Genomic DNA, 110,845 nt, shown 5'->3' with positions numbered 1-110,845 from the left:
CTATCACGGTGGGCACCACTGATCAGTAGCTGAATGACAGTGGTTTCCAAATGAACAGGATTTCATCAATCACATGTTTCAACTTGTTACGGAAGCGCACCAGATTCGGAAAACGCTGTCAGATGTTTCGTCAGTCACCGAATAAACGACTGATGCCTGCCAGCGTCGCTGGTGCGGCTACCCGCGGTCCAGGAGGCCGCCATGTATCGACGAATTCTTCTACTTGCTGCGATGATGTTTTCCGTTGCCGGTTGCGCTCCCTACTCCTACGCAGACAGTTATTACAGCTCGGAGGTCTACACCTCACCCGCTCCGGCTTACTACAACACTGGCGGCACCTATTACAGCGGTGGCAGCACCTATTACTCGGCCCCGCGCTACTACCAGGCGGCCCCGCGTTACTATCAACCGGCTCCGCGTTACTACTCGGCGCCGCGCTACTACCAACCAGCGCCGCGCTACTACGAGAGCCGCCGCTGGCACGACAATGATCGTGGCCGTTGGGACGGTCACCGTGGTGGGGGTTGGGATCGTGACCGTGGTGGTCGTGACCATCACGGTAACCGCGGTGACCACGGCGGGCGAGGCGGTCGCTGGTAATCATCCGCAAACAAAAAAGCGGCGCATTGAGCGCCGCTTTTTTTGTGCCTGCGATTTACCGGGCGTTCAGTATTGCGTCAAATCCGCCAACGGATGCCGACCTTCCCACACCTTGTGAAAATGCGCCTCGACCACCGCGTCCGGGACGTTATTGATGTCCGGCCAATGCCAGTGCGGCTTCTGATCCTTGTCGATCAATCGCGCCCGCACCCCTTCGCTGAATTCCGGGTGCCGGCAGCAGTTGAGGCTCAGGGTGTATTCCATCTGAAACACTTCGGCCAGCGACAGATAGCGGGCGCGGAGGATCTGTTCCCAGACCAGATGCGCGGTCAGCGGTGAGCCTTCGCTCAGGGTTTTCGCGGCGCGGGCGATCAGCGGGTCGCTGCTGTCGCGTTGCAGGCTGATGGCTTTCCAGGCACAGGTGACGTCGCTGACGTCGAGCAGTTCATCGATCTGCTGACGCCGCGGCAGCCACTGCGCCTCGGGCATCTGCCCCACGGCTTCCTGTTGCAGGGCCTTGAGCAGACTGTTGAGCTGCATGTCGGTCTGTTCCTGCCAGTTGAGTTGCAGCAGGCCTTCGATCAGCTGCGGTTGCTGCTCTTCAAGCAGAAAACGGTCGGCCAGATCCAGATCGATCGCATCGCGGCCGTTCATGTGCGCGCCGGTCAGACCGAGGAACAAACCGAGCTTGCCCGGCAACCGAGACAAAAACCAACTGGCCCCGACGTCCGGATACAGACCGATGGTGATCTCCGGCATCGCCAGGCGACTGCTCGGCGTGACGATCCGCGTGCTCGCGCCTTGCAACAGGCCCATGCCGCCGCCGAGCACGTAACCGTGGCCCCAGCAGATCAGCGGTTTGGGGTAGGTGTGCAGGCTGTAGTCCAGGCGATACTCGGCGGCGAAAAACTGCGCCGCCAGTGGCGGGACTTCACCGGGATGGGCCCGGCAGGCCTCCACCAGGCTGCGCACTTCGCCGCCGGCGCAGAACGCCTTGGCGCCGTTGCCGCGCAATAGCACGCAGACGATTTGTGGATCCTTGGCCCAGGCGTTCAGCTTGTCGCTCAGAGCGTTGATCATCGGCAAGGACAGCGCGTTGAGCGACTTTTCAGCATCCAGGCTGGCGATCCCGAGACGGGCGCCGTCGGTGCCGGTGAGTTCTTCGAAGTGCAGATTCATCGTGACCTCGATCGGGAAATTGAGCGTTCAGTATGATCGCTGTGTGGGAAAGTGCCGGATCTGCGTCAGATCAATTGACAAGCGTGGTCGGCTTTCCTAGGGTTCGCCCCATTGTTTTTGCCGGGTATAACCATGACTGCTGACGACCGTATCAAACTCGAACCGAGCTGGAAGGAGGCACTGCGTGCTGAATTCGACCAGCCTTACATGGCAGAGTTGCGCAATTTTCTGCAGCAAGAGCGGGCGGCCGGCAAGGAGATCTACCCGCCGGGCCCGCTGATTTTCAACGCGCTGAATTCGACGCCGCTGGATAAAGTCAAAGTGGTTATCCTCGGCCAGGACCCGTACCACGGCCCGGGCCAGGCCCATGGCTTGTGCTTCTCGGTGCAACCGGGCGTGCCGGCGCCGCCGTCGCTGGTCAACATCTACAAAGAGTTGAAGCGCGACCTGAACATCGACATTCCCAACCACGGCTACCTGCAGAGCTGGGCCGATCAGGGCGTGTTGATGCTCAACACCACCATGACTGTCGAGCGCGCCAATGCCAACGCGCACAAAGACAAGGGCTGGCAGTTCTTCACTGACCGGATCATTGAACTGGTCAGCGAACGGCAGCCGCATCTGGTGTTCATGCTGTGGGGGGCGCACGCGCAGAGTAAGCAGAAACTGATCGATGCGACCAAGCATCTGGTGCTGACGTCGGTGCATCCGTCGCCGTTGTCGGCTTATCGTGGCTTCCTCGGCTGCGGGCATTTCAGCCGGACCAACAAGTTTCTCGAGCAAAATGGCGAAGCGCCAATTGAGTGGCGGTTGCCGCCGGTCTGATCGGCTGACCGGGCCGGCCCCTTCGCGAGCAAGCCCGCTCCCACATTGGTTTTGCGGCATGCGCATAACCAATGTGGGAGCGGGCTTGCTCGCGAAGAAGGCAACTCGGTATATCAGTGTTACTCGGGATTACGGTTCCAGTACTTGAACAACGGCTCCGCCAGAAACAGTACAAACAGCAGCCGCATTACCTGCATCGCCGTCACCAGCGGCACCGACAGTTGCAGGGTCTCCGCCGTCAGGCTCATCTCGGCAATCCCCCCGGGCATCATGCCCAACGTCAGCGAACGCAGATCCAGATGGGTCAGCGCACTCAAGCCCAAAGCCGCCAATGTCGCGATCAACATGGTCAGCGCTGTGCCGATCAGCGTACGCCCCATGAATGACGGCGCGCGGCGGAAGAACTGTCGATTGAAGTGACAGCCCAGGCCGCTGCCGATCAGCCACTGGCCGATCTGGCTTCCACCGTCCGGCAGGCCGATGTGCAAATCCCAGGCAATGCTCACCGTGGCACTGACCAGCAGCGGCCCGAACAGCCACGGATTGGGCTGACGCAAACACTGCCAGAGCCAGGCGAGCAGGGCGCCCGTGGGAAACAGAATCGCCAGCCAGCGCCAATCGACGTTGCCGGCGTGGGAAATCGGCGTGCCGTCGCCCAGCAGATACTTGAACGCGGCCGGCACGCACAGCACCACCACCAGCACCCGCAGACTCTGCCCCGCCGCGACATGACTGAGCAGCGCGCCATTGCGTGCGCCGAGGTTAACCATCTCGCCTGAGCCACCGGGCATGCTCGAGAAAAATGCCGTGGCACGATCCTCGCCGGTGCGGCGCATCAACCACACCCCGACCACCGCCGACAGGCTGGTGACCAGCGCACCGAAGAAGATCAAACCGAAGTGACTCAGCACCTGCTCCATCACCAGCGGGGTGAAGTGCAGGCCGATGCCGATGCCGACAATCCATTGGCCGCATTTGCGGCCGCCGGGGATTTCCGTGAGTTGCCATGGGGTCAGGCAGCGCACGAGGATGATCGCCAGTAACGAGCCGACCATCCACGGCAGTGGCCAGCCGATCTGGCTGGCGATAAAACCGCCAAGCAGACCGACCAGCGGGGTAGCCCACCAGCTTCTGAGGGAGGAGCGATCAGACATCGGCGATGGCGCGTTGCGCCGCCGAACGTTTGCGCCAGATGCGCAGCAGCGGCATCAGCAACATGATCGCGGTCAGGATCCACACGCCGAAGGTGATCGGGCTCGACCAGAGGATTTCCAGCGCTCCGTTGGAGATCGACAGCGCACGACGCAGGTTCTGCTCCATCAGCCCACCGAGGATGAACCCGAGCAGCACTGGCGACAGCGGGAAATCCAGCTTGCGCAGGATGTAGCCGAAGATACCGATGCCGACCATCAGGAACAGGTCGAAAGTGGTCGCATGCACGGCGTAGACGCCGATCCCGGTGATGATCGCGATCACCGGCACCAGCGCCCAGTTCGGCACGGCGAGGATGCGGGTGAAGATGCGGATCATCGGGATGTTGAGGATCACCAGCATGATGTTGGCGATGAACAACGAAGCGATCAGGCCCCAGACGATGTCCGGTTGCTGTTGGAACAACAGCGGCCCCGGGGTGATGTTGTACAGCGACAGCGCGCCGATCATCACGGCGGTGGTGCCCGAACCGGGTACGCCGAGGGTCAGCATCGGCACCAGTGCGCCGCAGGCTGAAGCGCCGATTGCAGTCTCAGGAGCGGCGAGGCCACGGGCGTCACCCTGACCGAATTTGCCACCGGCACCGGCGATGCGTTTTTCGGTCATGTAGGCCACGGCACTGGCCAGCGTCGCGCCGGCACCGGGCAACACGCCCATGATGAAACCCAGCAGGCCGCAACGGATGTTCACCACGAACACCGACGCCGCTTCCTTGAAGTTGAACATCATGCGTCCGGTGGCTTTCACCGCTTCCTGGCCGCGATGGGTTTTTTCCAGCAGCAGGAGAATTTCACTGACCGAGAACAGCCCCAGCACCAGCACCACGAACTGGATGCCGTCGGTCAGGTGAATGTTGTCGCCAGTGAAACGGTACACACCGCTGTTGGCGTCGATGCCAACGGTCGACAGAAACAGCCCGATCAGCGCCGCAATAAAAGTCTTCAGCGGACGATCACCGGCCATGCCGCCAAGGCAGACAATCGCGAACACCATCAACACGAAGTATTCCGCCGGACCGAAGGCAATCGCCCATTTCGCCAGCAGCGGGGCGAACAGCACCATGCCGCAGGTGGCGATGAACGCACCGATGAACGAACTCCATGCCGACAGCGACAGCGCGACACCGGCCAGACCCTGACGCGCCATCGGATAGCCGTCGAGGGTGGTCATCACGGTGGAGGCTTCGCCCGGAATGTTCAGCAGGATCGAGCTGATCCGCCCGCCGTATTCGCAACCCAGATACACCGCCGCCAGCAGAATCAGCGCCGACTCCGGCGGCAGGCCGAGGGCAAAGGCGATCGGGATCAGCAGGGCCACGCCATTGATCGGACCCAGGCCCGGCAACAGCCCGACCACGGTGCCGATCAGCGTGCCGGTCAGGGCCGTGACCAGGTTGTACGGACTCAGCGCGACGCCGAAGCCCTGACCCAAATAACCGAGAGTATCCATATCAGTTCTCCAGAACGTCGAGCAGGCCCAAAGGCAGCGGAACGTCCATCAGACGGTCGAACAGCAGGTACAGACCGATGGCCATCAACGTTGTCACCACGATGCTCGGCAGCCAGCGACCGCCATACAGGCGCGCCATCGGGATGCCGATCAGGATGCTGCTGAGGATGAAGCCCAGCGGTTCGAACAGGCCGGCGAACACCAGCAGCAACAGCACGCAGATGCCGATCTTGGTCAGGGTTTGGCGATCCAGCGGTGGCTCGTCTTCGCTGTGTTTGATCGGTGCCGGGCGGAACACCATGTACAGCAGCGCCACGCCCATCAGGCCGAGCATCAGCAGAGGAAAGGCGCGCGGGCCGACCGGTTCGTAAGAGAAAGCCGCTTGATACGGCCACGCCATCAGCGCCAGGCCAACGCAGGCCAGCAACAGCACCGAGGCGAAAATGCGTTGTAAGAGCATGGGAAACTCCTGTGCCGGGGCCTCGATGCGCGAGGCCGCAGCCGCTAGACAGAGACGATCACTGAATCAGGCCGAACTCTTTGGCCAGCACTTTGTAGTCCGCGACCTGCTTCTTCACGTAGGTGTCCAGCTCCGGGCCGGTCATGGCGAACGGGAACAGTTCACGCTGATCGCGCAGCTTGGCGAACTCTTCCGAGGCCAGCAGTTTGTCGAAGGCGTCTTTCCACCAGGCGTAGTCTTCGTCGCTGACTTTTGGTCCGAGGTAGAAGCCGCGAACCACCGGCCAGACGATGTCGTAGCCCTGCTCGCGCGCGGTCGGGATGTCTTTCATTTCCGGTTCGTCGATGCGTTTGTCGGCGAACACTGCGAGCAGACGCATGTCACCGCTCTGGATGTGCGGCATGGAGTCGGAGATGTCGGTGCTGCCGACCTGGATATGACCGCCGAGCAGCGCGGTGGCGATTTCGCCGCCGCCTTCGAGGGCGACGTAACGCAGGTCACGCGGGTTGATCCCGGCAGCCTTGGCGATCAGTGCGGTCTGCATCCAGTCCTGGCTGCCGACGGTGCCGCCGGAGCCGATGACCACGGAGCTCGGATCTTTCTTCAGGGCTTTGACCAGATCGTCGAGGGTCTTGTAAGGCGAATCGCTTTTCACCGCGATGGCACCGTAACTGGTGCCGACGGCGGCCAGCCAGCGCACATTGGTTTCGTCGAAACGACCGAACTTGCCTTGCGCCAGGTTCAGCAACGAACCGCTGGACCACGCCACCAGCGTGCCGGCGTCGGCCGGGCGCTGGGCGACGACCGCGTTGTATGCCACCGCGCCGACACCGCCGGGCATGTAGGTCACGCGCATCGGTTTGGTCAGCAGTTTTTCGTTGACCAGCGCGCTCTGCGCCAGTTTGCAGGTCAGGTCGAAACCACCGCCGGGGGAGGCCGGGGCGATGCATTCCGGACGTTTCGGTTCGGCCATCAGTTGGCCGGCGAACAGCATGACGCCAGCTGCCAGAGCAACTTTACGCAGTGATAAGTTCATCTATGTCTCCTTGGGAGTTGTTGTTATGGACGTACTGAATTACCAAAGGGCAACGCTATAGCTCACCAGCAGACGCACTTCATCGGCATCGCGAGCGGAGTAGTTGGAACGGTAGGTGGCATTGCGCAGGCGTACGGCGACATCCTTCAGGGCGCCGCTTTGTACTACATATTTGATCTCGGTGTTGCGCTCCCACTCTTTGCCTTCTTCGCCGTTCTTGAGCTTGATGTTGTCACCGCTCAGGTAACGGCTCATGAACGACAGGCCGGGGATGCCGAGGCGGGCAAAGTCGAAGTCGTAACGCGCCTGCCAGGAGCGTTCTTCGGCGCCGGCGAAGTCGTTGATCTGCACGAAGTTGACCAGGTACGGATCGCTGCCATCGACATATGGGAAGGCGCTGTCGCCGGACATGTGCTGATAACCGGCGCTGAACTTGTGGCCGCTCAGGGCGTAGCTGACCAGACCGTTGAGCGAGCGGTTGTCGATCTCGCCACCACGGGCCGCGCCCTGATCGTCACTGACCGCAAAGCGCAGGTCGGTGGCGAAGGTGCCCGGGCCCATCGGCCGCGAGGCGGCCAGACCGAAGAAGTGCTGGTTATAGACTTCGTCGAGCTGGGCGAAGTGGTAACTGCCGGTGATCTTGTCGGTGAACTTGTAGTCCACGCCGGCGAAATCGAAATGCTTGCCGGCCACGGTGCCCGCGAAGCGGCTGTTCTTGTTGTTGAGGGCGATGTCCTCGAAATCGGTGCTGTCGCGATCCTTGGCTTTCTCCAGACGCCCACCGGTGAAGGTCAGGTTCTTGATCTCTTTGGAGGTCAGCAAACCACCTTCGAACGTCTGCGGCAGGATGCGCCCGTCATTCGGTTTGAGGATCGGCAGTTCGGGAGTCAGGCTGCCGATTTTCAGTTCGGTGGCGGAGATTTTTACTTTGCCGGTCAGGCCGACTTTCGAGTATTCGTTCGCCGCGCGCCCGTCATCGTGGGTCGGCAACAGGCCGGTGCCGGTACGATCCGGACTCGAATCAAGTTTGACGCCCAACATGCCCAGCGCATCGACACCGAAGCCCACGGTGCCGTCGGTGTAACCCGATTGCAGGTTGAGCATGAAACCCTGCGCCCATTCATCACGCTTGCTTTGCTGGGCACTGGTGCCGTCGCGAAAGTCGCGGTTGAAGTACATGTTGCGGGTTTCGAAGGTGGCGGAACTGTCTTCAATGAAGTCGGCGTAGCTCAGCGGCGAAAAACCGGCGAGGGCAGCGGTGCTGGCGAGGGTGACGTGGCGCAAACGAGAAGGACGAACAGGCGTAGAAGCCTTGGTCTGCAAGGACGGCATGCGGGTGTACTCCGTTTATTGTTCTTATTGGTCGAAAACGCTTCGAGGCGTTTTTCGTATCGCTGTGTGGCAGCAGCGACGGCAGTCGAAACTGTCCGTGACCGGACTCTAACGGGCTAACCTTTCACTAACCTTTCAGCTGGATTTCGCGGGTTTCGGGCTTCACAGCGGCGGTTGCGGCTGTAAACTCCGCGGCAAAGAGTGGCGTCGGCCATCCCTGAATGAGGTAGAGATCCATGCGTGTTCTGCTCGTCGAAGACCATTTGCAACTGGCCGAAAGCGTCGCCCAGGCGCTCAAGAGCACCGGTCTGACCGTGGACGTGTTGCACGATGGCGTGGCCGCCGATCTGGCGCTGGGCAGCGAGGAATACGCGATGGCGATTCTCGACGTCGGCCTGCCGCGCATGGACGGTTTCGAAGTGTTGGCGCGCCTGCGCGCACGCGGTAAAAACCTGCCGGTGTTGATGCTGACAGCGCGCAGCGATGTGAAGGACCGCGTACACGGCTTGAATCTCGGCGCTGACGATTACCTGGCCAAACCGTTCGAACTGACCGAGCTCGAAGCCCGGGTCAAAGCCCTGTTGCGGCGCAGTGTGCTCGGTGGCGAGCGTCAGCAGCGCTGCGGCGTGCTGGCCTACGATCTCGACACCCGGCGCTTCAGTCTCGGCGAAGAACTGCTGACTCTGACCTCCCGCGAACAAGCCGTGCTCGAAGCGTTGATCGCCCGCCCGGGACGGGTGATGAGCAAGGAGCAACTCGCCGCACAGGTGTTCGGTCTCGACGAAGAAGCCAGCCCCGATGCCATCGAAATCTACGTGCATCGCCTGCGCAAGAAACTCGACGGCCAACCGGTGGCGATCGTGACCTTCCGTGGCCTTGGTTACCTGCTGGAAAGCCGCGATGCATAAGCCCAGCAGCCTGCGCTGGCGGTTGCTGTGGAACCTCGCGTTGTTGCTGGTGGTGTTGATGCTCGCCAGTGGTCTGAGCGCGTATTGGAACGGGCGCGAAGCTGCCGACACGGCGTATGACCGCACCCTGTTGGCCTCGGCGCGAACCATCGCCGCCGGCCTGTCGCAGCGTGACGGCACGCTCAGCGCCGACGTGCCCTACGTGGCGCTGGATACCTTCGCCTACGACAGCGCCGGACGGATTTACTACCAGGTCAACGACATCCATCAGAAGCTGATTTCCGGCTATGAAAACCTGCCCGGGCCACCAGCCGGTACGCCGAGAACCGACGATTATCCAGCGCTCGCGCGCTTCTATAACGCGACCTATCGCGGGCAGAACGTGCGCGTGGTCAGCCTGCTCAAAGCGGTCACCGAACCGAACATGAACGGCATGGCGGAAATCCGCGTCGCCGAAACCGATGAGGCGCGAGTCAGCATGGCCCGCAGTCTGGCGGCCGATACGCTGCTGCGTCTGGGCATGCTCGCGATCGGCGCCCTGTTGCTGGTGTGGTTCGCGGTGAGTGCCGCGCTGCGCCCGCTGGAGCGTTTGCGCACGGCGGTGGAGGAACGTCAGCCCGATGATTTGCGGCCGCTGCCGCTGGTGGAAGTGCAACATGAATTGTGGCCGCTGGTGCGCGCGCTCAATCACTTCACCGAACGCTTGCGCGGGCAGTTCGAGCGGCAGGCGCAGTTCATCGCCGATGCCGCCCACGAACTGCGCACGCCACTGGCGGCGTTGAAGGCGCGGCTGGAACTGGGGCTGCGTTCGTCTGAAGCGGAAACCTGGCGCAGCACGCTGGAATCCTCTGCGCAAAGCACTGATCGCCTGACCCATCTGGCCAATCAACTGCTGTCGCTGGCGCGGGTGGAAAACGGTGCCCGGGCGATTGCCGAGGGCGGCGCGCAGTTGCTCGATCTGAGTCAGTTGGCCCGCGAGCTGGGCATGGCCATGGCGCCGTTGGCTCATGCACGCGGGGTCGCGCTGGCGCTGGAGGCGGATGAACCGGTGTGGCTGCGCGGTGAGCCGACGTTGCTCAATGAACTGCTGAGCAATCTGGTGGACAACGCACTGGCGCATACGCCACCGGGCGGCAACGTGATTCTGCGGGTCGCGGCGCCGGCGGTGCTTGAGGTCGAAGATGACGGGCCGGGGATTCCGCTGGAAGAGCGGGATCGGGTGTTTGAACGCTTCTATCGGCGCAATCAGCAGGTTGCGGGCTCAGGGTTGGGGCTGGCGATCGTCGGAGAGATCTGCCGGGCGCATCTGGCGCAGATCACCTTGCACGATGGAGAGCAGGCCGGTTTGAAGGTTCGGGTGAGTTTTATTGCTGGATAAATGTGGTGTTGCTGCGGGCCTCTTCGCGAGCAAGCCCGCTCCCACAGGGGGTCCACGCGGTACACAAATCCCCTGTGGGAGCGGGCTTGCTCGCGAAGGCCGCGCCGCGGTTCCGGATCAGTAAAACATCGTCCGCGATTCTTCCAGATCCGCGCACAACTCCTTGTTCTCCGGATCGATCCCAAGCTTCCTGAACGCCGGCACGCTGAGTGGGTCAATCCGCGCAATCGGATGATCGCTGTCCTTGTGGCAATACAGACTCGCCACCTGCACCAGATCGACGTAATCGAGGTGCGCCGAGTCGCGTTTGAAATCCAGGTACAGCCCCGGTAACGCCACCAGTTGCTCGGGAAATTCCCAGACCCGCAACAGCTTGTCGCCCAGCAACGGGTGGATGTGGTCGATCACATGGTTGAGGCTTACCGGGTCTGACAGCAGTTCGTAGTGATCTTCGGCGTATGTGAGGATCGGCAATACGCCGATCTGATGCACCAGCCCGCCCAACGCCGCCTGATCAGGTTTGAGTTGGGTGTGCCGACGGCACAGGGCGTAGCTGACGCCTGCGATCTCCAGGCTCTTGCGCCAGACTTCGCGCATCTTCTGTTCGACCACCTCGGAGCGGGCGTGGAAGATCTGTTCCATCACCAGGCCGATCGCCAGGTTGCTGCTGTAGTTCACCCCCAGTCGGGTGATCGCGGTGTGCAGGTCGGTGACTTCCTGGGTCGCGCGCAGCAACGGGCTGTTGACCACTTTGATCAGGCGTGCCGACAGCGCCGTGTCGCGGCCAATCACTTTGCTCAGGTCGCTGACACTGATCTCCGGGTCTTCGGCGGCCTTGCGAATTTGCAGGGCCACTTCCGGTAACGTTGGCAGAACCAGGTCATCGTTATCGATGGCCTCAACCAAATCCTGTTGGACCTTATCCGCCAGCTCGCTCATGTAGATTCTCTAGGGTGTTGCAACAAAAGCTGCGATCAGCGCTGGATTTCGCGGTCGCGATCCAGTTCGTAGGGCAGGTCGAGCAAATGCAGGGCTGGCCCTTCGAGGGCGCCCAGGTGCAGATCACCCGCTTCGGCAGCTTCGGCCTGCAACACCGCCAACAGTTCAATCTTTTCTGCGGCGCGGGCGGCAATCACCACTTCGCCGATGGCGCTGCTGTGGCTTGGGGCGAACAGCGGGGTGCCCGGCTCCGGCAGTTCAGTCGCGTCAAGTTCTACGCGATAGAGGCGACGCTTGAGCTTGCCCAAGTACTGCATGCGCGCGACGATTTCCTGGCCGGTGTAGCAACCTTTCTTGAAACTCACGCCACCGACGGCCTGCAAGTTGAGCATCTGCGGGATGAACAGCTCGCGGGTGGTCGGCATGACCTGACCGATACCGGCGCGAATCTGCCCCAGCAGCCATTGGTTCAATTCGCCTTCAGGCAGGGCGGCGGCCAGTTTGGCCTTGATGGCATCGACTTGATCGGCCGGTACCCAGAGTTCGGCGCGATCCGGCGAGACGCGAATCGCGATCAGGCCTGCGTTGCGCACCACGCTGTCGGTTTCGCCTGGCAGGTTCAGACCCAGGCTGGCCAACGCGGCGTCGCCGTGCTCCAGGCCAAAACGCACCCAGGCGGCGCTTTCGTCGGTCAATTTGGATTTGGAGAACACCGCGTATTTTTTCAGGTCCGCCAGTTGTGGCTCCAGCAGTTCGCTGGCCATCGCCAGCAGCACGCCGTCACCTTCGAGCAGAATGCGGAAGCTCGACTGCATCCGGCCTTTTTGCGTACAGCGCGCGCCCAGGCTGGCCAGGCTGTCGCTGAGGTAATTGATGTTGCAGGTCAATTGGCCTTGCAGGAATTTGCCGGCATCCACGCCGCGAACCGCGAGTACGCCTTCATGAGACAGGGTGCAGAAAAAAGCAGAATCGGCCATGGGTCATCGCAGGGTAAAAAGTCTGGGGCACATCATAAGGGCGCGTTGTTGAAATGGGTAGTTGATAAAGGATCGGTGATGCCCGACCAAAGCCGACTGTGCGACCCGCGCCGGGGCTGTATACTGCGCGCCTATTTGAGGAGGGCTCCATGGTCGAACAAGTTGAACTCAATCGCCTCTTCTGGCACAGCCGCCGTGGCATGCTGGAACTTGACGTACTGCTGGTGCCGTTCGTGAAAGAGGTCTATCCGCACCTCAACCAGGTCGATCGCGACTTGTATGTCCGTCTGCTGACCTGTGAGGATCAGGACATGTTCGGCTGGTTCATGGAGCGCAGTGAGTCCGAAGACCCTGAGCTGCAGCGCATGGTCCGGATGATTCTGGACCGTGTTCAGCCCAAGTAACACGTTCGAATGCCGCTGGCATGCCTCACGGCAGTTGCTGGCGGCGTATCTGTTGGCCCAGGCGTTCGCTCTGGGTGTTTTGTTTCTCCTGTCGATTCCACTCTGGGCCAGTCTGCTCGGGGCTTTCGCCTGTCTGCTGCACGCCGCGTGGGTATTGCCACGGCAGGTTCTGCTGAAGCATCCGCAGGCTTTTTGCCGATTGCGCCGCGACGCCGATGGCTGGCAATTGTGGAATCAGGCGGGCGGCTGGCAAGCAGTCCAGCTGCGCCCTGACAGCCTGGCGTTGCCGTTGATCGTGGTGCTGCGCTTTCGTTTGCGCGGGGAGCGGCGGGTGCGCTCGATCTGTGTACCGCGAGACTCGCAGACAGCGGATGTGCACCGACGCCTGCGAGTGCGGCTCAAGTTCAGCCGGCGTAGGTGGGCGGCACCAGAATAGTGTCGAGCGCCTCGGGCAGCAGGTTCGGGTAGTCGAGGGTGTAATGCAGGCCGCGACTTTCCTTGCGCTCCATGGCTGAGCAGATCATCAGTTCGGCGACTTGCGCCAGATTGCGTAGCTCGATCAGGTCGCGGCTGACTTTATAGTTGCTGTAGAACTCGTCGATCTCGTCCAGCAACAGACGCACGCGGTGCTGCGCTCGTTGCAAGCGCTTGTTGGTGCGCACGATGCCGACGTAGTCCCACATGAAGCGGCGCAGCTCATCCCAGTTGTGGGCGATGATCACGTCCTCGTCGGAATCGGTCACCAGGCTGGCGTCCCACTCGGGCAGGGCGGTTGGCGCGGTGACGTCATCCAGTTGCGCAAGAATATCCGCAGCCGCCGAGCGGGCATAAACGAAGCATTCGAGCAGCGAGTTGCTGGCCATGCGGTTGGCCCCGTGCAGGCCGGTAAAGCTGGTTTCGCCGATGGCGTACAGCCCCGGCACGTCGGTACGACCATGCTGATCGACCATTACCCCACCACAGGTGTAGTGCGCCGCCGGCACGACCGGGATCGGCTGTTTGGTGATGTCGATGCCGAAACCCAGGCAACGTTCGTAGACGGTCGGGAAGTGGCTTTTGATGAAGGTTTCAGGCTTGTGGCTGATGTCGAGATACACGCAGTCGACGCCCAGCCGCTTCATTTCATGGTCGATGGCGCGGGCGACGATGTCGCGTGGCGCCAGTTCGGCACGTTTGTCGAAGCGCGGCATGAACCGTTCGCCGTTGGGCAGCTTCAGGTGCGCGCCTTCGCCACGCAAGGCTTCAGTGATCAGGAAACTCTTGGCCTGCGGGTGATACAGGCACGTAGGGTGGAACTGGTTGAATTCCAGGTTCGCCACCCGGCAGCCCGAGCGCCAGGCCATGGCGATGCCGTCACCGCAAGCGCCGTCGGGGTTACTGGTATAGAGGTAGACCTTGGCGGCGCCGCCGGACGCGAGGATCACGAAGCGTGCGCCGTAGGTGTCGACTTCGCCGGTCGCGCGATTCAGCACATAGGCGCCGAGGCAGCGCTCGCCACTCATGCCCAGACGGCGTTCGGTGATCAGATCAACGGCAACTCGCTGCTCCAGCAGTTCGATGTTGCTGCGTTCTCTGGCCTGGGCGAGGAGGGTGGTGAAAATCGCTGCGCCGGTTGCGTCGGCGGCATGGATGATGCGCCGATGGCTGTGGCCGCCTTCGCGAGTCAGGTGAAATTCGAAACCGCCGTCTTCGGTGCCGGACTGTTCGTCGCGGGTGAACGGCACCCCTTGGTCGATCAGCCACTGGATGGCTTCGCGGCTGTGCTCGACGGTAAAACGCACCGCGTCTTCATGGCACAGACCGCCGCCGGCATTCAGGGTGTCGTCGACGTGGGATTCGACAGTATCGGTATCGTCCAGCACGGCAGCGACGCCGCCCTGGGCCCAATAAGTCGAGCCGTTGGCCAGATCACCTTTGCTCAATACGGCAATGCGCAAATGACCCGGCAAGGTCAGCGCGAGACTCAAACCGGCAGCGCCGCTGCCAATGACCAGAACATCGTGTTGAAACTGTTGGCTCATTTCAAGATTCCGCTCAAAGCGACCCGGATCGGGGTTGGCGCAAGACAGCTGGATCGGCGAGTCAAGACAGCCACACAGCCCACTAGTATATAGAGGGGTGGAGCGGCACAATAGCCGGGCTCGTATGGCATTGTGAAACTACTGTGACGACAAAAGCTTGACGTTTCGTCGGACGTTTTTTTCCGTCGTTTTCGGAAAAGGCGACTGTATCGAGGATGAAACAGGCTTTTTCAGCACACGGTTGCTCAATGTCGCTTCAGCCCGGCTATAAATAATTGGAACTTTTGCCAGAGGCCCAAGATCAATAGTCAGTTGCCAGAAGCACGGGACAGTGTCGGCTTCAATGCAGAACCTGCGATTGGGTTTTTGCCGGCGAACCGATGACAAGATTATTCGCGCAGCCGGTTTATCCCGCGCTGCGTTTTTCGTGCGTGCCAAATCAGAGCCCGCAGGAAACTTGCCTGGAGGGGGAGAACTTTTGCGAAAAGCCCGAGTCTATGTTTGCAAGTCTGGTCGTTTAGTTATGCAAGCCTCCTCCATGCTTATCGAGGAGTGTTCATGCTAACCCAGGAAGAGGATCAGCAGCTGGTCGAGCGCGTTCAGCGTGGCGACAAGCGAGCTTTCGATCTGCTGGTGCTGAAATATCAGCACAAAATTCTCGGGTTGATCGTGCGTTTCGTGCACGACACCCATGAAGCCCAGGATGTGGCTCAGGAAGCCTTTATCAAGGCCTACCGAGCGCTAGGAAACTTTCGCGGAGACAGCGCGTTCTATACGTGGCTTTACCGCATTGCCATCAACACGGCAAAGAACTATCTGGTTTCACGCGGCCGCCGGCCGCCGGATAGCGATGTAAGTTCTGAAGATGCAGAGTTCTACGACGGCGATCATGGCCTGAAGGATCTCGAATCGCCGGAACGCGCGTTGCTGCGGGATGAGATCGAAGGCACCGTCCATCGAACCATTCAGCAACTGCCAGAGGATTTACGTACGGCTTTAACTTTACGTGAATTCGATGGTCTGAGTTACGAGGACATTGCGAGCGTCATGCAGTGTCCGGTGGGTACCGTGCGCTCCCGGATTTTCCGCGCCCGGGAGGCCATCGATAAAGCCCTGCAGCCGTTGTTGCAGGAAAACTGAGACAGCGGCGACAGCCAAGAGAGGAACGCCATGAGTCGTGAAGCCCTGCAGGAATCGCTGTCCGCAGTGATGGATAACGAAGCGGACGAACTGGAATTGCGTCGAGTGATCAATGCACTGGACGATGTTGAAACCCGTGAGACCTGGGCTCGTTATCAGATCGCTCGGGCAGCCATGCACAAGGATCTGCTGCTTCCGCGTCTGGACATTGCTGCGGCAGTTTCTGCTGCGCTGGAAGACGAAACGGCTCCAGCCAAAGTATCCCGCGGCCCTTGGCGCAACCTGGGTCGTCTGGCCGTTGCGGCTTCGGTGACCGTTGCGGTACTGGCTGGTGTGCGCCTGTACAACCAGGACGAAATCGCTGGCGTCGAACTGGCCCAGCAGTCCAATCAGCCTTCGCTGGTTGCGCCGCAGGTCAAAGGCCCGGCCGTCCTGGCTGGCTACAAGGAAAGCTCGGAAACTACCGGTCCGATGGCCAACGGCGTCCTGCAAGGTCAGCCAGGCTGGCACGATCAGCGTCTGCCAGGCTATCTGCGTCAGCATGCCCAGCAAGCTGCATTGAAAGGTACTGAAAGCGCTCTGCCTTATGCGCGTGCGGCAAGCATGGAAAACCGTTAAGGAGGATCATGCGCGCCATACCTCTACTTTCGCTTCTGCTTAGCAGCTGGTTCATTGTTCCAGCCCATGCCGACGAGGCCCAGGACTGGTTGATCCGCCTGGGTCAGGCCGAGCAGCAGCAAAGCTTTCAAGGCACTTTCGTATACGAGCGTAACGGTAGTTTTTCTACCCACAATATCTGGCATCGTGTCCAGAACGGTCAGATCCGCGAGCGTTTGCTTCAGCTCGACGGGTCGGCTCAGGAAGTCTTGCGTGTTGATGGGCATACTCAATGCGTCAGCGGCACTCTGATTGCGGGGTTGGGAGACTCTCCCAACTCGACCGCTCGTTCGCTTGATCCCCAAAAGCTGAAAAACTGGTATGAGCTTGCCGTCATCGGCAAGTCGCGCGTGGCCGGGCGTGATGCGGTCATCGTATCGCTGACGCCCCGCGACCAGCATCGTTATGGTTTTGAACTGCATCTGGATAAACAGACCGGTTTGCCACTGAAGTCGTTGTTGCTCAACGACAAGGGGCAGCTACTCGAGCGTTTCCAGTTCACCAGCCTGAATACCGCTGATGTCCCGTCGGACAAAGATCTGCAAGCTGGCACCGAGTGCAAGGCCGTTACTATTGATAGTGATAAGGCGTCTGCCGTTAAGACAGCTCAGGTCTGGCATTCCGACTGGCTGCCTCCGGGTTTCGTGCTGACCAGCAGTACTTCACACAAAGATTCTGAAACCAAGACTCAAGTCAGCAGCCTGATGTATGACGACGGGCTGGCGCGGTTTTCGGTATTTCTTGAGCCGTTGAACGGTGCAACAGTGACCGATACCCGCACGCAGTTGGGGCCGACTGTCGCTGTTTCCCGCCGCCTCACTACGCCTGAGGGTGAGATGATGGTGACGGTGGTCGGCGAAATTCCAATCGGCACGGCCGAGAGGATTGCCCTTTCGATGCGCAACGATGGCGCTGCAACCAGCAAGCAGTGAGCTGATTTCAGTCATTTCCACTTCTTCTTCGAGACGTAGATGAAATGTTTGCTCAGCATTTTCATTTGCAAATCACCTGAAAGTTTTTTATAGGTCAGAGCCTCACGGCTCTGGCCTTGTCTGTTGTTCCCGGAACAAAAATACCGGCCCGCGGTTCCCGGTGTTCCTTGCTCCATATCGCTTAACCCTGCTCGTCGTAACGGGAGCTGTATGTCGATACTTAGCTTGAAGTCTTATCTCTCCATTTTCGCCACCGTGCTGGTGCTGGGTCAGGCTGTCCCCGCTGTCCAGGCGGCCGACCTGCCGGATTTCACCCAACTGGTTGAACAGGCCTCGCCTGCAGTGGTGAACATCAGTACCACGCAGAAGCTGCCGGACCGCAAGGTGAACCAGCAGATGCCTGACCTGGAAGGCTTGCCGCCGATGTTGCGCGAGTTCTTCGAGCGTGGCATGCCGCCTCAGCAGCGTTCGCCGCGCGGCGATCGTCAGCGTGAAGCGCAATCGCTCGGTTCGGGCTTCATCATTTCCTCCGATGGCTACATCCTGACCAACAACCATGTGATTGCCGATGCCGACGAAATCCTCGTGCGTCTGGCTGATCGCAGTGAAATGAAAGCCAAGCTGATCGGTACCGACCCTCGCTCCGACGTGGCCCTGCTGAAAATCGATGGCAAGGATCTGCCGGTGCTCAAGCTCGGCAAGTCCCAAGACCTGAAGGCGGGTCAGTGGGTCGTGGCGATCGGTTCGCCGTTCGGCTTTGACCACACCGTGACCCAAGGTATTGTCAGCGCCGTCGGCCGTAGCCTGCCGAACGAAAACTACGTGCCGTTCATCCAGACCGACGTGCCGATCAACCCGGGTAACTCCGGTGGCCCGCTGTTCAACCTGAACGGTGAAGTGGTCGGGATCAACTCGCAGATCTACACCCGTTCCGGTGGCTTCATGGGTGTGTCGTTCGCCATTCCGATCGACGTGGCGATGGACGTTTCCAATCAGCTGAAAAGCGGTGGCAAAGTCAGCCGCGGCTGGCTGGGCGTGGTCATCCAGGAAGTGAACAAGGATCTGGCCGAGTCGTTCGGTCTTGATAAGCCGGCCGGTGCGCTGGTTGCGCAGATTCAGGATGACGGTCCGGCAGCCAAGGGTGGCCTGCAAGTGGGCGACGTGATCCTGAGCATGAACGGTCAGCCGATCGTCATGTCCGCCGATCTGCCACACCTGGTCGGTGCGCTGAAAGCGGGCGCCAAGGCCAACCTTGAAGTGATTCGTGACGGCAAGCGCAAGAATGTCGAGCTGACCGTCGGTGCGATTCCGGACGAGGACAAAGAGCTGGCAGCACTGCCGAAATCCGGCGCGGAAAGCAGCAGTAACCGCCTCGGTGTGTCGGTGATCGAGCTGACCGCCGAGCAAAAGAAAACCTACGACCTCAAGGGGGGTGTGGTGATCAAGGATGTTCAGGATGGTCCTGCGGCACTGATCGGTCTGCAGCCGGGTGACGTGATCACTCACCTGAACAACCAGGCCATCGGCTCCACCAAGGAGTTCGCCGAGATCGCCAAGGCGCTGCCAAAGAATCGTTCGGTGTCGATGCGTGTTCTGCGTGAAGGTCGCGCGAGCTTCATCACCTTCAAACTGGCTGAATAACCCGGTTGCGGTGAAATAAAAACCGCCTCGAAAGAGGCGGTTTTTTTATACCTGAATTTTTTTGTCGCTGATGAAAACTCAGCCCATCATGTCCTTGATCATGCGCTCCTGCTCCATCAGCTCGCGCTGGCGTGCATCGATCCGCGAGGACAGCGGGAAGTTGCTGCCCGCCTTGCGCTTGGCAAAATCAAGCTGCTGGATCGCCTGACGATAATCGCCGACCAGCGCGAAGTACTCGGCGCGAGCCTGATGCAGACCGATGATGTTGCCGGACAGACCACGGGTTTCCGCGACCTGATACCACACGTCCGGATCATTCGGACGGGATTTGAGCAAGCTGTCGAGGGCTTTCTCGGCGTCGGCGGTGCGATTCTGTTTCAGCAACAGATCGACCCGAACCTGATTCAGTGGGTAGTTGCCCGGATACTGGGTGAGCATCCGGTCAACCCGCGTTTGCGCATCCGGCAGGCGGTTGTTGGTAATGTCCAGGTCGATCTGCGCGAGGTTGTAGATGATCTCGTTGGGTGACTTGGCCAGCAGCTGTTTGAGATTCTCCCTGGCTTCATTGAGCTGGCCGCCCTTGATCTGGGCGATCGCCAGGCCATAGCGCGCCACGTCGTTCTTCGGGTTCTCGTCCAGTTGTGCACGAAAGCGCTTGGCGCCCAGTCCCGGGGTTTCTTCGTAGATCAGCTGAACACGGGCGCGGATCAGCTGATAGCGCATGCTGTCTTCGATGCCGCCCGCCGGCGCTTGTTCTGCGCGGTTACGGGTGTCGGCGATACGCGATTCGGTCACCGGGTGAGTCAGCAGAAATTCTGGCGGCTTGGCGTCGAAGCGATACTGGCGCATCAAGCGTTCGAACATGGTCGGCATCGAGCGCGGGTCGTATCCTGCCTTTTCCAGATTGAGGATGCCGATACGGTCGGCTTCCTGCTCGTTCTGGCGCGAGAAGGTACGCTGCGACTGAATGGCTGCGGCCTGAGTGCCGGCGATGGTCGCGATCCCGGCATCACCGCCACCGGCGGCGGCAATCACGATCCCGGCGAGCAGCGCCGCCATCATCGGTACCTGCATCCGCTGCGAAGCTTCTACACCGCGCGCGAAGTGGCGCTGTGACAAGTGCGCCAGTTCGTGGGCCAGTACCGAGGCGTATTCGCCTTCAGTCTGCGCGTTGAGGAACAGGCCACCGTTGACCCCGACCACGCCACCCGGCGCCGCGAAAGCGTTGAGTTGCGGGCTGTTGATCAGAATGAATTCCAGGCGCCGATCGGTCACCTGGCTGGTTTCCACCAGCTTGTAGACGCTGGATTCGACGTAGTCTTTGAGCTGCGGATCGTTGAGCTGTGCAACCTGGCTGCGCAACATCGCCAACCAGGCGCGGCCCAGCTGATATTCCTGTTGCGGAGAGACAATGGCAGAACTGGCGTCGCCAAGTGACGGCAGATCGTCGGCAAAGCCCGGTGAGGCGAGCAGGCAAGCGAGCGTCAGCAGGGTAGGGCGCAGAAATGTCATGCACAAAGCCTTAGAAGACAAAGACCTTACTGTAGCCGGACACCGGGCTTGCGACCAGATATTCTAGGCCCCTCAACCACCTGAACCGGAGTGACGCAATGACTGACGCTGTAGCCCATGACTGTGAATTGGACGCCAGTGGCCTGAATTGCCCGTTGCCGTTGCTCAAGGCCAAGATGGAACTCAACAAGCTGCCCAGCGGCGCGGTGCTCAAGGTGATCGCCACGGACGCGGGTTCGCAGCGCGACTTCCGCACCTTTGCCCGTCTGGCCGGTCATACGCTGCTGCGCGAAGAAGACGAAGCGGGCGTCTACCGTTACTGGTTGAAAAAAGCCTGAACCGACAGCGTAAAAGACCTAAGGATTATTGATGTTCAAAGTGTTACGCGACTGGATTCAGCGCTACTTTTCCGACGAAGAAGCGGTGGTGCTGGCGGTGCTGCTGTTTCTCGCCTTCACCGCAGTGCTCACGCTCGGTGGCATGCTCGCGCCGGTATTGGCCGGCATGGTGCTGGCGTATCTGATGCAGGGGCTGGTACTCGCACTAGAGCGTATGCGCGTGCCTGGCGCGGCGGCGGTGGGCCTGGTTTTTGCGCTGTTCATGGGCGTGTTGCTGGTGTTCATCGTGGTGGTGTTGCCGCTGCTGTGGCATCAGTTGATCACGCTGTTCAACGAGTTGCCGGGGATGCTCGCCAAATGGCAGTCGCTGCTGCTGTTGCTGCCCGAGCGTTATCCGCATCTGGTTTCTGACGAGCAGGTGTTGCAGGCCATCGAAGCGGCGCGTGGCGAGATAGGCAAGTTCGGCCAATGGGCGCTGACCTTTTCCCTGTCGAGCCTGCCGCTGCTGGTCAACATCATGATCTATCTGGTGCTGGTGCCGATTCTGGTGTTCTTCTTTCTCAAGGATCGGGCCATGATCGGCGAGTGGGTGCGCGGCTATCTGCCCCGTGAGCGAGCGCTGATCACCCGCGTGGCGCAGGAAATGAACCGGCAGATCGCCAACTACATTCGTGGCAAGGTTATCGAGATCGTGATCTGTGGCGGCGTGACCTACATCGCGTTCGTCGCGCTCGGCCTCAACTATGCGGCGCTGCTGGCGTTGCTGGTCGGGGTGTCGGTGGTGGTGCCGTACGTCGGCGCGGTGGTGGTGACCGTGCCGGTGTTGCTGATTGCGTTGTTCCAGTGGGGCTGGAGCGATCAGTTCATCTATCTGATGGCGGTCTACGGGATCATTCAGACCCTGGATGGCAACGTGCTGGTGCCGTTGCTGTTTTCCGAGGCGGTCAACCTGCACCCGGTGGCAATCATTTGTGCGGTGCTGTTGTTTGGCGGGTTGTGGGGGTTTTGGGGCGTGTTCTTCGCAATTCCGCTGGCGACGCTGTTCAAGGCCGTGCTGGATGCGTGGCCGCGCAAGGAGCCGGTTGTCGCTCCGCTGCTGTAGCGGTTGAGCCAGATTTTAGATGAAGGCTATTCGCGAGCAGGCTCGCTCCCACATTGGATCTGTGCCGTTCACAAGTTCAATGTGGGAGCGAGCCTGCTCGCGAAGGCGTCAATGAGGGCGACGCAAAACCTTCAGGCTTTATTCAAGGCCTGAGCCGCAGCCAGCACAGCATCCACATGTCCCGGCACTTTCACGCCGCGCCATTCCTGGCGCAGCACGCCATTCTTGTCGATCAGGAACGTGCTGCGATCAACGCCCAGATATTCCTTGCCATACAGTTTCTTCAACTTGATCACGTCGAACAGCTGGCAGACGGCTTCGTCCTTGTCGCTGATCAGCTCGAACGGAAATTCCTGCTTGCACTTGAAGTTCTCGTGAGACTTCAGGCTGTCGCGGGAGATACCGAAAATCTCGGTATTAGCGGCCTGGAACGCCGCGTACTGGTCACGAAAACCCTGGCCTTCGGTGGTGCAGCCGGGGGTGCTGTCCTTCGGATAGAAGTAGATCACCACTTGCTTGCCCTTCAGGGCGGACAAGCTGACGGTCTGCCCGCTGGTGGCAGGTGCTTCGAAATCCGCAACCGGTTGGTCGATGACAACGGCCATGAAAGCTTCCTTACATTGGGTTTTGTGGGCGCCAAGGTTCGATCAGCGCATCCAGGTTCATCGCGTCGGCGAAATCCAGGAACTGGTCGCGCAGCCAGCTGATCTGGGTGCCGGCCGGCAGCGTTACGGTGAACGTGGCGTTGAGCATGGTGCCGCCGGTCTGCGGGGCCTGATAGGTATCGCAGGTCAGGTTTTCCAGCTCGACGTTGTGATCCATGAAGAACTGGCACAGCTCATTGATGATGTCCGGGCGATACGCCGAACTGACATAAGCCACGTACGGCAGGGCCTGTGGACGATTTTCGAGGGCCGCACTGCGCACCACGTTGACGGTGAAGGCGTGGCGCTTGGCCAGGGTCGGCAGGCTGCCTTCGAGGCGGGCCAGCGCGTCCCAGCTGCCGGAGATTTCCAGCACCAGGGCGCTGCATTCGCCATGGCGAGTCAGGCGGGAGGTGACGACGGCGCAGCGATTTTCATGGCTGGCGCGGCACAGGACGTTAGTCAGCTCCATGGGGTTGGCGCCAAGGGCACTGATGACAAGGAATTGTTCGCGAACTGTGGGGGTGGACATGCAGCATTCCTAAAGCGATGAGCGGTCGGTAGGTCGATGGGCGTTGGCCGTCGGGAAGCGTCTGCGCGTGCCCGTTCAGAAAGCCCCGGGCCGTGGCTCGCAATTCGCTCCAATAAAGGCGGAGCGTGCAGCAGCGACACTGGAACGGGGCCTGGGAGGCCGAAAGGGGAGGCTGGAACCCGGCGTACAAGCTGATCTGTACCGATCAAAGTCTGAAGGGTAGCGAAAACCGACGCCAAGGGGAATGGCGGCGCAGTACTTCGCTTGTGCAAGCATCTTGGCGCCAGTACCATTACCGCTCTCTTTTTCCGGCAGGAGCGGTTTCATGATTGCGGGCAGTATGGTGGCACTGGTCACTCCCATGGATGCACAAGGGCGTCTTGACTGGGACAGCCTCAGCAAACTCGTGGACTTCCATCTCAAGAACGGCACCCATGCCATTGTCGCGGTCGGTACTACCGGCGAGTCGGCGACCCTTGATGTAGAAGAACACATCGCCGTCATCAAAGCCGTGGTCAAACAGGTAGCCGGGCGCATTCCGGTGATCGCCGGTACCGGCGCCAACTCGACCCGCGAAGCCGTCGAGCTGACCCGCAACGCCAAGGAAGCCGGCGCCGACGCCTGCCTGCTGGTAGTTCCGTACTACAACAAGCCGACCCAGGAAGGCCTGTACCAGCACTTCAAGCACATTGCCGAAGCCGTCGACATTCCACAGATTCTCTACAACGTTCCCGGCCGCACCTCCTGCGACATGCAGGCCGAGACCGTGATTCGCCTGTCCACCGTGCCGAACATCATCGGCATCAAGGAAGCCACCGGCGACCTGAAACGCGCCAAAGCCATCATCGACGGCGTGAGCAAGGACTTCATCGTGCTGTCCGGCGATGATCCGACCGCGGTCGAGCTGATCCTGCTGGGCGGCAAAGGCAACATCTCCGTAACGGCCAACGTCGCCCCGCGCGAAATGGCTGACCTGTGCGAGGCCGCGCTGAAAGGCGACGCCGAGACCGCACGGGCGATCAACGAAAAATTGATGCCGCTGCACAAGGACCTGTTCATCGAAGCCAACCCGATTCCGGTGAAGTGGGCTTTGGTTGAAATGGGCCTGATGCACGAAGGCATCCGCCTGCCGTTGACCTGGCTGAGCGCTCCTTGTCATGAAACGCTTCGCACGGCCCTGCGCCAGTGCAGCGTCCTGGTTTAATTGAGGAAGTACAACGCATGAAGCGAATGGCCGGACTTTCCGCACTTGCCTTGATTATCTCCAGCACCAGTGGCTGCGGATGGGTCTGGGGCCCGGAAGGTTATTTCCGTGACCGTGGTAGCGATTACCTGGAAGCGCAACAGACTGCACCGATGCAACTGCCACCGAATGTCAGCACCTCCAAGCGTCTGGATCCGCTGTTGCCGATCCCGCGCAACGTGGCTGATGACACGGCGAAGGGCGAATACGTGGTACCGCGCCCGCAACCGCTGACGGCGGTTGCCGAGGCGACCGACTACTCGCTGCAGAAGAGCGGTGACTCGCGTTGGGTCGTGGCCCAGCACCCTCCGGCCGAAGTCTGGCCAGTGGCGGTACAGTTCTTCCAGGACAATGGTTTCCGGCTGGATGAACAGCGTCCGCAAACCGGCGAATTCACCACCACCTGGCAGCATTCCGACGAACTGTCCGCCGCCATGGCCAAGCGCCTGAGCGCCGCCGGTGTCGGTGCCGACAGCGAAACCCGCGTGCGGGTGCGTATCGAGCCAGGCGTGCAGCGCAACACCAGTGAAATCTACGTGGTCAGCGCCGAGCGTCCTGCCGGCAGCACCGCCGACGTCGATTTCACCAACCGTTCGGTCAACACAGGCCTGGACGCAGCGCTGGTCGACGACATGCTCGCGAGCATGAGCCGGATCTCCGAGAAGGGTGGTTCGGTGTCGATGCTGGCTTCGCGTGACTTCGATACCCCGAGCCGTGTCAGCCTCAGCGAAGACGGCAGCGGCAACCCGGTGCTGAACGTCGGTCCTGACCTGGATCGTGCCTGGTCGAGCGTCGGTCGTGCGCTGGAGCAAGGTCAGTGGCGCGTTGAAGACATCAACCGCAGCCTGGGCCTGTACTACATCAACCTGGCCGAAAAAGCCGAGAAGAAAGACGACAAGCCTGGTTTCTTCAGCAGCCTGTTCGGCAGTGCGCCGACCAAGGAAGAAGTTGAAGCCCGCGCCGAGCGTTATCAGGTTCGCCTGAGCAAGGTCGGTGAAAACGTTCAGGTGACCGTAGAGAAGAACATCAATACCGTTGCGCCGGCCGATGTGGCGCGCAAAGTGTTGAGCGTGATTCAGGACAACCTGGGCTGATCACATGCGCTTTGCCGTTCTCGGCAGCGGTAGCCAAGGGAACGGCACGCTGATCGCCAGCGCTGATACCTATGTGCTGGTGGATTGTGGTTTTTCCCTGCGGGAAACCGAAAAACGCCTGTTGCGTCTGGGGGTTCACCCGGCGCAACTGAGCGCGATACTCGTAACCCACGAACATGCCGACCACGTGCATGGCGTGGGTTTGCTGTCTCGGCGCTACAATCTGCCGGTCTACCTCAGTCGCGGCACACTGCGCGGGATGCGCAAACCGATCGAACCCGCAGGCTTTCTGGCCGGCGGCGAGCAGCTGCAGATCGGCGCACTGAACATCGGGGTCATTGCCGTGGCCCATGATGCGCAGGAGCCGACCCAGTATGTATTCAGTGATAACGAGCGGCGGCGCTTCGGCCTGCTGACCGACCTGGGTTCCTATTGCGAGCGGGTGCTGGACGGCTATCGGGATCTCGATGCGTTGATGATCGAGTCCAACCACTGCCGCGACATGCTGGCCCGTGGTCACTATCCGTACTTTCTCAAGCAACGGGTGGGCGGCGAGCTGGGACATTTGAACAACCATCAGGCGGCATTCCTGGTGGCCGAGTTGGGGTGGCAGGGCTTGCAGCATCTGGTTCTCGCCCACCTGAGCAGCAAGAACAACCTGCCGCAGCTGGCCCGGCAATGTTTCGTCGACACCCTCGGGTGCGACCCGGACTGGCTGCAACTGGCCGATCAAGATTCAGGGCTCGACTGGCGCCATATCGCCTAGCCCATCTACTTAGCAAGCGGAGCCCATCATGGAAAAACGTGAAGAACTCTACCGCGGCAAAGCCAAATCGGTTTACAAGACCGACGACGCTGACCGTTTGATCCTGCTGTTTCGCAACGACACCTCGGCGTTCGACGGCAAGCGCATCGAGCAGCTCGACCGCAAAGGCATGGTGAACAACAAGTTCAACGCTTTCATCATGCAGAAACTCGAAGCGGCCGGCATTCCGACCCAATTCGACAAACTGCTGGGCGACAACGAGTGCCTGGTGAAGAAGCTGGACATGATCCCGGTCGAGTGCGTCGTGCGTAACTACGCCGCCGGCAGCCTGGTAAAACGTCTGGGCGTCGAAGAGGGCATGAAGCTCAACCCGTACACCTTCGAACTGTTCCTCAAGGACGACGCCAAGGGCGATCCGTTCATCAATGAATCCCACGTCGTGGCATTCGGCTGGGGCACCGCCGAGCAACTGGCACGCATGAAAGAACTGTCGCTCAAGGTCAACGAAGTCCTGAGCAAACTGTTCGACGACGCAGGCCTGCTGCTGGTGGACTTCAAGCTTGAATTCGGCGTGTTCAGCGACGGCTCGATCGTCCTCGGCGACGAGTTCAGCCCGGACGGCTGCCGCCTGTGGGACAAGGACACCAAGAAGAAGATGGACAAAGACCGCTTCCGCCAGGGCCTCGGTGACGTCATCGAAGCCTACGAAGAAGTCGCCAATCGTCTGGGTGTACCGCTTTAATCGACGCAAGCATCTGATAGCACGAAGAAAATTTTCGAAAGAGGGTTTGCTTTCGGCAGAAGTGTTGTTATGATGCGCGCCGTTGGAGAGATGCCAGAGTGGCCGAATGGGACGGATTCGAAATCCGTTGTACCTTCACCGGTACCTAGGGTTCGAATCCCTATCTCTCCGCCATATATAGAAAAAGCCCCGTAGCTGAGAAGCTACGGGGCTTTTTTGTTTCTGCTCGCTTGAGTAATCAGCAAATCCTGTCGCCGGAACCCGAGGTTGAAAACTCGATAATCGGATGTGACTCGATTGATGCCGGTTCGTACGTAACTCTCGGAGTCTACCTACAGCTCTATTTCCAATCACTCCTTATCCTGACCTATGTGCCCAATATTGACCGGATTCGGATAAAAAGACGCCGTTTTCAAGCTTGGAGGGTGGCGTTGTCCGCTTGTTCAAGGGGGCGCTTCATGGATCAGCGATATGAATCGCGATTGTCAATTTTTCCTGCGCGGTATCATGGTGTAATACTATGAACAACAAACAACTCGGTACGCTCGCAGCTATATTTTCACGACCCACACCCGCCACGTTGGAATGGGCGCGCATCGAGTCTCTGTTCAATGCGGTCGGGGCCAGAACCGTGGAAGGCAATGGTTCGCGAGTTCGGTTTGAATTAAGAGGTGTGGTTGCTACGTTCCACCGACCTCACCCGGATAAAGAAGCAAAGCCCTATCAGGTTCGTGATGCTCGGGCTTTCCTTGAACAAGCAGGAGTCACTCCATGAACGTGATGAATTACAACGGGTATGCAGCCCGAATTGAATACAGTGATGAAGATGGTCTTTTTGTTGGTCATATCGCTGGGATCAAGGACGTAGTAGGTTTTCATGGCGAATCTGTGAAAGAGCTTCGGTCAGCATTCGAAGAGGCTGTTACTGACTATCTGGAGACTTGCGCAAAACTGGGTCGTGCCCCGCAAAGGCCTTATTCGGGCAATCTCAGTCTGCGTTTGGCGCCAGCTCTTCATGCGACTGTTGCCGTAAAAGCGCAATTGGCTCAAAAAAGCATTAATCAGTGGGTTGCGGATGTTCTTGACCGAGAGGCCCATGCCTAGCTTGATTCTGAAGTGGAACTACAAGATCTTATGTACGTCGTTCCCGAGCAGAGCAAATAGCCCCGTAGCTGAGAAGCTACGGGGCTTTTTTGTATCTGCGAGTTTTACCGAGCACCCGCCTCAGCCACTCACGGCTGCGGATGCCCGAGCTTCTGTTTGATCAGGTCATACACTTCCTTGTGCGTCGAGTTGCGCAGGGTGTTGTCCTTGCAAGCCGAGGCCAGGAAGGTTTTCACTTCGTCCTTGGCGTGCGGATAGAGGCTGGCGACGTAGTCGGCTTCGTGTGTTTGGGTGCAGTTGAAGTGCTTGTCGTCTTTCGCTTTGTCTCTAGCCATGGTGCGGCTCCTTTTTAGTTTGAACGTCATTTGGCGAAACAGGGCTGGATGGCCCCGTACGCTGAACAGCGTAGGGGCGCAAAAGTGCTTTGCCAGTGCTTCAGACGAAAAAGGAAGAGGCTGTAGGACGCGGCGCCATCAGATTTCCTTCACCGGCGTCTCCCCCTGCACACCCTTGATCAACTCGATCACGTGTAAACAATCGGCCTTGTTCACATACGACTCGCCACTGGCAATCGTCTCGTGGTTCCCCGCCCGCAGTCTCCAGCGCCATTGGCCTTTGCCGGTGCTCGGGGTGCCTCGGGATTGCCTGTAGATCTCGAAATACATTCAGTTCGCTCCTTGCGATGGTGTTTGCGACAACCTGTGTGGCGCATCGTCGCAAGCCTAGCGGAGCGAGTTTTTTTCGCTATCGGGTATTTGTTTCCAATCGTTGGCAGATGTTTCTGAAGAGTGCGGGCTAGAGCGCACGCATCGGCGTCTGGATTGGCCAGAATGTCGCCCTTTGCACCTTGCAAGGCTATCGACGCTACTGCTTAATACGGGACGGCTCATGGCGTTGAAAATGCTTCGACGACCGACAAACACTATAAAAAGAGCACTCCATTGACTGAGCATGGAACAGCACAGGCCACACGGGTCACGTTATCGCTGGTTGTCCCGGTTTTTAACGAGGAGGACAGTCTCGACGCGTTCATTCTGCGCATCGATGAAGTCTTCCAGCACCAAGCCTCAATTGCTTTGGAGCTGGTGTTCATCAATGACGGCAGCACTGATGCCACACTTGAGCGGCTGCTGGATCGTCAGCGGCACGACTCGCGGCTGCGCATCGTCGATCTGAGCCGTAACTTCGGCAAAGAGGCGGCGTTGTCTGCGGGATTGCAAATCGCCAACGGGCAGATTGTGGTGCCTATCGATGCCGATCTGCAGGACCCACCCGAAGTCATTCTGCAAATGATCGAGCGATGGCGCGAGGGCTATGAAGTGGTGCTCGGTCATCGCGTCAGCCGCCGCAGCGACACCTGGGCCAAGCAGACGTCGGCGCATTGGTTTTACCGCCTGCACAACAAGATCGCCGAGCAACCGCTGCCGGAAAACGTCGGCGATTTCCGCCTGATGGACCGTTGTGTAGTCGATGCCTTGCTGACTTTGCCCGAGTCCCGGCGCTTCATGAAGGGCCTGTTCGCCTGGGTCGGTTTTCGGACTACCCACGTTGATTACGAGCGGCCCGAGCGCGTGGCGGGGCAGAGCAAATTCAACGGCTGGCGGCTGTGGAATTTTGCCCTGGAAGGCATCACCAGTTTCAGTACCGAACCGTTGCGGATCTGGACTTACATCGGCGCCGCGGTGTCGCTGGTGTCCTTTGCCTTTGCCATTTTTATCGTGTTGCGCACGCTGATCCACGGCGTCGACATGCCCGGTTATGCCTCGCTGATGGTGGCCGTGACGTTCCTCGGTGGCCTGCAATTGATTGGCATCGGCGTACTCGGCGAGTACCTCGGCCGCACTTATATCGAATCCAAACGCCGGCCGGTTTTTCTGGTGCGTCGCGTCTACGACCCCAAGGACTGAAACATGGATCTCAAGGAAACCGATATCCTCGGCGACAGCATCGGCGAGCATTGGTATTACTGCTCCAAAGCGGCGGCGACTCGTCGTCTGCTCGGTGATGCGCCGATCACGCGGATTCTCGACGTGGGCGCCGGTTCGGGTTTCTTCTCCCATCACCTGCTGACTCAAACCGATGCGCGCGAAGCGTGGTGCGTCGACATCAGTTACCCCGCCGATTCCGATGCGACCACCGCCGGCAAACCGGTGCATTACCGCCGCGATATCGACGCCATCGACGCCGATCTGGTGCTGCTCATGGATGTGCTGGAACATGTCGACGATGACCTCGGTCTGCTCAAGGCTTACGTTGACAAGGTGCCGTCCGGCAGCCGTTTCCTGATGACCGTGCCGGCGTTTCAGTTCCTGTGGAGCGGTCACGACGACTTCCTCGAACACAAGCGCCGCTACACCCTGCCGCAGTTTGAAATCCTGGCCCGTGATGCCGGTTTGAGCGTGCAGCGCGGTGCCTACTATTTCGGCGCGGTGTTTCCGATTGCGGCGGCGTTGCGTTTGCTGCCCAAGGGGCCGCAGGCCGCAGCGCCGCAGTCTCAGCTCAAACGCCATCATCCCTTGGTCAACGGCGTGCTCAAGACGTTGTGCAGCCTCGAACTGCCGCTGATGAGCCACAACCGTCTGGCCGGGCTGAGCGTGTTCGTGCTGGCGCAAAAACCGTGACTTCAGTTGAAAGGAAAACGCTGATCCAGCGCGGTCTGCGCTTTGCCGTGACCGGTCTGTTCGTCACCGCGCTGCATGCGCTGGTGGCTGTGCTGTTCATCAATTTCGTTGCACCGCAACCGCCGCTGGCCAACGGAGTGGCGTTTGCCGTGGCAACGGTGGTGTCCTACGTGATCAATACCACCTGGAGTTTCTCGGCTCGGTTGCACGGCAGAACGTTGCTGCGATTTCTATTGGTATCGGCGTGCGGTTTTCTGTTGGCGATGTTTGTCGCCTGGGCCGCGCAGGTTGCCGGGTTGAATTATCTGTTGGGCATTGTCGCGGTGGCGCTGACGATTCCGGCATTCACGTTTGTCTTGCACAACTTCTGGACGTATCGATGAAGCTTTCCGCAACACATCGGGCGACTGCGCTGCTGCCCGTGCTCTTGGGAATTCTGGCGTTTTTCATTGTGGTCGGCCCACGTGCCTTGAACCCGATGAACATTGCATGGCTGGGCGACGGCGACCCCGCCACGCACTATCAGGGTTGGGTTTTTTTTCGTCATTCGCCCTGGACGTTTCCACTGGGGCTTAACCCGAGCTATGGGCTGGAGTTGGGTAACGGGATAATTTTCTCGGATTCCAATCCGTTGTTCGCCTTTATCTTCAAACCGTTCTCAGCCCTGTTGCCTGAACCCTTCCAGTATTTCGGGTTGTGGCTACTGACGTGTTTCATTCTGCAGAGCTGGTTTGCCTGGAAGCTGATTGGCCTGTTCAGTCGCGACGTGGCGTTGCGTTTGCTTGGTGCAGGAATGTTTTTGTTCATTCCGGCGATGATCGTCCGCATGAGCGTACATCTGTCCCTGGCTGGGCATTTTCTGTTGCTGGCAGGGTTATATCTGGCATTGCGCCCCTTTACGCCGAAACGCCGCCTCGCCTGGGGCGCGCTGCTGGCGGCGGCTGCGCTGGTGCACGCTTATTTGCTGGCGATGGTTGCGTTAATCTGGCTTGCCGACCTTGCCGCCAAAACCCTTCAGCGGCGCCAGACGCCGGGTAAGGCCTTGATCGAGTTGATCGGTCTGTTTCTGCTGGTCAGTGTCTGCTGCTGGCAGGCGGGTTATTTCAGCATAGGCGACAGCGGTCTGGCGTTGATGGGGTATGGCCTGTTCCGGGCGAATGCGCTGACCTTTTTCGATGCGGGTGTCTGGTCCTATACCTTGCAGGACATGCCGGGTGTACTGGGCGACGGCGACGGGTTCGCATTTCTGGGCCTGGGTGTGATCTGCCTGGGGATCTTTGCCTTGGTGCCTGTGCTGCAAGGGACGACTGACCTGGGAGCCAAGGCTCGCCGTTACCCGTTGGTTTTGCTCGCGCTGGCAGGGCTGGCGATATTCGCCGTTTCCAACAATATCGGCGTAGGGCCATTCGAATTCAGGATTCCGCTGCCGGATGCGGTGGTTGCCGTGGCCACGATTTTTCGTGGCTCGGGGCGAATGATCTGGCCGCTCATGTACATGGCCATTTTTGCGATCCTCTATGTGGTGATTCGCGGGCACTCTTCGCGCGTGGCGTTGATGCTGCTGAGTGTGGCGCTGGTGGTTCAGGTGGCAGACACGCGCGCCGGTTGGGCGGTGTCGCGCGGTTTATTCATGGCCACGCCGTCGCCCACATGGAAGACGCCATTGGTCGACCCGTTCTGGGAGCAGGCGGCGAAGCGTTATCAGGCAGTGCGCTGGCTGCGCCCGGAGAATTATCCGGAACAGTGGATGACCTTGGCCGACTACTCGGGTCGCCATCACTTGCCGACCAACGCGGTCTACCTTGGGCGCGTCAGTACGGTTGCCACTGAAGCCGCTCAAGCGGTGTCGGATCGAATGGTCAGTTCTGGAAACTATGCAGCCGATACCCTGTACGTGCTCAGTAACCGCACTGTGCTGGAAGCAGCTCTGACCGTGAATCGCGACACCGATGTGCTCGCCAGAATTGACGGGTTGAACGTGTTGGCGCCGGGCTGGAAGCGTTGCGCCGACTGCCTGCCGATATCGGCCCCGGACCCATTGACGCTGATCCCGCCACTCAAGTCGGGCGAGAGAGTCGTGTTCAATCCCAGCAGTCTGGCGACGTTTTTCCTCGGTAAAGGGTGGGCGAACAATGAACCGTGGGGCACCTGGTCCGAGGGGAATGAGTCGCAAATTGCCCTGCGGCCGACTGCTCGGGTGCACTCGTTCTTGCTGGAAACCACTGCGCTGCTGGCCCCTTCACACACCGAGCAAGCAGTGGAAATTTTCGTCAACGATGTACGCGTGCTGTCCACCCGGCTGGTCAAGCCTGAAGCGAATCGCCTGAATGTCGAGTTGCCGGTCGAAGTGCAGCAGCGTGTCGAGCAACAAGGTGTGCTGAATATTCGTTTCAAATACGCCAACGCTATCAGTCCGGGGGAGTTGGGCATGGGCAAGGACATGCGCAAGCTGGCGATCGGGATACAGGCGTTGACGGTGAATTGAGCCGGTGTTGTTCCTTTCGCCCATAGACGCTGTCCATGGGCCTTTCTAAACTGCCCGCAGACCGGGGAGTAGGGGCAATGGATGAATCGAAATGAATTACGCAAGGCCGACATCAATCTGATGGTGGTGTTCGAGACCTTGATGCTCGAACGCAACGTCACTCGTGCGGCGGAGAAGCTGTTTCTCGGCCAGCCGACCATCAGTTCGGCGCTCAATCGCTTGCGCGCGATGTTCAACGATCCGCTGTTCATTCGCGTCGGCCATCGCATGGAGCCGACTGCCCGGGCCGAAGAGCTGTTCAAGTACCTGTCGCCGGCCCTCGACTCGCTGTCGGTGGCGCTGAGCCTGACTCACGATTTCGACCCGGCCGTGAGCAACATGACGTTCCGGATCGGCCTGTCCGATGACGTCGAATTCGGCCTGCTGCCACCGTTGCTGCGGGCGCTGCGCCAGGAAGCACCCAGCGTAGTGTTCGTGGTGCAACACGTCGACTACTGGCGCATCCCCGACCTGCTGGCCGCCGGCGACATCACCGTCGGCATCAGTCAGACCCGGGGCCTGCCGGCCAATGCCAAGCGCAAACTGCTGCGGCATATCCAGCCAAGCATCCTGCGCGCCGACGCCTCGGATTCGCCGCTGACCCTCGATGAATACTGTTCGCGCCCACACGTACTGGTGTCGCACACCGCCAACATCAGCGGCTATGCCGATGAGTGGCTGGCGGAAATCGGCCGCACCCGGCATGTGGTGTTGTCGGTGCCGCAATACAGTGCGCTGCCGGCATTGCTGGCCGGCACCGACCTGATCGCCAGCCTCCCGGACTACACCGCCGAAGCCATGGCTGCCTCCGGGCTGTTGTTCAAGGAACCGTTTCCGTTCAAGACGCCGATGCTGGATCTGTCGATGGTCTGGCTCAGCCACGTCGACAGCGACCCGGCCGAGCGCTGGCTGCGGTCGCGGCTTGAGGCGTTCATGAGTGAGCGGCCACTGACCGCGCCCTGAATCCCACCACAAATCTCCCCTGTAGGAGTGAGCCTGCTCGCGATGAGGGTGTGTCAGTCGACATTGATGTTGTCTGACACGACGCCATCGCGAGCAGGCTCACTCCTACAGGGTTTGCGTTCGTCTGGTCGGGCTGCTTTGCTCAATGGCAATGACCCCGGCTGGAGACTTGTCCGATGAGCATTTCCCGATCGTTGCTGCGTGGGCGCGGCAGTTTCGACAGTGGCAAGGTCGGCATGGTCGAGTTGTTTTTCGATCTGGTGTTCGTGTTTGCCGTGACTCAGCTCTCGCATTCGTTGCTCGCGCAGTTGTCGATTCTGGGCGCGGTGCAGGTGGCGCTGTTGATGGTCGCGGTGTGGTGGGTGTGGATTTTCACTTCGTGGATTACCAACTGGCTCGACCCGGAAAAACTGCCGATCCGCCTCGGACTGTTCGGGCTGATGATCGCCGGTCTGTTGCTGTCGTCCTCGATCCCCAAGGCTTTCACCGAGCGCGGGCTGATGTTTGCCTCGGCGTTCGTGTTCATGCAGGTCGGGCGCACGTTGTTTGCGATCTGGGCGGTGCGTGGCGAATCGCTGAGCATGACCCGTAACTTCCAGCGAATTCTGGCGTGGTTGATGTGCTCCGGCGTGTTCTGGATCGTCGGAGCCTTTCTTGACGGGCAACAACGTCTGCTGTGTTGGGCGCTGGCGCTGCTGATCGAGCTGATCTCGCCTTCGCTGTATTTCTGGGTGCCGGGGCTGGGGCGTTCGTCGTTGAACGACTGGAACGTCGAAGGCAATCACATGGCCGAGCGCTGCGCGCTGTTCGTGATCATCGCCCTGGGCGAATCGTTGCTGGTGACCGGCGCGACGTTCGCCGAACTGACGCTGAGCGCCACCGGAGTCATGGCGTTTCTGGTGGCGGTGCTGGGCAGCATCGGCATGTGGTGGGTGTACTTCGACAGCGGCGCCGAGCGCGCGCATCACCGCATCGCGCATTCGAGCGATCCCGGGCGCCAGGCGCGCATCGCCTACACCTACCTGCATGTGCTGATTGTTGCCGGGGTGATTGTCAGTGCGGTGGCCGACGAACTGGTGCTGGTGCATCCGGATCACGCCAGTGACGCCGGGATCCTGGTGATCGTGGGCGGGCCTTGGCTGTTTCTGTTGGGCAATGCGCTGTTCAAGTGGGTCATGTCCGACCGACCGCTGCCGCCGTTGTCGCATTTGGCGGGGCTTGTGATGCTTACGCTGGCGCTGCCGCTGGCGTTGAACCACTGGTTTTCGGCGCTGATGCTCGGGGCGCTGACCACGGCGATCGTGGTGCTGGTGGCGCTGTGGGAAAGCCTGGCATTGCGTCAGACGTCGGCCTCGATAACCTCGGAAAAACCCGCAGGAGAGTAGGCCAGCGCTGTGGTATATGTACGACCTTTCTGCCGATTGACTGGAGCACCCCATGCCACACCTGCACATGGAATACACCGCCAACCTGCCGCAGTTGAACGCTGATGTGGCGTTGATCCGGCTCAACAACGCCCTGGTGGGTTCCGGTCAGTTCGCTGCGGAGTTCGATATCAAGAGCCGGGCGTTGAAGGTCGAGACCTTCAAGGTCGGTACCGGCATGGGTGAACGTGCTTTCGTCCACGTGAAGCTGGCGCTGCTCAGCGGTCGCTCGCCGCAGATCAAGAAGCAGCTCTCGGACAGCCTGCTGGCGGTGTTGCAGGATCTGTGCGAATGGCCGGCCGGGGTCGAAGTGCAGCTTTGCGTGGAGTTGCTCGATATCGACCGCGATTCCTACACCAAGACTGCCATCGGCGTGTAGGACTCAGGCCGCTTCCAGCTCACTGCACACCTTGATCACCTGCTCGCGCAGCCAGACGTTGGCGCTGTCCTGATCGGCGTTCTGGCTCCATTGCATGTCGAGGGTAAACCCCGGCAGGCCGTTCGGCGCCTCGCAGTGATTGAACACCGCGTCGTTGGTCAGCAGGCGCTGGATGCGCCGGGGCAGGGTGAGGATGAAGTCGGTGCCGGTGATCATCTTCAATGCCGCGCTGTAGCTGTTGGAACGCGCGACGATCTGCCGTTTCTGCGCCTGACGCGCCAGCCAGCCATCGACCATGTTGGTGGTGGAAGTCCACGGTGTCGGGAACACATGGCGCCGCTCGGTGAAGGCCTGCAGGCTCAGGCGCGGTTCCAGCGGCGTGGCGCGTTTGTCGAAGACACAGACCAGATCGTCCTCCAGCAGCATCCGCGATTTAAGGTCGGTGTGGCTGCGGTGGAAGTTGGGGCCGAAGCAGATCACCAGGTCGAGGCTGCCGTCGCGCAGTTCGTCGGCGGGCACATCGGTCTCGAACTTGTGCATGTTGACCACCACCGGCAAATCGTCGAAGTCGAAACGCTTCAACAGCCGTGGCAGCACCAGTTGCTCGAAGTATTCCGGGGCGCAGATATTGAAGGTCACCGCTTGCCGGGTCGGATCGAAGGCCGGGGCGCCGGCGTGGCACAGGTTGATGCTTTCGAGGATCTTCTGCACATGGCCGTACATGGTGCCGGCCTTGTAGGTGGGACGCATGCCCGTGCGGGTGTTGATGAACAACTCGTCTTCGAAACTGGTGCGCAATTTTTTCAGGCAATAGCTGACAGTGGACTGGCTGACGCACAGCGTCTCCGAGACATCCGTGACGCTGCTTTGCTCATACACGGCGATAAACACCATGAGGTCCTGCATGTCGAGCTTTCGAAGCAAGTTACTGTTCAGCATCCGTTCCGTCCCGCTGTGCTCCTTGCGCTGAATCCGCGCAAACGTGTGCGCATGATCGTAGCGGAACGATGGTGCCAGGACAAAGCCCTGTAGGACGTTTCAATGTCGCCAGTGGGACAGAAACTTTTAGCAACACGACGTCGACAAATAAACCGCAAAAAGATGGCAAGAGGCCTCTAGCCCAGCGGCGGCATTCGGCTTCAACGGATGTGTCGGGCGTACAGCCGAGGGTCAAAGCGCAGCACTATCAGCAGCATCACCACCATCACTGCGGTCAGCGACCACCAGGCCCATTCAAAGCTGCCGAGCCGGTCGCGGATGATTCCGGCCAGCAGCGGCGAAAGCCCGGCGATCAAGTAGCCGATGCCTTGCACAAACGCGGTCAGGCTGCCGGCGCGCTGCGGGTTGTCGAGGTGATCGAGGGAGACGATCAAACTCATCGGAAACAAGCCGCCAATCCCCAGCCCCAACAGGCACGGCCACAGCAGGCTGAGGTGTTGCGGGCTGAGGATCAATCCGCAGAAGCCGCCGATGATCAGCAACAGCAACGCTGCGAGGACGGCACGGCGATCACGGCTGCGATTGGCGATGGCCGGCGTCAGCAGCCCGGAAATCACCTCCATGGCGGTCAGAAAACCCAGCAGCAGCCCGGCCTGCTGTTCGCTCCAGCCTTGCTCCACGTAGTACGGCGCCAGCCACGCGAGTACGCAGGTGTAGGACGCCGTGCCGAGGCCGAAGAAGATGGCGAGCAGCCAGGCGCGGGAATTACGCGTGAAGGACTCTTTTCCTACAGGCGTGATCTGGAGGGATGACGGGATCGACTGTGTCCACCAGACCAGCAACGCGAGCAAGGAAAGTGCCGCCCAGATCGCCAAGCCGATGCGCCAGCTGCCGGTCTGCCCCAGCACCAGCGGCGAAAATGAGGCGGCCAGCGCGGCGCCGCCCATGATCGATGTGACATACAGGCCCATGCACAGCGCCACATGGTCGGGGAAGCGTGACTTGATCAGCACCGGCATCAGCGCCTGAATCAGGGCGATACCCATCCCGGCCAGCACCGCGCTGCCAATCAACTGCGGTGCCGAATCGAGCACCAGCCGCGACAGCGTCGCCAGGCCGATGATCGACAACGACAGGATCACCGTGCGTTGCTCGCCCAGGCGCCGGCTGATGCCAATACCGAAAAACATCGCCAGCCCCATCGCCATCACTGGCAGCATGGTCAGCAGCGAAGCCACGCTGAAACTCAGCGGGATATCGCCACGAATTGCCGACAGCAACGGCCCGACGGCGGCCATGGATGGGCGCAGATTGAGTGCGACGAGAATGATCCCGAACATCAGCCAGGCAGCGGGGTGAGCGGGGGCGCGGACGTGTTCCATCGGCAGACTCTGGATTGCGGAGGCTGTCGATTAGGCGGCGCAGCGTACTAATCGGCAAATCAGATTTCCCGAGCATTATTTAAAAATTAAATATGGTTCTCCTGCACGGGGAGGTTCGGATTCCTCTTGCTGATCACGCTGTAAGACTATTCTTTCTTTCTGGCAGGACATTTCGTTACAGCTCTGGCCCAGCGCAGGCGCGTAAAACGCCGGCGGCGATATATACTGCGCGCCATTCTTCAAGGGAGAGCCGTGTGGCCATCGATATTCACTGGATTCGCGACAACGAAAGCCTCGCGCAGTTTTGCGCCGAGTGGCAGCAACTGCCGTTCGTTGCCCTCGACACCGAATTCATGCGGGTCGACACCTTCTACCCGATTGCCGGTTTACTGCAGGTCGGCGACGGCAAACGCGCCTACCTGATCGATCCGCTGAGCATCGACGCCTGGCAACCGCTGGCGGCGTTGCTGGAAAACCCGGCGGTGCTCAAAGTCCTGCACGCCTGCAGCGAAGACCTCGAAGTGCTGCTGCGTCTGACCGGCAGCCTGCCGGCGCCGTTGTTCGACACGCAACTGGCGGCGGCCTACCTGAACCTCGGGTTCTCGATGGGCTATTCGCGGCTGGTGCAGGAAGTGCTGGGCATTGAGTTGCCGAAGGGCGAAACCCGTTCCGACTGGTTGCAGCGTCCACTTTCCGACACACAAATCAGCTATGCCGCTGAAGACGCAGTGCATCTGGCGGAAGTTTTCGTACAGCTGCGGCCGAAGCTGTCCGACGACAAATTCGCCTGGGTGCTGGAGGACGGCGCCGAACTGGTCGCCAACCTGCGCCGCGAGACCGACCCGTACGAGGTCTACCGCGAAGCCAAACTGGCGTGGAAACTGTCCCGTGCGCAACTGGCGGTGCTGCGTGAACTGTGCGCCTGGCGTGAAAAAGAAGCGCGTGCCCGTGATCTGCCGCGCAACCGCATTATCCGTGAACATTCGCTGTGGCCGCTGGCCCGCACGCAACCGGACAACCTCGCCGCGCTGGGCAAGATCGAAGACATGCACCCGCGTACCGTGCGTCAGGACGGCCAATTTCTGCTTGATCTGATCAAGCGCTCTGGCAGTGTGGGGCCTGATCAATGGCCACCGGCGGTGCCGGAGCCATTGCCGGTCGAAGCGGCGGCGCTGATCAAGCAACTGCGCGCCCTCGGCCAGGTTGAAGCCGAACGCCTGGGCATCGCCCCGGAACTGATGCTGCGCAAGAAAACCCTCGAAGCGCTGGTCAAAAGCGGCTTCCCCGAGGGTCCTTATCAATTGCCTGAGTCGCTGCGTGGCTGGCGCCGCGAACTCATGGGCCAGAAGCTGCTCGACAGCCTGGCCACCGCCGGAGAACAGCCTTGAAACGTATTTGCTCCATTTATCAAAGCTCCAAGCGAAGCGGAATGTACCTTTATGTGCTCAAGAGCGATGCTCTGGAGCGTGTGCCGGAACCCCTGATGCTGGCGTTCGGCAAGCCGAAACATGCCTTCGATCTGGTGCTGTCGCCTGAGCGCAAGCTGGCCAGCGAGGACATCGTCGTGGTCCTGGAAAACCTCGACAAGCAGGGCTATCACCTGCAGATGCCACCGGCCGAGGACGAGTACATCGAACACCTGCCCGAAGAATTGCTGCGACGCAACGACCCGGTCTGATCTGCGAGGCCCTGTTCTGGGCCTCTTGCCACCCTGGAACTGTTTTTACGGCGACGACCGCCACGAAGGAGCGCGACTCCTTCGGCGGTTGCCTGCACGGTTTGCGAAAGGTTTGAAAATGCGCGTTCTGATTGCTGAACACGACCACGCGGTGTACGCCCGGCTGCTGCGTCAGGCGGCCCCCGAGCTTGAAGTACTGACCAGTGGCGACTCCGCCGAACTGGCCCGGCAGGCGGCCGATTGCCCGGTGTGGCTGGGGCAGCCGGATCTGCTGGCGACCCTGCTGCGTCAGGGCCATGAGCCGCAATGGCTGCAATCGACTTGGGCCGGCATCACGCCGCTGCTCGCTGACGGCTTGCGCCGCGATTATCGCCTGACCCGCGCGGTGGGAATCTTCGGTCAGGTGATGGCCGAATACGTGCTGACCTACATGCTCGGGCACGAGCGGGAAGTGCTGGCGCGGCTGGTCAGCCAGGTCGAGCGCAAGTGGGACAACCGCACCGGCCAGAGTCTGGTCGGGCGCAAGGTGCTGATCGTCGGCACCGGCGATATCGGCCAGAGCGTGGCGCAGTTTCTGTTGCCGTTCGGTGTCGAGTTGTACGGCATCGCCAGCAGCGCGCGCGAGCAGGCGCCGTTCGTCGAAGTCGGCTCGATGGCGGATTTGCCACGGCTGGTGGGCGCGGTCGATTACGTGGTCAATCTGCTGCCGAATACCGAGCACACCCACGACATTTACGACGCGGCGCTGTTCAAGCAATTCAAGCCGACCGGGTTGTTCATCAACGTTGGGCGCGGCGTGGCGGTGGTTGATGCGGATCTGGTGGAAGCCCTGAAGGAAGGGCATCTGGCGGGCGCGGTGATCGACGTCTGCCGTCAGGAGCCGTTGCCGCAACGCCATCCGTTCTGGACCGCCTGGGGCCTGCTGCTGACCGGGCACAGCTCGGCACCGACGTCGCCGGCGTTGATGGTGCAGTTGTTCGTCGAAAACCTGAAGGCTTATCAGGCGGGAGAAGCGTTGCGCGGGGAAGTGGATTTCAACCGCGGATATTAAATCCACCGCGATACCTGTAGGAGTGAGCCTGCTCGCGATGAGGGTGTGTCAGTCGACATTGATGTTGTCTGACACTACGCCATCGCGAGCAGGCTCACTCCTACAGTGGTTTTTGCGTTGTGGCTTAGAGGGTGAAGTTGCCTTCTGCGGCCAGCTCGCTCAGCGGGCGACGCGGGCTCGGCACTTCACGAGCCTGCAGGTACTCGGCCAGGGTCGCCTTGTCACCCAGCTTGCCGACCGCGACCGCTGCGTGCAGTGCATAACCTTCAGGGATGTTCAGCTCCTTGCGGGCCAGCTCCTGATCGAAACCGGCCATGCCGTGGGTGTGCCAGCCGCTGATGCTCGCTTGCAGCGCCAGGTGGCCCCAGGCCGAGCCGGTGTCGAAGGTGTGCCACAGCGCCGGGGACTCTTCGCTGGCACCGGGTGCGGTGAAGGTGGTTTTCGAAATCACGATCACCAGCGCCGAAGCGTGTTGCGCCCAGCTGCGGTTGAATTCATTCAGCAGACCCAGGAAGCGCTCCCAGTTCGGCGTGTCACGGCGCGCATACAGAAAGCGCCATGGCTGCGAGTTGTAGGCCGACGGCGCCCAGCGTGCGGCTTCGAAAAAGCTCAGCAGGGTTTCTTCCGGGATCGCTTCGCCGGTGAAGGCGCGGGGCGACCAGCGATCGGTGAACTGCGGGTGAATGGCGTAATCGGCGACGCGAGGGTTGGCACTCATCGAAAGATTCCTTGCTGTGTTTGAGTCATGAATTCGTGGCAAAACCCTACTGGGCGGCGATTCGGCTGACAAGCGCGATTTACCGACAGTCGCCAGCGCTTGGCCCGCAAGGCCTTGGGCACTAGACTGGCGGCCTTTTCACCACCTGATGTTGATGCTTGAGCCATGGCCGCCAAAGTCGAACCGTTCTGGAAACGCAAAACCCTCGAGCAACTGGATCACGAGGAATGGGAATCGCTGTGCGACGGCTGCGGTCTGTGCTGCCTGCAGAAACTCGAAGATGAAGAAGACAACAGCGTCTATTACACGCGCATCGCCTGCAAACTGCTGGACCTGAAGGCCTGCCAGTGCAGCGACTACCCGAATCGCATCAAGTTTGTCCCGGACTGTATCCAGCTCACTCCGGGCCAGGCCGAAGAATTCAAATGGCTACCGCCGACTTGCGGTTATCGTCTGGTCAGTGAAGGCAAGGATCTGCCGCTGTGGCACCACCTGGTGTGCGGCGATCGTGACGCCGTGCACCACGAACGGATTTCCCAGTCCGGGCGCATGCTCGCCGAAGGCAGCGTGCCGGAGGACGACTGGGAAGATCACCTGATTTTCCGGGCTGGTTAAGCACCAAGGGTTTCCAGGATTCAACAAGGAGTGTGTATGGCTGGGGGATTGCTGCGGGCATCGCTGATCGGCCTGCTGGCGCTAAGCGCACCAGTGTGGGCGGCGAAAAAAGTCGACCTGGATTACCACGTACGCCTGTTGCCGCAAAGCGATCAGGCCGAAGTACGCCTGACCCTGGCCAAAGGCGAAGCGGTGCGCAGTCTCGATTTCGACCTCGGCGACGGCAGCCACTACAGCGACTTCAAGGCCGACGGCCAATGGCAACTGACCCCGGGCAAACAGACCCGGGGCCTCTGGCGCCCGATCGGCGACAATCCCAGTCTGACCTACCGCGTACGCATCAGCCACGGTCGCAAGAGCGGCAGTTTCGATACGCGCATGACCCCGAGCTGGGCGCTGCTGCGCGGCGATGATCTGGTGCCGCCGGCCAGGCTCGATCAGCAGGATGGCGTCGAGCTGGTGTCGCGTCTGCAATTCGAATTGCCCAATGGCTGGCAAAGCGTTGAAACCGCCTGGCCGCGCATCGGCAAGAACAAATTCCGCATCGACAACCCGTCACGCCTGTTCGACCGCCCGACCGGCTGGATGCTCGCCGGTCACCTTGGCAGCCGTCGCACGCGCCTGGGCGAAACCGAAGTCACCGTGGCCTCACCGCAAGGGCAGGGCATGCGTCGCATGGATGTGCTGACCTTGCTGACGTTCGTCTGGCCGCAGGTGCAAGCGGTCTATCCCCGGCATCCGAAAAAACTGCTGATCGTCGGCGCCAACGACCCGATGTGGCGCGGCAGTCTGGGCGCACATGAATCGATCTACTTGAACACGCGTCTGCCGCTGGTCAGCGAGAGTGGCAGCAGTGCGCTGGTGCGTGAGCTGGCGCAGGTGTTCGGGCGCATCAATGACGAGCAGCGCAGCGACTGGATCAGCGAAGGCTTTGCCGAGTACTACGCGATCGAACTGCTGCGGCGTGCCGGGGGCATGAGCGATGAACGCTATCAGGCGTTGCAGACGAAGTTGACCAAGGACAGTCAGAAAGTCACGACCCTGCGCGGCGAACAGATCAGTGCGGCGCAGCTTGCAAAAGCGGTGATTGTCTTGCAGGAACTGGATCGCGAGATTCGCCTGAAGACCCGTAACAAGCGTTCGCTGGATGACGTGTTGCGAGGGGCGATGCATCTGGGGACGGTGAGTACCAAGGAGTTTGTGCAACTGGCCGAGAGTGTTCTGGGCGAGTCTTCCAAAGTCCTCGATAGCGCATTACTTCAGTAATACCGCCTTCGCGAGCAAGCCCGCTCCCACTTTTGATCGCATTCCAGCTTTCAATGTGGGAGCGGGCTTGCTCGCGAAGAGGCCAGAAGCTTCACCGAAAATTCAGGCTCAAACCCCGGCCTTCGGCGATTTCACCGAATCATTTCCGGTCACTGTCGCGGTGCTGGTCGCCGCCTCGGCATTGGCCTTTAGCTGGCTCAGTTCTTCACCGGCGCGCTCGATCTTCGCCCGCACGTTATTCATGTCCTCACGGCTTTTCTCCAGCAGGCTTTTCACCGAGCTGTGGCCGGTGATGCCACGGGCCATCGCCACGCCGCCAATCGCCACCTGAATCAGACCGAACACGCCGCCACGGCGCAGGCCTTTGCCGACCATGATCACGCCACCGGCCAGCGAGCCGATGCGCTCCCAGCCCTGGACGTTCTGCTCGGTCGGGCTCTGGAACGGGGTGGAATCGATACGTTGGACGCGTTTGAGTTCGGTCATGATCTGTCTCCCAGGCAATGTGCAATAGATAGATAAGCTGACTGCCGCAGCGGCCGGCTCGTTCCATCGGATGTGCGACGTTTCAGCGGAATTTCGGCCCGGAGCGGGTATTCAGGCCCTTGGCCATGCGGTCGTAGAGTACGACGTTGACCGTTGCCGCCAGGTTCATGCAACCGGTGGTCGGGATGTACACGACGTCTTCACACCAGTCGCGGATCTCTTTATCCAGCGAGCCGTCTTCCGGGCCGAAGATGTACAGCGCACGATCTGGATGGGTGTATTCCGGCAGCGGGCGGGCGCCCTCGACCAGTTCCACGGCGACCGGGACGCAGTTGAGCGGGAGGATCTTTTTCAGGTCGTCGATGCCGATCAGCGGAATGTCGTAATGCACGCGCTTGGTATCGGTGACGAAATCGGCGGCGCGTTCATAACGCTTGCCGGTGTAGAACACCGACGCCACGCCGTAACAGCCTGCGGCGCGCATCACCGAACCGACGTTCTCCGGTGATTTGGGGTTGTACAAACCAATGCAGCTGTAACGTTTGTCTGCCACGAGCGGGGTGCCTTCGGGAAAAAGAGGGCGATTATACGGGGATTGGGGGAGGGCGGGCAGATTCGAGATCTGTTGTGTCTGGCCGGCCACCTTCGAGAGCAGGCTCGCTCCCACATTGATTTTGTGTACACCACCGATCAAATGTGGGAGCGAGCCTGCTCGCGAAAGGGCCGGTTCAGGCGCTGAAGATCTTCAGTCTTCTTTTTTCATCAACCCGGCGAGGGCAGCAAACGGATTATGCGTGGCCTTGGCGATTTTCGGCGTGCTCAGCGAGCCGTCGCCGAAATATTGCTGGTCGGTGTAGCGCGAGTGTTCGTTGTCGTGGCAGTACAGGCACAACAGCTCCCAGTTCGAGCCGTCCTGCGGGTTGTTGTCGTGGTTGTGGTCGCGGTGGTGCACGGTCAGTTCGCTCAGGCGCTTGCCGGAAAACTCACGGGCGCAGCGGCCGCAGACGTGCGGGTACATCTTCAGGGCCTTGTCGCGGTAGCCCATTTCCTTGTCGCGCTGGTTGTCGGCAAGGATGCGATCGAGCTTCGACGTGTTGGTCGGGGTGGACGAACTCATGGGTTCACCTTTGTAAAAAGACTAATGACGGTTATGTGCAGAGTTTAGCTCAGCCCTTGAGCTTCTCGGCAATCCAGATCGTGTGGCGCGTGCCCTTGTTGCCGTGGGCGAACACCTGGACTTCTTCGGCCTTGAATCCGGCCTTCTTCAATTTGTCGGAAAACTGCCGGTCAGCGCTGGCCGACCACACCGCCAGCACGCCCTTGGGCCGCAAGGCCTTGGCGCAGGCGTTGAGGCCAGCGGCGGAGTACAGCCAGCTGTTGGCCTTCTGGGTCAGGCCTTCGGGGCCGTTGTCGACGTCGAGCATGATCGCGTCGAAGCCGTTCGGCTCGCTTTGCAGGACCTTGGCCACGTCGTCCTGACGGATCACTGTGCGCGGGTCGAGCAATGGTCGTCCGGACTTTTCACCGAGCGGCCCGCGATTCCACTCGACCACGCCGGGCACCAGTTCGGCGACCACCACCTCGGCACCCTTGCCCAGATGTTTGAGCGCCGAGGCGAGGGTGAACCCCATGCCCAGACCGCCGATCAATACACGCGAATTCGGCCGGCCGGCGACCTTGCGGCAAGGGATCTCGGCCAGCGCATCTTCCGAACCGTGCATGCGCGTGTTCATCAATTGCCCGCCGTCGCCACCCTGGATCTTGATGACGAAATCCTCGCCATACTCGAACAGGCACAGGGCGCCACCGTTGTCAGGGATCGGCGTGGTGTCGAGCAGAACGAAACGTTTCATGGAAATCTCTACAAGGGGGAAGGCAAGCAGGCCCGTTGGGAGTAGCCTGAGCGCAGACTAAAGGCCAAACGGAGCCCTTGATGAAGCGCACCATTCTAACGGCCATTGCCCTGGCCGCGCTCTCGATTACTGCAGTGCAGGCGCAGCAGGCCATTCCGGTCAGCCCGACGCCGCAACCCGGCTCGCCGGGAACCGCCACGCCGACCCCGTATCCGCAAATCACCCCGATCAGCGCACCGAAGGCCGGTGCCGGCAGTGGTAGCCCGCCGCTGGTGCCGATCGAAATGCCCAGCCCGCCGAGCAAGGATCAACCGGTGCCGGGCATCGAACCGGGCAGCACCAAGACCAAATCTCCCGGCGGTTAAACCTGTTGCGCCGCCAGTTGGCCGTCGGCCATGCGCAGACGTTTGGAGAGGGACACGGCGAGGGCGCGGATGATCTTGGCGGCGATCTTCGGCGCGTCGTTGAGCATTTTTTCCAGCGAGTCCTTGCCCAGGTTGAGCAACTGACAGTTGCTCGCCGCGACGCAGGTCGCCGAACGGCGCTCACCATCCAGCACGGCCATTTCGCCGAACGCCCGACCGCTGCGCAGGGTGGCCATGGTGATGACCTGGCCGTCGGGGCCAGTCTTTTGCACGGCGACCTGGCCGCTGTGGAGGATGCACATGAAACTGCCGGCATCACCCTCACGGAAGATCGCTTCGCCCTCCGCCACGGTGCTGATGCTGAAGTAGCCCGAGGCTGCGGCAAAGTCCGCCAGTTGCAATTGATCGAACAGGCCACAATCCATCAGCCAGTCGCGAATTTCGTTGTTCAGTAAGGTCGGTTCTGACATGTCGTTGCGGTCTTTATTGTTTTCACGGTTTTCAGGCACTACACGGACCCCTGTGGGAGCGGGCTTGCTCGCGAATGCGGTGGTTCAGTCAATATCAGTGTCGACTGACCCACCGCATTCGCGAGCAAACCCGCTCCCACAATGGGATCTGTGGTGTATCGACCACCGGGGTCTGGAGTTAAGACCCAAGTGACCGACGGAGTTCCTCAGGCCAGGCCCAAAACCTTGAACACAAATGCATATTCGAGCGCTACGTCACGTAATCCCTGATAACGCCCGCTCATGCCGCCGTGCCCGGCGCCGAGTTCGGTCTTGAGCAGCAGCAGGTTGTCGTCGGTCTTGGTCGCGCGCAGTTTCGCCACCCACTTGGCCGCTTCCCAGTACTGCACGCGGCTGTCGTTGTAGCCGGCGATCACCAGGGTTGCCGGATAATCCTGCGCGGTGACGTTTTCGTACGGTGCGTAGGCCTTGATCCGCTCGTAGACCTCCGGCTCTTCGGGGTTGCCCCACTCGTCGTACTCCGTGACGGTCAGCGGCAAGTCCGGGTCGAGCATGGTGTTGAGCACGTCGACGAACGGCACTTCGGCAATCGCCACGCCGAACAGATCCGGACGTTGATTGAGCACCGCGCCAATCAACAAGCCGCCAGCACTGCCGCCGCTGATCGCCAGTTTCTCGGCGGTGGTGATGCCGTTGAGGATCAGGAATTCGGCGCAGGCAATAAAGTCGCTGAAGGTATTGTGTTTGTGTTCCTGTTTGCCGGCGCGGTACCACGCTTCGCCCAACTCGCCGCCGCCACGTACGTGGGCGATGGCGAAGGCCATGCCGCGATCCAGCAGGCTCAGGCGTGCGTGGGAGAACCACGGGTCGAGGCTGGAACCGTAAGCGCCATAACCGTACAGGTACAGCGGCACTGGTTTGCCGACCATTTCGCGTTTCATCACCAGACTGATCGGCACCTGCGTGCCGTCCGGCGCGGTGGCCCACAGGCGTTGGCTGACGTAGGCGTCGGCATCGAACGGGCCGAGCACCGGGGTTTCTTTCAGGACGGTTTGCTCACCGCTGGCCAGCAGCAATTGGCGCACCTGCGCCGGACGATTCAGCGCCTCGTAACGCAGACGGATGCGGTCGCTCTCGAACTCCAGGCTGTTCTGCACATAGAGGCTGTAGGCCGCGTCCGGCAATTGCACGCGATACGGCGTCTGGCCCTGTGGGTGAACTTCGATGATCGGCAAACCGCCTTCGCGCAGGCTCAGGGTCATGGCCGCGGTGTTCAGCGTCACGCCGTCGAGCATCACCGTGTCGCTGTGCGGGATCAGGTTCTGCCAGTGGGCTTCGCTCGGTACCACACCGGTGTCCGGCGCCTGATACAGGGCGAAATTGATGCCGTCACGGTTGGTGCGGATGAACCAGGTCCATACGCCATCCAGTACGCCGTGATCGACATCGTATTCGTGATCCTCGACCCGTGGCGCCAGACAGGTGAAGGGCAGATGCGGCTGATGCGCGTCCAGCGCCCAGACTTCGCTGGTGGTCTTGCTGCCCAGGGTCAGCAGCAATTGCTGCTCGGAACTGGAGCGGTAGCAATGCAGGAAGAAACGCCCGTCCGGCTCGTGGAACACCTCTTCGGCGGCGGTGCCGTCGAGGCGATAGCGCAACAGCTTGTGCGGGCGATGGGTATCGTCGAGCTCGCCGAAGAACAGGGTCAGGCTGTCGTTGGCCCAGGTCATGCTGCCGTCGCAGTCCTGGAATTCCAGTTCGCTGACCTTGTCATTGGCCAGCTCCTTGACGAACAGCGTGTAGATCTCGTCGCCCGAGGCGTCGACGCTGTAGGCCAGACGCTGGTGATCCGGGCTGATGCTGAACGCGCCGAGCGAGAAGAAGCCGCCGTTGGCCAAAACGTTCGGGTCGAGCAGCAGTTGCTCGCGGCTTTCGTCCAGGGTCAGGCTGTCGTCGGCCGGACGCGGGCAACGGTAATGGCGGGCGTACTCGTCACCCGCCGTGGTGCGCGTGTAATACAGATACGGGCCCCAGGGCGAGGGCAGGGACAGATCGGTTTCGAGGATCCGGCCCTTGATCTCTTCGAACAGGCTCTCGCGCAGGCCGGCCTGATCGGCGGTTTGCGCTTCCTGATAGGCATTTTCGGCCTTGAGGTAGTCGAGCACCGCGTCGGTGTCGCGTTCCTGCAGCCAGGCATACGGGTCGGCACCGGCTGCCTTGCGGGCAATCGGGGCGCGGATGACGTGGGCGGATTCGGGCATGGAAGGCTCTCGGACATTTACGGAATAAGGGTTTTCGCAGCTCTCGCTGGCACCGCAAATCCTGTGGGAGCGGGCTTGCTCGCGAAGGCGTCCTGTCAGTAAAGACTTATTTGGCTGACACACTGCTTTCGCGAGCAAGCCCGCTCCCACAATGATTGCTGCGGGCCGTCTGGCATTGGGACAAGCCTGACGGGCGAAAAGTCGTTACTATAAGCGCCTCTTTGCCTGCCTTGCCATGGACACCATGACCGAGAACGACTATCTGATCGCCTGGGGCCTCTACGCCTTTGCCGCTGTGGGCTGCCTGTTGGTATGGATGCGCCTGACCCGCTGGATGTGGCGCTGGCTGCGCGAGCCGCTGCGGGTGCTGATGGCAGTGTTGCTGTTCAGCCCGACCATCATTGACCCGGTGAAAGCCAAGGTTGCACCGTCGATCGCCATCACCGCGCTGGACCTGGCCTTCAAGGTCGGCAACAACGCCTGGCGGGCGATTTCCGATCTATTCATGTACGGCATGATTGCGTTCGGCATCTACCTGATTTTCGTGCTGATCCGCTTCCCGATCGAACGCGCCTCGCGCGCCCGCCGCGAGCAGGCCGAGGCGGCCAAAGCGGCGGCGCGTGCCGATGATCGCGACGACGATCAGCCGTTCGGCGCTGCCGGTGATGACCGTTACGGTCGCCCGCCATTGCCGAACAATCCGCAGCGCATGCGCGTCGAGCCGCGTCTGTAATCACGAGAGTCAGCACATGTGTGAACTACTGGGCATGAGTGCCAACGTGCCGACCGATATCGTGTTCAGCTTCACCGGCCTGATGCAGCGCGGCGGGCGTACCGGCCCGCACCGCGACGGCTGGGGCATCGCCTTCTATGAAGGGCGCGGTCTGCGTCTGTTTCAGGACCCGGCCGCCAGCAGCGAATCGGAAGTCGCCAACCTGGTGCAGCGCTATCCGATCAAGAGCGAAGTGGTCATCGGCCACATTCGTCAGGCCAACGTCGGCAAGGTCTGCCTGTCCAACACCCACCCGTTCGTCCGCGAACTGTGGGGGCGCAACTGGTGTTTCGCGCACAACGGCCAGCTCGCCGATTTCACCCCGATCAAGAGTTTCTACCGCCCGGTGGGCGATACCGACAGCGAAGCGGCGTTCTGCGATTTGCTCAACCGCGTGCGTGCAGCATTCCCGGAACCGGTCGATATAGAAGTGCTGCTGCCGGATCTGGTCGCTGCATGTGCCGAATACCGCAGCAAAGGCGTGTTCAACTGCCTGCTCAGCGACGGCGACTGGCTGTTCTGCTATTGCTCGACCAAACTGGCACAGATCACCCGGCGCGCACCGTTCGGCCCGGCGCGGCTCAAGGATGTCGATGTGATCGTCGATTTCCAGGCGGAAACCACGCCCAACGACGTGGTCACGGTGATCGCCACCGAGCCTTTGACCGAAAACGAAACCTGGACCCGTTACCAACCGGGCCAATGGAGCCTGTGGCGACGCGGCGAATGCGTCAGCCAGGGCACGACCGAATAAAGGATCTCTCCTCGATGTTGCTCAGTTATCTACGGCTGGTGTTGTTTGCGGCGGGCCTGTTGATCGGTGTCCAGGTGCCGGGTTTCATCAACGATTACGCCAAACGCGTCGAAGCCCATCTGATCGAAGCGCAGACCGGTCTGCGCGGTTTTCAGGGCACCGCCGAGCAGTTCTTCAAGGGCGACTTGCAGGCGCTGGTCGCGCATTACCGCGCCAGTGACGACCCGGTGTTTCGCAGCGATGCCGACAGCCTGAGCACTTTGCTCAACCGCCAGATAGCGCTGGATAAACAGTTCCAGGCGATGCAGGGGCCGTGGTACATCCGCTTCCTGCAAGTGGTGCTGGCCGCCGACCCGGACATTCGCAAGGAAACCTGGAACAGCTACAGCTACCAGATCCTGCTGACTCCGGAAGCGATGATCTGGGGCATGAGCGGCGCGTTGCTGCTGTCGTTCGGCATCGAGTGCCTGATTCGTCTGATTGACTGGGTGGTGCTCGGCGGCCGGCGTTTGCGCCAGAGCCGGCCGATCGAAGACCGCGACGTGCGCGGCTTGTAAGTCTGGCAAAACTCCTGTGGCGAGGGAGCTTGCTCCCGCCCGGCTGCGCAGCAGTCGTAAAGCTATGAACTCAATTGTCCTGAATGATTGGGATGTCTGGTTTTGGGCCTGCTTCGCAGTCCAGCGGGAGCAAGCTCCCTCGCCACAGGGTGTCAGGCACTCAAGACAATGTACTTTTCACCGACCTTGCGCGCATACCCCGCCAGCACCTGCTGACACAACGTCACCATCTCCTCGACCCACTCCACGCCAACTCGCCACGACACCACCACCTGCAGATTCGGCGGTCGTTGGTCGATGTCGAGCAAGGTCAGTTCACCCCGCGCCAGTTCCTCGGCCACCAGCACCGGTGGCAGCACGCCAATCCCAAAACCATCACGCAACAGCCGGGTAATCGCCGACACCGAATTCACGCAGTTCAGCCGCGGCGCCAACACACCGTTGGCCTGCATCAATGCCAGCAGATCCTGATGCGGTCGGGAGTTTTTCGAGTAGGTGATGATCCGCTCCTGCGCGAGTTCGCCGAGGTCGGCGTAGTCACGGTTGTAGATCGAATTGCTCGCAACGATCCAGCCCAGCGGATGGCTGGCCAGCTCGAGGCTGCGCACGCTTTCGTGGCGCACCAGATCGGTTTGCAGAACGATGTCGAGAAAGCCTTTTTGCAGCTGATCGCAGAGGTTAAGCGAAGTATCCGCCACCAGCTCGATTTCCACCCGCGGATACAGATCGGTCATCTGCGCCACCAACGGGCTGAGCCAGGTGTGGATCACCGTGTCCATCACGCCGATACGCACCCGGCCGACCTTGCTCGAACGGGTCTCGATCGATTGCTTCAGCGCCGACATCGTATCAAGCATCTGCTCGGCATAATCCAGCACTTTCAGGCCTTCGGGCGTCAGGCTGACGCCGCGTGAATCGCGCAGAAACAGCTTCACCCCCAGCTCGCCTTCGAGCACCGCGATGCGGCTGGAAATCGACGCCTGGGTGGTGAACAGCTTGTCGGCGGTCAGGCGAAAACTCTTCAGCCGGGCGACCCAGACAAAGGTCTCGAGAAACTTCAGGTTCATGGCAACGGCTCGGGTGACAAATTTTTCTTATGCCTAAGGCGGGTTTTTATTCGTTGGACGCAGCAGGGCCGGGCGACGAAAAATCGGCGCATCCGGTTCCCACGATAGGCGTCGTCGGAACTTCGAACAAGACCAATAAAAGCCTGCGGAGACTTGCCATGCGTGCGCCCGACACCCTCGACCTCCCCAAGAATACGGCCCGCCCCGGACCGTTCGACTGGTATCGCAACATCAATCAGCAGGAACGTCGTACCTTCTGGAGCTGCAAGATCGGCTATGGCCTGGATGGCATGGACACGCAGATGCTCAGCTTCGTGGTACCGACCCTGATCGCCATGTGGGGCATCACCACCGGACAGGCCGGGCTGATTCACACCAGCACCCTGATCGCTTCGGCCATTGGTGGCTGGGTGGCGGGGATTCTCTCCGATCGCATCGGCCGTGTGCGCACCCTGCAACTGACGGTGCTGTGGTTCGCCTTCTTCACGTTCCTCTGCGGTTTTGCGCAGAACTACGAACAGCTGCTGATCGCCCGCACCCTGATGGGCTTCGGTTTCGGTGGCGAATGGACCGCTGGCGCGGTGCTGATCGGTGAAGTGATCCGCGCCAAGGATCGCGGCAAAGCGGTGGGCATGGTGCAGAGCGGTTGGGCCTTGGGCTGGGGATTGACGGCGATTCTCTATGCGCTGCTGTTCTCGGTGTTGCCGCCGGAAGATGCCTGGCGAGCGCTGTTCATCCTCGGCATCGTCCCGGCGATTTTCGTGATCTTCGTCCGGCGTCTGGTGAAAGACCCGGAGATCTATCGCGAAGCCAAGGCGGCGCAAACTTCGCAGAATCCGGCGAAGTTCTACGAGATCTTCGCCCCGGGCATGCTGTTCACCACGTTCCGTGCGTCACTACTGACTACCGGTGCGCTCGGCGGTTACTACGCGATCACTTCGTGGCTGCCGACTTTTCTCAAGAACGAACGCGGCTTGAGTGTGCTCGGCACTGGCGGGTATCTGGCGATGGTAATTGTCGGCTCCTACGTCGGCTATGTGATCAGCGCTTATCTGACCGATCTGCTGGGACGTAAAAAGAACTTCATCCTGTTTGCGGTCGGTTCGTTCACCATCGTCTTGCTGTACACGCAGATGCCGGTCAGCAACGGCGTGATGCTGTGGCTGGGCTTTCCGCTGGGCTTCTTCGCTTCGGGAATTTTCAGCGGCATGGGCGCGTTTCTCACCGAGCTGTTTCCAACGCGAATTCGCGGCTCGGGGCAGGGCTTCTGCTACAACATCGGTCGGGCGCTGGCGGCTTTGTTTCCGCTGCTGATCGGCTTGCTCAGCCAGAAGGTGCCGTTGAGCGTGGGCATCGGTGCGTTTGCTGCGGTGTCCTACGGCGTGGTGATTCTCGCCGCATTGAGCCTGCCGGAGACCCGTGGCAAGCAACTGGATGCGCAGTAACTGATAACCTGCCGGGCAAGCGTCCTACAGATAAAAAGACAAGAAGCTACAGGAGTGTTCACCGTGAGCCGCCTGCTATTGAATTGTGATATCGGCGAGAGTTTCGGCAGCTGGACCATGGGTCTGGACGCCGAGGTCATGCCCTTCATTGATTGCGCCAACGTGGCCTGCGGCTTCCATGCCGGTGACCCGAGCATCATGCGCAAGACCGTCAGCCTGGCCCTGAGCCACGGCGTGCAGATCGGCGCGCACCCGGCCTATCAGGATCTGGTCGGTTTCGGCCGGCGCTCCATGGCCTATTCCGCCCAGGAACTGCAAGACATCCTGCATTACCAGATCGGCGCGCTCGACGGCATCTGCAAGGCGCAGGGCGGGCGAGTCAGTTACGTCAAACCCCACGGCGCGATGTACAACGACATGATGGCCAACCCGGCGCAATTGCGGGCGGTGATTCAAGCTGTGGCGGCTTACGATCGCACGTTGCCGCTGATGCTAATGGCCACCCGCGACAACTCGGCGGCGCAGCAGCTCGGTGACGAATACGGCGTGACCTTGTGGTTCGAAGCCTTCGCTGATCGCGCCTACGACAGCGCAGGTCGGCTGGTCTCGCGGCAACTGCCGGGCGCGGTGCATCACGAGCCAGAAACAATCATCGAACAGGCGCTGACCATCGCCCGTGGCGGCGACCTCGTCGCCAGCGACGGCAGCGCGCTGCACCTGCAGGCCAACACCTTGTGCGTGCATGGCGATAACGCCAGTTCGGTGGCCGCCGTGCAGCGCATTCGCGAGGCCCTGAATCAGCAGAGCGCGCCATGAGTCCACGGATTGAAGTGGTGGCCCTCGACTGCCTGATGCTGCGCCTGTTCGATGAAATTGCCGAATCCAACATGCCGTGGATGCTCGCCGCCAGTGAGCGCTTGCGCGCGGTGTTTGGCGCGCAGTTGATCGACCTGGTGCCGTCCTACACCACGTTGATGGTGCATTACGATCTGACCGCGCTGAGCCCGAGTCAGGCGCGTGAATTGATCGCTGAAGCCTTGATCGACCTGTCGCCGAATGCGCGCACCGGCGGCCAGTGCCATGTGTTGCCGGTCTGGTACGACCTGAGTGTCGGCCCCGAACTGAGCCTGCTGGCGCAGCGCAGCGGGTTGGCGGTGGAGGAGGTGATTCGTCGTCACAGCGCTCGCGAATACCAAGTGTTTGCCCTCGGCTTTGCACCGGGATTCGCCTTCATGGGGCTGGTGGAGGAGGTACTGGCAGCGCCCCGTCTGGACACCCCACGCAAGAAAGTCGCGGCTGGCAGCGTCGGTATTGCCGAGCGGCAGACCGCGGCTTATCCGGTGGTGTCACCCGGCGGCTGGAATCTGATCGGTCGCACCCCGGCGCAACTGTTCGACCGCCATCGCGACGGCTACAGCCTGATGCAACCCGGCGACACCGTGCGTTTCGAAGCGGTGAGCCACGCCGAGTTCATCAACCTGGGCGGCGATGACACGCCACTAGAGGCGCTGGCATGAGCCGACTGACGATTGAAGCCAGCACGCCGCTGTGCCTGTTGCAGGACGCCGGGCGCTTCGGCGTGCGCCATTTGGGCGTGACTCAGGGCGGCGCAGCGGATTGGAGTTCGATGAGTTGGGGCAATTGGTTGCTCGGTAATGCGCTGGATCTGCCGGTGATCGAAATCACCCTCGGCGGGTTTGCCGTGGTGGCGCAGGAGGATTGCCTGCTGGCGCTGGCCGGCGCTGATCTTGGTGCGCAGATCGATGGGCAGGCGCTGGCGCCGTGGCGCAGTTTCAAACTGGGCAAAGGCCAGACATTGAAGTTCACTCAACCGCTGCTCGGTGCCCGGGCTTACCTGGCGGCGCCCGGTGGTTTCGACGCGCCGCAGGTGCTGGGCAGCAGTGCTACGGTGGTGCGCGAAAAACTCGGTGGATTGGATGGTATGGGGTTACCGCTGACCAAGGGCGCGACACTGAGTTATCGCGGTGCGGTTCTGCAGGTGCGTGAAGTGCCGCTGGCGCATCGACCTGATTTGCGCCTCAATGCGCCGCTGGATCTGGTGCTTGGCGCACAGATCGGTCAGTTCAGCGGGCAGAGTCTGTTCGATGTGTTCAACAGTTCGTGGACGCTCGACAGTCGCGCTGATCGCATGGGCATTCGGTTGCTGGGCAAGGCGTTGCAGTATCAGGGCCGGCCGATGATTTCCGAGGGCATTCCGCTGGGTGCGGTGCAGGTGCCGCCGGATGGACAGCCGATTGTGCTGCTCAATGATCGGCAGACGATTGGTGGCTATCCGCGCTTGGGAGCGTTGACGCCGTTGGCGCTGGCGCGGCTGGCGCAGTGTCTGCCGGGGGCGCAGGTGCGGTTTAGGCCGGTGGTGCAGGAAGTCGCACATCGCGAGCACGTCGAGTATTTGCGGCGCTTTCGAAATAGCTAAGAGCTTCGCGAGCAAGCCCGCTCCCACAGGGGAATGCATTCCAAATGTGGGAGCGGGCTTGCTCGCGAAGGGGCCATCACGGCTAACGAAGATTATTTCGACAGAAATCGCATCCCTTCCTCAAGCCCACGCAACGTCAGCGGATACATCTGATCCTCGATCAAATCGCGCACGATATTGGTCGACGAGGTGTAGCCCCAGGTGTCCTTCGGATACGGATTGATCCAGATAAGCTTCTTGTACTTCTCCATGAAGCGCTGCATCCACAGGTAGCCCGGCTCTTCGTTCCAGTGCTCGACGCTGCCGCCGGCCTGGGTGATTTCGTAGGGTGCCATGGCGGCGTCACCGATGAAGATCACTTTGTAGTCGGCGCCATACTTGTGCAGCAAATCCTGCGTCGAGAAACGCTCGGACGTGCGGCGCAGGTTGTTCTTCCACACCGACTCATAAATGAAGTTGTGGAAGTAGAAGTACTCCAGATGCTTGAACTCGGTCTTGCAGGCCGAGAACAGCTCCTCGCAGATCTTCACGTGCGCGTCCATCGAGCCGCCGATGTCGAACAGCAGCAACAGCTTCACCGTGTTGCGCCGCTCCGGGCGCATCTGGATATTCAGCAGGCCAGCGTCCTTGGCGGTGTGGTCGATGGTGCCGTCGATGTCCAGCTCTTCTGCCGCACCCTGACGGGCGAATTTACGCAGACGACGCAGGGCGACCTTGATGTTGCGCGTGCCCAGTTCCACCGAATCGTCGAGGTTCTTGTACTCGCGCTGATCCCAGACCTTGACCGCTTTGCCCTGACGCTTGCCGGCATCGCCGACGCGGATGCCTTCCGGGTTGAAGCCGCCGGAACCGAACGGGCTGGTGCCGCCGGTGCCGATCCATTTGTTGCCGCCGGCATGGCGTTCCTTCTGTTCTTCCAGACGTTTCTTGAACTCTTCAATCAGCTTGTCCAGACCGCCGAGGGACTGGATCTGCGCGCGTTCCTCGTCGGTCAGCGAACGCTCGAATTCCTTGCGCAGCCAGTCTTCGGGAATCAGTGCCTGCAAGTGATCGTCGAGCTTTTCCAGACCATTGAAGTAGGCGCCGAATGCACGGTCGAACTTGTCGAAATGCCGTTCGTCCTTGACCAGAATCGCCCGCGACAAGTAGTAGAACTCGTCCATGTCGGCGAAGGTCACGCGCTGCTTCAGCGCGTTGATCAGGTCGAGCAGCTCGCGCACCGACACTGGCACCTTGGCTGCACGCATTTCATTGAACAGGTTGAGCAACATGGCATCAGCCTCTTAGCGAGAACCGCGACGGCTCATGAACGCCAGGCGCTCAAGCAACTGCACGTCCTGCTCGTTCTTCACCAGCGCACCGGCCAATGGCGGAATGGCCTTGGTCGGATCGCGCTCGCGCAGCACTGCTTCGCCGATGTTGTCGGCCATCAGCAGCTTCAGCCAGTCGACCAGTTCCGAGGTCGACGGCTTCTTCTTCAGGCCCGGCACCTTGCGCACGTCGAAGAACACGTCCAGCGCTTCGCTGACCAGATCCTTCTTGATGTCCGGGTAGTGCACGTCGACGATTTTCTGCAGGGTGCTGCGGTCGGGGAAGGCGATGTAGTGGAAGAAGCAGCGGCGCAGGAAGGCGTCCGGCAGCTCTTTCTCGTTGTTCGAGGTAATGATGATGATCGGGCGCTTCTTGGCCTTGATGGTCTCGTCGATCTCGTAAACGTAGAACTCCATCTTGTCGAGTTCTTGCAGCAAGTCGTTGGGGAACTCGATGTCGGCCTTGTCGATTTCGTCGATCAGCAGAATCACCCGTTCTTCGGACTCGAACGCCTCCCACAGCTTGCCCTTCTTCAGGTAGTTGCGCACGTCGTGGACTTTTTCGTTGCCCAGTTGCGAGTCGCGCAGACGGCTGACCGCATCGTACTCGTACAGACCCTGATGGGCCTTGGTGGTGGACTTGATGTGCCAGGTGATCAGCTTGGCGCCGAACGATTCGGCCAGTTGCTCGGCGAGCATGGTCTTGCCGGTGCCCGGTTCGCCCTTGACCAGCAGTGGCCGCTCCAGGGTGATGGCGGCATTGACCGCCAGCTTCAGGTCATCGGTGGCGACGTAGGCCTGGGTGCCTTCGAACTTCATCTGCTAATCCTCGAACGGTAACGCCGACCTGCACAGGCAGGGCGGGGGCGAAAAAATCGGATGCCCCGACTATAACGCGCAGCCCGGTCGACTGTGAACGCAGACGGCTTATTCAGTCTCTGAATGGGGCGTCACATGTTGACTCGGTTTCGGCTGATGGCCAGCATTCAGGCCTTGCTGATTTAACGATAGCCTTCAGGATGTTTACAAAATCTGTGGCGAGGGAGCTTGCTCCCGCTGGGCTGCGAAGCAGCCCAATCATCTGATGGAGGACTTGCACTGATGTTACGGATGAAACGCCCCCGCCTGTCGGCGGTTCGTGTCTGGTCTGATTTTTGTCTGGAACTGACCTTTATCGATGATCAGCGATGGGTGGTCGATTTGAGTCAAGATCTTCAAGACGCTCCAGGGCTCCAGCCGTTGCTGGATCCTGAGATATTCGCCTCTGTAATCCTGGGCGATCACGGCTGGAGTGTGGAATGGCCAGAGCCGGATATTCAGATCGGCGCTGATACACTCTATTTGGAAATGCTGGCGCAGCGCTCTAGCCCGCATCCGGCTTCGGCCGCTCATACCGCGCATTGAAAGCCTGAATGAAGCCATTACGCAAAATCTGCAAAAACGCTTCAAACGCACTGATGTTTTGCTGATGCACGTTGCCACTGAGTTCGACCTTTGTGGCGAACTGGTTTTTGGCCTGGTTCTTCAGCACGGTTTCCGTGCCGCCGACGATGGCCTCCCAGACTGAGCGGAAGATGCTCTTGTCCTTGTTCTCCACGTCCTGCTGCCAGTTGAACACTTCGACGTCGCGCAGCAGCGGTTTGATGTAGCCAGTGACCTGGGCTTTTTTCGCCTGGGCTTCGATGACCACGTCGCCGTGGCCGGCGTTGAAGTCGAACTTGCCGTAGGCCGAGGCGAAGTCGTTCATGCGCTTGAGTTCGATGTCGCGGGCGCGCAGGCGGAACTGGAAGTCCTCGAAATTGCTCAGCGGATCGAAAGTGGCCGTGGTTTCCAGTGGTGCGTGGCCGAGCAGCCTGGCCTTGCCTTCGAAGCGGGCATCGCGCTTGCCCTGTTTGTCGACCACGTTGGTCAGGTTGTAGATGCTCGCCTCGACGTTGCTGGCGTTCATGTTGACCGGCGGTTTGGAGTTGAAATTGCGGAAAGTGATCTTGCCGTCGTGGATCTGCACCTCGTCGAGAGTGATCGGCAGCAACTTGCCCAGTTGCGCCCGCCAGTCGGTGCCTTTACCAGTCTGCGAGTTCTGCTTGTTGGGGCCGCCATCGACGAAGTTGATCTCGGGATTGAAGAATTGCACCTGCGCCACCACGGCATGGTCGTACCACAGCGAATGCCAGCTGACCGCCAGATCGATCACGGGCGCGTTGACGAACGGCACCGGCACCTTGCCGTCGACCTTGACGATCTTCAGGCCGTTGATCCGGTAGGCGCCGCGCCACAGGGCCAGATCGACGTCGGTGATTTGGCCGCGGTAGTCACCCATGTCGGCCAGTTTGCCGTTCAGGTAATCGCGCACCACGTAGGGCAGGGCGATGTGCAGGGCGATCAGCAGCACAACCACGACGGCAAAAATCCCTATTGGCCAGCTATAACGACGCTTCATGGCAACAATTCCCGAACGATGTAAGCGATTGACTGTGGCGCGGCGCAGACGTTCGACCCGACTGGACTGCGCCCGGCAACAGGCATACCTTGGAACGCTGAATTCAACGCTGCATAAGGACCCAGCCATGAGCCGTATTTTCGCTGACAACGCCCATTCCATCGGCAACACGCCGCTGGTGCAGATCAACCGCATCGCGCCGCGTGGCGTGACCATTCTGGCCAAGATCGAGGGGCGCAACCCCGGTTATTCGGTCAAGTGCCGGATCGGCGCGAACATGATCTGGGACGCCGAAAGCAGCGGCAAACTCAAGCCGGGCATGACCATCGTCGAACCGACGTCGGGCAATACCGGCATCGGTCTGGCCTTCGTCGCCGCCGCCCGTGGTTACAAATTGATGCTGACCATGCCGGCTTCGATGAGCATCGAGCGGCGCAAGGTGCTCAAGGCCCTCGGCGCAGAGCTGGTCCTGACCGAACCGGCCAAAGGCATGAAAGGCGCAATCGAGAAGGCTGCCGAGATCGTTGCCAGTGATACCGGCAAATACTTCATGCCGTCGCAGTTCGATAATCCGGCCAACCCCGCGATTCACGAAAAAACCACCGGCCCGGAAATCTGGAACGACACTGATGGCGCCGTTGATGTGCTGGTGGCTGGCGTCGGGACCGGTGGAACCATCACCGGCGTTTCGCGGTATATCAAGAATACCCAGGGCAAACCGATCCTGTCGGTGGCGGTGGAGCCGGTGTCTTCGCCGGTGATCAGCCAGGCGCTCGCGGGTGAAGAGATCAAGCCGAGCCCACACAAGATTCAGGGGATTGGCGCGGGTTTCGTGCCGAAGAACCTCGATCTGTCGATGGTCGACCGGGTGGAGCAGGTCACTGACGACGAGTCCAAGGCCATGGCGCTGCGCCTGATGCAGGAAGAAGGGATTTTGTGCGGTATCTCTTGCGGCGCGGCCATGGCCGTGGCCGTGCGTTTAGCCGAGAAGCCTGAAATGCAGGGCAAGACCATCGTGGTGATTTTGCCGGACTCCGGTGAGCGCTATCTGTCGAGCATGCTGTTCAGCGATCTGTTCACCGAGCAGGAGAATCAGCAGTAGTCGAATTGACTCAGATCAGCCAGGGTTCAGGATCGTTATGCTAATAAATGCTTTGTTGCGCAATTCTTAACACTGAATCTTGGGTTCAGCGGGTTTTTCCCGAGGCCGGTAGTGTTTATCATGGCCGGCTGCCATGCCGGGTAATGGGCATTGCGCAGCGTTGTCTTTATTCAAGGAGTCGTTGATGACCTTTTCGTTAGCCGCCAAGGTGTTGGTGTTGCTGCTGTTTGTGGGCAGCATCCTCTATGTGCATTTGCGCGGCAAGGCGCGTCTGCCGGTACTGCGTCAGTTCGTCAACCACTCGGCGCTGTTCGCCCCGTACAACGCGCTGATGTACCTGTTCTCCGGCGTTCCCTCCAAACCGTATCTGGATCGCAGCAAGTTTCCGGAGCTGGATGTGTTGCGCGATAACTGGGAAACCATTCGCGACGAAGCCATGCACCTGTTCGACGAGGGCTACATCCGCGCCGCCGAAAAGAACAATGACGCCGGTTTCGGCTCGTTCTTCAAGAAGGGCTGGAAACGTTTCTACCTCAAGTGGTACGACAAACCGCTGCCGTCGGCCGAAACCCTGTGCCCGAAGACCGTGGCGCTGGTCAGTGCGATCCCTAACGTCAAAGGCGCGATGTTCGCGCTGTTGCCAGGTGGCAGCCATCTGAACCCGCACCGTGACCCGTTTGCCGGCTCGCTGCGTTATCACCTGGGCCTGTCGACACCGAACTCCGACGATTGCCGGATCTTCGTTGATGGTCAGGTCTACGCCTGGCGCGACGGTGAAGACGTGATGTTCGACGAGACCTACGTGCACTGGGTCAAGAACGAAACCGAACAAACCCGCGTCATCCTGTTCTGCGATGTCGAACGCCCGCTGAGCAACCGCCTGATGACCCGCATCAACCGCGCCATCAGCGCTTGGCTGGGCCGCGCCACCGCGCCGCAGAACCTTGATGATGAACGTGTCGGCGGCATCAACCAGGCCTACGCCTGGAGCAAGAACTTCAGCGACCGGTTCAGCGGCGTGGTCAAACAGTGGAAACGCCGCAATCCCAAGGCCTACCGCATCCTGCGTCCGGTATTGGCGGTGGTGGTGCTGACTCTGCTGGGGTATTGGCTGTTTGGTTGAGGCCGGATGTTGAAATGAAAAAACCGCTCCTTGTGAGCGGTTTTTTATTGTCTGTGAGTCAGCGGCGCCCGGCGAGAACGTTGGGTTCGTCTTCAATGCCTGTAATCAGTAACTGCAGAAAGCGCTGCTGATTGGCTGATAGCCCGGATGACACAATCTTTTCTTCTGTTTTGATTGATCTTTTCTTAGCGGGGGATTTCTTGACTGATTTGCGCATGCTCCCTCCCTCATTGATCATTACTTGAACTGTTTTCACGATACTTTACTCTCCACTGCGAGGACAAGACGACCTTCCAAATCAAATTTGAAGCCGAGCTTTGTATAAACAGGAATTGCTCCCTGCATTGGCTCCTGGACTTCAATGAACTTGCTGCCGACTATTTGGGCGAACTCATCGATGACCATCATTGCCAAGGTCCCGATACGATTTTTCAGCGGGTGAGAATCTCCGGGTCGCCCTTCCAATCGTACGATTCGAATACGTTGGCGGCTTTTGTTCGGATTGACGAAGCACAGTCCGCAGAGCTGTTCTTCGAACCAGATCGCGATATCCAGGGACAGGGGTTCTCGTGATTTCCATGCGGCAACCTCTCGCCAGCAAAAAAGTGGATTCTCCCAGAGCTCGAACGCGCTCAGTGCTATGGCGTCGATGGGTTCGAAGCGTACTTTCGACAAGTCTTGTCGCGCTGGTAGCTGCAATAGAGCTTTGGCGATGCTTGCCTGTTTCCTGGCCTGCGATTTGTACAACTGATACCGCAAATTCGTCCGTTCCCTTGGCATGTGATCCCGAGCATTCCCTGTCTCCCCATCAATGGGCCTATCCGTTGCTCATCAGCCTATGCGCCTGCCATCGAGCTGTCCCTGCTGGCCCTTTGTCCAAATCATTGCAATCCATGTCCCACGCTGGTTATAGTCGGCGCTCGTGAATCATCTGATTCACTCTCCAAACCCTTCAAAAAAGATCAGCCCCAATGCCTGCATTCCTCATCAACGCGGTAGTCGATTCAGCGGTCAACGCTGGCGTCGTGCCGTGCGGGAATCAGCAGCCTGGGCAGATCAGTCATTACCCTCCACCTGTCAGTAGCACGCCGGTGTGCGCCGTCGTATCACCGCCGGGCGTTGGCGTTTCGGGCTGATCGGCATTCTTTGCTGACCCCTGCGCCCGCCAGAAAAACCTACTGAATTTCAGCCTCGGCTGAGTTGGCTGTTTGCCTGACTACAGGTGGTATTCATGTTTGTCCTTTCGAAAAAATCCGCGCTCGCGGCGACGTCCACGAGCCTGTTCGTTCTACTGTGGAGCAGCGGGGCGATCTTCTCCAAATGGGGCCTGGCCCATGCGTCACCCTTTGCCTTTCTGCTGATGCGCTTTGTGATCGCGCTGTGCGGGCTGTTGCTGTTAACGCCGCTGCTCAAGTTGAAGCTGCCCAAGGGCGGTCGGCCGATGCTGTTTGCGATTGCAACGGGCGTGGTGTTGTTGGGGGCGTATCAGATTTTCTATCTGCTGGCCCTGAATACCAGAGTCACGCCGGGGGTGATGGCGACCATCATGGGCGTACAGCCGATCCTCACCGTGGTGTTGATGGAGCGCCAGCGCTCGGCGAGCCGGATGTTCGGTCTGGCGCTGGGCCTGGCCGGGCTGATCATGGTGGTTTATCAGGGGATCGGACTGGCGGGGATGTCCTGGGCAGGGATGCTGTTCGGTCTGTTGGCGCTGGCGAGCATGACGGTGGGCTCGATCATGCAGAAACGCATCACCGACAATCCCCTCGGCACATTGCCGGTGCAGTATCTGGCCGGGCTGTTGTTGTGCGGGATATTTGTGCCATTTCAGCCGTTCCACTTTGAACAGAGCACGGGTTTCATCGTGCCGGTGTTGTGGATGGGACTGGTGGTGTCGGTGTTGGCGACACTGTTGCTCTATCGCCTGATCGCCCGGGGCAATCTGGTGAATGTCACCAGTCTGTTCTATCTGGTGCCGGCGGTGACGGCGGTGATGGATTACCTGATTTTCGGCAATCGTCTGGCGGCGTTGAGTGTGCTGGGGATGCTGTTGATCATCGTCGGGCTGGCGTTTGTGTTCCGTAAAACTGCTTGAAAACCTTCAGGCCGACCCGGGCATTTTCAGTGTCTGGGCCGGCCTCTTCGCGAGCAAGCCCGCTCCCACAATTGGAATGCATTCCTCCTGTGGGAGCGGGCTTGCTCGCGAAGACTGACTTGTTAACGCCGCAAAATCATCGGGCTGTAACGGCAGAAGGCTTCACCACCGCCGGCTTCAACACCAGCCACAACGCCAGCGCAATCAACACCCCGCCATACAGGTGCGCCATCGACAACGGTTCATCCAGCAACAATGCGCCCCACAACACGCCGAACGCCGGGATCATGAAGGTCACGGTCATCGATTTGACCGGGCCGATGGAGCTGAGCAGGCGGAAATAGATGATGTAGGCGAACGCCGTGCAGCCCAGACCCAGGCCCAGCAGCGACAGCCAGACATTCCACCCACCCCAGCTTGCCGGAGGGGCGGTGATCACGCTGTAGCCGAACAGTGGCAACAGAAACAGCGAGGCGCCGAGCATGCTGCCCACGGCCGAGAGACGACTGTCGAGCCCGCCGCTGTGATCCAGCCAGCGCCGCGTGAGGAACCCGGCGAAGCCGTAGCAAGTGGTAGCGAGCAGGCAGGCGAGGGCGCCCATCAGCAATTGCAGATCGAACGCGACCGGACCTGCGCGCGTCAGCACACCGACACCGAACAAGCCGAGAAACACCCCGGTCAGTTTCGCGACAGTGAGTTTTTCGCTGAAAAACAGCCCGCCAATCAACACGCCCATCAACGGCGTGGTGGCGTTGAAGATCGCCGAGTAACCGGCCGGCAACACTTGCGCCGCCACCGAATACAACGTCGCCGGAATCCCCGAGTTGATAACGCCCAGCAACATCACCGTTTTCAGTTTGCCCTTGAAATCCCAGCTGATGCGCATCAGCCCGAGAATCACCAGCAGACCGACGGCAGCAATCGACACCCGAAAGAACGCGGTCGGAATGGTGCCGATCACCGGCGCAATAATACGCATGAACAGGAAGCTCGCGCCCCAGATGGCTGCCAGCGACAGCATGCGGAAAATATCGACAGCGCTCACGATGGCACTCCTTCCTTGATCGGGACGAGAGTGTTGCCGAGCGCCCTGTCGATGGCAACCGTCAATCGGGCATTTAATTTTTCATTCAGAGCACGAAGCGCGTCACCAAGCCGTTGAGGTCGATCGCCAGGCGCGACAGTTCCTGACTGGCAGCGGAGGTCTGGGTAGCGCCGGCGGCGGTCTGGGTCGAGAGATCGCGGATGGTCACCAGATTCTGATCAACCTCGCGCGCGACCAGCGCTTGCTGCTCGGCCGCGCTGGCGATCACCAGGTTGCGCTGGTTGATCTGCGAGATCGACGCGGTGATTTTCTCCAGTGCCTGACCGGCACTGTTCGCCCGGCGCAACGTGTGGCTGGCCTGCTCGGCACTGCTTTGCAAGGCGCCGACGGTGGCGCCGGTGCCTTGCTGGATGCTGCTGATCATCAGCTCGATTTCTTCGGTGGAGTTCTGCGTGCGTTGCGCCAGCGAACGCACTTCATCGGCGACCACCGCAAAACCGCGTCCGGCCTCACCCGCGCGCGCCGCTTCGATGGCGGCGTTGAGCGCCAGCAGGTTGGTTTGCCCGGCGATGCCGCGAATCACCTCGAGCACCTTGCTGATGTCCTGAGCCTGAGTGGCGAGGCCTTCGGCCTGTTCCGACGCACCGAGCACCGCGCTGACCAGTTCCTGAATCGAGTTGATGGTCTCGCTGACCTGCACATGCCCGTGTTTGCTGTCCTCGTTCGAGGCTTCGGAGGCCTCGGCGCTGGACACCGCGTTGGCCGCAACTTCATCCACCGCCGTGCTCATCTCGGTGACGGCGGTGGCGGCCTGTTCGATCTGATCGTTCTGCTGTTGCAGGCCACGGGTGCTTTGCTCCATCACCGAGCTCATTTCTTCGGCGGCGGAGGCCAGTTGCTGCGCCGATTCGCTGATGCCACGGATGGTCGAGCGCAGGTTGTTCTGCATCTCGGCGAGGGCGCTGAGCAACTGCGCCGCCTCATCGCTACCGTGATCGGCAATCTGGCCGCTGAGGTCGCCGGCGGCAATTTTTTGCGCGACGGACAGGGCCTGATTGATCGGTGCGGTGATGCTGCGGGTCAGCAGCCAGGCCAACAGCAGGGTGGCGATCAGGGCGACAACGATGATGGTAGCGACAATCCACAGCGCCTGCTGATAAACCCCGGCAGCAGCTTCGGCGGCGCTGTCGGCGCCTTGCTGGTTGAAGCTGATCATCTGCTCCAGCGCTTTGTCGAGGATCCGGCCCTGTGGCGCCAGTTCATTGTTCAGACGGGCATAGGCCTGTTCACTTTGCCCGGCGTCGATCTGAGCGATGATCTGGTCCAGGATGCTCATGTACTTGGCGACGTCGCTATTCAAACCGTCGAGCATCGCCCGTTCCGCATCGCTGGCCAGCAGAGCGGTGTGATCCTTAAGGCGCTTGGACAATTCTTCGCGCTGCACCTTGATGATGCCTTTGCTTGTGTCGCGTACCGCCGGCTGGGTGCTGGTGATCAGGCGCAGGGATTCGAGGCGGATGTTGGCGATGTTCGCCGCCGCATCGTGAATGCTCTCGATGCTGGGCATCCACGATTCCTCGATCACCGTTGCGCTCTCACGCAGATTTTTCATCTGGCCCAGGCCGAACAGGCCGACCACTACCAGCAGGGCGGCCAATACGGCAAAACTCAAACTGGCGCGCAAACCGATGCGCAGATTGCGGATAGACATCAATGTGCTCCTTGATCTATGAGGAATAGGTCGTCCTCGTGGACCGAGGATCTTGTTGTGAGGCGGGTACTGGCGGGCTGTATATCAAAGTGCCATTATTTTGGTAAGACCAATCTGTGAGCAGTTCTTCTCTTTCATCAACAGGCGGGAACGCAGCGGTAAAACCGCGAGCCAGAGCGGCGGGGCAGGGATTGGATCCGAATCCCAGGGAATTCGCGGGCTGGCGCGGGGCGGCAGGCGAGACTGAGAGGGCGGTTAATTGACCGAACGGTCGACTCAAAAAACTTTGATAAAAACTGTGTCGCTGTACAACCCTGCCGCGCTTTTGGCAGAAATTGCACTTCTCCTGCGCATGCATCCGTGGCTAAGCTCAGGCACAGATTTCCACTTGCACGCCGAGGTCTCCTCTATGCCGCAGCAATGGCCAGCCACCGACATCGCCCGCATGATCCTCGATGGCTTTGACGATTACCGCGAGCACTTCCGGCGGATCACCGACGGTGCGCGCGAGCGCTTCGAGCAGGCGCGCTGGCAGGAGACGCAGACCGCGTCGGCGGCGCGGATCAATCTCTACGAAGAAAAGGTCGGCGAAACCATCGCCCGCCTGCGCGAGCATTTCGACGACGAGACGCTGATGAATGTCGGCAGTTGGCCGTTGGTGAAAAGTGCTTACATCAGTGTCATCGACCTGCGCTTCGACGATGAACTGTCCGAGACCTGGTACAACTCGATTTTCTGCGGGCTGTTCAGTCACGACCTGATCAGCGACGGCTGCATGTTCATCCACACCACCCGGCCGAGCCTGCGCCGCGCCCGGGCTGCGCAAACCCGCACCTACAAGCCGCAGGGGCAGTTGTCATCGATGCTCGCGAGCATCTTTGCCGACTACCGCTTCAGCGAGGATTACGCCGATTTGCCCGGCGACCTGCAGCGCCTCGAGTCGCAACTGCGCGAGAACCTGCCGGACTGGGTGTGCAAGGATCCGGAGCTGAGCGTCGAGCTGTTTTCCTCGGTGTTGTACCGCAACAAGGGCGCGTATCTGGTCGGGCGTATCTACACCCGCGACGAGCAGTGGCCGCTGGTGATTCCATTGCTGCACCGCGAGGGCCGCGGGATTCAGATCGACGCGCTGATCACCGACGAAGCCGACGTGTCGATCATTTTCTCTTTCACCCGTTCGTATTTCATGGTGGATGTGCCGGTGCCGGCGGAGTTCATCGGCTTCCTGCGGCGCATTCTGCCGGGTAAGCACATCGCCGAGCTTTACACCTCGATCGGTTTCTACAAGCACGGCAAATCCGAGTTCTACCGGGCGCTGATCAATCACCTGGCCAACACCGACGACCAGTTCATCATGGCCCCCGGCGTGCGCGGCATGGTCATGAGCGTGTTTACCCTGCCGGGCTTCAACACCGTGTTCAAGATCATCAAGGACCGTTTCTCGCCGTCGAAAAACGTCGACCGGGCGACGGTGATCGAAAAATACCGTCTGGTGAAAAGTGTCGACCGGGTCGGGCGCATGGCCGATACCCAGGAGTTCGCCGACTTCCGTTTTCCGCTGAGCAAGTTCGATCCGGCGTGCCTGGAAGAACTGCTCGAGGTCGCGCCGTCGACGGTCTCGGTCGAAGGCGACACGGTGCTGATCCGCCACTGCTGGACCGAGCGCCGCATGACCCCGCTCAACCTCTATCTGGAAAACGCCAATGAAGCACAGGTGCGCGAGGCACTGGAGGATTACGGCCTGGCGATCAAACAACTGGCGGCGGCCAACATCTTTCCCGGCGACATGTTGCTGAAGAACTTCGGCGTCACTCGTCACGGCCGAGTGGTGTTCTACGACTACGACGAGATCTGCTTCCTGACCGAAGCCAACTTCCGCCACATCCCCGCGCCGCGCACCCCCGAGGACGAAATGGCTTCCGAACCGTGGTACTCGATCGGGCCGCTGGATGTGTTCCCGGAAGAGTTTCCGCCGTTTCTGTTTGCCGATGCCGGGCAGCGCAAACTGTTCGATCAACTGCATGGCGAGTTGTACAACGCCGATTACTGGAAGGGTTTGCAGGAGGCGATTCGCGCCGGCAAAGTCATCGACGTCTTCCCCTACCGCCGCAAAGGCCTCGACAACGAATAATCCCGGAGCATGACGAATTTGTGGCGAGGGAGCTTGCTCCCGCTGGGCTGCGAAGCGGCCCCGAAACCATCCGCCGCGTCCTGACAGTGACCTCCCGACAACCGGATTACGATTGCTGCGCAACCGAGCGGGAGCAAGCTCCCTCGCCACAGTAGGAGGCAAATCTGCGACAATCGCCCCCTGCATAAACAGACGACCGAATTGCGTACCCGATGACCGACGAATCGCCCTCCATCGACAAACTGCTGAAAAACCTCGATCACGCCATGCTCGCCGACCGTCACCGGCTGCGGCGGCAGTTGCTCGAGCTGCGCAAGAAACCCGACGAGGCCAAACTGGCCCAGTGGGTGGCGCGCATGCAGGCGTCCTGTGATCAGGTGCTGGCGCGCCGTGCCAGCCTGCCAGTGATTCGTTACGACGACAGCCTGCCGATCGCCGCCAAGCGCGACGAAATCAAGGCAGCGCTGGAGAAGCATCAAGTGCTGATCATCGCTGGCGAAACCGGCTCGGGTAAAACCACCCAGTTGCCGAAAATCTGCCTGGAAATCGGTCGCGGCCAGCATGGCTTGATCGGCCATACCCAGCCACGCCGAATCGCTGCGCGCAGTGTCGCCAGCCGGGTCGCCGAAGAACTCGGCACGCCGCTCGGTTCACTGGTTGGCTATCAGGTGCGCTTCGAGGATCAAAGCGATTCCAACACCCTGATCAAACTGATGACCGACGGTATTTTGCTGGCGGAAACCCAGAATGATCGTTATCTGGAACGCTACGACACGATCATCGTCGACGAAGCCCACGAGCGCAGTCTCAACATCGACTTCCTGCTCGGTTACCTGAAAACCCTGCTGCCGCGTCGCCCGGATCTGAAAGTCATCATTACTTCGGCGACCATCGATCTGGAGCGCTTCTCCAAACATTTCGACGATGCGCCGATTGTCGAGGTGTCCGGTCGCACCTTCCCGGTGGACACCTGGTATCGCCCGCTGACCCTGGAGCAGGATGAAGAGGGCAACCGCGTCGAGGACGACCTGACCGTGGATCAGGCGATCCTCGCCACCCTCGACGAAATCGCCGCCTATGAGCGCAGCGAACGCCGCAGTCCCGGCGATGTGCTGGTGTTCCTGCCCGGCGAGCGCGAGATCCGCGATGCCGCCGACATGCTGCGCAAGGCCCAGCTCAAACACACGGAAATTCTGCCGCTGTACGCGCGCCTGTCGCCGGCCGAGCAGCAGCGGATTTTCCAGTCGCACCCGGGGCGGCGCGTGGTGCTGGCGACCAACGTTGCCGAGACCTCGCTGACCGTGCCGGGCATCCGCTACGTGATCGACAGCGGCACCGCGCGCATCAGTCGCTACAGCTACCGCGCCAAGGTCCAGCGTCTGCCGATCGAAGCGATTTCCCAGGCCAGCGCCAATCAGCGTAAGGGTCGTTGCGGCCGGGTCGAGCCGGGGATCTGCGTGCGCCTGTACAGCGAAGAAGACTTCCTCGGTCGCCCGGAATTCACCGATCCGGAAATTCTGCGTACCAACCTTGCCGCCGTGATCTTGCAGATGCTGCACCTGCGCCTCGGCGAAATCACTGCGTTCCCGTTCATCGAGCCGCCGGACGGCAAGGCGATCAGCGACGGCTTCAACCTGCTGCAAGAGCTTTCGGCGGTGGATCGCAACAGTCAGCTGACCCCGCTCGGCCGCCAGTTGGCGCGCCTGCCGGTAGACCCGCGCATGGGCCGCATGCTGCTCGAAGCCGCCAAGCTCGGCAGCCTGCAGGAAGTGCTGATCGTCGCCAGCGCCATGTCGATTCAGGACCCGCGCGAGCGTCCGCCGGAGCGTCAACAAGCAGCCGATCAGGCCCACGCACAATGGAAAGACAGCGATTCGGACTTCGCCGGGCTGGTCAATCTGTGGCGCGGCTTTGAAGAACAGCGCCAGGCACTGACCGCCAGCCCGCTGCGCAACTGGTGCCGGAAGAATTTCCTCAACTACCTGCGTCTGCGCGAGTGGCGTGATTCCCATCGCCAGTTGAGTCTGATCTGCCGCGACATGCAGTTGAGCCCCAATAAAGAGCCGGCGGATTACCCGAAACTGCACAAAGCGGTATTGGTCGGTCTGCTCAGCCAGATCGGCCAGAAAACCGAGGACGGCGATTACCTCGGTGCCCGTCAGCGGCGCTTCTGGATTCATCCGTCGTCGGGCATCGGCAAGAAACGTCCGCAGTGGCTGATGACCGCCGAACTGGTGGAAACCACCAAGCTTTACGCGCGGATGGTCGCCAAGATCGATGCCGACTGGATCGAGCCGCTGGCCGGGCACCTGATCAAGAAAAACCATTTCGAACCGCACTGGGAGAAGAAGCGCGGCCAGGTCGTGGCTTACGAGCAGATCACCCTGTTCGGGCTGATCGTGGTCGGTCGCCGCCCGGTGCATTACGGCCCGGTGGATCCGCTGGTCTCGCGCGAGCTGTTTATCCGCGAAGGTCTGGTGCGTGGCGAGATTCAGTCGAAAGCCAAGTGCCTGACCGCCAACAAGCAGTTGCTCGAACAGCTCGACGAGCTGGAAGCCAAGGCTCGGCGCCGCGACATTCTCGCTGACGAAGAAACCCTGTACGCGTTCTACGATGCGCGCTTGCCGGCGGAGATTCACCAGACCGCGACGTTCGACAGCTGGTATCGGGTCAACAGCCAGAAAGACCCGCAATTGCTGATCATGCGCGAAGAAGACGTGCTGGCCCGCGAGGCCAGTGAAGTCACCGCGCGCGACTACCCGGACACGCTGCACATTGGTGATCTGGAACTGGCGCTCAGCTACCACTTCGAACCCAATCACCCGCGCGACGGCGTGACCCTGCGCGTGCCCGCGCCGCTGCTGCCGATGCTGCCACCGGAACGTCTGGAATGGCTGGTGCCGGGGCTGATCGAGGCCAAGTGCATTGCGCTGGTGCGCAATCTGCCGAAAGCCTTGCGCAAGAACTTCGTGCCGGTGCCGGATTTCATCAAGGCGGCGTTGCAGCGCATGACCTTCGCTGAAGGCTCATTGCCGCAAGCGCTCGGTCGCGAGTTGCTGCGCATGACCGGTGCGCGCGTCAGCGATGAAGCATGGGCGGAAGCCGCGCAGCAGGTCGAAAGCCATCTGCGGATGAACCTGGAAATCGTCGACGGCCAGGGCAAGTTCCTCGGCGAGGGCCGCGACCTGGCCGAGCTGACCGCGCGTTTTGCCGAAGCCAGCCAGGCGGCTTTGGCCGTGCCGCAGAGTGCGAAAAGTCAGCAACCGGTGGAGGCCAAGGTCTTCGCCCCGGTGGCGGAAAAGACCCAGCAGAAGATTGCCGGATTGTCGATGACGGTCTATCCGGCGCTGGTGGAAGAGGGCGGCACGGTCAAGGAAGGGCGGTTCTCGACCCCGGCCGAAGCCGAGTTCCAGCATCGCCGTGCCTTGCAGCGGCTGCTGCTGCAGCAACTGGCGGAGCCGGCGAAGTTCCTGCGCAGCAAACTGCCGGGTATCACCGAGTTGGGCCTGCTCTATCGCGAGCTGGGCCGAGTCGATGCGCTGGTCGAAGACATTCTGCTGGCCAGCCTTGACAACTGCATTCTGGAAGGCGAAGACCCGTTGCCCCGTGACGGCGCCGGGCTCGCCGCATTGGCCGAACGCAAACGCGGCAGTTGGACCGAACACGCCGAGCGCGTCGCGCGGTTGACGCTGGAGATTCTCAAGCTGTGGCACGGCCTGCAAAAACGCTTCAAGGGCAAGATCGATCTGGCGCAGGCTGTGGCGCTGAATGACATCAAGCAGCAAATCAGCAATCTGGTGTATCCGGGTTTCGTCCGGGAAACACCGATGCAATGGCTCAAAGAGTTGCCGCGTTATCTGAAGGCGGTCGAGCAGCGTTTCGAGAAACTCGGTGCGCAGGTGCAGAAGGATCGCGTCTGGAGCGGTGAACTGGCCGGCCTCTGGGCGCAATACCAGACACGCGCCGCCAAGCATGCGCAGGAAGGCAAACGCGATCCACAGCTGGAGCTGTACCGCTGGTGGCTGGAGGAATACCGGGTGTCGCTGTTCGCCCAGCAGTTGGGGACGAAAGCGCCGATCTCGGACAAACGGCTGAGCAAGCAGTGGAGTCAGGTCGAAGCCTGATCCCCAACCCTGCTCGATCACCTGTGGGCATTTGTGGTGAGGGGATTTATCCCCGATGGGTGGCGAAGCCGCCCCAAAAGCGACCATCTCAGTCCATCAGTTTTGATGAGGGTAATGGTTTGGCGACTGCTTCGCAGCCGATCGGGGATAAATCCCCTCGCCACATAGACAAGACCCCACCCAGGGAGAGGCGTGGTGCTTGAGAAAGGCGCCAAAACCTTGGGTTTATGGCAAACTTCGCGACCATAAACGCCGGTTTCGTGACCCAGAGCCTTCGGCCGGGTCACGTGGCGGAATAAAGCGATGCCAGGTCAGCGTCCTGCGGACGGGAACAGACCCTTTGTGTGTTGGTACGTCGGTGCCAGCGCTTTCTGCCTGAACAGATTAGAGAAACGACCATGCATAACGTCGTCATCAGCGGCACCGGCCTGTACACCCCGGCCAACAGCATCTCCAACGAAGAGCTGGTGCAGTCTTTCAATACCTACGTCGCGCAGTTCAACGCCGACAACGCCGACGCCATCGCTAGCGGTGAAGTCCAGGCACTGACCGAATCCAGTGCCGCGTTCATCGAAAAAGCCTCGGGCATCAAGAGCCGCTTTGTCATGGACAAGGACGGCATCCTTGATCCTGCGCGCATGGCCCCGCGCCTGCCGGAGCGTTCCAACGACGAATGGTCGGTGCTGTGCCAGATGGCCATCGGCGCCGCTGAACAGGCGCTGCAACGTGCCGGCAAGACCGCCGCCGACATCGACGGCGTGATCGTTGCCTGCTCCAATCTGCAACGCGCCTACCCGGCCATCGCCATCGAAGTCCAGGAAGCACTGGGCATTCAGGGTTTCGGTTTCGACATGAACGTCGCCTGCTCCTCGGCGACCTTCGGCATTCAGGCCGCGGCCAACAGCGTGCAACTGGGACAGGCCCGGGCGATCCTGATGGTCAACCCGGAAGTCTGCACCGGTCACCTGAACTTCCGTGACCGCGACAGCCACTTCATCTTCGGTGACGCCGCAACGGCGGTGATCATAGAGCGCGCCGACCTGGCGACGTCCAAGTACCAGTTCGACGTGGTCAGCACCAAACTGCTGACCAAGTTCTCCAACAACATCCGCAACAACTTCGGCTTCCTCAACCGCGCCGCGGAAGAGGGCATCGGTGCCCGCGACAAGCTGTTCGTGCAGGAAGGTCGCAAGGTGTTCAAGGACGTCTGCCCGATGGTCGCCGAGCTGATCGGTGAGCACCTGGAGGAGAACAAACTCAACGTCGGCGACGTCAAGCGCTTCTGGCTGCACCAGGCCAACCTGAGCATGAACCACCTGATCGTGCGCAAGCTGCTGGGCCGCGAAGCCACCGAAGAAGAAGCGCCGGTGATTCTCGACACCTACGCCAACACCAGCTCTGCCGGCTCGGTGATTGCCTTCCACAAATATCAGGACGATCTGGCCGCCGGTTCGCTGGCCGTGCTGAGCTCGTTCGGCGCCGGTTACTCGATCGGCAGCGTGATTCTGCGCAAGCGCTGAGTCACCCGCTCTTGTGGCGAGGGAGCTTGCTCCCGCTCGAGTGCGTAGCGCTCCCGACACCGGCGATTGCGGTCTTGCTGAAGAACCGCAATCGCCGGTTTTGCGACTGCTGCGCAGTCGAGCGCGAGCAAGCTCGCTCGCCACAGGGTCGAGTGCGTTAACGTTAATCGGTATTTGCAAACGAGGCGTGCATGGCCGCAACCGACGACACCCAACTGCTCGAACGTCTGCTCGCGGGTGAGCAAAAGGCTTTCAAGGAGCTGGTCAGCACCTACCAGAGCGCCATGCGCGCCGTGGCTTACGCGATTGTCGGCCAGCGCCATGTCGAGGAAGTGGTGCAGGACGCCTGGCTTTCGGTGGTGCGCCATATCGGTAGCTTCGAGGGTCGTTCCAGTCTTAAGACCTGGCTGCTGACCATCACCGCCAACTCGGCCAAGAGCCGCTACAAACAAAACCGCCGCGAAGTGTTGATGGATGACCTGCCGTCACCCCACGGCACCATCGACGACGATCGTTTTTCGCCCGGTGACGGTCATTGGCTGGTGGCGCCGTTCGCCTGGCATCAGGACACCCCGGAAGCCTTGCTCACCGAAAGTGAATTGCGTGATTGCCTTGAGCACACCTTGCTCAGTCTGTCGGAACTGCAAAGCAGCGTGTTGCTGCTGCGCGAGCGCCAAGGCCTGGAGCTGGAAGAGATCTGTAATCTTCTGGAGATCTCGCTCTCCAATGTCCGTGTGCTGCTGCATCGGGCGCGGCTGAAAGTCTTCGCCACGGTGGAGCATTTTGAGGAGACCGGCGAATGCTGACCTGCAAGGAACAAGTGGCACGCTCCAGCGATTATCTCGATGGCCAGTTGAGCTTTCGCGAGAAACTGCTGGTGCGCCATCACCTGATGTTCTGCCCGAACTGTCGGCGCTTCATTCGTCAGATGCGTTTGATGCAGGCCTCGTTGAAGGCGATGCCGGAGAGGCCGCAAGAGGGTGTGGATGCGCTGGCTGAGCGTCTGGCCGAGCAACGCCGCAAGGAAAAATAGAATTCCACCTGTAGGAGCTGCCGAAGGCTGCGATCTTTTGATCCTCAAAAACAAGATCAAAAGATCGCAGCCTCCGGCAGCTCCTACAGTGTTTTTGCATCCTGCAGAAATAGCCGGCGCGGGACGAAACGAACGGATGATGGGGATCGTCCCGCCCACGTCAGGCTACAGGGTGACGCGTTTTAGAACTTGGCTTCGGCATCCAGCTGCAGAGTGTTGGTGTCTGCGTCACGCTGGGTACGGCTGGAGAAGTCGGCCTTGGTCAGGAAGTACGTGGCGCCGATGGCGAAGTTCTTGTCGATGTCGTAACCGACCTTGAACTTGTGCCCACGGGAACCGGTGGTGCCGTTGGCGAAGTCGGAGTCGGTGAACGCGCCGACCACGGCGTCACGCTGTACGTCACGATAGTTGTAATCCAGGTTCAGACCGAAGACTTTCGACTTGGCGCCGACCAGCCACGCGGTATCGGCGTCGGTCACGGCATCGTTGTTCTTCACGTACTGGCCGTAGAACGACAGCGGCATTGGCAGGCCACCGATGTCGATCTGGCTGAAACCTTCGTACAGGCGGAACTCGTTGTTGGCCGAGTTGCCGTTGACCGACAGCGCGCACGGTGTGGATGTCCCGGTGCAGCGGCTGTCTTCATCGTTTTGGTAGGCGTAGACGCTGCCGCCCAGGGTCAGTTTCAGGTTGTCGGTGATCGCGAAGCGGCTGCCCAACTGGCCAGCGGTCAGGCGCAGGTCGTGGCGAAATTGCACGCCTTCGCCGTCGACGTTGTCCTTGAGGGTGTAGTTACCCAGGCTGCCGAACAGTTCGGCGCTGCTGCCCAGTGGGTACTTGTAGGTAACGGCCAGACCTTCCGGGTTGATGTCGCTGTCCCAGATCACGTCGCCCATGCTGACCCACGGTTGCAGCATCTTGCCGCCGATCACGTGCAGGTTCTTGATCGCATCCGGGTGGTAGTCGATGTAGCCCAGGTCGAGCCAGATCTGCTTCTTGTCGAAGTAGTTGTCCATGTCCTGGTTGGTCGAACGGGCATCGTCGCCGCCGCCGGTGGCAATACGGATGCCGGTGTCGACTTGCGGGTTGATCTCGGTGTAAGCCCCCAGACGTGCGCGGATACGCTGGCGATCCTTGTCACGGCCACCATTGTTGGATTCGCCGTCGATCTTGACGGTCTCCTGACGAATACGCACGTCACCCTTGAACTGGGTCTTGGCGGCCCAGGCGAGTTTCTGGTCGAAGGAGCTCAGCTCATTGGTTTTCTTCGCGGTCGCCGCGATTTGCTCGTTGGTCTCTTGCTGCGCCTGCTGCGCGATTTGCTGAGCCTTCTGATCCTTGGCCAGTTCAGTTTGCAGTTCGACGTACTGCGCCTGGGAAATTGAACCGTTGGCCTTGAGCATGTCGAGCAGTTTGGCGTCGACTGCAGCACTGGCCGGAACGCTCATGGCCAGCAACAGGCCACCGCACAGGGCCGCCGCAGTTTTCGTGGAAGCAAGACGCATAGCAATCTCCGAAGATGAGAGGGATGGCAGAACCATCCGGGGCACACCGACGCGCACGTCGGAAAACAGTGTCCGGGTAGACCCCGGCGCTCTAAAAACAGGAGCGAGTATCGCGATGGTTTATGACAGAGCAGTGGCTAAGTGATGTCATGTCGATGACGATACAAAGTTGTCCTGAACTATTGATCTAGAGCGCTGTCGTCCGATTGCTCGTGTGCAAAGGGCAGCGATAAGCGATACTCGCGGGGCTTTGAAGCCCGGAAGTGGAGAGTCAGTTGATGCCGTTGCAACGCCTGCAGAGCCTGTCAGAAATCGCCCCGGCGACCTGGGATGCACTGGTGCCCGAGAACCAGCCGTTTTTGCGGCACGCCTTTCTCTCGGCCCTTGAAGACAGCGGCAGCGTTGGCCCGCATACGGGGTGGCAAGCCGAGCATCTGCTGCACGTTGAAGGCGATCGGCTGATCGCGGCGCTGCCCAGTTATCGCAAGTGGCATTCCTACGGCGAGTACGTGTTCGATCACGGCTGGGCCGATGCCTGCGCCCGGGCCGGCATCGATTACTACCCCAAACTGCTGACGGCGGTGCCGTTCAGTCCGGTCAGCGGGCCACGCTTGCTGGCCGCCCGGGTCGAAGACGGTTTCGAACTGCTCAAGAGCCTGCCGGGTTATCTGGAAATCGAAGAGCTTTCCAGCGCGCACATCAATTTCACCGACCCGTTCACCGATGCCGCCATGGCCGAGCAGCCGGGCTGGCTGCAACGTATCGGCTGTCAGTATCACTGGCAGAATCGCGGTTATCGGGACTTCCAGGATTTTCTCGACGCGCTCAGTTCGCGCAAGCGCAAGCAAATGCGTAAAGAGCGCGAGCAGGTGGCGGGGCAGGGCTTCGAATTCGAATGGCTGGAAGGGCGTGAGGTGGACGAGGCGCAATGGGATTTTGTCTACGCCTGCTATGCCAACACCTACGCCGTGCGCCGCCAGGCGCCGTACCTGACGCGCGAGTTTTTCAGTCTGCTGGCTGCGCGGATGCCGGAGGCGATTCGGGTGGTCTTCGCCAGACGGGGTTCACGGCCGGTGGCGATGGCCTTCAGTCTGGTCGGGGGCGACAGCTTCTATGGACGCTATTGGGGATGTCTGGCCGAGTTTGACCGGCTGCATTTCGAGACGTGTTTCTATCAGGGCATGGACTATGCGATTGCCCAGGGGTATCAGCGCTTTGATGCCGGCGCTCAGGGCGAGCACAAGCTGATTCGCGGCTTTGAACCGGTGATCACCCACTCGTGGCACTACCTGCGTCATCCCGGTCTGAAAGCCGCAGTCAAAGACTTCCTGCAACAGGAACGTGCTGGCGTCCTCGCGTACGCCGAGGAAGCCAGAACAGCCTTGCCATACCGCCAGGCCTGATCTCGTTTTTGACCAGGGCAGACATCGATTACCGGGCATGGTTGATTTATTACTGTGGGAGGGGGCTTGCTCCCGAATGCGGTGTGTCAGTACGGTAGCTATGACTGACACGACGCCTTCGGGAGCAAGCCCCCTCCCACAGGGGATTTCCAGTGGGTTCAGGATTGCTCTTTGCCCAGCCAGCGATAAATCGTCCCGCCCACTATCGCGCCAATCAGCGGCGCGACCCAGAACATCCACAACTGCGCGATCGCCCAGCCGCCGACCATCAGCGCCGGCCCGGTGCTACGCGCCGGGTTGACCGAGGTGTTGGTGACCGGAATCGAGATCAGGTGAATCAGCGTCAGCCCCAGGCCGATGGCAATCGGTGCGAGGCCCGCCGGGGCGCGTTTGTCGGTGGCGCCGAGGATGATGATCACGAACATCCCGGTCATCACCAGCTCGGTGACAAAGCCTGCCGCCATCGAGTATTTGCCGGGCGAGTGCTCGCCGTACCCATTGGACGCCAGACCTGCTGCGATGTCGAAACCTTCCTTGCCGCTGGCGATGTAGTAGAGCAGCGCGGCGGCGAGTATCCCGCCGAGCACCTGGGCGATGATGTAGGCGGGTAGCTCTTTTGCTGGAAACCGCCCGCCGACCACCAACCCCACCGACACTGCGGGATTGAGATGACATCCGCTGATGTGGCCGATGGCGAACGCCATGGTCAGCACCGTCAGACCAAACGCCAGGGCCACCCCCAGCACCCCGATGCCCAGAGGCGAAGACGCGGCGAGCACCGCACTGCCACAACCACCCAGAACCAGCCAGAACGTACCCAACAACTCAGTAACTGAACGTTTGAACAGAGACATGAGAGAGTCCTTGATAGCCCATGCTATCGAGACTGTATTGCGTTGTGCTTCCCTGCAGATTTACGACAGGTTCCGTGCTGGAACCTTGGCTGAGTACAGCACGCTTTGGATGGATTTCCAGCAGCCATCAAAAAACCGCCAGAGCCCGTGGTTAGAGGGCTGTGGCGGTTCTCAATATATTGTGGGAGGGGGCTTGCTCCCGAATGCGGTGTGTCAGACAAATGTTCGGTACTGACACCCCGCTTTCGGGAGCAAGCCCCCTCCCACATTGGAGTTGTATTGATTCAATGATCAATCGATCCCGACAAATCCCCCGGTCTGGTGCGCCCACAACCGCGCATACAATCCGCGATGCGCCAGCAGTTCGGCGTGGGTACCGCTCTCGGCGATCTTGCCGTTTTCCAGCACTACCAGCCGATCCATGCGAGCGATGGTCGAGAGACGGTGAGCAATGGCGATCACGGTTTTGCCTTGCATCAGGGTTTCCAGGCTTTCCTGGATCGCCGCTTCGACTTCCGAGTCGAGTGCCGAGGTTGCTTCGTCCATGATCAGGATCGGCGCGTCTTTGAGCAGCACCCGGGCAATCGCAATGCGCTGGCGCTGACCGCCGGACAGTTTCACCCCGCGTTCGCCGACGTGCGCGTCGAAACCGGTGCGGCCCTCAGCGTCCGACAGCAGCGGAATGAACTCGTCGGCGCGAGCCTTGTGCACCGCGTCCCAGAGCTCGGCGTCGGTGGCGTCAGGCTTGCCATACAGCAAGTTGTCGCGGATCGAGCGGTGCAGCAGGGAGGTGTCCTGCGTGATCATGCCGATGCGTGCGCGCAGGCTTTCCTGGCCGACTTCGGCGATGTTCTGCCCGTCGATCAGAATGCGTCCGCCCTCTACGTCATACAGGCGCAGCAGCAGGTTGACCAAGGTCGATTTGCCAGCGCCGGACGGTCCGATCAGACCGATTTTCTCGCCGGGTTTAATGTTCAGATTGAGGTCGCCGATGATGCCTTTCTTCTTGCCGTAGTGAAAATCCACGTGCTCGAAACGCACTTCGCCACGAGCCACGGCCAGCGGTTTGGCCTGCTCGCGATCAGTGACGCTGACCGGTTGCGAGATGGTCTGCAGACCGTCCTGGACCATGCCGATGTTTTCGAAGATGCCGGTGACTACCCACATGATCCAGCCGGACATATTGACGATACGAATCACCAGACCGGTGGCCAGGGCGATCGCGCCGACAGTGATCAGCGACTGCGTCCACAGCCACAGCGCCAGCGCGGTGGTGCCAACGATCAGCAGACCGTTCATGGTGGTGATCGCCACGTCCATGCTGGTCACCACACGGCCGGCCATCTGCGCCTTGACCGTCTGTTCTTCGATGGCTTCCTTGGCGTAGTGCTGTTCGAAATTGGTGTGGGCGAACAGCTTGAGGGTGGCGATGTTGGTGTAGCCGTCGACGATTCGTCCCATCAGTTTCGAGCGCGCGTCGGAAGCTTCCACCGAACGCTCTTTCACCCGTGGCACGAAGTAATACAGCGCACCGATGTAGGCGACGATCCACGTCAGCAGCGGGATCATCAGGCGCCAGTCGGCTTCGGCGAACAGCACCAGCGAACTGATCGCGTAGATCACCACGTGCCACAGCGCATCCACCGCTTGCACCGCCGAATCGCGCAGCGAGTTGCCGGTCTGCATGATGCGTTGGGCGATGCGCCCGGCGAAGTCGTTCTGGAAGAAATTCAGGCTCTGCTTGAGCACGTAACTGTGGTTCTGCCAGCGGATCATGCTGGTCATCCCCGGGCTCAGGGTCTGATGCACCAGCAGATCGTGCAGGCCGAAAAAGATCGGCCGCAGCACCAGGGCGACCACCACCATCCACGTCAGTTCGAGGGCATGGTCGCTGAAGAAATTCGGGTTGGGCGTGCCCTGGGCCAGGTCGATGATGCGGCTCAGGTAGCTGAACAGCGCGACTTCGATCAACGCGGCAAACAGGCCGACGACGAGCAGGGCGGCAAAACTCGGCCAGACCTGCTTGAGGTAATAGGTATAGAAGGGCCAGACACGATCCGGCGGGGACGCCGTGGGGGCGTCGCGGAATATGTCGATCAGTTGTTCGAAACGGCGATAGAGCATCAGATAACCGCCCGGATGCCGGGCTCTCCTTTTATCGGTGTGAGCGGCGTGGCTTCAGGCCAGCGCCGCTCGAAATGCCCTGTACAGCTTAGTCGATGACTTTGGCCGACTTGATGATCACAGGGTCGACAGGCACGTTTTGCATGCCCTGTTTGGTGGTGGTCTGCGAGTTGACGATGATGTCGACCACGTCCATGCCTTTGACCACTTTGGCGAATACCGCGTAACCGGCGTCACGGCCCGGATCGAGGAAGGCGTTGTCGGCCACGTTGATGAAGAACTGGCTGGTGGCCGAATCAGGGTTGGAGGTGCGCGCCATCGACAAGGTGCCGCGAACGTTATGCAAGCCATTGCTGGCTTCGTTCTTGATCGGCGCCTTGGTTTCTTTCTGCTGCATCTGTGGCGTGAAGCCGCCGCCCTGAGCCATGAAGCCCGGGATCACGCGATGGAAAATGGTGTTGGTGTAAAAGCCGCTGTTGACGTAATCCAGAAAGTTTTTGGTACTGATTGGCGCCTTGACCGGATCCAGTTCGATTTCGATCTGGCCGTTGGTGGTGTCCAGCAGCACGTGCGGTGCTTTTGCAGGCGTGGCAGCCATCAGGTTGGCAGCAAACAGCACGGTGCCGGCGGCGAGGGCGAGTTTTTTCAACATGGGTCAGTAATCCTGAGATTGAGTATCGGCTGTGGCAAGGAACTCCAGCAGCGTTTGGTTAAAGCGTTCGGGTTGATCGAGCGGGGTGGCGTGGTGCGAATCGGCGATGACCACCAGCCGCGCATCGGGCAGCAGTTTTACATAGGTTTCTTTTAGTGCCACCGGTGTGTAGTCACGGTCGGCAGTAACGATGAGGGTTGGACAGGTCACCCGGGAAAGTCGTTCCTGAACGCCCCAGCCAACAATCGCATCGAAGCTGGCGAGATAAGCACGTTTGTCGTTTTTTGCCCAGCGTTCGGCCATTTTCTGCCGCAGATCAGCTTGTTCAGGCTTGGGAAAAAGTTTGCCGCCCAGCGCCTTGCCGATGGTCGCCAGACTCAGCACGCGCATCAGGCTCCAGCGCTTGAACCACTGCCAGTAATCGTCGCGGCTGCGGAGTTTGACCTCGGGGGCGCTGTTGACGATGGTCAGGCTTTTCAGCATTTGCGGCTGATCGACGCCGAACTGAAAGCCGATCATCCCGCCCATCGACAGCCCGACGTAATGCACCGGGCCGAGTTTCAGGTGTTCGATCAACGCCAGCAGATCGGCGCTGAACCCGACGATGCTGTAGCGCTCGCGGGGTTTGTCCGAGCGACCGTGACCACGTATATCCGGAACGATCACCCGGTAGTGCGCCGACAGCGCCGGGATCTGCATTTCCCAGTCCAGGGTGCTCGAACCCAGTCCGTGAACCAGTAGCAACGGGGTGCCGTGGCCATATTCCTCGTAGTGCAGGTTGCAACCTTCATGTTCGAAATAGGCCATCGGTGAACTCCGTGTCAGGCTTGCTCGGGGGCGGCGAACGGTGCGTCAAGCGGCAAAGTGTCGAAGGTGCGCAACAGTTCGATGAGGATTTGTGTGGCCGGGCCCAGCGGTTTGTCCTTGTTCGAATACAGATAGAAGCTCGGGTTGCGGCTGCCGCCCTGATCCAACGGTAGCAGCTTGAGCGTGCCTTCCTTCAATTCCCGTTCGATCATGTGTCGTGGCAGCCAGGCAAAGCCCAGGCCGCTGCTGACGAACGTGGCAGCCGTGGCGAGGCTGCCGACGGTCCAGCGCTGTTCGGCGCCGAGCCAGCCGACGTCGCGTGGTTGCTGGCGGCCGGAGTCGCGAATCACCACCTGCATCTGGGTTTCCAGGTCCTGGAAGCTCAGTTCGCGGTTGAGCCGATGCAGCGCGTGATCAGGGTGGGCGACCGCGACAAATTCGACGTCGCTCAATTCCGCGCCGAGGTAGCCGGGGATGCTCAGGCCGGTGATTGCCAGATCGGCCACGCCTTCGAGCAAGACCTCCTCGACCCCCGACAACACCTCCTCGCGCAGACGCACGCGGCAGCCGCGGCTCTGCGGCATGAACGCGGTCAGCGCCCGCACGATGCGTGCGCTTGGGTAAGCCGCATCGACCACCAGCCGGACCTCGGCTTCCCAACCTTGCTCCATGTGGTGGGCGAGGTCTTCCAGTTGGCTGGCCTGTTTCACCAGTTGTCGCGAGCGGCGCAGCAGTACGCCGCCGGCTTCGGTGAGCACCGCTTTACGCCCGTCGATGCGCAGCAACGGCACGCCGAGCTGGTCCTGCATGCGGGCGACGGTATAACTCACCGACGATTGCGAACGGTGCAGAACCTCGGCGGCCTGGGCGAAACCACCGTGGTCGACCACGGCCTGCAATGTTCGCCATTGATCAAGGGTCACGCGGGGCGCTTTCATCAATAGCTCCTCTTGTCCTAAGCTGGCCGTCCCTCATGGAGACTGGCGAATGAAAAAATTCTGTTGTGTGGTGCTCGCGTTGCTGCCGCTGACTGCGTTTGCTTACCCGATCGATGTGCAGAAGAACCTCAATGGCTTGAAGATCGACTACGAGACCTTCGACACCGACAAAGACATCGGCTCCATCCGGGTCGCCAACTACGGTGATGTCGACGCGACCTGCAAAGTCGTTTTCAACAATGGTCCGGAAGCACCGCGTACGCGCAACATCGAAATCCCGGCCCGCAAGCATACGAATGCCACGGCCAAGTTCTCCCGCGAGATCATCAGGCTGCGCATCGATTTGAGCTGCAGCCCGAAATAACGGCAATCCCCTGTAGGAGTGAGCCTGCTCGCGATTGCGGTGTGTCAGTTAAATCCTGATGTACCTGACACACCGCAATCGCGAGCAGGCTCACTCCTACAAGGGTACAAACTGCATCTAAACGAATTATTCGATGCTTTGCAGCAATTATTTGCGCTTTTTCATCGATACGACCCTGTTTAACCTTCACTCCATCGACCTACAACATTCTCGGATGGAGACTACACACCATGTCCCGCGTTCTGATCATCGAAAGCAGCGCCCGCCAGCAAGATTCGGTTTCCCGTCAACTGACCCAGACCTTCATCGGTCAGTGGAAAGCGGCGCATCCCAACGATCAGATCACCGTGCGTGACCTCGCCGTGAATCCCGTTCCACACCTGGACGCCAACCTGCTGGGCGGCTGGATGAAGCCTGCCGAGCAGCGCAACGCCAGCGAACAGTCGTCGCTGGAGCGCTCCAACGAATTGACCGACGAGCTGCTCGCTGCCGACGTACTGGTGATGGCGGCGCCGATGTACAACTTCGCGATCCCGAGCACCCTCAAGGCCTGGCTCGACCACGTGCTGCGTGCCGGCGTGACCTTCAAGTACACCGAAACCGGCCCGCAAGGCCTACTCAGCGGCAAGCGTGCCTACGTGCTCACTGCTCGCGGCGGGATCTACGCCGGCGGCCCGGCCGACCATCAGGAACCGTACCTGCGTCAGGTCATGGGTTTCATCGGCATCCACGACGTGACCTTCATTCACGCCGAAGGCATGAACCTGGGCGGCGACTTCCAGGAGAAGGGCCTGAATCAGGCCAACGCCAAACTGTCCCAGGTCGCTTGATATGTTAATCGCCAGATAATCGCCGCTTGTTTAAGTGACCTGGCGCAACCCCTTCAAGGCTCTACGCGCATCGAACCTCCCTTTGCACTTGTTGCTCCTGAGTGCTGTAGCCCGATTGAACGCTTTAGCGAGATCGGGCTTTTTTTTGCCTGTGTTTTTTGAACAACACAAAACTCCTTGTGGGAGCGAGCCTGCTCGCGAAGGCGGTGTGTCAGTCAAATATTCGTCGACTGACACGATGCTTTCGCGAGCAAGCCCGCTCCCACAGGGTTGAGTGTTGCCTGAGGTTCGCGGTCTGGCGCAAAAACCGCTATCGTCGCCGCCATTCGAAACAGAGGCGACCATGGGCTATCTACTTTTTGTCACGCTGATCCAGGCGTTTTCCTTCAGTCTGATCGGCGAATACCTCGCCGGGCATGTCGACAGCTACTTTGCAGTGCTGGTGCGTGTGGTGCTGGCCGGGCTGGTGTTCATTCCGCTGACCCGCTGGCGCTCGGTGGAACCGGCGTTTATGCGCGGCATGCTGCTGATCGGCGCGTTGCAGTTCGGCATCACCTACGTTTGCCTGTACCTGAGCTTCCGTGTACTGACGGTGCCGGAGGTGTTGCTGTTCACGATCCTCACGCCGCTGCACGTGACGCTGATCGAAGATGCGCTGAACCGCCGCTTCAATCCGTGGGCGCTGGTGGCCGCGTTGGTAGCGGTGTGCGGTGCGGCGGTGATTCGTTTTGATCGGATCAACCCGGATTTCTTCATGGGCTTTTTGCTGCTGCAACTGGCCAACTTCACCTACGCCGCAGGCCAGGTGATGTACAAGCATCTGGTGGCAAAACACCCGAGTGATCTGCCGCACTACCGACGTTTCGGCTTCTTCTATCTCGGCGCGTTGGCGGTGGTATTGCCGGCATTCCTGCTGTTTGGTAAAGCCAACTTTCTGCCGGAAGCACCGCTGCAATGGGGCGTGTTGCTGTTCCTCGGATTGGTCTCGACCGCGTTGGGCATGTACTGGTGGAACAAGGGCGCGTGCATGGTCAACGGCGGCACGCTGGCGGTGATGAACAACCTGCATGTGCCAGTGGGCTTGCTGCTGAATCTGCTGATCTGGAATCAGCATGAGGAACTGGGACGGTTGTTGCTGGGCGGGAGTGTGATTCTGGCGGCGGTGTGGATCAGCCGGTTGGGCATCCGCAAAACTCAAGCCACCGCATAGCCCCTGTGGGAGCGGGCTTGCTCGCGAAAGCGGTGTGTCATTCAACGATTATGTTGACTGACCTGACGCCTTCGCGAGCAAGCCCGCTCCCACAGTTTTGATCGGTGGCGTTACATGAGGTGTTTCTGCGGCTCGGGAATGCTCGCCGCCCCCAACACCGCCGGCAACAACCCCGAACGCAAATCCCCGCCACTCGGCTGCTGATACAGGCTCAAGCCAAACTCCGGCAGCACCGCCAGCAGATAGTCGAAAATATCCCCCTGAATCCGCTCGTAATCGGCCCACACCGTGGTGGTGGTGAAGCAGTAGATTTCCAGTGGAATGCCCTGCGCCGTGGTCTGCATCTGGCGCACCATGCAGGTCATGTTCGGCTGCACCTCCGGGTGACTCTTCAAATACGCCAGCGCATAAGCGCGGAAGGTGCCGATGTTGGTCATGCGCCGGCGGTTGGCCGACATCGCCGCGACGTTTCCTTGCGCCTCGTTCCACGCCTTGAGTTCGGCTTTCTTGCGGCCCATGTAGCCGGTCAGCAGGTGCACCTGGCTCAACTTCTCTTCTTCATCGTCACGAATGAAGCGCACGCCGCTGGCGTCGATGAACAGGCTGCGCTTGATCCGTCGCCCGCCGGACTGTTGCATGCCGCGCCAGTTGCGGAACGACTCGGACATCAGGCGCCAGGTCGGGATCGAAACGATGGTCTTGTCGAAGTTCTGCACCTTGACCGTGTGCAAAGTGATGTCGACCACGTCGCCATCGGCGCCGACTTGCGGCATTTCGATCCAGTCGCCGACCCGCAGCATGTCGTTGCTGGTCAGTTGCACGCTGGCAACGAACGACAGCAACGTGTCCTTGTAGACCAACAGAATCACCGCCGACATCGCACCCAGACCGGAGAGCAGCAACAGCGGCGAACGGTCGATGAGGGTGGCGACGATGATGATCGCACCAAACACGTACAAGACCATTTTCGCCAGTTGCACATAGCCCTTGATCGAGCGGGTGCGGGCGTGTTCGGTGCGGGCGTAGATGTCCAGCAGCGCATTGAGCAGGGCGCTGACCGACAGCAGCAGGAACAGGATGGTGAAGGACAGCGCCACGTTGCCGAGGAAGGTCATCGCGGTTTTGCTCAGTTCCGGCACCAGGTGCAGGCCGAACTGGATCACCAGCGACGGCGTCATCTGCGCCAGGCGCTGAAACACCTTGTTGTGGCGAAAGTCGTTGATCCAGTGCAAGGCCGGCTGGCGCCCGAGCATGCGGCTGGCATGCAGGATCAGATAGCGTGCCACTCGTCCGAGCACCAGCGCGATCACCAATAGCAGCATCAGCGCCAGGCCGGATTGCAGGAATGGGTGCTTTTCGAGGGCACCCCAGAGGTCTTGGGCGTTGAGCCAGAGCTGTTTGAAATCCATGTGAGCAACGATTCTTCTGTAAGGCGCGATGGGCGATTAGAGCATTTAAGACGCTGTGTATTACCGTTGGAGACAAATCGAGCAACAAAAAAGCCACTGATTACGCCCGTTTGTATAAAGAAACTCGGCCTGAGCGCTCGAAACCGGTAACCTATGCAGCTGTTTTTTTGCATATCTTCGAGGTAGCACCCGTGTTTTCCCAATTCGCCCTGCACGAACGCCTGCTCAAAGCCGTGGCCGAGCTGAAATTTGTCGAGCCAACGCCTGTGCAAGCAGCGGCCATTCCGCTGGCGCTCCAGGGGCGTGACCTGCGGGTGACGGCGCAAACCGGTAGCGGCAAGACCGCCGCTTTTGTCCTGCCGATCCTCAATCGCCTGATCGGCCCGGCGAAGATCCGCGTCAGCATCAAGACCCTGATCCTGCTGCCGACCCGCGAACTGGCCCAGCAGACCCTGAAAGAAGTTGAACGCTTCTCGCAGTTCACCTTCATCAAGTCCGGCCTGATCACCGGCGGTGAAGACTTCAAGGTGCAGGCCGCGATGCTGCGCAAGGTGCCGGACATCCTCATCGGTACGCCGGGCCGGATGATCGAGCAACTCAACGCCGGCAACCTCGACCTCAAAGAAGTCGAAGTGCTGGTGCTCGACGAAGCCGACCGCATGCTCGACATGGGTTTCGCTGAAGACGTGCAACGTCTGGTCGACGAATGCCCGAACCGTCAGCAGACCATGCTGTTCTCCGCCACCACCGGCGGTTCCGGCCTGCGCGAGATGATCGCCAAGGTGCTGAACAACCCTGAGCACCTGCAGCTCAACGCGGTCAGCCAACTGAACTCGACCACCCGTCAGCAGATCATCACAGCCGATCACAACCAGCACAAAGAACAGATCGTCAACTGGCTGCTGGCCAACGAGACCTACCAGAAGGCCATCGTCTTCACCAACACCCGGGCCATGGCCGACCGCATCTACGGCCGCCTTGTGGCTCAGGAATACAAGGCGTTCGTGCTGCACGGCGAGAAAGACCAGAAGGATCGCAAACTGGCGATCGACCGTCTGAAGCAGGGCGGCGTGAAGATTCTGGTAGCCACCGACGTCGCGGCCCGTGGTCTGGACGTTGATGGCCTGGATCTGGTGATCAACTTCGACATGCCACGCAGCGGCGACGAATACGTGCACCGCATCGGTCGTACCGGCCGCGCAGGCAACGACGGTCTGGCGATCTCGCTGATCTGCCACGGCGACTGGAACCTGATGTCGAGCATCGAGCGCTACCTCAAGCAGAGCTTCGAGCGCCGCACCATCAAGGAAGTCAAAGGCACCTACGGCGGGCCGAAGAAGGTCAAGGCCTCGGGCAAAGCCGTCGGCGTGAAGAAGAAAAAGACCGACGCCAAGGGCGACAAGAAGAAAACCGCCGCCAAGACCCCGACCAAGCGCAAGAGCGCCAACCGTCCAAAGCCGGATTCTCTGGTGAGCAGCGACGGCATGGCCCCGCTCAAGCGTCGCAAGCCCGCAGAGCCAGCGGCTGAATAAGTCGTCTCAAGCGGCCAATAAAAAACCCGGACAGCGTCCGGGTTTTTTTATGCGCAGGGTTTTTCAGTTCCCCAACTGTCCGCTGGTGTCTGCGTCAAAGCGCTGTTTTGCGCGATCTGCCGCCGGTTTGAGCTGCGCGAGCAACGCGGCTTCGCTGTACAGCCGCGAGTTCCCGAGCTCTTTCGGCGTCGGCTCGATCGGGATCAGTACATCTTCACCGTCAGCGTGCAGCCAGATCGCCACGACGTGCAGTGCCGAGACAAACAGCACCCGCAGTTCAACGCTCTTGCCCTGCAATTGCGGCGCCTGTTCCGCCAGTTTCAACGCGCCCACGGTGTCGGCGGCCCGGGTGCCGTGGTTCAGCGAAGCGAACTCGACATGGCCACGCACCTCGGCCAGTTGCGCATCGGCAATGCTTACGCCGTCGGCAAACACCAGGTAATGCCAGTCGCCGATACGTGCGTCTTTCAGACCCTTGCCTTGGCTCAGGTCGTCGAGTGTCAGCGAGTAGCCGCGATAGGCTTCGCTGAGGCTGACTTTGGCCGGTGTCGCGTTGGCGAACTGGCGGTTGATGCCGAAGCCCTGGTTTTGCAGCGCGGCTTGCAGCACCGGACGCAAAGTCTGTACGCCGTTGGAAGGCGCCTTTGGATAAGTCAGTTGCATGATGTCGCCCTCCTAGTGTTTCGCGGTGAAGTAAGTGTGAGTCCAGTTGCCGCCGCCGTTGTACGAACCGGGGAATGAGTTCAGCGCGCGGGTCGAGTAACCGTAGATCGAGTCGGCGATCAGCACGTAGTTGCCGTTGGTGCCGTAGATCGCCAGGAAGTGCGCACCGCCACCATACCAGGCACAACGCAGGCCGACCGGGCGGCCCATGTTGATCTGGTTCTGAATGGCCGACATCTGCAGCGAACCCTGATTCATCCCGTTATAGCTGCGGGTGGTTTGCAGGGCCGAATCCAGATAGCCGTAGACGTTGCACGGCCCCGGCTGGCTGCAGCAATTGCGGTCCAGTTGGGTGCTGGCGACGCCGCACTGGGTCCAGTTGCCGGTGCCGTAATAATTGCCGACCGAGGCGGAAACGGCGGCCCAGCACCAGTTGGTCTGGGTCTGTTTCTGCATCGTGAAGTTGAGGTTGGCAGCGGCCAGTGCCGCCGTTTGCGCAGTGGCTTCAACCTCGACCAGTTGCGGGTCGATCAGGTGGCCAACAAGGCACCTTGGCAGGCTCTCGCCGGTGAACGATGTTGCTTGAGTGGTTAACATTTTTTCAGTCCTCCATGAATGAAAACAAGCGTCCAGCTTGTGATTGTGTTGCGGTATTGCCGAGCGATCGGTGGTTAACGGTTTTCATCTGCGATGAACGGTGCCGATTTCCTTGCTCGATGTAACCTTAGTCCGGATATGCATTTATGCAATAAAATAAATGCACAAATGCATTTTTAAGATCAAAAGATCGCAGCCTTCGGCAGCTCCTACAGGGTCTGGTGTAGGAGCTGCCGCAGGCTGCGATCTTTTGATCTTGCTTTTAGCTGTCGGCTTTTTTCTCAGCCGAGTCCAGTTCCTTCAAGCGCTGATCAATCAACTGGCACTTGTCCGGCAGATCGGCGCTGGCCGTGCCCAGGTCCATCTTCTGCAACTCGGCATTGATTTCCTTGGCCTTGGCCGGATTCTGTTCGGTGAGCTTGGCCACTTCCTTGGCCAGTTGTTCACGTTTGGCGGTGGCCTCTTCCGGCGTGCAGGCCCAGACGGGCAGGGCGCAGGCGAGGGCGGCGGCGAGGGTGAGCTTGAGCAGGGTTTTCATGGGGGCAGGCCTCCGTTCCGGTTAAGGCGGGTTAACCGGTGGAGAGCTGGATGACATAAAAAGTTCAGAGTTGTGGCTGCCAGCAAGGCTTGCCCCCACAGGTTTATCAACTGCCATGACAGCAACTGGATTTTGTTTCTCTCTCATATCGGTCGTGGTGTCGTACCCATTCCATGATCTCGTCCTCATTGCGGCCCTTGGGCGTGAGGTCGAGATAGTTGTAGGCCCCTACTAACATATCCAGCCCACGGGCATAAGTTGAATAGGTATGGAAAATCTCCCCGGATTCATTGCGATAAAACACACTCAGCCCCGGCATTTCTTCCTCGGCGCTGTCAGTCTTTTCGTAGTTGTAGGTAGCCTTTCCGGCTTCGGCGTCCTCGGTTCTGGCGCAAACACCAAAGTCGTAGTTGAAATCGGAACCGTCTGACGAGACCCAGTCGAATTTCCAGCCCATACGCCGCTTGAAGGCCTGAAACTGCTCGAACGGGGCGTGGGAGACCGCGACCATGGCGATGTCGTGGTGGGCCAGATGCAGATTGGCGCCGTCGATGTGGTCGGACAGGAACGAGCAGCCCTGACAGCCTTCCTCCCAGTCCTTGGCGAACATGAAGTGGTAAACGATCAACTGGCTGTGTTTGCCGAACAGGTCGGCCAGTTTCAGCTCGCCGTGTGAGCCGTGAAATCGGTAGTCCTTGTCGACTTTGACCCAGGGCAAAGCGCGGCGTTTGGCGCTGAGGCGGTCGCGTTCCTTGGTGAAGGCCTTTTCTTCGGCCAGATGTTGTTTGCGCGCAGCGAGCCATTCTTCGCGCGATACCACTGGATGATTCTCGACGTTCATGATGATTTCTCCTGCGGGGTTGAAACCGTCTTTGTCAGACTAGTCGTTTAACCCTCGATCAATTCGACAGACCGCCGGTCGGTCGCCGCGGAAAATGGCGCTGAACGGCTGCGATGCGTCCGGGTCACAACCTATGACAGCGCCCCAAATCACGCGCACCGGAGGTTGAATCAGGATGACGACTTATAACTGGGATTTGATTGAACGCTTGCTGCATGAAGTGCAGAACAGCGCAGGCGAAAGTTTCGCGCCGCGAAAATATGCCGAGGACTATGCGGCGCAGAAAGCCAGTGCAGGCGAGCCGATCGAGAATCTGGATCACCTGAAAACGGTGGCCTGCGAATATGAAGGCTTGTTGCTCGATCGTGGATTTATCGAACCGCGCCCGGATCATATGGGCAGTACCGGCAGCAATTTCATTCTGACGCCACGCGGATCAAGCCTGCTGAGCCTGATCGACAGCAGCATTCCCGGCAATGATCATCCGCGGCAGGTGTTGGACGAGCAGGAAGATGCGCTGGATGAAGCGACGTTTGATGAGGTGGCTTCCAAAGCGCAGATTGCCTGACAGCCTTTGTGGGAGCGGGCTTGCTCGCGAATGCGGCGTGTCATTCACCCTTTACGTGTCTGATACACCGCATTCGCGAGCAAGCCCGCTCCCACTTTGTTTTTTGCATAGCCTTAAGGTTTTTGTGCGGCCTTGAGGCATTCGAGGTCGTTGAAATCTTTACGCACCCCTTCGATTTTCTTGAGCAACCGCTGACGCTGCTGCGGCGTACTTTCGGCCATCAAATCCACTGCCAGCGAGCGCGCCTGTGCTTCGGTGTTGGCGTAGGCCTTCTGGTAATCCGCTGTCCATAAACGCTCGCGGTTGACCAGAAGTGTCTCGATTCGTTGTGGGAATTCGGCACTTTTACGCTGGGCAACGGCGTTACTGAACTGCTGCTGCCAGTGCGCGCGGTTGGCGATCCATTGAGTGTTCTGATCACCCAGCGCGGTCGACCAGGCCATCACCCGTTGTTCCTGAGTGGCGCTCAACGGGCCAAGCCAATCGGTCAGGCGTTTTTCCATGCGCGCGCCGCGCTCGGCGATCTGCTGCGCCAGTGGCGGTTTGACGTATTCCTTTTCCCGTTTGCGCAGATCCTTGGCAAACGCATCGTTCATCTCGGCGACTTGCTTGTCGTCCAGCCCTTGCAGCAGCTCGATGGCCGACGGTGTGATCTGCCGTGCAGTTTCGGCAATGGCTTTTTTCGCTTCCTCGGTTCGTGCTTGCAGCGCAGCGTCGGTCACCTGATTGCTTTCGACCATTGCCTGCAAGCGATCCAGCCAGTCGAGGTAGCCCGGCAGCTGCGTGGTGCAGTGCCAGTTCAGGTGTTCCTTGAGCCGTTCGTTGAACCAGTCCTTCTGCTCACCGTTCATGTCCAGGTAGTCGCCAAGCGTCCATGGAATGATCACGTCGAGATTGCGATAGGCCAGGCCGACGCGGCTGCAGGCGCCGAGGGCGAGGGTGAAGATCAGCAAGGTGGCGAGGTGTTTGAACCAGCGAGACATGAGCGAATCCTTGCGAGAGCCTGACGTCTGATTCTCATGTGAACGCAGGAAGCTCCCGGCAGTTCAGCCGATCAATAGAACGCGCGCTCGGCCTTGAGCGTCACCAGCCCGTCACACTGACTGTTGTGCCCCGAGTACGCCGAACATTCGCTGCCGCTGAGGTTGGAATTGCTGTAGATCAGATCGAGATCGACGCCCATGATCGGCCGGGAAAATTTCACCGACCAGTCGGTAAAACTGCTGACATAACCACCGTCCACCGACACTGGCGTGTTCAGTTGGTGGGTGGTGTATTTCATGCTGATCCCGATGCCGAAGGGCTGATTGCCGCCGAGGTCGGCGAACAGCGTGTTGTTCTGTTTGTCCGGGTCGTTGCTGACGGCCACACCGAAGCGGCTGCCGAGCAGGGTCAGGCCGCCGAACAGCTCCTGGCTGTCGAGGGTGTCTACTTTGGGATAGCTGTAATGGATCATCCCGACTTCGTAGCCGAGGGTTTGATCGAAAGGTTGTTTAAAGCCGATGTAGGAGTCGATTTCGAGGTTCTTGCCCGGGGTCAGGCCCATGCTCGGTGCGTACTGGCCGACATACAAACCGCTGTCGTGGCTCAGATCGAGGCCGCCGTGAAACGAGCCGACGGCTGACGGCTTGACCAGTCCCTGAGCCATGCTGCGGCTGGGCGTGGTGCCGAGTTTGAGGTCGAAGTCGCCGAGCTCGCGCTGGAAAATTTGCGCGTGCGCCGATGAGCAGGCCATAAGGCCCACAAACAATAAACAGAAAGTTGATTTGAGCATGCGTCACTCCATGAACAGCGAGGGCAGGGCTTGGCCTGCTGAAACGCTTGATCCAGACGCGTGCAAGGATACCGGCGAATGCTCGGCAATGATGGCCGTTCGTCGATTTTCAAAGATTTGGTTAAACAGAAGGAGGGTGTAACGCGGGTGCCAGTCCAGACGCTTCGAAGCTCAAAGCGTCTCAGGACGGGTGTATTACCGGGTGTTACTTCTTGCCCAGGCTGATCTGCTTGGACGGACCGAACGTCTGGCCGCTGACGCCTTTGGCAATTTGCTGGATTTCGCCGCCGGACTTGAGGAACGCTGCGATCTGATCGTTGATCGATTCGCTGGTTTCAACGGCTGGAGCTGGCTTTGCTTTGCTGGTGGATGCTTTTACACGCATGGCGGCCATTAACCTGTAGAAAAGTAACTCGGCCAGGCATCGTACAGGAATAACTTGACAATTGCTTGATAAATATCCCCGGGAATAACTGAGCGCGTGGGTGGATTATTCTCGATTAATTATCCGAAATATCCCCCTAAGCCACTGTTTTAAATAACAACATTTATTCTTCATTGGCGCAAATGTCCGCCGTGAAACGGCACAGCAGGCTTCGCGCTGGCCTGACGAATGGCAAGCCGCCTGCGCAAACCAAGGAAAATCAAGGCTTCCGCAGATTTTCTACGGCAGGCTGCTTGCCCAGCGAACGAGACCGGCAAAACCGGGTAGAATGCCGCCCACGCAATGAGGGTTTTGGAAAATGGCTTTAGTCGGGCGTTACAACAGTTTGCAAGTGGTTAAACACACTAACTTCGGTTTATATCTGGACGGCGGTGCCGACGGCGAAATTCTTTTGCCCAACCGTTATATCCCTAAAGATATTCCCAGCGAAGATGAAGACTGGCTCAACGTTTTTATTTATCTGGACAGCGATGACAAACTTATCGCTACCACTGAAAAACCAAAAGTTCAGGTCGGCGAATTTGCCAGCCTGAAAGTTGTTGAAATCAACAGCATCGGTGTGTTCCTCGACTGGGGCTTGCCGAAGGATCTGTTGCTGCCGTATTCCGAAGAGAAGCGGCAGATGACCGCTGGTGAATATTGCGTGGTGCACGTCTATCTCGACAAACACACGCGCCGCATCACCGCCACCGCACGTCTGGATCGCTATCTTGACAAGACCCCGGCCAACTACAGCGCCGGTCAGGAAGTTGATCTGCTGGTGGCCGAAGCCACCGACATGGGCTTCAAGGCGATCATCAACAACAAGCACTGGGGCTTGATCCACAAGAATGAAATCTTCAAGTTCATGCGTTCCGGCATGCGCGAGAAGGGCTTCATCAAGGAAGTGCGCGCCGACGGCAAGATCAGCCTCAGCCTGCAACCGGTGGGTCAGGAAGCGGCCAGCAGCCTGAGCTCGAAGATCCTCGCCAAGTTGCGTGAAAACAATGGCACGCTGGCCGTCAGCGACAAGAGCGATCCGGCGTTGATCAGCAGTCTGTTCGGTGTCAGCAAGGGCAACTTCAAGAAAGCCATCGGTTCGCTGTACAAGGAAGGCAAGATCGTCATTCATGCCGATCGCATTGAACTAACCTGAGCTTTCCGGGGCCCATGTTGCATGGGGTCACTTGAGGTCGGGTAAATGAAAAAGCCGTTGCTTGCTTATATCGCCACTCTGCTGGCGTTTCTGTTGCTCGACGGTATCTGGCTCGGCGTGCTGATGGCGCCAACCTACCGCGAGCTGCTCGGTTCGCTGATGCTCGAAAAACCGCTGCTGGTTCCGGCAGCGGTTTTTTATTGCCTGTATGTTTTTGGCTGTGTGCTGTTTGTGGTCTTGCCGGCACAGAGCTGGCAACGTGCGGCAAAGATGGGCGCGCTGCTGGGGCTGGTGGCGTATGGCACGTATGACCTGACCAATTGGGCGACATTGCGCGGGTGGTCGGTGCAGGTGAGTTTGCTGGATTGGGCTTGGGGGACGTTTGCTACGGCTGTGGCGTGTACGGTCGGCTTTTTGGCGGCAAAGCGATTTGTGAAGTCAGCCCCGTAATCTTTGTTGTCTGGGGCGACGCCTTCGCGAGCAAGCCCGCTCCCACAGGGGGAATGCGGTTAACTGTGGGAGCGGGCTTGCTCGCGAATGGCGGCGCAGCCGACAACCATTCGCCGCTGCCGCAACAGACAAACTAAATGTCTTTTCCAGACGGTTTTTTCTGTCCGACTGATTGATAATCCCGACACAGATTTCTGACCATTGGACGGCTGCCATGTTGTGTGTGTTCGAGGTGTTGCGGTGAGTGTCGAGCGGCGCAATGCCGATGGGTTTGCCTTGCAGGTGATGATCGGCCTCTGCCTGATCTGGGGCGTGCAGCAAGTGATGATCAAGTGGGCCGCGCCCGACATCGCGCCGGTGATGCAGGCGGCCGGGCGTTCGGGGATTTCCGCGTTGCTGGTGGGTTTGCTGCTGTGCTGGAAGGGCGGCTGGGATCAGGTCGGCACCACTTGGCGTGGGGGGCTGCTGGCCGGTGCGCTGTTCGGTCTGGAGTTCTTCTTCATCGCCGAAGGTCTGCAACTGACCACCGCCGCGCACATGTCGGTGTTCCTCTACACCGCGCCGATTTTCACCGCACTCGGCGTGCATTTCCTGCTGGCGAGTGAACGCCTGCGACCTTTGCAATGGCTGGGGATTCTGCTCGCGTTCGTCGGTATCGCCATCGCCTTCGCCGGCGGCGTGTCGTGGGGCAACCTCGACCGGCGCATGCTGTTGGGCGATGCGTTCGGGGTCATTGCCGGCGCCTGCTGGGGCGCGACCACCGTGGTGGTGCGCGCCTCGCGTCTGTCGGAAGCACCGGTGACGTTGACTCTGTTCTATCAACTGATCGTCGGCTTCGTCGGCCTGCTGTTGATCGCGCTGTTCAGTGGCCAGATCAGCCACGTCAGCCTGACCAGCGTGGCGGTGGCCAGCGTACTGTTCCAGGGCCTGGTGGTGTCGTTCTTCAGTTACCTGACCTGGTTCTGGCTGCTGCGCCGCTATCTGGCGGCCAATCTGGCGGTGTTTTCGTTCATGACGCCGTTGTTCGGCGTCACGTTCGGCGTGGTACTGCTCGGTGAAGAGTTGAGCGTGAACTTCGTCATCGGCGCGGTGCTGGTGTTGCTCGGCATCACCTTTGTCAGCGCTGAACAGTGGGTGCGTCGGCGTTTGCGCAAAGCCCTCGGCCAACGCTGACCGATTGCAGCGCAAGCCCGCCGGCAATCAGCAGACCGCTGCCGGCAATGATCAGCGCCGGTTGCAGACCACCGCTGAAATGGCTGCTCAGCGCCGCCAGCAACGGCCCGCTGAGCTGGCCGACGGCGAAGCATGCGGTCAGTAGTCCGGCGTTGCGCTGAGTTGTGTGCGGCGCCAGTTCTCGCGAGCGTTGCATCACCAGTTGCATGCAAGCGAGGAACGGCATGCCACACAATACCACCCCCAGCGCCAGGCCATAACCACTGCCCAATAGACAGGCGAAGACCCCGAGCGCCTGCAACCACAGGGTGGCGGTCAGCCAGTGCCGTGTGGTGTTCGGATCATGGCGACGCAGGCTCACCAACAGCACGCCAATCGCCGCACCAAGACCGAAGCACGGCCAGAACAGGTCGGCCTGCCATTGCCCGTGAAATTGCGCGTTGGCCATTTGCGAGAGAAACGTGGCCGGAATGATGTAACCCACGCCATATAACGCATACACCGCCGCCAGACGCGGGATGCCGCGATTCGAATGGTTGACGTTGAGGGTGGCGACCGGTGTGTGCAGGCCCGGTTGCGGCAGGAACCGCACGATCCCCAGCAACATCACCAGCGCCACGGCGGCATAGATCAGCCACAAGGTGGCAGATGTCTGGTTCAGCAGATGTGAGAACAGTGCCAGCAACCCGGTCAGAAAAATTCCCAGTCCGGGACCGGCGAATACGAATGCCCCCAGCCGTGGCCGGCCTGCCGCCGCTGCCAGCGGCTGACTCAATGCGGTAATCATCACCAGCACCCAGGCACTCGCCACCCCGGTACCGAAGCGCAGCAGCAAATGCGCCCAGAAGCCGTTGGCCCAGAACGATGCCAGGGTCAGCAGCACACACAGCCACAAACCGCCATGCAACCGGCGCTGCACTTGCTGCGGACGGTGGGCGAACATCGCGTCCACCGCGCCCAGCAGGTAACCGAGGTAGTTGGCCGCAGCAATCAGACCGGCGGCCGTCAGGTCGACCTGGCCTTCGCTGAGCAGGTGCGGCAATTGCGGGGTGAGGGCGAAACGCCCGATGCCCATGGCCATCATCAGGGCGACGAAACAGGCGGATAAGCGAATCAGTGGCGACATGGTCGGGATTCCTTTGAAGGAGCAATGACCGTCAGGCTAGAAGCGATTGACTTTCTTTAAAATTGAATAATAGTGAGTAACTTGTTCTGTTATGGAGAAAGGTCGTGGAGTTCAGCCAATTGCGGATCTTTCAGGCAGTCGCCGAGGAAGGTTCGATCACCCGCGCAGCAGAACGCCTGCACCGAGTGCCGTCCAACCTGTCGACCCGGCTCAAACAGCTGGAAGAGCAATTGGGCGTCGAACTTTTCGTTCGTGAGCGTCAGCGTTTGCAGTTATCGCCTGCGGGAAAGGTCCTGCTGGACTACACCGGCAAGCTGTTCGCCCTGCGCGATCAGGCCAGTGCAGCGGTGATGGGCGGGCAGCCGGCCGGGGATTTTGTCCTCGGCACGCTGTACAGCACCGCGGCGATCCATTTGCCGGCGTTGCTGGCGCGCTATCACAAGCAATACCCGGCGGTGAATCTGCAAGTGCAGTCCGGACCCAGCGGCGAATTGCTCGAAGGTCTGGTCTCCGGGCGTCTTGATGCGGCGTTGGTGGACGGCCCGCCGCAACTCGCCGGGATCGACGGCGTGCCGCTGTGCGACGAGCGTCTGGTGCTGATCAGCGAAGCCGACCACCCGCCGATCCGCAGCGCCAAGGAGGTCGAGGGCAGGGCGGTGTTCACCTTTCGTCATGGTTGCGCCTACCGCGCGCGGCTGGAGGCGTGGTTCGTTCACTATCAGGCGGCGATGGGACGGGCGATGGAGATCGAGTCGTATCAGGGCATGCTCGCCTGCGTGATTGCCGGCAGCGGTGTGGCATTGATGTCGGAGTCGATGCTCGCCAGTCTGCCGGGGCGCGAGAGCGTTGCAGTGCACCCGTTGGCCGAACCGTTTGCCAGTGCGACAACATGGCTCATGTGGCGCAAGGGCATGGTCGGGGCCAACCTCAATGCCTGGATTGAACAGCAGCAAGCGCTCTATCCCGTGGCATCGAGTGAATCCCGGCAGACGGCGTGAACCAACCAATCGTAATTCTGTTCAATTCAGTAACAGATCATTGCGGATTTGGCCGAGCATTGCGTAGGACTTCGGACTATTATCAGTGCGAAGCGGCCTCAGAATTCCGGCCGCTCAGCACTACCCTGAAGGGGGCATGACGATGAAAGAGAAAATTCAGAACTGGCTGCACGATTTGGGTGTTGCCCTCGGCTTGATCGAACCGCCTCTGCAACCCGTACCGATCCGCACCGATGACGAACAGCGCCGGCGTCAGCCTCGCCGGCGGTAGTGCCTGATTAAAGATGAAAAGATCGCAGCCTGCGGCAGCTCCTACAGAGAAAAGTGTAGGAGCTGCCGAAGGCTGCGATCTTTTGCTTTCAGTGTCGCCCGATCTCCAGCAGAAACCGGCTCAAGTCCTTCGTAGTCTTCGCGGTCTTGAGCATGTGATCCTCTTCGGCAGTAAACGCCGTCAGTCCGAATTCATCTTCCAGATGAAAGATCAGATCTTCGATATCTGCCTTCTCCAGCCCTAATTGCACCAGGCTGGTGTCGTCGTTGAATTCGCGGGAGTCCAGCAGGCGCTGAATGTATCGGTGCACGGCAGCACGCACGGCAGCTCTTCTCATGGCAGACAGTTTCGTTGTTGTGTTGACTGATTACAGCAGGACTCAAGCGTGTCGGCGCAGCCATTCGTCAATCATCGAACGTAAATGCCCGCCGGAAAAACTGCCGAAATGCCCGCCATGCACGGTGCGGATCGGCAGCGCCTGCAAACGCCGCAGACTGGCCGCGTAATCCTGCAGATTGGAGTGGTAGGCGTCCTCGATCAACGGCCCGTCGTAAATGATGTCGCCGCTGAACAACGTTTCGGTCGCCGCTTCATACAGGCTGATCCCGCCCGGTGAATGCCCCGGCGTGTGCAGCACCTGCAAGGTGCGATTGCCCAGATCCAGCACATCGCCATCCTCAACAAAACCGGTGGCCGGCGCAGCCTTGACCCGGTATTCGGCGTAGCACAGCGGGCAGTCCGGGTGCGCCTCGAACATGTCGTCACCGACGAAGGCCCGGCTCAGGTCATTCTCGCCGTCCGGCGCGGCGAGGATGTCGGCCTCGGCGCGATGCACCAGGCGTTCGGCGAATTCGTGATGCCCGGCGATGTGGTCGAAGTGGCAGTGACTGGCGACGGCCACCAGCGGTCGCTCGGTAATCCACGGCAACTGCTCGCGCAGGCTGACCAGCCCTGAGCCACTGTCGAGCAGCAGATCCTTGTCGCGGCCCTGAATGTGCCAGAGGTTGCAGCGATAGAACGGGCGGATGTACGGCTCGTGAATCAACCGAATGCCATCTCTCAGATTCTGAACTTCAAACCACTGATTGCGAGAAACAATCTTCATCAATCATTTTCTCCAGACGAAAAAAACGGGTGTGGCAACCGACGCCACACCCGTCGAAGAAAGCATCAAGTCGTTACGTAAAGCTTAGATCGCACTCGCCACCGTCGCCGGGCGAGGGGAGACCAGGCTGACCACCACAAAGCTGATCAGACCCACAGCCAGGCTGTAGTAGATCGGCGTGTTCGCATCCAGACCATCCTTGAACATGAACAACAGCGCGGTGGCAAAACCCAGGCCCATGCTGGCAATGGCGCCGGCGGTGGTTGCGCGTTTCCAGAAGATCGCACCGATCAGCGGAATCAGCATGCCGCCGACCAGCAGGTTGTAGGCCAGGGTCAGGGCGCTGATCACGTCATTCACCACCAGCGCGATGCCGAGCACCACGACACCGGTGAGCAGAGTGAACAGGCGGTTGATCGCCAGGCTCGACTGTTTGCCGCCGCGCAGTTTCGGCAGCAGGTCTTCAGTCAGCGTGGTGGCAGCAGCCAGCAGGCCGGCGCTGGCGGTGGACATCATCGCCGCCAGAGCCGCAGCGATTACCAGACCACGGATGCCGTCCGGCAGCGACAGTTTGACGATGGCGGCGAAGGCGTTGTTGACGTTGTCCAGATCCGGGATCAGCACGTGAGCGGCCATGCCGATCAGCGCGCAGGCCAGGCCGTAGAGGATGCAGTAGATACCGGCGATGCTGCCGGCGTACTGGGCGACTTTGGCGGTCTTGACGGTGAACACCCGTTGCCAGATGTCCTGACCGATCAGGATGCCGAAGAAGTAGATCATGAAGTAGGTGATGATCGTGTCCCAGCCGATGGTGGTGAAGTTGAACGCCGCTGCCGGCAGCTTCAGCACCAGTTCGTCCCAGCCGCCGACGCGGTACAGGCAGATCGGCAACAGGATGAACATCAGGCCCACGGTCTTGATGATGAACTGGACGATGTCGGTCAGGGTCAGCGACCACATGCCGCCGATGGCCGAGTAGATCACCACCACGCCACCGCCGAGCAATACCGAGATCCAGAACGGCAGGCCGAACAGCACTTGCAGCACGGTGCCGATGGCGAGGATCGAGGTCACGCCGATCATCAGCGCGTAGGCCAGCATGATCGCCGCGCTCGCCGAGCGGGCCATCGGGTTATAGCGTTTTTCCAGCACCTGGGTAACGGTGTAGATCTTCAGTTTCAGCAGCGGTTTGGCGAGGAACAGGTTCAGCGCGACGATGCCGCAACCCAGCGCCGCACACAGCCAGAAACCGGAGATGCCGTGCACGTAGCCCAGACGCACGGTGCCGACGGTTGACGCGCCACCCAGTACGGTCGCGGCCATGGTGCCCATGTACAGGCTCGGGCCCAGGTTACGCCCGGCGACCAGAAAGTCCTCGTTGGTCTTGGCCTTGCGCATGCCGTAGTAGCCGAGCAACAGCATGCCGGCGGCGTAGATGAGGACGACGAATAAATCCAAAGCCATGATGGCGTGTCTCCGATTGTCTTTTTTATGTGAGGCTGAATTCGATTTGCCCTTGTGGGAGCGGGCTTGCTCGCGAATGCTTTGGGTCAGTCACATCTATGTTGGATGTGCCGCCGTCTTCGCGAGCAAGCCCGCTCCCACAGGGGATTTGCGTCAGGCGGCCTGGCGCAGTTCAGGTGTTTCTGCGGCTTTGCGGCGTGCATCCGTGGGCCCGAACACCTCCCGCGGTTCCGGGAACAGGCTCAGCAGCGTCAGGTACACCACCGAGGCCAGGCCCAGGGTCACCGGCAGGCTGATGTCGATACCACCGGCCATCTCGCCCAGCGGACCGACGAACTGCCCCGGCAGGTTGACGAAGCACAGGCCGACCGCCGCGCTCGGGATCCATGCGCCCAGGCCACGCCAGTTCCAGCCGTGATTGAACCAGTAGCGTCCGCCTTGCTCGCCGCGAGTGAACACCTGCAGGTCATCCGGGCAGTAGAAGCCGCGACGCACCAGCAGGCCGATGATCATGATCACCATCCACGGGGTGGTGCAGGTGATGATCAGCACGGCGAAGGTCGACACGCTTTGCACCAGGTTCGCCGCAAAGCGCCCGATGAAGATGAAGGCGATCGACAGCACGCCGATCAGCAACGTCGCCTTGACCCGCGAAAGCACCCGTGGGAATACGCTGGACATGTCCAGCCCGGTGCCATACAGCGAGGTGGTGCCGGTGGACATGCCGCCGATCACCGCAATCAGGCACACCGGCAGGAAGAACCAGCTCGGCGATACCGCCAGCAGGCCGCCCACATAGTTGTTCGCCGCGATGTAGTCCGGCGCCTTGATCGCGACGATGGTCGCGGTGCTCAGGCCGAACAGGAACGGGATGAACGTGGCGATCTGCGACAGCACCACAGCGGCCATGATCCGCTGCTTGGAGGTGTCACGCGGGATGTAGCGCGACCAGTCGCCGAGGAACGCACCGAACGAGATCGGGTTGCTCATCGCGACCAGCGCCGCGCCGATGAACGCCGCCCAGAAGCCCGGTTGACCGAGGTTCACGGTGCCGGCGTAGTTCACATCGAAAGGACCGGCGAAGGCGAAGATGCCCAGCAGGAACAACAGGCTGGCGCTCCATACCGCGATCTTGTTCACCCACAGCAGAAAGCGGAAGCCGTAGATGCACACGGTCAGCACCAGAATCGCGAACAAGCCGTAGGCCAGGCCCAGGGTCAAGTCGGTTTCCGGCAGACCGATCAGGCGTTTCGCACCCCCGATCAGCGCATCGCCCGAACTCCACACCGAGAGCGAGAAAAACGCGATGGCGGTCAACAGCGACAGGAACGAACCGACAATCCGCCCGTGCACGCCGAAGTGCGCCCCGGAGGACACGGCATTGTTGGTGCCGTTGAGCGGGCCGAACAGGCCCATCGGGGCGAGGATCAGCGAGCCGAGCAGCACGCCCAGCACAATCGCCCAGACACCGGCCTGAAACGACAGACCGAACAGCACCGGGAAACTGCCGAGCACGGCGGTGGCAAAGGTATTGGAACCACCGAAGATCATCCGGAACAAGTCCGTCGGACCTGCGGTGCGTTCGTGATCCGGGATCTGTTCGACCCCGTGGGTTTCAATTTGCGTAAGGCTTTGGTCGTTGTTGTTGTTATTCATGATCTGCTCCGATCATAAAGGCGCGCCTCATCGTGTGTGAGGCGTCACCTGTTTGGCTAAGGGGATGGCAGCCCTTCCGGCATTGCGGACAAATGTTCGTGGCAGGCCAGCCAATGGCCTTGTTGTTCTAGGCTCGACGCTTGTTTCTTGAAAACAATCGTCTCGCGCTCCTGGCTGAAATGTTGCTCCCCTTGCATGCGCAGCTCGGTGGCCACGTCATGGATAAACACCGCCACGTCACCTTGCAGGCTGACGAAGGCGTTGCTCGAAGTGCACGACAACACTTCGAAGCCATCCTCGGCGCGCCAGCTGTCCCACAACGCCTGATAGGCATCGCGCGACAGCAGCGGCTGTTCGAGGGTGTAAAACACGAAACTTGCATCGGCGCTGAACGCGCCGAAATAAGCCTCGCGATCGTTACGAGCGAAGGCGGACACCAGATCGGCAGCCGCTTGCAATACCTGCTCACGTTCGTTCATGGCCGAACCCTCAGCGGTGAACCACGCCAGGCAGTACGCAGAGCATTTCGTACAGCAGGTTGGCGGCCAGCAGCGAGGTGTTGCCGGTGGTGTCGTAAGCGGGCGAGACTTCTACCAGATCGCAGCCGATCAGGTCGAGGCCCTGACAGCCGCGAACGATTTCAATCGCCTGAATGGTCGTCAGACCACCGATTTCCGGGGTGCCGGTACCTGGCGCCCAGGCCGGGTCGATACCGTCGATGTCAAAGCTCAGGTACACCGGGCCGCCACCGACTTTCTCGCGCACTTCGGCCATCAGCGGCGCCAGCGACTTGTGCCAGCACTCTTCGGCTTGTACGACGCGGAAGCCCTGATCGCGGCTCCAGTTGAAGTCGTCAGCGGTGTAACCCTGCGCGCGCAGACCAATTTGCACCACGCGGTCGCAGTCCAGCAGACCTTCTTCGACGGCGCGACGGAAGGTCGTGCCGTGGGCAATCTTCTCGCCGAACATGTGATCGTTGACGTCAGCGTGGGCATCGATGTGCACCAGTCCGACCTTGCCGTGCTTTTTATGGATGGCACGCAGGATCGGCAGGGTGATGGTGTGGTCGCCACCCAGGGTCATCGGGATCACGTTGTGCTCAAGGATGTTGTCGTAGGCTTCTTCGATGATGCGCACGGCGTCGAGCAGGTTGAAGGTGTTGATCGCCACGTCACCGATGTCGGCGACCGACAGCGAGTCGAACGGCGCGGCGCCGGTGGCCATGTTGTACGGGCGGATCATCACCGATTCGGTGCGGATGTCGCGCGGCCCGAAGCGGGTGCCGGGGCGCAGCGAAGTACCGATGTCCAGTGGCACGCCAACGAAGGCAGCGTCCAGGCCGGCAGCGGTCGGTACATGGGGGAGTCGGAGCATGGTGGCGATGCCGCCGAAGCGCGGCATTTCGTTGCCGCCCAGTGGTTGGTGAAGAATCTTGTCCACGGGTAGGGCCTCATCGTCTTTGTTTTATTTATGTCGGCGCACCGTTGAGCACAGGTTCGGACGCCGCTGTGGGGCCGATTCTGCGAAATGTAGTGGCGGGGAAGAATCGCTACGGGCAAAAACTTAGTTCAGATTTTTCTAAACTAATGTTGAGGCTGGAGATAGACTCGTCGCTGTTCGCCGGGGTGAACATGACGCCTGTGTGGGAGCGGGCTTGCTCGCGAATGCGGTGTGTCAGCAACATGGATGCCAACTGATACGACGCCTTCGCGAGCAAGCCCGCTCCCACAGGAACTGTGTTTCTTCGGACGCACCGAATGCTTCTTGTGATGGAGTAGACATGGCCAACGCTTTACCCGACCTGAAACTATTGCGCATCTTCGTCAGCGTGGTTCGCCATCAGGGTTTTGCCAATGCGCAGCAGGAACTCAACCTGTCGACCTCGGCGATCAGCACTTACATGAGCCAGCTCGAAGCGGCGCTCGGTCTGGTGCTGTGCCATCGCGGACGCGGTGGATTCAGCCTGACCAGCAAGGGCGAGCTGTTCCATCAGGAAACCCTGCGCCTGCTCGCCGAACTCGAAGGTTTCGAGCAATACGCCGCGGCGCTCAAGGGCGAACTGCGCGGCACGCTCAACCTCGGGGTGATCGACTCCACCGTCAGCGACAAGGCCTTGCCGTTCGCCGAGGCCATTGGCGCCTACAGTCAGGAACACCCGGCGGTGCATTTGCATCTGTCGGTGATGAGCCCGTACGAACTGCAACTCGGTGTGCAGGACAATCGCCTCGACTTGGCCATCGGCGCGTTCTCCACGCGCATGAGCGGTCTGGTGTACATGCCGCTGTACCGCGAGCAGCACTGGCTGTATTGCAGCAGCCGGCATCCGCTGTTCAACGAACGGCGGATCCCCGAGCAGGTCATCACCCAGCAACGCATGGTCGGCCGTGGTTACTGGAGCCAGGCCGAGCTGGCACGGCACGGTTTCAAACACAGCGCGGCGACTGTGGAAAGTATGGAGGCGCAACTGATTCTGGTGCTCTCCGGCGCCTACATCGGTTACTTGCCAGAACACTACGCCCAGGCCTGGGCCGACAAGGGCGACCTGCGCGTGTTGCTGCCGGCGACCTTCGGTTATCAGGCGCCATTCTCGATGATCATGCGCCGTGGCCGCAGCCGCGAGCCGCTGATCCAGACCTTCCGTGATTTGCTCAAAGCACAGCTCAATCAGGCATAAGAACCATGTCCAGACCGCAATGCCCGCGCTGCCTGCGCCCACAAACCCACTGCCTGTGCCCGCTGATCCCGAGCCTCGATAGCCGCACCCGCGTTCTGCTGTTGCAGCATCCGAGCGAGGTTAACCATGCGTTGAATACTGCGCGGTTGGCGGCGCTGGGTCTGGCCAATGCCGAGTTGATTGTCGGTGAGATATTCGAGGATCTGCCGGCGCTGCTCAATCGGCCGGGGTATCAAGCGCGGTTGTTGTTTCCCGCTGACGATGCGCAGCCGCTGCAGGCTTACCGCGAATCCGATCAAGCGTTGTTGCTGGTGGTGCCGGATGGCACCTGGCGCAAGGCGCGCAAGATGCTCCACCTCAATCCGCTATTGGCAGCGTTGCCACGGGTGACGCTGGCGCAGGGCGGGGTGTCGCGCTACCGGTTGCGCAAGGCACCGGGGCCGGGGGCGTTGTCGACCATCGAGGCGATTGTGCAGGCGCTGGAAACTCTGGAAGCGCCGACGACGTTTGCGCCGTTGTTGAAGCCGTTTGAGGCGTTGATCGAGGGGCAGATTGCGGCGATGGGGGCGGAGGTTTTTCAGCGTAATCATGGCGACAGATAGTCGTCGTCTGAGCTGGCCTCTTCGCGAGCAAGCCCGCTCCCACAGGGGAATGCATTCCAAATGTGGGAGCGGGCTTGCTCGCGAAGGCGCCGGATCAATCACCGCAAATCTCAACAATGCCTACCGCTCCCGCATCGCCTCGGTCCGCGCTTTCAACACCGGTTTTAGCAGGTAATCCAGCACACTTTTCTCCCCGGTAATAATGTCCACCGTCGCCACCATCCCCGGGATGATCAGCAGCGGTTTCACATCGCCGCCCAAATGGTTTTTATCGGTGCGTACCTGAATCAGGTAGAAGCTGTTGCCCTTGTCATCGGTGATGGTGTCGGCGCCGATCAGTTCCAGTTTTGCGCTCAGCCCGCCGTAGATCGTGTAGTCATAGGCACTGAACTTGACCATGGCTTTCTGGCCCGGATGGAGGAACGCGACGTCTTGCGGACGGACCTTGGCTTCGATCAGCAGGTTGTCCTCCAGCGGCACGATTTCCACCATGTCGCTGCCCGGCTGTACCACGCCGCCGATGGTGTTGACCTTGAGTTGCTTGATCACCCCGTGTACTGGCGAAGTCACGGTGGTGCGGCTGACGCGGTCGTCGATGGCGATGCTCGACGCGGTGATTTTCGACAGATCGGTGCGCTTCTGATTGAGGTCCTTGGCGGCGTCGGAGCGGAAGGTCTGTTCCGATTCGTCGATCTTGCTCTTGATCTCGTTGATAGCCGATTCCGCCCTTGGGATGGCCAGGGTCGTTGCGTTCAGTGAACCGCGAATTTCCACCGCGCTACGTTTCAGTCGCAGGATCTCCACCGGCGACACCGCACCGGTGCCGACCAGTGGCGCCGACATGTTCATCTCTTGCTGCAGCAGCGCCAGGCTGGAACTGTACTGGCCTTGCTTGGAGCGGAACTCCGCCAGCTCCTGAGTCTTCTGCCGCAGCTGTTCGGTGAGGGTGCGTTGTTCGCTGGCCAGACGCCGCTGGCGCTGGTCGTACAGCGCGCGCTCGTCTTCGGCGACCTGTGGCGCCTTGGCGATCACCTCGTCAGACAGTTTGAACGGACGGCCCTCGGCTTCGGCGGAAAGGCGTTCGACTTGCGCGGTCAGGGCGTAACGATCGGCCTCGCTCTCACCCTTGTTCGAGAGGAAGCGTGTGTCATCCAGGCGCAGCAGCTTGTCGCCCTTGTTCACCATTTGTCCTTCACGAACAAAGATCTCGGTGACGATCCCGCCTTCCAGGTTCTGGATGACCTGGACCTTGCTCGAAGGAATCGCCTTGCCTTCGCCCATGGTCACTTCTTCCAGCACGGCGAACTTGGCCCAGACCAGCGCACTGATCAACAGCGCTGCCGCCAGCCACACGGTGATCCGCGACCAGCGCGGCGAATCCTGCAACGAAGCGCCGGCGGTTTCCGGCATGAACTCGGCCTCGGCGCTTTTGCCGAAACTGTCGAAGTAGCCGCGCTCTTTCGAAGATGAAGCTGACATGCGGCGATACCCCTCACTCAAGAGAAACAGGTCAAAACATTCCTTGTGGCGAGGGAGCTTGCTCCCGCTTGGGTGCGCAGCGCCCACAAGATCTTTGGGGCTGCTTCGCAACCCAGCGGGAGCAAGCTCCCTCGCCACAGACAGCAGGTGACCACAGGTTTGTGTTGCATCGACTAAACCGCCGCCGAGCCGACGCGGCCCTTGCGCAGTGCATCGATGACCGCTTCTTTCGGGCCGTCGGCGACGACCCGGCCGTTGTCCAGTACCAGCAACCGGTCCACCAGACTCAGCATCGAGGTGCGGTGGGTGACCAGCAGCAGGGTCTTGCCTTGCACCCAACCGTGGAGCTTCTGGCGCAGCAGGTCTTCACTGCTGTTGTCCATGGCGCTGGTGGGTTCATCGAGCAGCATGATCGGTGGGTCGAGCAGCAACGCCCGAGCGAGTAAAACTGCCTGACGCTGGCCGCCGGAAAGTAGCTGGCCGCGTTCGCCTACCGGCCGGTCGAAGCCTTGCGGATGCTGCCGCGCCAGCTCGGTGACGCCGGTCAGTTCAGCGACTTCGAGCATGCGCGAATCGCTGATGTAGCGGGCGCCGAGGGTCAGGTTGTCGCGCAGGCTGCCGGCCAGCAGCGGCAGGTCGTGCGCGACATAACCGATCTGCTGGCGCAGGTCGGCGACATCCAGTTGCCGCAGGTCGAGACCGTCGAGCAGCAACTGGCCTTCCTCAGGTTCATAGAAGCCCATCACCAGTCGCGCCAGGGTGCTCTTGCCCGAGCCGCTACGGCCGATGATGCCGATCCGCTCGCCGGGTTTCATGCTGAAGCTGACGTTGCTCAGCGCCGGCGCGTTCTGGCCGTTGTAGTGAAAGGTCACGCCGCTGACGTCCAGCGCACCTTGCAGCTGCGTGCGTTCCAGGGGTCGCTGCTTGCCGTCGCGCTCCTGCGGCAGGCCCATCAGCGCATCGGTGCTTTTCATGGTCAGTTGCGCTTGCTGGTAGCGGGTGATCAGCCCGGCGATCTGCCCCAGCGGCGCGAGTACGCGGCTGCCGAGCATGTAGCTGGCCACCAGCGCACCGACGCTGAGGTTGCCGGCGATGATGCTGTAGACCCCGGCGACAATCGTCGCCATCCCCGAGAACTGTTGGATGAACAGCGTGCCGTTGGTCGCCAGCGCCGAGAGGTTGCGCGCATGGCTGTCGAGGCGGGTGAGGGCGCCGTGGGTGCTTTCCCATTTGTGCTGGCGCTCGCTTTCGGCGCTGCAGGCCTTGAGGGTTTCCAGGCCGCCGAGGGTTTCGATCAGCAGCGCCTGCCGTTCGGCACCCAGGCTCAGGCTTTTCTGCACGGTGTCACGCAGGCGCACTTGGATCGCCAGGGCAAACATGATCGTGATTGGAAACGCCAGCAGCGGAATCACCACCAGCCAGCCGCCAAGCAGGCCGATCACCACCAGCATCAACACCACAAAGGGCAGGTCGATCAGGCTGGTCAGGGTCACGGCGGTGAGGAATTCGCGCAGGCCCTGAAAGTCATGAATGCTCTGGGCGAAACCGCCGATGGTTGCCGGCCGCGCCTTCATCGCCATACCGGTGATGCGCTCAAATAAAGTCGCGGAAAGGATCACATCGGTTTTCTTCCCGGCAGTATCGAGCAAGTGCGCGCGCACCACCCGCAGCACCAGTTCGAAACCGGTACCGATCAGCAGGCCGATCGCCAATACCCACAGGGTCGAGGTGGCCTGATTCGGCACCACGCGGTCGTAGGTCTGCATGACGAACAGCGGCACCATCAGGCCTAAAAGGTTGATCAGGAAACTGGCAAGGATCGCGTCGCTG

115 protein-coding genes and 1 tRNA gene (2 of these 116 cut by a window edge) are annotated in these 110,845 nt (G+C 60.4%); 62 read left to right on the top strand and 54 right to left on the bottom strand.

Translation table 11 applies throughout. From position 1 onward, the window contains the following. Both VLA07_RS01350 and VLA07_RS01345 read left to right on the top strand, forming a co-directional pair. Window positions 1–22 carry the 3' portion of a hypothetical protein gene (locus VLA07_RS01350; protein ID WP_027614448.1) on the top strand. It extends 242 nt beyond the left edge of the window, so the window shows 22 of its 264 coding nt (coding positions 243–264); its start codon lies off the left edge, out of view; it ends in the stop codon at window positions 20–22. 179 nt (window positions 23–201) lie between these two features. Then, window positions 202–600 carry a hypothetical protein gene (locus VLA07_RS01345; RefSeq protein ID WP_007963255.1) on the top strand — a complete coding sequence of 133 codons (399 nt, stop codon included), beginning with the start codon at window positions 202–204 and terminating at the stop codon, window positions 598–600. 66 nt (window positions 601–666) lie between these two features. Here the strand turns inward: VLA07_RS01345 and VLA07_RS01340 are convergent, their stop codons facing one another. Beyond that, the gene (locus tag VLA07_RS01340; RefSeq protein WP_123586905.1) at window positions 667–1,779 is read right to left on the bottom strand and encodes an enoyl-CoA hydratase/isomerase family protein; all 1,113 of its coding nucleotides are present in this window, start codon (window positions 1,777–1,779) and stop codon (window positions 667–669) included. Between the two features lie 132 nt (window positions 1,780–1,911). Here VLA07_RS01340 and ung point away from each other — a divergent pair, with 132 nt between their 5' ends. Then, window positions 1,912–2,604, top strand: a complete 693-nt coding sequence (gene ung / locus VLA07_RS01335; RefSeq protein ID WP_007963257.1) for a uracil-DNA glycosylase — start codon at window positions 1,912–1,914, stop codon at window positions 2,602–2,604. Between the two features lie 119 nt (window positions 2,605–2,723). On the opposite strand, the gene VLA07_RS01330 is transcribed toward ung, so the two are convergent. The 5 genes from VLA07_RS01330 to VLA07_RS01310 are packed head-to-tail and all read right to left on the bottom strand — an operon-like array spanning window position 2,724 to window position 8,093. Then, window positions 2,724–3,758: an AbrB family transcriptional regulator gene (locus VLA07_RS01330; RefSeq protein WP_333988287.1), complete on the bottom strand. Its 1,035-nt coding sequence runs from the start codon at window positions 3,756–3,758 to the stop codon at window positions 2,724–2,726. Then, window positions 3,751–5,265, bottom strand: a complete 1,515-nt coding sequence (locus tag VLA07_RS01325) for a tripartite tricarboxylate transporter permease (protein WP_027614452.1) — start codon at window positions 5,263–5,265, stop codon at window positions 3,751–3,753. The genes VLA07_RS01330 and VLA07_RS01325 overlap by 8 nt, the downstream gene beginning before the upstream one ends. A 1-nt stretch (window position 5,266) precedes the next feature. Next, window positions 5,267–5,725, bottom strand: a complete 459-nt coding sequence (locus VLA07_RS01320; protein ID WP_103519697.1) for a tripartite tricarboxylate transporter TctB family protein — start codon at window positions 5,723–5,725, stop codon at window positions 5,267–5,269. Window positions 5,726–5,783: 58 nt separating this feature from the next. Further along, window positions 5,784–6,761 carry a Bug family tripartite tricarboxylate transporter substrate binding protein gene (locus VLA07_RS01315; protein WP_115988033.1) on the bottom strand — a complete coding sequence of 326 codons (978 nt, stop codon included), beginning with the start codon at window positions 6,759–6,761 and terminating at the stop codon, window positions 5,784–5,786. A 39-nt stretch (window positions 6,762–6,800) separates the two neighbouring features. Continuing rightward, window positions 6,801–8,093 carry an OprD family porin gene (locus tag VLA07_RS01310; protein WP_333988286.1) on the bottom strand — a complete coding sequence of 431 codons (1,293 nt, stop codon included), beginning with the start codon at window positions 8,091–8,093 and terminating at the stop codon, window positions 6,801–6,803. A gap of 236 nt (window positions 8,094–8,329) precedes the next feature. On the opposite strand from VLA07_RS01310, the gene VLA07_RS01305 reads away from it, so the two are divergent. Continuing rightward, the gene (locus VLA07_RS01305) at window positions 8,330–9,001 is read left to right on the top strand and encodes a response regulator (RefSeq protein ID WP_003222545.1); all 672 of its coding nucleotides are present in this window, start codon (window positions 8,330–8,332) and stop codon (window positions 8,999–9,001) included. After that, the gene (locus VLA07_RS01300) at window positions 8,994–10,379 is read left to right on the top strand and encodes a sensor histidine kinase (protein ID WP_333988285.1); all 1,386 of its coding nucleotides are present in this window, start codon (window positions 8,994–8,996) and stop codon (window positions 10,377–10,379) included. Before VLA07_RS01305 ends, VLA07_RS01300 begins: the two co-directional genes overlap by 8 nt. A 117-nt stretch (window positions 10,380–10,496) precedes the next feature. Here VLA07_RS01300 and VLA07_RS01295 read toward each other — a convergent pair whose 3' ends face one another. Both VLA07_RS01295 and ygfZ read right to left on the bottom strand, forming a co-directional pair. Further along, entirely contained in the window at window positions 10,497–11,318 is an 822-nt protein-coding gene (locus VLA07_RS01295) for an HDOD domain-containing protein (protein WP_027614457.1), read from the bottom strand. Window positions 11,319–11,353: 35 nt separating this feature from the next. Further along, window positions 11,354–12,295 (bottom strand): CAF17-like 4Fe-4S cluster assembly/insertion protein YgfZ, encoded by a 942-nt coding sequence (ygfZ, locus tag VLA07_RS01290; protein ID WP_333988284.1) that lies wholly within the window; start codon window positions 12,293–12,295, stop codon window positions 11,354–11,356. 149 nt (window positions 12,296–12,444) lie between these two features. Here ygfZ and VLA07_RS01285 point away from each other — a divergent pair, with 149 nt between their 5' ends. Together VLA07_RS01285 and VLA07_RS01280 are read left to right on the top strand one after the other, a co-directional pair. Continuing rightward, complete coding sequence (locus VLA07_RS01285) at window positions 12,445–12,699, top strand: FAD assembly factor SdhE (RefSeq protein ID WP_003222550.1); 255 nt, start codon at window positions 12,445–12,447, stop codon at window positions 12,697–12,699. After that, on the top strand, window positions 12,683–13,135 hold the full coding sequence (locus VLA07_RS01280) for a protein YgfX (protein WP_330206414.1): 453 nt from the start codon (window positions 12,683–12,685) through the stop codon (window positions 13,133–13,135). The genes VLA07_RS01285 and VLA07_RS01280 overlap by 17 nt, the downstream gene beginning before the upstream one ends. Here the strand turns inward: VLA07_RS01280 and nadB are convergent. Next, complete coding sequence (nadB, locus tag VLA07_RS01275; RefSeq protein ID WP_333988283.1) at window positions 13,104–14,720, bottom strand: L-aspartate oxidase; 1,617 nt, start codon at window positions 14,718–14,720, stop codon at window positions 13,104–13,106. The genes VLA07_RS01280 and nadB overlap by 32 nt on opposite strands. Before the next feature lie 558 nt (window positions 14,721–15,278). On the opposite strand from nadB, the gene rpoE reads away from it, so the two are divergent. The 4 genes from rpoE (at window position 15,279) to VLA07_RS01255 (ending at window position 19,090) form a co-directional block, all read left to right on the top strand. After that, a complete protein-coding gene (gene rpoE, locus VLA07_RS01270) occupies window positions 15,279–15,860 on the top strand; it encodes an RNA polymerase sigma factor RpoE (protein WP_003172477.1) in 582 nt (193 codons plus the stop codon). 30 nt (window positions 15,861–15,890) lie between these two features. Beyond that, on the top strand, window positions 15,891–16,478 hold the full coding sequence (locus tag VLA07_RS01265) for a sigma-E factor negative regulatory protein (RefSeq protein ID WP_003222558.1): 588 nt from the start codon (window positions 15,891–15,893) through the stop codon (window positions 16,476–16,478). An 8-nt stretch (window positions 16,479–16,486) separates the two neighbouring features. Next, window positions 16,487–17,449, top strand: coding sequence for a MucB/RseB C-terminal domain-containing protein (locus VLA07_RS01260; protein ID WP_333988282.1), 963 nt, complete (start codon window positions 16,487–16,489; stop codon window positions 17,447–17,449). 210 nt (window positions 17,450–17,659) lie between these two features. Next, on the top strand, window positions 17,660–19,090 hold the full coding sequence (locus tag VLA07_RS01255; RefSeq protein ID WP_007963275.1) for a DegQ family serine endoprotease: 1,431 nt from the start codon (window positions 17,660–17,662) through the stop codon (window positions 19,088–19,090). Window positions 19,091–19,168: 78 nt separating this feature from the next. Here the strand turns inward: VLA07_RS01255 and VLA07_RS01250 are convergent, their stop codons facing one another. Then, window positions 19,169–20,602 carry a M48 family metalloprotease gene (locus VLA07_RS01250; RefSeq protein ID WP_007963277.1) on the bottom strand — a complete coding sequence of 478 codons (1,434 nt, stop codon included), beginning with the start codon at window positions 20,600–20,602 and terminating at the stop codon, window positions 19,169–19,171. A gap of 98 nt (window positions 20,603–20,700) precedes the next feature. On the opposite strand from VLA07_RS01250, the gene VLA07_RS01245 reads away from it, so the two are divergent. Both VLA07_RS01245 and VLA07_RS01240 read left to right on the top strand, forming a co-directional pair. Beyond that, the gene (locus tag VLA07_RS01245) at window positions 20,701–20,940 is read left to right on the top strand and encodes a sulfurtransferase TusA family protein (protein WP_007963279.1); all 240 of its coding nucleotides are present in this window, start codon (window positions 20,701–20,703) and stop codon (window positions 20,938–20,940) included. 31 nt (window positions 20,941–20,971) lie between these two features. After that, a complete protein-coding gene (locus VLA07_RS01240) occupies window positions 20,972–22,042 on the top strand; it encodes an AI-2E family transporter (RefSeq protein WP_027614463.1) in 1,071 nt (356 codons plus the stop codon). Between the two features lie 131 nt (window positions 22,043–22,173). Here VLA07_RS01240 and VLA07_RS01235 read toward each other — a convergent pair whose 3' ends face one another. Both VLA07_RS01235 and VLA07_RS01230 read right to left on the bottom strand, forming a co-directional pair. Continuing rightward, complete coding sequence (locus VLA07_RS01235; RefSeq protein ID WP_003222570.1) at window positions 22,174–22,647, bottom strand: peroxiredoxin; 474 nt, start codon at window positions 22,645–22,647, stop codon at window positions 22,174–22,176. Between the two features lie 10 nt (window positions 22,648–22,657). After that, window positions 22,658–23,218, bottom strand: coding sequence for a glycine cleavage system protein R (locus tag VLA07_RS01230; protein WP_007963284.1), 561 nt, complete (start codon window positions 23,216–23,218; stop codon window positions 22,658–22,660). A gap of 325 nt (window positions 23,219–23,543) precedes the next feature. On the opposite strand from VLA07_RS01230, the gene dapA reads away from it, so the two are divergent. The 7 genes from dapA to VLA07_RS01195 all read left to right on the top strand — a co-directional run bounded on the left by dapA (window position 23,544) and on the right by VLA07_RS01195 (window position 28,167). Then, window positions 23,544–24,422 carry a 4-hydroxy-tetrahydrodipicolinate synthase gene (gene dapA, locus VLA07_RS01225; RefSeq protein WP_041070368.1) on the top strand — a complete coding sequence of 293 codons (879 nt, stop codon included), beginning with the start codon at window positions 23,544–23,546 and terminating at the stop codon, window positions 24,420–24,422. Between the two features lie 17 nt (window positions 24,423–24,439). Continuing rightward, window positions 24,440–25,555, top strand: coding sequence for an outer membrane protein assembly factor BamC (gene bamC / locus VLA07_RS01220; RefSeq protein ID WP_027614466.1), 1,116 nt, complete (start codon window positions 24,440–24,442; stop codon window positions 25,553–25,555). Between the two features lie 4 nt (window positions 25,556–25,559). Then, complete coding sequence (locus tag VLA07_RS01215; protein ID WP_333988281.1) at window positions 25,560–26,321, top strand: MBL fold metallo-hydrolase; 762 nt, start codon at window positions 25,560–25,562, stop codon at window positions 26,319–26,321. 28 nt (window positions 26,322–26,349) lie between these two features. Continuing rightward, the gene (gene purC, locus VLA07_RS01210) at window positions 26,350–27,063 is read left to right on the top strand and encodes a phosphoribosylaminoimidazolesuccinocarboxamide synthase (RefSeq protein ID WP_007963288.1); all 714 of its coding nucleotides are present in this window, start codon (window positions 26,350–26,352) and stop codon (window positions 27,061–27,063) included. An 84-nt stretch (window positions 27,064–27,147) separates the two neighbouring features. Further along, a tRNA-Ser gene (locus tag VLA07_RS01205) sits at window positions 27,148–27,237 on the top strand. Window positions 27,238–27,583: 346 nt separating this feature from the next. Next, on the top strand, window positions 27,584–27,838 hold the full coding sequence (locus tag VLA07_RS01200; RefSeq protein ID WP_081730304.1) for a type II toxin-antitoxin system HicA family toxin: 255 nt from the start codon (window positions 27,584–27,586) through the stop codon (window positions 27,836–27,838). Next, the gene (locus tag VLA07_RS01195; protein WP_027614504.1) at window positions 27,835–28,167 is read left to right on the top strand and encodes a type II toxin-antitoxin system HicB family antitoxin; all 333 of its coding nucleotides are present in this window, start codon (window positions 27,835–27,837) and stop codon (window positions 28,165–28,167) included. The genes VLA07_RS01200 and VLA07_RS01195 overlap by 4 nt, the downstream gene beginning before the upstream one ends. A 128-nt stretch (window positions 28,168–28,295) precedes the next feature. Here the strand turns inward: VLA07_RS01195 and VLA07_RS01190 are convergent, their stop codons facing one another. Then, the gene (locus VLA07_RS01190; RefSeq protein WP_027614505.1) at window positions 28,296–28,502 is read right to left on the bottom strand and encodes a hypothetical protein; all 207 of its coding nucleotides are present in this window, start codon (window positions 28,500–28,502) and stop codon (window positions 28,296–28,298) included. A gap of 138 nt (window positions 28,503–28,640) precedes the next feature. Continuing rightward, window positions 28,641–28,832 (bottom strand): YegP family protein, encoded by a 192-nt coding sequence (locus VLA07_RS01185; RefSeq protein WP_007963291.1) that lies wholly within the window; start codon window positions 28,830–28,832, stop codon window positions 28,641–28,643. Between the two features lie 276 nt (window positions 28,833–29,108). On the opposite strand from VLA07_RS01185, the gene VLA07_RS01180 reads away from it, so the two are divergent. From VLA07_RS01180 to VLA07_RS01150, 7 genes are all read left to right on the top strand, one after another. Further along, window positions 29,109–30,074 (top strand): glycosyltransferase family 2 protein, encoded by a 966-nt coding sequence (locus VLA07_RS01180; RefSeq protein WP_027614506.1) that lies wholly within the window; start codon window positions 29,109–29,111, stop codon window positions 30,072–30,074. Window positions 30,075–30,077: 3 nt separating this feature from the next. Next, complete coding sequence (locus VLA07_RS01175) at window positions 30,078–30,788, top strand: class I SAM-dependent methyltransferase (protein ID WP_333988280.1); 711 nt, start codon at window positions 30,078–30,080, stop codon at window positions 30,786–30,788. After that, complete coding sequence (locus tag VLA07_RS01170; protein WP_096796603.1) at window positions 30,785–31,171, top strand: GtrA family protein; 387 nt, start codon at window positions 30,785–30,787, stop codon at window positions 31,169–31,171. Before VLA07_RS01175 ends, VLA07_RS01170 begins: the two co-directional genes overlap by 4 nt. Beyond that, the gene (locus VLA07_RS01165; protein WP_333988279.1) at window positions 31,168–33,273 is read left to right on the top strand and encodes a DUF6311 domain-containing protein; all 2,106 of its coding nucleotides are present in this window, start codon (window positions 31,168–31,170) and stop codon (window positions 33,271–33,273) included. Before VLA07_RS01170 ends, VLA07_RS01165 begins: the two co-directional genes overlap by 4 nt. Window positions 33,274–33,354: 81 nt before the next feature. Beyond that, window positions 33,355–34,275 carry a LysR substrate-binding domain-containing protein gene (locus VLA07_RS01160; RefSeq protein WP_027614510.1) on the top strand — a complete coding sequence of 307 codons (921 nt, stop codon included), beginning with the start codon at window positions 33,355–33,357 and terminating at the stop codon, window positions 34,273–34,275. A 176-nt stretch (window positions 34,276–34,451) separates the two neighbouring features. Then, complete coding sequence (locus VLA07_RS01155) at window positions 34,452–35,660, top strand: low temperature requirement protein A (protein WP_333988278.1); 1,209 nt, start codon at window positions 34,452–34,454, stop codon at window positions 35,658–35,660. Between the two features lie 52 nt (window positions 35,661–35,712). Beyond that, a complete protein-coding gene (locus VLA07_RS01150; RefSeq protein WP_150370452.1) occupies window positions 35,713–36,078 on the top strand; it encodes a 5-carboxymethyl-2-hydroxymuconate Delta-isomerase in 366 nt (121 codons plus the stop codon). A gap of 3 nt (window positions 36,079–36,081) precedes the next feature. Here the strand turns inward: VLA07_RS01150 and VLA07_RS01145 are convergent, their stop codons facing one another. After that, window positions 36,082–37,017 (bottom strand): LysR family transcriptional regulator, encoded by a 936-nt coding sequence (locus tag VLA07_RS01145; protein WP_027614513.1) that lies wholly within the window; start codon window positions 37,015–37,017, stop codon window positions 36,082–36,084. Window positions 37,018–37,217: 200 nt separating this feature from the next. Next, entirely contained in the window at window positions 37,218–38,399 is a 1,182-nt protein-coding gene (locus VLA07_RS01140; protein ID WP_333988277.1) for a cyanate transporter, read from the bottom strand. A 254-nt stretch (window positions 38,400–38,653) separates the two neighbouring features. Between VLA07_RS01140 and rnd the strand changes: the two genes are divergently transcribed. From rnd to VLA07_RS01125, 3 genes are all read left to right on the top strand, one after another. Then, window positions 38,654–39,787 carry a ribonuclease D gene (gene rnd, locus VLA07_RS01135; RefSeq protein ID WP_333988276.1) on the top strand — a complete coding sequence of 378 codons (1,134 nt, stop codon included), beginning with the start codon at window positions 38,654–38,656 and terminating at the stop codon, window positions 39,785–39,787. Further along, on the top strand, window positions 39,784–40,077 hold the full coding sequence (locus VLA07_RS01130) for a YcgL domain-containing protein (protein WP_097086697.1): 294 nt from the start codon (window positions 39,784–39,786) through the stop codon (window positions 40,075–40,077). The genes rnd and VLA07_RS01130 overlap by 4 nt, the downstream gene beginning before the upstream one ends. A 118-nt stretch (window positions 40,078–40,195) precedes the next feature. Next, on the top strand, window positions 40,196–41,128 hold the full coding sequence (locus VLA07_RS01125; protein WP_027614517.1) for a D-2-hydroxyacid dehydrogenase: 933 nt from the start codon (window positions 40,196–40,198) through the stop codon (window positions 41,126–41,128). Window positions 41,129–41,252: 124 nt separating this feature from the next. On the opposite strand, the gene VLA07_RS01120 is transcribed toward VLA07_RS01125, so the two are convergent. Beyond that, on the bottom strand, window positions 41,253–41,846 hold the full coding sequence (locus VLA07_RS01120; RefSeq protein ID WP_225137858.1) for a nitroreductase family protein: 594 nt from the start codon (window positions 41,844–41,846) through the stop codon (window positions 41,253–41,255). 165 nt (window positions 41,847–42,011) lie between these two features. Here VLA07_RS01120 and VLA07_RS01115 point away from each other — a divergent pair, with 165 nt between their 5' ends. Both VLA07_RS01115 and VLA07_RS01110 read left to right on the top strand, forming a co-directional pair. Then, window positions 42,012–42,461: a YcgN family cysteine cluster protein gene (locus VLA07_RS01115; RefSeq protein WP_333988275.1), complete on the top strand. Its 450-nt coding sequence runs from the start codon at window positions 42,012–42,014 to the stop codon at window positions 42,459–42,461. Window positions 42,462–42,497: 36 nt separating this feature from the next. Further along, entirely contained in the window at window positions 42,498–43,727 is a 1,230-nt protein-coding gene (locus VLA07_RS01110) for a hypothetical protein (RefSeq protein WP_333988274.1), read from the top strand. Window positions 43,728–43,835: 108 nt separating this feature from the next. On the opposite strand, the gene VLA07_RS01105 is transcribed toward VLA07_RS01110, so the two are convergent. The 4 genes from VLA07_RS01105 to VLA07_RS01090 form a co-directional block, all read right to left on the bottom strand. After that, window positions 43,836–44,213, bottom strand: coding sequence for a YgaP family membrane protein (locus tag VLA07_RS01105; protein WP_096796610.1), 378 nt, complete (start codon window positions 44,211–44,213; stop codon window positions 43,836–43,838). An 82-nt stretch (window positions 44,214–44,295) separates the two neighbouring features. Beyond that, complete coding sequence (locus VLA07_RS01100) at window positions 44,296–44,766, bottom strand: RNA methyltransferase (RefSeq protein WP_007911337.1); 471 nt, start codon at window positions 44,764–44,766, stop codon at window positions 44,296–44,298. A gap of 192 nt (window positions 44,767–44,958) precedes the next feature. Beyond that, complete coding sequence (locus VLA07_RS01095) at window positions 44,959–45,330, bottom strand: YajD family HNH nuclease (protein ID WP_003222612.1); 372 nt, start codon at window positions 45,328–45,330, stop codon at window positions 44,959–44,961. A gap of 49 nt (window positions 45,331–45,379) precedes the next feature. Next, complete coding sequence (locus tag VLA07_RS01090; protein ID WP_003222615.1) at window positions 45,380–46,066, bottom strand: spermidine synthase; 687 nt, start codon at window positions 46,064–46,066, stop codon at window positions 45,380–45,382. A gap of 80 nt (window positions 46,067–46,146) precedes the next feature. On the opposite strand from VLA07_RS01090, the gene VLA07_RS01085 reads away from it, so the two are divergent. Further along, window positions 46,147–46,431: a hypothetical protein gene (locus VLA07_RS01085; protein ID WP_333988272.1), complete on the top strand. Its 285-nt coding sequence runs from the start codon at window positions 46,147–46,149 to the stop codon at window positions 46,429–46,431. Here the strand turns inward: VLA07_RS01085 and VLA07_RS01080 are convergent. Continuing rightward, window positions 46,428–46,901, bottom strand: coding sequence for a cyclic nucleotide-binding domain-containing protein (locus VLA07_RS01080; protein WP_097086754.1), 474 nt, complete (start codon window positions 46,899–46,901; stop codon window positions 46,428–46,430). The two genes, VLA07_RS01085 and VLA07_RS01080, sit on opposite strands and share 4 nt — an antisense overlap. A 206-nt stretch (window positions 46,902–47,107) precedes the next feature. After that, window positions 47,108–49,162 (bottom strand): S9 family peptidase, encoded by a 2,055-nt coding sequence (locus VLA07_RS01075; RefSeq protein WP_333988271.1) that lies wholly within the window; start codon window positions 49,160–49,162, stop codon window positions 47,108–47,110. Between the two features lie 235 nt (window positions 49,163–49,397). Here VLA07_RS01075 and VLA07_RS01070 point away from each other — a divergent pair, with 235 nt between their 5' ends. The 3 genes from VLA07_RS01070 to VLA07_RS01060 are packed head-to-tail and all read left to right on the top strand — an operon-like array spanning window position 49,398 to window position 51,245. Further along, window positions 49,398–49,895 carry an MFS transporter gene (locus VLA07_RS01070; RefSeq protein ID WP_086791999.1) on the top strand — a complete coding sequence of 166 codons (498 nt, stop codon included), beginning with the start codon at window positions 49,398–49,400 and terminating at the stop codon, window positions 49,893–49,895. A gap of 16 nt (window positions 49,896–49,911) precedes the next feature. Then, a complete protein-coding gene (locus VLA07_RS01065; RefSeq protein WP_007969599.1) occupies window positions 49,912–50,688 on the top strand; it encodes a class II glutamine amidotransferase in 777 nt (258 codons plus the stop codon). Window positions 50,689–50,702: 14 nt separating this feature from the next. Beyond that, on the top strand, window positions 50,703–51,245 hold the full coding sequence (locus VLA07_RS01060) for a DUF2937 family protein (RefSeq protein WP_333988270.1): 543 nt from the start codon (window positions 50,703–50,705) through the stop codon (window positions 51,243–51,245). Between the two features lie 152 nt (window positions 51,246–51,397). Here the strand turns inward: VLA07_RS01060 and VLA07_RS01055 are convergent, their stop codons facing one another. Next, the gene (locus VLA07_RS01055) at window positions 51,398–52,312 is read right to left on the bottom strand and encodes a LysR family transcriptional regulator (RefSeq protein ID WP_333988269.1); all 915 of its coding nucleotides are present in this window, start codon (window positions 52,310–52,312) and stop codon (window positions 51,398–51,400) included. 158 nt (window positions 52,313–52,470) lie between these two features. On the opposite strand from VLA07_RS01055, the gene VLA07_RS01050 reads away from it, so the two are divergent. From VLA07_RS01050 to VLA07_RS01035, 4 genes are all read left to right on the top strand, one after another. After that, entirely contained in the window at window positions 52,471–53,757 is a 1,287-nt protein-coding gene (locus tag VLA07_RS01050; protein ID WP_135295155.1) for an MFS transporter, read from the top strand. A 63-nt stretch (window positions 53,758–53,820) separates the two neighbouring features. Continuing rightward, window positions 53,821–54,573 carry a 5-oxoprolinase subunit PxpA gene (locus tag VLA07_RS01045; protein ID WP_333988268.1) on the top strand — a complete coding sequence of 251 codons (753 nt, stop codon included), beginning with the start codon at window positions 53,821–53,823 and terminating at the stop codon, window positions 54,571–54,573. Further along, window positions 54,570–55,274 carry a 5-oxoprolinase subunit B family protein gene (locus VLA07_RS01040; RefSeq protein WP_333988267.1) on the top strand — a complete coding sequence of 235 codons (705 nt, stop codon included), beginning with the start codon at window positions 54,570–54,572 and terminating at the stop codon, window positions 55,272–55,274. Before VLA07_RS01045 ends, VLA07_RS01040 begins: the two co-directional genes overlap by 4 nt. Then, a complete protein-coding gene (locus VLA07_RS01035; protein WP_333988266.1) occupies window positions 55,271–56,194 on the top strand; it encodes a biotin-dependent carboxyltransferase family protein in 924 nt (307 codons plus the stop codon). The genes VLA07_RS01040 and VLA07_RS01035 overlap by 4 nt, the downstream gene beginning before the upstream one ends. A 92-nt stretch (window positions 56,195–56,286) precedes the next feature. Here VLA07_RS01035 and VLA07_RS01030 read toward each other — a convergent pair whose 3' ends face one another. Continuing rightward, entirely contained in the window at window positions 56,287–57,465 is a 1,179-nt protein-coding gene (locus tag VLA07_RS01030) for a vWA domain-containing protein (protein WP_007969609.1), read from the bottom strand. A 12-nt stretch (window positions 57,466–57,477) separates the two neighbouring features. Beyond that, the gene (locus tag VLA07_RS01025) at window positions 57,478–58,323 is read right to left on the bottom strand and encodes an AAA family ATPase (protein ID WP_003222636.1); all 846 of its coding nucleotides are present in this window, start codon (window positions 58,321–58,323) and stop codon (window positions 57,478–57,480) included. Between the two features lie 291 nt (window positions 58,324–58,614). Between VLA07_RS01025 and VLA07_RS01020 the strand changes: the two genes are divergently transcribed. After that, complete coding sequence (locus tag VLA07_RS01020; protein ID WP_247267776.1) at window positions 58,615–58,908, top strand: DUF2442 domain-containing protein; 294 nt, start codon at window positions 58,615–58,617, stop codon at window positions 58,906–58,908. Here the strand turns inward: VLA07_RS01020 and VLA07_RS01015 are convergent. After that, window positions 58,868–59,944, bottom strand: a complete 1,077-nt coding sequence (locus VLA07_RS01015; RefSeq protein ID WP_333988265.1) for a DUF748 domain-containing protein — start codon at window positions 59,942–59,944, stop codon at window positions 58,868–58,870. The genes VLA07_RS01020 and VLA07_RS01015 overlap by 41 nt on opposite strands. 127 nt (window positions 59,945–60,071) lie before the next feature. On the opposite strand from VLA07_RS01015, the gene cysK reads away from it, so the two are divergent. Both cysK and VLA07_RS01005 read left to right on the top strand, forming a co-directional pair. Continuing rightward, window positions 60,072–61,046, top strand: a complete 975-nt coding sequence (gene cysK, locus VLA07_RS01010) for a cysteine synthase A (protein WP_041070300.1) — start codon at window positions 60,072–60,074, stop codon at window positions 61,044–61,046. A gap of 184 nt (window positions 61,047–61,230) precedes the next feature. Further along, a complete protein-coding gene (locus VLA07_RS01005) occupies window positions 61,231–62,169 on the top strand; it encodes an aspartyl/asparaginyl beta-hydroxylase domain-containing protein (RefSeq protein ID WP_027614536.1) in 939 nt (312 codons plus the stop codon). Window positions 62,170–62,227: 58 nt separating this feature from the next. On the opposite strand, the gene VLA07_RS01000 is transcribed toward VLA07_RS01005, so the two are convergent. Both VLA07_RS01000 and VLA07_RS00995 read right to left on the bottom strand, forming a co-directional pair. After that, window positions 62,228–62,386 carry a hypothetical protein gene (locus VLA07_RS01000; protein ID WP_167734099.1) on the bottom strand — a complete coding sequence of 53 codons (159 nt, stop codon included), beginning with the start codon at window positions 62,384–62,386 and terminating at the stop codon, window positions 62,228–62,230. A gap of 35 nt (window positions 62,387–62,421) precedes the next feature. Beyond that, a complete protein-coding gene (locus tag VLA07_RS00995) occupies window positions 62,422–62,949 on the bottom strand; it encodes an N-acetyltransferase (protein WP_027614537.1) in 528 nt (175 codons plus the stop codon). A 451-nt stretch (window positions 62,950–63,400) separates the two neighbouring features. On the opposite strand from VLA07_RS00995, the gene VLA07_RS00990 reads away from it, so the two are divergent. Continuing rightward, a complete protein-coding gene (locus tag VLA07_RS00990) occupies window positions 63,401–64,264 on the top strand; it encodes a DMT family transporter (RefSeq protein ID WP_333988264.1) in 864 nt (287 codons plus the stop codon). A 136-nt stretch (window positions 64,265–64,400) separates the two neighbouring features. On the opposite strand, the gene VLA07_RS00985 is transcribed toward VLA07_RS00990, so the two are convergent. Further along, window positions 64,401–65,309: a DMT family transporter gene (locus VLA07_RS00985; protein ID WP_047598166.1), complete on the bottom strand. Its 909-nt coding sequence runs from the start codon at window positions 65,307–65,309 to the stop codon at window positions 64,401–64,403. Window positions 65,310–65,394: 85 nt separating this feature from the next. Further along, window positions 65,395–67,020, bottom strand: a complete 1,626-nt coding sequence (locus tag VLA07_RS00980; protein ID WP_333988263.1) for a methyl-accepting chemotaxis protein — start codon at window positions 67,018–67,020, stop codon at window positions 65,395–65,397. A gap of 409 nt (window positions 67,021–67,429) precedes the next feature. Here VLA07_RS00980 and aceK point away from each other — a divergent pair, with 409 nt between their 5' ends. The 5 genes from aceK (at window position 67,430) to VLA07_RS00955 (ending at window position 75,828) form a co-directional block, all read left to right on the top strand. Continuing rightward, a complete protein-coding gene (gene aceK, locus VLA07_RS00975; RefSeq protein ID WP_095138571.1) occupies window positions 67,430–69,151 on the top strand; it encodes a bifunctional isocitrate dehydrogenase kinase/phosphatase in 1,722 nt (573 codons plus the stop codon). Window positions 69,152–69,363: 212 nt separating this feature from the next. After that, window positions 69,364–73,275, top strand: a complete 3,912-nt coding sequence (hrpA, locus tag VLA07_RS00970; RefSeq protein ID WP_333988261.1) for an ATP-dependent RNA helicase HrpA — start codon at window positions 69,364–69,366, stop codon at window positions 73,273–73,275. Between the two features lie 398 nt (window positions 73,276–73,673). Further along, a complete protein-coding gene (locus VLA07_RS00965; RefSeq protein ID WP_027614543.1) occupies window positions 73,674–74,795 on the top strand; it encodes a beta-ketoacyl-ACP synthase III in 1,122 nt (373 codons plus the stop codon). A gap of 191 nt (window positions 74,796–74,986) precedes the next feature. Further along, entirely contained in the window at window positions 74,987–75,601 is a 615-nt protein-coding gene (locus VLA07_RS00960; RefSeq protein ID WP_003222662.1) for an RNA polymerase sigma factor, read from the top strand. Then, entirely contained in the window at window positions 75,595–75,828 is a 234-nt protein-coding gene (locus VLA07_RS00955; RefSeq protein WP_330206436.1) for an anti-sigma factor family protein, read from the top strand. Before VLA07_RS00960 ends, VLA07_RS00955 begins: the two co-directional genes overlap by 7 nt. A gap of 182 nt (window positions 75,829–76,010) precedes the next feature. Here the strand turns inward: VLA07_RS00955 and VLA07_RS00950 are convergent, their stop codons facing one another. Further along, window positions 76,011–77,333 (bottom strand): putative porin, encoded by a 1,323-nt coding sequence (locus tag VLA07_RS00950; protein ID WP_123586864.1) that lies wholly within the window; start codon window positions 77,331–77,333, stop codon window positions 76,011–76,013. Window positions 77,334–77,611: 278 nt separating this feature from the next. Here VLA07_RS00950 and VLA07_RS00945 point away from each other — a divergent pair, with 278 nt between their 5' ends. Beyond that, a complete protein-coding gene (locus VLA07_RS00945) occupies window positions 77,612–78,736 on the top strand; it encodes a GNAT family N-acetyltransferase (RefSeq protein ID WP_333988260.1) in 1,125 nt (374 codons plus the stop codon). A gap of 158 nt (window positions 78,737–78,894) precedes the next feature. On the opposite strand, the gene aqpZ is transcribed toward VLA07_RS00945, so the two are convergent. The 5 genes from aqpZ to VLA07_RS00920 all read right to left on the bottom strand — a co-directional run bounded on the left by aqpZ (window position 78,895) and on the right by VLA07_RS00920 (window position 84,111). Continuing rightward, the gene (gene aqpZ / locus VLA07_RS00940; RefSeq protein WP_027614546.1) at window positions 78,895–79,590 is read right to left on the bottom strand and encodes an aquaporin Z; all 696 of its coding nucleotides are present in this window, start codon (window positions 79,588–79,590) and stop codon (window positions 78,895–78,897) included. A gap of 291 nt (window positions 79,591–79,881) precedes the next feature. Next, a complete protein-coding gene (locus VLA07_RS00935) occupies window positions 79,882–81,714 on the bottom strand; it encodes an ABC transporter ATP-binding protein (protein WP_027614547.1) in 1,833 nt (610 codons plus the stop codon). An 88-nt stretch (window positions 81,715–81,802) separates the two neighbouring features. Next, complete coding sequence (locus tag VLA07_RS00930) at window positions 81,803–82,366, bottom strand: peptidylprolyl isomerase (RefSeq protein WP_095138580.1); 564 nt, start codon at window positions 82,364–82,366, stop codon at window positions 81,803–81,805. A 3-nt stretch (window positions 82,367–82,369) separates the two neighbouring features. Next, window positions 82,370–83,173 (bottom strand): alpha/beta fold hydrolase, encoded by an 804-nt coding sequence (locus VLA07_RS00925; protein ID WP_333988259.1) that lies wholly within the window; start codon window positions 83,171–83,173, stop codon window positions 82,370–82,372. Between the two features lie 14 nt (window positions 83,174–83,187). After that, window positions 83,188–84,111 (bottom strand): LysR family transcriptional regulator, encoded by a 924-nt coding sequence (locus tag VLA07_RS00920; RefSeq protein ID WP_027614550.1) that lies wholly within the window; start codon window positions 84,109–84,111, stop codon window positions 83,188–83,190. A 49-nt stretch (window positions 84,112–84,160) separates the two neighbouring features. Here VLA07_RS00920 and VLA07_RS00915 point away from each other — a divergent pair, with 49 nt between their 5' ends. From VLA07_RS00915 to VLA07_RS00905, 3 genes are all read left to right on the top strand, one after another. Further along, entirely contained in the window at window positions 84,161–84,475 is a 315-nt protein-coding gene (locus VLA07_RS00915) for a 3-phosphoglycerate kinase (protein WP_202369388.1), read from the top strand. Between the two features lie 230 nt (window positions 84,476–84,705). Continuing rightward, window positions 84,706–85,305 (top strand): FMN-dependent NADH-azoreductase, encoded by a 600-nt coding sequence (locus VLA07_RS00910; RefSeq protein ID WP_096796629.1) that lies wholly within the window; start codon window positions 84,706–84,708, stop codon window positions 85,303–85,305. 343 nt (window positions 85,306–85,648) lie between these two features. Then, window positions 85,649–86,515, top strand: coding sequence for a carboxylate/amino acid/amine transporter (locus VLA07_RS00905; protein WP_333988258.1), 867 nt, complete (start codon window positions 85,649–85,651; stop codon window positions 86,513–86,515). A gap of 110 nt (window positions 86,516–86,625) precedes the next feature. On the opposite strand, the gene VLA07_RS00900 is transcribed toward VLA07_RS00905, so the two are convergent. Next, window positions 86,626–87,924, bottom strand: a complete 1,299-nt coding sequence (locus VLA07_RS00900; RefSeq protein WP_330206439.1) for a mechanosensitive ion channel family protein — start codon at window positions 87,922–87,924, stop codon at window positions 86,626–86,628. A 191-nt stretch (window positions 87,925–88,115) separates the two neighbouring features. Between VLA07_RS00900 and VLA07_RS00895 the strand changes: the two genes are divergently transcribed. Beyond that, window positions 88,116–89,456, top strand: coding sequence for a DEAD/DEAH box helicase (locus VLA07_RS00895; RefSeq protein ID WP_041070247.1), 1,341 nt, complete (start codon window positions 88,116–88,118; stop codon window positions 89,454–89,456). A gap of 63 nt (window positions 89,457–89,519) precedes the next feature. Here the strand turns inward: VLA07_RS00895 and VLA07_RS00890 are convergent, their stop codons facing one another. The 4 genes from VLA07_RS00890 to VLA07_RS00875 form a co-directional block, all read right to left on the bottom strand. Further along, window positions 89,520–90,119 (bottom strand): hypothetical protein, encoded by a 600-nt coding sequence (locus VLA07_RS00890; protein ID WP_247267765.1) that lies wholly within the window; start codon window positions 90,117–90,119, stop codon window positions 89,520–89,522. Between the two features lie 12 nt (window positions 90,120–90,131). Then, entirely contained in the window at window positions 90,132–90,716 is a 585-nt protein-coding gene (locus VLA07_RS00885) for a papain-like cysteine protease family protein (RefSeq protein ID WP_247267764.1), read from the bottom strand. A gap of 262 nt (window positions 90,717–90,978) precedes the next feature. Next, entirely contained in the window at window positions 90,979–91,254 is a 276-nt protein-coding gene (locus VLA07_RS00880; protein WP_247267763.1) for a hypothetical protein, read from the bottom strand. Window positions 91,255–91,360: 106 nt separating this feature from the next. Beyond that, window positions 91,361–92,095, bottom strand: coding sequence for a DUF899 domain-containing protein (locus VLA07_RS00875; protein WP_333988257.1), 735 nt, complete (start codon window positions 92,093–92,095; stop codon window positions 91,361–91,363). A 175-nt stretch (window positions 92,096–92,270) separates the two neighbouring features. Between VLA07_RS00875 and VLA07_RS00870 the strand changes: the two genes are divergently transcribed. Next, a complete protein-coding gene (locus tag VLA07_RS00870; protein ID WP_096797478.1) occupies window positions 92,271–92,663 on the top strand; it encodes a transcriptional regulator in 393 nt (130 codons plus the stop codon). 113 nt (window positions 92,664–92,776) lie between these two features. On the opposite strand, the gene VLA07_RS00865 is transcribed toward VLA07_RS00870, so the two are convergent. The 3 genes from VLA07_RS00865 to VLA07_RS00855 form a co-directional block, all read right to left on the bottom strand. Beyond that, window positions 92,777–93,646 carry a DUF6279 family lipoprotein gene (locus VLA07_RS00865; protein WP_333988256.1) on the bottom strand — a complete coding sequence of 290 codons (870 nt, stop codon included), beginning with the start codon at window positions 93,644–93,646 and terminating at the stop codon, window positions 92,777–92,779. Between the two features lie 71 nt (window positions 93,647–93,717). Further along, window positions 93,718–94,437, bottom strand: a complete 720-nt coding sequence (locus VLA07_RS00860) for a TorF family putative porin (protein ID WP_333988255.1) — start codon at window positions 94,435–94,437, stop codon at window positions 93,718–93,720. A 205-nt stretch (window positions 94,438–94,642) separates the two neighbouring features. After that, window positions 94,643–94,831, bottom strand: a complete 189-nt coding sequence (locus VLA07_RS00855; RefSeq protein ID WP_016985943.1) for a hypothetical protein — start codon at window positions 94,829–94,831, stop codon at window positions 94,643–94,645. A 349-nt stretch (window positions 94,832–95,180) separates the two neighbouring features. Here VLA07_RS00855 and VLA07_RS00850 point away from each other — a divergent pair, with 349 nt between their 5' ends. The 3 genes from VLA07_RS00850 to VLA07_RS00840 all read left to right on the top strand — a co-directional run bounded on the left by VLA07_RS00850 (window position 95,181) and on the right by VLA07_RS00840 (window position 97,640). Continuing rightward, window positions 95,181–96,017 (top strand): CvfB family protein, encoded by an 837-nt coding sequence (locus tag VLA07_RS00850; protein WP_027614566.1) that lies wholly within the window; start codon window positions 95,181–95,183, stop codon window positions 96,015–96,017. A gap of 45 nt (window positions 96,018–96,062) precedes the next feature. Continuing rightward, the gene (locus VLA07_RS00845; protein WP_027614567.1) at window positions 96,063–96,467 is read left to right on the top strand and encodes a DUF2177 family protein; all 405 of its coding nucleotides are present in this window, start codon (window positions 96,063–96,065) and stop codon (window positions 96,465–96,467) included. A 240-nt stretch (window positions 96,468–96,707) separates the two neighbouring features. After that, window positions 96,708–97,640 carry a DMT family transporter gene (locus VLA07_RS00840; RefSeq protein WP_333988254.1) on the top strand — a complete coding sequence of 311 codons (933 nt, stop codon included), beginning with the start codon at window positions 96,708–96,710 and terminating at the stop codon, window positions 97,638–97,640. Here the strand turns inward: VLA07_RS00840 and VLA07_RS00835 are convergent. Continuing rightward, the gene (locus tag VLA07_RS00835) at window positions 97,585–98,766 is read right to left on the bottom strand and encodes an MFS transporter (RefSeq protein WP_333988253.1); all 1,182 of its coding nucleotides are present in this window, start codon (window positions 98,764–98,766) and stop codon (window positions 97,585–97,587) included. The two genes, VLA07_RS00840 and VLA07_RS00835, sit on opposite strands and share 56 nt — an antisense overlap. A gap of 104 nt (window positions 98,767–98,870) precedes the next feature. On the opposite strand from VLA07_RS00835, the gene ptrR reads away from it, so the two are divergent. Continuing rightward, window positions 98,871–99,764 (top strand): putrescine utilization regulator PtrR, encoded by an 894-nt coding sequence (gene ptrR, locus VLA07_RS00830; RefSeq protein WP_097090493.1) that lies wholly within the window; start codon window positions 98,871–98,873, stop codon window positions 99,762–99,764. A gap of 142 nt (window positions 99,765–99,906) precedes the next feature. Continuing rightward, window positions 99,907–100,035, top strand: coding sequence for a PA1414 family protein (locus VLA07_RS00825; protein WP_003184145.1), 129 nt, complete (start codon window positions 99,907–99,909; stop codon window positions 100,033–100,035). Between the two features lie 88 nt (window positions 100,036–100,123). On the opposite strand, the gene VLA07_RS00820 is transcribed toward VLA07_RS00825, so the two are convergent. The 6 genes from VLA07_RS00820 to speB all read right to left on the bottom strand — a co-directional run bounded on the left by VLA07_RS00820 (window position 100,124) and on the right by speB (window position 105,700). Then, window positions 100,124–100,372: an acyl carrier protein gene (locus tag VLA07_RS00820; protein ID WP_247267755.1), complete on the bottom strand. Its 249-nt coding sequence runs from the start codon at window positions 100,370–100,372 to the stop codon at window positions 100,124–100,126. A gap of 42 nt (window positions 100,373–100,414) precedes the next feature. Beyond that, window positions 100,415–101,140 carry an MBL fold metallo-hydrolase gene (locus VLA07_RS00815; RefSeq protein WP_333988251.1) on the bottom strand — a complete coding sequence of 242 codons (726 nt, stop codon included), beginning with the start codon at window positions 101,138–101,140 and terminating at the stop codon, window positions 100,415–100,417. 84 nt (window positions 101,141–101,224) lie between these two features. Next, window positions 101,225–102,604 carry a sodium:solute symporter gene (locus VLA07_RS00810; protein WP_115987990.1) on the bottom strand — a complete coding sequence of 460 codons (1,380 nt, stop codon included), beginning with the start codon at window positions 102,602–102,604 and terminating at the stop codon, window positions 101,225–101,227. A gap of 153 nt (window positions 102,605–102,757) precedes the next feature. Next, complete coding sequence (locus tag VLA07_RS00805) at window positions 102,758–104,260, bottom strand: purine-cytosine permease family protein (protein WP_333988249.1); 1,503 nt, start codon at window positions 104,258–104,260, stop codon at window positions 102,758–102,760. Window positions 104,261–104,316: 56 nt separating this feature from the next. Further along, on the bottom strand, window positions 104,317–104,739 hold the full coding sequence (locus tag VLA07_RS00800) for a YybH family protein (protein ID WP_097090488.1): 423 nt from the start codon (window positions 104,737–104,739) through the stop codon (window positions 104,317–104,319). A 10-nt stretch (window positions 104,740–104,749) separates the two neighbouring features. Beyond that, window positions 104,750–105,700 (bottom strand): agmatinase, encoded by a 951-nt coding sequence (gene speB / locus VLA07_RS00795; protein ID WP_003222717.1) that lies wholly within the window; start codon window positions 105,698–105,700, stop codon window positions 104,750–104,752. 340 nt (window positions 105,701–106,040) lie between these two features. Here speB and VLA07_RS00790 point away from each other — a divergent pair, with 340 nt between their 5' ends. Beyond that, entirely contained in the window at window positions 106,041–106,934 is an 894-nt protein-coding gene (locus VLA07_RS00790) for a LysR family transcriptional regulator (protein WP_007956593.1), read from the top strand. Between the two features lie 5 nt (window positions 106,935–106,939). Continuing rightward, window positions 106,940–107,536 carry a tRNA-uridine aminocarboxypropyltransferase gene (locus VLA07_RS00785; RefSeq protein WP_333988248.1) on the top strand — a complete coding sequence of 199 codons (597 nt, stop codon included), beginning with the start codon at window positions 106,940–106,942 and terminating at the stop codon, window positions 107,534–107,536. A 120-nt stretch (window positions 107,537–107,656) separates the two neighbouring features. Here VLA07_RS00785 and VLA07_RS00780 read toward each other — a convergent pair whose 3' ends face one another. Both VLA07_RS00780 and VLA07_RS00775 read right to left on the bottom strand, forming a co-directional pair. Beyond that, window positions 107,657–109,015, bottom strand: a complete 1,359-nt coding sequence (locus tag VLA07_RS00780; protein WP_139056004.1) for an HlyD family type I secretion periplasmic adaptor subunit — start codon at window positions 109,013–109,015, stop codon at window positions 107,657–107,659. Window positions 109,016–109,188: 173 nt separating this feature from the next. Further along, on the bottom strand, window positions 109,189–110,845 hold the 3' portion of the coding sequence (locus tag VLA07_RS00775; RefSeq protein ID WP_247267749.1) for a type I secretion system permease/ATPase. The gene runs 506 nt beyond the window's last position; the window shows 1,657 of its 2,163 coding nt (coding positions 507–2,163); the start codon falls outside the window, past its right edge; the stop codon is at window positions 109,189–109,191.

It is taken from the genome of Pseudomonas sp. S3(2024), from assembly GCF_036861315.1.
GTDB lineage: Bacteria > Pseudomonadota > Gammaproteobacteria > Pseudomonadales > Pseudomonadaceae > Aquipseudomonas > Aquipseudomonas putida_A.
The sequence above is the reverse complement of the archived record's forward strand: the minus strand, read 5'-3'. Positions and strand labels throughout refer to the sequence as shown.

Coding starts and splice junctions, on each gene's coding strand:
- VLA07_RS01345 (WP_007963255.1), top strand. CDS start 202: ATGTATCGACGAATTCTTCTACTTGCTGCGATGATGTTTTCCGTTGCC.
- VLA07_RS01340 (WP_123586905.1), bottom strand. CDS start 1,779: ATGAATCTGCACTTCGAAGAACTCACCGGCACCGACGGCGCCCGTCTC.
- ung (WP_007963257.1), top strand. CDS start 1,912: ATGACTGCTGACGACCGTATCAAACTCGAACCGAGCTGGAAGGAGGCA.
- VLA07_RS01330 (WP_333988287.1), bottom strand. CDS start 3,758: ATGTCTGATCGCTCCTCCCTCAGAAGCTGGTGGGCTACCCCGCTGGTC.
- VLA07_RS01325 (WP_027614452.1), bottom strand. CDS start 5,265: ATGGATACTCTCGGTTATTTGGGTCAGGGCTTCGGCGTCGCGCTGAGT.
- VLA07_RS01320 (WP_103519697.1), bottom strand. CDS start 5,725: ATGCTCTTACAACGCATTTTCGCCTCGGTGCTGTTGCTGGCCTGCGTT.
- VLA07_RS01315 (WP_115988033.1), bottom strand. CDS start 6,761: ATGAACTTATCACTGCGTAAAGTTGCTCTGGCAGCTGGCGTCATGCTG.
- VLA07_RS01310 (WP_333988286.1), bottom strand. CDS start 8,093: ATGCCGTCCTTGCAGACCAAGGCTTCTACGCCTGTTCGTCCTTCTCGT.
- VLA07_RS01305 (WP_003222545.1), top strand. CDS start 8,330: ATGCGTGTTCTGCTCGTCGAAGACCATTTGCAACTGGCCGAAAGCGTC.
- VLA07_RS01300 (WP_333988285.1), top strand. CDS start 8,994: ATGCATAAGCCCAGCAGCCTGCGCTGGCGGTTGCTGTGGAACCTCGCG.
- VLA07_RS01295 (WP_027614457.1), bottom strand. CDS start 11,318: ATGAGCGAGCTGGCGGATAAGGTCCAACAGGATTTGGTTGAGGCCATC.
- ygfZ (WP_333988284.1), bottom strand. CDS start 12,295: ATGGCCGATTCTGCTTTTTTCTGCACCCTGTCTCATGAAGGCGTACTC.
- VLA07_RS01285 (WP_003222550.1), top strand. CDS start 12,445: ATGGTCGAACAAGTTGAACTCAATCGCCTCTTCTGGCACAGCCGCCGT.
- nadB (WP_333988283.1), bottom strand. CDS start 14,720: ATGAGCCAACAGTTTCAACACGATGTTCTGGTCATTGGCAGCGGCGCT.
- rpoE (WP_003172477.1), top strand. CDS start 15,279: ATGCTAACCCAGGAAGAGGATCAGCAGCTGGTCGAGCGCGTTCAGCGT.
- VLA07_RS01265 (WP_003222558.1), top strand. CDS start 15,891: ATGAGTCGTGAAGCCCTGCAGGAATCGCTGTCCGCAGTGATGGATAAC.
- VLA07_RS01260 (WP_333988282.1), top strand. CDS start 16,487: ATGCGCGCCATACCTCTACTTTCGCTTCTGCTTAGCAGCTGGTTCATT.
- VLA07_RS01255 (WP_007963275.1), top strand. CDS start 17,660: ATGTCGATACTTAGCTTGAAGTCTTATCTCTCCATTTTCGCCACCGTG.
- VLA07_RS01250 (WP_007963277.1), bottom strand. CDS start 20,602: ATGACATTTCTGCGCCCTACCCTGCTGACGCTCGCTTGCCTGCTCGCC.
- VLA07_RS01245 (WP_007963279.1), top strand. CDS start 20,701: ATGACTGACGCTGTAGCCCATGACTGTGAATTGGACGCCAGTGGCCTG.
- VLA07_RS01240 (WP_027614463.1), top strand. CDS start 20,972: ATGTTCAAAGTGTTACGCGACTGGATTCAGCGCTACTTTTCCGACGAA.
- VLA07_RS01235 (WP_003222570.1), bottom strand. CDS start 22,647: ATGGCCGTTGTCATCGACCAACCGGTTGCGGATTTCGAAGCACCTGCC.
- VLA07_RS01230 (WP_007963284.1), bottom strand. CDS start 23,218: ATGTCCACCCCCACAGTTCGCGAACAATTCCTTGTCATCAGTGCCCTT.
- dapA (WP_041070368.1), top strand. CDS start 23,544: ATGATTGCGGGCAGTATGGTGGCACTGGTCACTCCCATGGATGCACAA.
- bamC (WP_027614466.1), top strand. CDS start 24,440: ATGAAGCGAATGGCCGGACTTTCCGCACTTGCCTTGATTATCTCCAGC.
- VLA07_RS01215 (WP_333988281.1), top strand. CDS start 25,560: ATGCGCTTTGCCGTTCTCGGCAGCGGTAGCCAAGGGAACGGCACGCTG.
- purC (WP_007963288.1), top strand. CDS start 26,350: ATGGAAAAACGTGAAGAACTCTACCGCGGCAAAGCCAAATCGGTTTAC.
- VLA07_RS01200 (WP_081730304.1), top strand. CDS start 27,584: ATGAACAACAAACAACTCGGTACGCTCGCAGCTATATTTTCACGACCC.
- VLA07_RS01195 (WP_027614504.1), top strand. CDS start 27,835: ATGAACGTGATGAATTACAACGGGTATGCAGCCCGAATTGAATACAGT.
- VLA07_RS01190 (WP_027614505.1), bottom strand. CDS start 28,502: ATGGCTAGAGACAAAGCGAAAGACGACAAGCACTTCAACTGCACCCAA.
- VLA07_RS01185 (WP_007963291.1), bottom strand. CDS start 28,832: ATGTATTTCGAGATCTACAGGCAATCCCGAGGCACCCCGAGCACCGGC.
- VLA07_RS01175 (WP_333988280.1), top strand. CDS start 30,078: ATGGATCTCAAGGAAACCGATATCCTCGGCGACAGCATCGGCGAGCAT.
- VLA07_RS01165 (WP_333988279.1), top strand. CDS start 31,168: ATGAAGCTTTCCGCAACACATCGGGCGACTGCGCTGCTGCCCGTGCTC.
- VLA07_RS01160 (WP_027614510.1), top strand. CDS start 33,355: ATGAATCGAAATGAATTACGCAAGGCCGACATCAATCTGATGGTGGTG.
- VLA07_RS01155 (WP_333988278.1), top strand. CDS start 34,452: ATGAGCATTTCCCGATCGTTGCTGCGTGGGCGCGGCAGTTTCGACAGT.
- VLA07_RS01150 (WP_150370452.1), top strand. CDS start 35,713: ATGCCACACCTGCACATGGAATACACCGCCAACCTGCCGCAGTTGAAC.
- VLA07_RS01145 (WP_027614513.1), bottom strand. CDS start 37,017: ATGCTGAACAGTAACTTGCTTCGAAAGCTCGACATGCAGGACCTCATG.
- VLA07_RS01140 (WP_333988277.1), bottom strand. CDS start 38,399: ATGGAACACGTCCGCGCCCCCGCTCACCCCGCTGCCTGGCTGATGTTC.
- VLA07_RS01125 (WP_027614517.1), top strand. CDS start 40,196: ATGCGCGTTCTGATTGCTGAACACGACCACGCGGTGTACGCCCGGCTG.
- VLA07_RS01120 (WP_225137858.1), bottom strand. CDS start 41,846: ATGAGTGCCAACCCTCGCGTCGCCGATTACGCCATTCACCCGCAGTTC.
- VLA07_RS01115 (WP_333988275.1), top strand. CDS start 42,012: ATGGCCGCCAAAGTCGAACCGTTCTGGAAACGCAAAACCCTCGAGCAA.
- VLA07_RS01110 (WP_333988274.1), top strand. CDS start 42,498: ATGGCTGGGGGATTGCTGCGGGCATCGCTGATCGGCCTGCTGGCGCTA.
- VLA07_RS01105 (WP_096796610.1), bottom strand. CDS start 44,213: ATGACCGAACTCAAACGCGTCCAACGTATCGATTCCACCCCGTTCCAG.
- VLA07_RS01095 (WP_003222612.1), bottom strand. CDS start 45,330: ATGAGTTCGTCCACCCCGACCAACACGTCGAAGCTCGATCGCATCCTT.
- VLA07_RS01090 (WP_003222615.1), bottom strand. CDS start 46,066: ATGAAACGTTTCGTTCTGCTCGACACCACGCCGATCCCTGACAACGGT.
- VLA07_RS01085 (WP_333988272.1), top strand. CDS start 46,147: ATGAAGCGCACCATTCTAACGGCCATTGCCCTGGCCGCGCTCTCGATT.
- VLA07_RS01080 (WP_097086754.1), bottom strand. CDS start 46,901: ATGTCAGAACCGACCTTACTGAACAACGAAATTCGCGACTGGCTGATG.
- VLA07_RS01075 (WP_333988271.1), bottom strand. CDS start 49,162: ATGCCCGAATCCGCCCACGTCATCCGCGCCCCGATTGCCCGCAAGGCA.
- VLA07_RS01070 (WP_086791999.1), top strand. CDS start 49,398: ATGGACACCATGACCGAGAACGACTATCTGATCGCCTGGGGCCTCTAC.
- VLA07_RS01065 (WP_007969599.1), top strand. CDS start 49,912: ATGTGTGAACTACTGGGCATGAGTGCCAACGTGCCGACCGATATCGTG.
- VLA07_RS01060 (WP_333988270.1), top strand. CDS start 50,703: ATGTTGCTCAGTTATCTACGGCTGGTGTTGTTTGCGGCGGGCCTGTTG.
- VLA07_RS01055 (WP_333988269.1), bottom strand. CDS start 52,312: ATGAACCTGAAGTTTCTCGAGACCTTTGTCTGGGTCGCCCGGCTGAAG.
- VLA07_RS01050 (WP_135295155.1), top strand. CDS start 52,471: ATGCGTGCGCCCGACACCCTCGACCTCCCCAAGAATACGGCCCGCCCC.
- VLA07_RS01040 (WP_333988267.1), top strand. CDS start 54,570: ATGAGTCCACGGATTGAAGTGGTGGCCCTCGACTGCCTGATGCTGCGC.
- VLA07_RS01035 (WP_333988266.1), top strand. CDS start 55,271: ATGAGCCGACTGACGATTGAAGCCAGCACGCCGCTGTGCCTGTTGCAG.
- VLA07_RS01030 (WP_007969609.1), bottom strand. CDS start 57,465: ATGTTGCTCAACCTGTTCAATGAAATGCGTGCAGCCAAGGTGCCAGTG.
- VLA07_RS01025 (WP_003222636.1), bottom strand. CDS start 58,323: ATGAAGTTCGAAGGCACCCAGGCCTACGTCGCCACCGATGACCTGAAG.
- VLA07_RS01020 (WP_247267776.1), top strand. CDS start 58,615: ATGAAACGCCCCCGCCTGTCGGCGGTTCGTGTCTGGTCTGATTTTTGT.
- VLA07_RS01015 (WP_333988265.1), bottom strand. CDS start 59,944: ATGAAGCGTCGTTATAGCTGGCCAATAGGGATTTTTGCCGTCGTGGTT.
- cysK (WP_041070300.1), top strand. CDS start 60,072: ATGAGCCGTATTTTCGCTGACAACGCCCATTCCATCGGCAACACGCCG.
- VLA07_RS01005 (WP_027614536.1), top strand. CDS start 61,231: ATGACCTTTTCGTTAGCCGCCAAGGTGTTGGTGTTGCTGCTGTTTGTG.
- VLA07_RS01000 (WP_167734099.1), bottom strand. CDS start 62,386: ATGCGCAAATCAGTCAAGAAATCCCCCGCTAAGAAAAGATCAATCAAA.
- VLA07_RS00995 (WP_027614537.1), bottom strand. CDS start 62,949: ATGCCAAGGGAACGGACGAATTTGCGGTATCAGTTGTACAAATCGCAG.
- VLA07_RS00990 (WP_333988264.1), top strand. CDS start 63,401: ATGTTTGTCCTTTCGAAAAAATCCGCGCTCGCGGCGACGTCCACGAGC.
- VLA07_RS00980 (WP_333988263.1), bottom strand. CDS start 67,020: ATGTCTATCCGCAATCTGCGCATCGGTTTGCGCGCCAGTTTGAGTTTT.
- aceK (WP_095138571.1), top strand. CDS start 67,430: ATGCCGCAGCAATGGCCAGCCACCGACATCGCCCGCATGATCCTCGAT.
- hrpA (WP_333988261.1), top strand. CDS start 69,364: ATGACCGACGAATCGCCCTCCATCGACAAACTGCTGAAAAACCTCGAT.
- VLA07_RS00965 (WP_027614543.1), top strand. CDS start 73,674: ATGCATAACGTCGTCATCAGCGGCACCGGCCTGTACACCCCGGCCAAC.
- VLA07_RS00960 (WP_003222662.1), top strand. CDS start 74,987: ATGGCCGCAACCGACGACACCCAACTGCTCGAACGTCTGCTCGCGGGT.
- VLA07_RS00955 (WP_330206436.1), top strand. CDS start 75,595: ATGCTGACCTGCAAGGAACAAGTGGCACGCTCCAGCGATTATCTCGAT.
- VLA07_RS00950 (WP_123586864.1), bottom strand. CDS start 77,333: ATGCGTCTTGCTTCCACGAAAACTGCGGCGGCCCTGTGCGGTGGCCTG.
- VLA07_RS00945 (WP_333988260.1), top strand. CDS start 77,612: ATGCCGTTGCAACGCCTGCAGAGCCTGTCAGAAATCGCCCCGGCGACC.
- aqpZ (WP_027614546.1), bottom strand. CDS start 79,590: ATGTCTCTGTTCAAACGTTCAGTTACTGAGTTGTTGGGTACGTTCTGG.
- VLA07_RS00935 (WP_027614547.1), bottom strand. CDS start 81,714: ATGCTCTATCGCCGTTTCGAACAACTGATCGACATATTCCGCGACGCC.
- VLA07_RS00930 (WP_095138580.1), bottom strand. CDS start 82,366: ATGTTGAAAAAACTCGCCCTCGCCGCCGGCACCGTGCTGTTTGCTGCC.
- VLA07_RS00925 (WP_333988259.1), bottom strand. CDS start 83,173: ATGGCCTATTTCGAACATGAAGGTTGCAACCTGCACTACGAGGAATAT.
- VLA07_RS00920 (WP_027614550.1), bottom strand. CDS start 84,111: ATGAAAGCGCCCCGCGTGACCCTTGATCAATGGCGAACATTGCAGGCC.
- VLA07_RS00915 (WP_202369388.1), top strand. CDS start 84,161: ATGAAAAAATTCTGTTGTGTGGTGCTCGCGTTGCTGCCGCTGACTGCG.
- VLA07_RS00910 (WP_096796629.1), top strand. CDS start 84,706: ATGTCCCGCGTTCTGATCATCGAAAGCAGCGCCCGCCAGCAAGATTCG.
- VLA07_RS00905 (WP_333988258.1), top strand. CDS start 85,649: ATGGGCTATCTACTTTTTGTCACGCTGATCCAGGCGTTTTCCTTCAGT.
- VLA07_RS00900 (WP_330206439.1), bottom strand. CDS start 87,924: ATGGATTTCAAACAGCTCTGGCTCAACGCCCAAGACCTCTGGGGTGCC.
- VLA07_RS00890 (WP_247267765.1), bottom strand. CDS start 90,119: ATGCAACTGACTTATCCAAAGGCGCCTTCCAACGGCGTACAGACTTTG.
- VLA07_RS00885 (WP_247267764.1), bottom strand. CDS start 90,716: ATGTTAACCACTCAAGCAACATCGTTCACCGGCGAGAGCCTGCCAAGG.
- VLA07_RS00880 (WP_247267763.1), bottom strand. CDS start 91,254: ATGAAAACCCTGCTCAAGCTCACCCTCGCCGCCGCCCTCGCCTGCGCC.
- VLA07_RS00875 (WP_333988257.1), bottom strand. CDS start 92,095: ATGAACGTCGAGAATCATCCAGTGGTATCGCGCGAAGAATGGCTCGCT.
- VLA07_RS00870 (WP_096797478.1), top strand. CDS start 92,271: ATGACGACTTATAACTGGGATTTGATTGAACGCTTGCTGCATGAAGTG.
- VLA07_RS00865 (WP_333988256.1), bottom strand. CDS start 93,646: ATGTCTCGCTGGTTCAAACACCTCGCCACCTTGCTGATCTTCACCCTC.
- VLA07_RS00860 (WP_333988255.1), bottom strand. CDS start 94,437: ATGCTCAAATCAACTTTCTGTTTATTGTTTGTGGGCCTTATGGCCTGC.
- VLA07_RS00855 (WP_016985943.1), bottom strand. CDS start 94,831: ATGGCCGCCATGCGTGTAAAAGCATCCACCAGCAAAGCAAAGCCAGCT.
- VLA07_RS00850 (WP_027614566.1), top strand. CDS start 95,181: ATGGCTTTAGTCGGGCGTTACAACAGTTTGCAAGTGGTTAAACACACT.
- VLA07_RS00845 (WP_027614567.1), top strand. CDS start 96,063: ATGAAAAAGCCGTTGCTTGCTTATATCGCCACTCTGCTGGCGTTTCTG.
- VLA07_RS00835 (WP_333988253.1), bottom strand. CDS start 98,766: ATGTCGCCACTGATTCGCTTATCCGCCTGTTTCGTCGCCCTGATGATG.
- VLA07_RS00825 (WP_003184145.1), top strand. CDS start 99,907: ATGAAAGAGAAAATTCAGAACTGGCTGCACGATTTGGGTGTTGCCCTC.
- VLA07_RS00820 (WP_247267755.1), bottom strand. CDS start 100,372: ATGAGAAGAGCTGCCGTGCGTGCTGCCGTGCACCGATACATTCAGCGC.
- VLA07_RS00815 (WP_333988251.1), bottom strand. CDS start 101,140: ATGAAGATTGTTTCTCGCAATCAGTGGTTTGAAGTTCAGAATCTGAGA.
- VLA07_RS00810 (WP_115987990.1), bottom strand. CDS start 102,604: ATGGCTTTGGATTTATTCGTCGTCCTCATCTACGCCGCCGGCATGCTG.
- VLA07_RS00805 (WP_333988249.1), bottom strand. CDS start 104,260: ATGAATAACAACAACAACGACCAAAGCCTTACGCAAATTGAAACCCAC.
- VLA07_RS00800 (WP_097090488.1), bottom strand. CDS start 104,739: ATGAACGAACGTGAGCAGGTATTGCAAGCGGCTGCCGATCTGGTGTCC.
- VLA07_RS00790 (WP_007956593.1), top strand. CDS start 106,041: ATGGCCAACGCTTTACCCGACCTGAAACTATTGCGCATCTTCGTCAGC.
- VLA07_RS00785 (WP_333988248.1), top strand. CDS start 106,940: ATGTCCAGACCGCAATGCCCGCGCTGCCTGCGCCCACAAACCCACTGC.
- VLA07_RS00780 (WP_139056004.1), bottom strand. CDS start 109,015: ATGTCAGCTTCATCTTCGAAAGAGCGCGGCTACTTCGACAGTTTCGGC.